Origin of the sequence: Pseudomonas sp. 09C 129 (assembly GCF_002843625.1) — a bacterium.
GTDB classification, from domain to species: Bacteria; Pseudomonadota; Gammaproteobacteria; order Pseudomonadales; family Pseudomonadaceae; genus Aquipseudomonas; species Aquipseudomonas chlororaphis.
This window is the reverse complement of sequence record NZ_CP025261.1, coordinates 1,076,744-1,192,086: the sequence shown is the minus strand read 5'-3', so window position 1 is coordinate 1,192,086 and position 115,343 is coordinate 1,076,744. Positions and strand designations below refer to the sequence as shown.

Annotated in this window: 102 protein-coding genes, 2 tRNA genes and 1 riboswitch (2 of these 105 running past the window's edge); of the genes, 34 read left to right on the top strand and 70 right to left on the bottom strand. The window is 63.1% G+C overall.

Features of this window, described 5'->3' with window-relative positions:
* Positions 1-15 carry the 5' end (the start) of a DnaJ C-terminal domain-containing protein gene (locus CXQ81_RS05530; RefSeq protein ID WP_101336701.1) on the bottom strand. The gene continues 924 nt to the left of window position 1, outside the view, so 15 of the gene's 939 nt are visible here — the first part of the coding sequence; it begins with the start codon at positions 13-15; the stop codon falls past the left edge of the window.
* A gap of 299 nt (positions 16-314) precedes the next feature.
* Between CXQ81_RS05530 and CXQ81_RS05525 the strand changes: the two genes are divergently transcribed.
* A complete protein-coding gene (locus CXQ81_RS05525) occupies positions 315-1,580 on the top strand; it encodes an Hsp70 family protein (protein WP_101336700.1) in 1,266 nt (421 codons plus the stop codon).
* Between the two features lie 89 nt (positions 1,581-1,669).
* Here the strand turns inward: CXQ81_RS05525 and CXQ81_RS05520 are convergent, their stop codons facing one another.
* From CXQ81_RS05520 to CXQ81_RS05510, 3 genes are all read right to left on the bottom strand, one after another.
* Positions 1,670-2,680, bottom strand: a complete 1,011-nt coding sequence (locus CXQ81_RS05520) for an AI-2E family transporter (protein WP_007932772.1) — start codon at positions 2,678-2,680, stop codon at positions 1,670-1,672.
* Positions 2,681-2,843: 163 nt separating this feature from the next.
* Positions 2,844-3,134 (bottom strand): PsiF family protein, encoded by a 291-nt coding sequence (locus CXQ81_RS05515; RefSeq protein WP_007932771.1) that lies wholly within the window; start codon positions 3,132-3,134, stop codon positions 2,844-2,846.
* Positions 3,135-3,205: 71 nt separating this feature from the next.
* Positions 3,206-3,994, bottom strand: a complete 789-nt coding sequence (locus CXQ81_RS05510) for a helix-turn-helix transcriptional regulator (RefSeq protein WP_101336699.1) — start codon at positions 3,992-3,994, stop codon at positions 3,206-3,208.
* A gap of 96 nt (positions 3,995-4,090) precedes the next feature.
* On the opposite strand from CXQ81_RS05510, the gene CXQ81_RS05505 reads away from it, so the two are divergent.
* Entirely contained in the window at positions 4,091-4,978 is an 888-nt protein-coding gene (locus CXQ81_RS05505; protein WP_101336698.1) for a DMT family transporter, read from the top strand.
* A gap of 59 nt (positions 4,979-5,037) precedes the next feature.
* On the opposite strand, the gene CXQ81_RS05500 is transcribed toward CXQ81_RS05505, so the two are convergent.
* The 3 genes from CXQ81_RS05500 to CXQ81_RS05490 form a co-directional block, all read right to left on the bottom strand.
* On the bottom strand, positions 5,038-5,928 hold the full coding sequence (locus CXQ81_RS05500) for a triacylglycerol lipase (RefSeq protein ID WP_101336697.1): 891 nt from the start codon (positions 5,926-5,928) through the stop codon (positions 5,038-5,040).
* Between the two features lie 135 nt (positions 5,929-6,063).
* Positions 6,064-6,369, bottom strand: a complete 306-nt coding sequence (locus CXQ81_RS05495) for a multidrug efflux SMR transporter (RefSeq protein ID WP_007932767.1) — start codon at positions 6,367-6,369, stop codon at positions 6,064-6,066.
* A gap of 9 nt (positions 6,370-6,378) precedes the next feature.
* On the bottom strand, positions 6,379-7,017 hold the full coding sequence (locus CXQ81_RS05490) for an FMN-dependent NADH-azoreductase (protein ID WP_101336696.1): 639 nt from the start codon (positions 7,015-7,017) through the stop codon (positions 6,379-6,381).
* A 142-nt stretch (positions 7,018-7,159) separates the two neighbouring features.
* Here CXQ81_RS05490 and CXQ81_RS05485 point away from each other — a divergent pair, with 142 nt between their 5' ends.
* A complete protein-coding gene (locus CXQ81_RS05485; RefSeq protein WP_101336695.1) occupies positions 7,160-8,071 on the top strand; it encodes a LysR substrate-binding domain-containing protein in 912 nt (303 codons plus the stop codon).
* Positions 8,072-8,202: 131 nt separating this feature from the next.
* Here the strand turns inward: CXQ81_RS05485 and CXQ81_RS05480 are convergent, their stop codons facing one another.
* The gene (locus tag CXQ81_RS05480; RefSeq protein WP_101336694.1) at positions 8,203-10,278 is read right to left on the bottom strand and encodes an AsmA family protein; all 2,076 of its coding nucleotides are present in this window, start codon (positions 10,276-10,278) and stop codon (positions 8,203-8,205) included.
* Between the two features lie 390 nt (positions 10,279-10,668).
* Here CXQ81_RS05480 and CXQ81_RS05475 point away from each other — a divergent pair, with 390 nt between their 5' ends.
* The 7 genes from CXQ81_RS05475 (at position 10,669) to CXQ81_RS05445 (ending at position 16,042) form a co-directional block, all read left to right on the top strand.
* A complete protein-coding gene (locus tag CXQ81_RS05475) occupies positions 10,669-11,133 on the top strand; it encodes a hypothetical protein (protein ID WP_101336693.1) in 465 nt (154 codons plus the stop codon).
* Positions 11,134-11,372: 239 nt separating this feature from the next.
* The gene (locus CXQ81_RS05470; RefSeq protein ID WP_007925240.1) at positions 11,373-12,005 is read left to right on the top strand and encodes a TetR family transcriptional regulator; all 633 of its coding nucleotides are present in this window, start codon (positions 11,373-11,375) and stop codon (positions 12,003-12,005) included.
* 268 nt (positions 12,006-12,273) lie between these two features.
* Positions 12,274-12,774 carry an urease accessory protein UreE gene (ureE, locus tag CXQ81_RS05465; RefSeq protein WP_062823818.1) on the top strand — a complete coding sequence of 167 codons (501 nt, stop codon included), beginning with the start codon at positions 12,274-12,276 and terminating at the stop codon, positions 12,772-12,774.
* Positions 12,771-13,445: an urease accessory protein UreF gene (locus tag CXQ81_RS05460; protein ID WP_101336692.1), complete on the top strand. Its 675-nt coding sequence runs from the start codon at positions 12,771-12,773 to the stop codon at positions 13,443-13,445. Before ureE ends, CXQ81_RS05460 begins: the two co-directional genes overlap by 4 nt.
* 52 nt (positions 13,446-13,497) lie before the next feature.
* A complete protein-coding gene (gene ureG, locus CXQ81_RS05455; RefSeq protein WP_007925234.1) occupies positions 13,498-14,112 on the top strand; it encodes an urease accessory protein UreG in 615 nt (204 codons plus the stop codon).
* Positions 14,113-14,149: 37 nt separating this feature from the next.
* Complete coding sequence (locus tag CXQ81_RS05450) at positions 14,150-14,722, top strand: HupE/UreJ family protein (protein ID WP_009041932.1); 573 nt, start codon at positions 14,150-14,152, stop codon at positions 14,720-14,722.
* A gap of 186 nt (positions 14,723-14,908) precedes the next feature.
* A complete protein-coding gene (locus CXQ81_RS05445) occupies positions 14,909-16,042 on the top strand; it encodes an AGE family epimerase/isomerase (protein WP_101336691.1) in 1,134 nt (377 codons plus the stop codon).
* A gap of 99 nt (positions 16,043-16,141) precedes the next feature.
* Here CXQ81_RS05445 and CXQ81_RS05440 read toward each other — a convergent pair whose 3' ends face one another.
* The 9 genes from CXQ81_RS05440 to CXQ81_RS05395 all read right to left on the bottom strand — a co-directional run bounded on the left by CXQ81_RS05440 (position 16,142) and on the right by CXQ81_RS05395 (position 27,527).
* Entirely contained in the window at positions 16,142-17,047 is a 906-nt protein-coding gene (locus tag CXQ81_RS05440) for a cation diffusion facilitator family transporter (protein WP_101336690.1), read from the bottom strand.
* Positions 17,048-17,291: 244 nt separating this feature from the next.
* Entirely contained in the window at positions 17,292-18,059 is a 768-nt protein-coding gene (locus CXQ81_RS05435) for an SDR family oxidoreductase (protein ID WP_101336689.1), read from the bottom strand.
* 1,007 nt (positions 18,060-19,066) lie between these two features.
* Positions 19,067-19,786, bottom strand: a complete 720-nt coding sequence (locus CXQ81_RS05425) for an ABC transporter ATP-binding protein (RefSeq protein ID WP_007925221.1) — start codon at positions 19,784-19,786, stop codon at positions 19,067-19,069.
* Positions 19,783-20,658, bottom strand: a complete 876-nt coding sequence (locus CXQ81_RS05420; RefSeq protein WP_007925220.1) for an ATP-binding cassette domain-containing protein — start codon at positions 20,656-20,658, stop codon at positions 19,783-19,785. Before CXQ81_RS05420 ends, CXQ81_RS05425 begins: the two co-directional genes overlap by 4 nt.
* Positions 20,655-21,950: a high-affinity branched-chain amino acid ABC transporter permease LivM gene (gene livM, locus CXQ81_RS05415; RefSeq protein WP_007925219.1), complete on the bottom strand. Its 1,296-nt coding sequence runs from the start codon at positions 21,948-21,950 to the stop codon at positions 20,655-20,657. Before livM ends, CXQ81_RS05420 begins: the two co-directional genes overlap by 4 nt.
* A gap of 2 nt (positions 21,951-21,952) precedes the next feature.
* Positions 21,953-22,867, bottom strand: a complete 915-nt coding sequence (locus CXQ81_RS05410; RefSeq protein WP_007925218.1) for a branched-chain amino acid ABC transporter permease — start codon at positions 22,865-22,867, stop codon at positions 21,953-21,955.
* Between the two features lie 178 nt (positions 22,868-23,045).
* Positions 23,046-24,182 carry a branched-chain amino acid ABC transporter substrate-binding protein gene (locus CXQ81_RS05405; RefSeq protein ID WP_007925216.1) on the bottom strand — a complete coding sequence of 379 codons (1,137 nt, stop codon included), beginning with the start codon at positions 24,180-24,182 and terminating at the stop codon, positions 23,046-23,048.
* Positions 24,183-24,544: 362 nt separating this feature from the next.
* On the bottom strand, positions 24,545-25,828 hold the full coding sequence (locus CXQ81_RS05400; RefSeq protein ID WP_101336688.1) for an FAD-binding oxidoreductase: 1,284 nt from the start codon (positions 25,826-25,828) through the stop codon (positions 24,545-24,547).
* Positions 25,829-26,036: 208 nt separating this feature from the next.
* Complete coding sequence (locus CXQ81_RS05395; protein ID WP_007925211.1) at positions 26,037-27,527, bottom strand: aldehyde dehydrogenase family protein; 1,491 nt, start codon at positions 27,525-27,527, stop codon at positions 26,037-26,039.
* A gap of 163 nt (positions 27,528-27,690) precedes the next feature.
* On the opposite strand from CXQ81_RS05395, the gene CXQ81_RS05390 reads away from it, so the two are divergent.
* From CXQ81_RS05390 to nadE, 3 genes are all read left to right on the top strand, one after another.
* Complete coding sequence (locus CXQ81_RS05390; RefSeq protein ID WP_101336687.1) at positions 27,691-28,596, top strand: LysR family transcriptional regulator; 906 nt, start codon at positions 27,691-27,693, stop codon at positions 28,594-28,596.
* 230 nt (positions 28,597-28,826) lie between these two features.
* Positions 28,827-30,053, top strand: coding sequence for a nicotinate phosphoribosyltransferase (gene pncB, locus CXQ81_RS05385; RefSeq protein ID WP_007925207.1), 1,227 nt, complete (start codon positions 28,827-28,829; stop codon positions 30,051-30,053).
* A gap of 3 nt (positions 30,054-30,056) precedes the next feature.
* Positions 30,057-30,884, top strand: coding sequence for an ammonia-dependent NAD(+) synthetase (gene nadE, locus CXQ81_RS05380; protein WP_007925206.1), 828 nt, complete (start codon positions 30,057-30,059; stop codon positions 30,882-30,884).
* Positions 30,885-31,110: 226 nt separating this feature from the next.
* Here nadE and azu read toward each other — a convergent pair whose 3' ends face one another.
* The gene (gene azu, locus CXQ81_RS05375) at positions 31,111-31,557 is read right to left on the bottom strand and encodes an azurin (RefSeq protein ID WP_007921507.1); all 447 of its coding nucleotides are present in this window, start codon (positions 31,555-31,557) and stop codon (positions 31,111-31,113) included.
* 349 nt (positions 31,558-31,906) lie between these two features.
* Between azu and CXQ81_RS05370 the strand changes: the two genes are divergently transcribed.
* Entirely contained in the window at positions 31,907-32,494 is a 588-nt protein-coding gene (locus CXQ81_RS05370) for a TIGR00730 family Rossman fold protein (protein WP_101336686.1), read from the top strand.
* Positions 32,495-32,563: 69 nt separating this feature from the next.
* Entirely contained in the window at positions 32,564-32,749 is a 186-nt protein-coding gene (locus tag CXQ81_RS05365; RefSeq protein ID WP_007921504.1) for a hypothetical protein, read from the top strand.
* Positions 32,750-32,773: 24 nt separating this feature from the next.
* On the opposite strand, the gene CXQ81_RS05360 is transcribed toward CXQ81_RS05365, so the two are convergent.
* From CXQ81_RS05360 to rnr, 13 genes are all read right to left on the bottom strand, one after another.
* Positions 32,774-33,193: an NUDIX domain-containing protein gene (locus CXQ81_RS05360; RefSeq protein ID WP_101336685.1), complete on the bottom strand. Its 420-nt coding sequence runs from the start codon at positions 33,191-33,193 to the stop codon at positions 32,774-32,776.
* A 117-nt stretch (positions 33,194-33,310) separates the two neighbouring features.
* A complete protein-coding gene (locus CXQ81_RS05355; protein ID WP_101336684.1) occupies positions 33,311-34,216 on the bottom strand; it encodes a transglutaminase family protein in 906 nt (301 codons plus the stop codon).
* Entirely contained in the window at positions 34,216-36,702 is a 2,487-nt protein-coding gene (locus CXQ81_RS05350; RefSeq protein WP_101336683.1) for a circularly permuted type 2 ATP-grasp protein, read from the bottom strand. Before CXQ81_RS05350 ends, CXQ81_RS05355 begins: the two co-directional genes overlap by 1 nt.
* 87 nt (positions 36,703-36,789) lie before the next feature.
* Positions 36,790-40,065 (bottom strand): DUF2126 domain-containing protein, encoded by a 3,276-nt coding sequence (locus CXQ81_RS05345; RefSeq protein WP_101336682.1) that lies wholly within the window; start codon positions 40,063-40,065, stop codon positions 36,790-36,792.
* Between the two features lie 173 nt (positions 40,066-40,238).
* Positions 40,239-40,757, bottom strand: a complete 519-nt coding sequence (locus CXQ81_RS05340; protein WP_101336681.1) for a hypothetical protein — start codon at positions 40,755-40,757, stop codon at positions 40,239-40,241.
* Positions 40,758-40,883: 126 nt separating this feature from the next.
* Positions 40,884-43,184 (bottom strand): YgiQ family radical SAM protein, encoded by a 2,301-nt coding sequence (locus CXQ81_RS05335; RefSeq protein ID WP_007921487.1) that lies wholly within the window; start codon positions 43,182-43,184, stop codon positions 40,884-40,886.
* Between the two features lie 226 nt (positions 43,185-43,410).
* A complete protein-coding gene (gene dnaB, locus CXQ81_RS05330; protein ID WP_007921486.1) occupies positions 43,411-44,808 on the bottom strand; it encodes a replicative DNA helicase in 1,398 nt (465 codons plus the stop codon).
* 134 nt (positions 44,809-44,942) lie between these two features.
* Positions 44,943-45,389 (bottom strand): 50S ribosomal protein L9, encoded by a 447-nt coding sequence (gene rplI / locus CXQ81_RS05325; protein ID WP_007921484.1) that lies wholly within the window; start codon positions 45,387-45,389, stop codon positions 44,943-44,945.
* 21 nt (positions 45,390-45,410) lie between these two features.
* Positions 45,411-46,310, bottom strand: a complete 900-nt coding sequence (locus CXQ81_RS05320; protein ID WP_009041913.1) for a hypothetical protein — start codon at positions 46,308-46,310, stop codon at positions 45,411-45,413.
* Between the two features lie 36 nt (positions 46,311-46,346).
* On the bottom strand, positions 46,347-46,577 hold the full coding sequence (rpsR, locus tag CXQ81_RS05315) for a 30S ribosomal protein S18 (RefSeq protein WP_002551829.1): 231 nt from the start codon (positions 46,575-46,577) through the stop codon (positions 46,347-46,349).
* Between the two features lie 28 nt (positions 46,578-46,605).
* Positions 46,606-47,031 (bottom strand): 30S ribosomal protein S6, encoded by a 426-nt coding sequence (gene rpsF, locus CXQ81_RS05310; protein ID WP_007921481.1) that lies wholly within the window; start codon positions 47,029-47,031, stop codon positions 46,606-46,608.
* 275 nt (positions 47,032-47,306) lie between these two features.
* Complete coding sequence (gene rlmB, locus CXQ81_RS05305) at positions 47,307-48,074, bottom strand: 23S rRNA (guanosine(2251)-2'-O)-methyltransferase RlmB (protein WP_007921480.1); 768 nt, start codon at positions 48,072-48,074, stop codon at positions 47,307-47,309.
* Positions 48,071-50,677, bottom strand: coding sequence for a ribonuclease R (rnr, locus tag CXQ81_RS05300; RefSeq protein WP_101336680.1), 2,607 nt, complete (start codon positions 50,675-50,677; stop codon positions 48,071-48,073). Before rnr ends, rlmB begins: the two co-directional genes overlap by 4 nt.
* A gap of 224 nt (positions 50,678-50,901) precedes the next feature.
* Here rnr and CXQ81_RS05295 point away from each other — a divergent pair.
* The 4 genes from CXQ81_RS05295 to CXQ81_RS05280 all read left to right on the top strand — a co-directional run bounded on the left by CXQ81_RS05295 (position 50,902) and on the right by CXQ81_RS05280 (position 54,037).
* Positions 50,902-50,988: transfer RNA gene (locus tag CXQ81_RS05295), tRNA-Leu, on the top strand.
* A 170-nt stretch (positions 50,989-51,158) separates the two neighbouring features.
* Positions 51,159-51,245, top strand: a tRNA-Leu gene (locus CXQ81_RS05290).
* 201 nt (positions 51,246-51,446) lie between these two features.
* On the top strand, positions 51,447-52,472 hold the full coding sequence (locus CXQ81_RS05285; RefSeq protein ID WP_101336679.1) for an extracellular solute-binding protein: 1,026 nt from the start codon (positions 51,447-51,449) through the stop codon (positions 52,470-52,472).
* Positions 52,472-54,037, top strand: a complete 1,566-nt coding sequence (locus tag CXQ81_RS05280) for an iron ABC transporter permease (protein ID WP_101336678.1) — start codon at positions 52,472-52,474, stop codon at positions 54,035-54,037. The genes CXQ81_RS05285 and CXQ81_RS05280 overlap by 1 nt, the downstream gene beginning before the upstream one ends.
* Before the next feature lie 63 nt (positions 54,038-54,100).
* Here the strand turns inward: CXQ81_RS05280 and CXQ81_RS05275 are convergent, their stop codons facing one another.
* The 12 genes from CXQ81_RS05275 to CXQ81_RS05220 form a co-directional block, all read right to left on the bottom strand.
* A complete protein-coding gene (locus tag CXQ81_RS05275) occupies positions 54,101-56,035 on the bottom strand; it encodes a methyl-accepting chemotaxis protein (protein ID WP_053259425.1) in 1,935 nt (644 codons plus the stop codon).
* A gap of 138 nt (positions 56,036-56,173) precedes the next feature.
* Positions 56,174-57,466, bottom strand: coding sequence for an adenylosuccinate synthase (locus tag CXQ81_RS05270; RefSeq protein WP_009041907.1), 1,293 nt, complete (start codon positions 57,464-57,466; stop codon positions 56,174-56,176).
* A 54-nt stretch (positions 57,467-57,520) separates the two neighbouring features.
* Positions 57,521-58,708, bottom strand: a complete 1,188-nt coding sequence (locus CXQ81_RS05265; RefSeq protein WP_009046692.1) for an ATP phosphoribosyltransferase regulatory subunit — start codon at positions 58,706-58,708, stop codon at positions 57,521-57,523.
* A 314-nt stretch (positions 58,709-59,022) separates the two neighbouring features.
* Positions 59,023-59,892: a protease modulator HflC gene (hflC, locus tag CXQ81_RS05260; RefSeq protein WP_007921367.1), complete on the bottom strand. Its 870-nt coding sequence runs from the start codon at positions 59,890-59,892 to the stop codon at positions 59,023-59,025.
* Positions 59,892-61,061, bottom strand: a complete 1,170-nt coding sequence (hflK, locus tag CXQ81_RS05255; RefSeq protein WP_007921369.1) for an FtsH protease activity modulator HflK — start codon at positions 61,059-61,061, stop codon at positions 59,892-59,894. The genes hflC and hflK overlap by 1 nt, the downstream gene beginning before the upstream one ends.
* A 96-nt stretch (positions 61,062-61,157) precedes the next feature.
* The gene (gene hflX, locus CXQ81_RS05250; protein WP_007921372.1) at positions 61,158-62,459 is read right to left on the bottom strand and encodes a ribosome rescue GTPase HflX; all 1,302 of its coding nucleotides are present in this window, start codon (positions 62,457-62,459) and stop codon (positions 61,158-61,160) included.
* 12 nt (positions 62,460-62,471) lie between these two features.
* Positions 62,472-62,732, bottom strand: a complete 261-nt coding sequence (gene hfq, locus CXQ81_RS05245) for an RNA chaperone Hfq (RefSeq protein WP_007921378.1) — start codon at positions 62,730-62,732, stop codon at positions 62,472-62,474.
* Between the two features lie 93 nt (positions 62,733-62,825).
* Positions 62,826-63,797: a tRNA (adenosine(37)-N6)-dimethylallyltransferase MiaA gene (gene miaA / locus CXQ81_RS05240; RefSeq protein WP_053259423.1), complete on the bottom strand. Its 972-nt coding sequence runs from the start codon at positions 63,795-63,797 to the stop codon at positions 62,826-62,828.
* Entirely contained in the window at positions 63,797-65,707 is a 1,911-nt protein-coding gene (mutL, locus tag CXQ81_RS05235; RefSeq protein ID WP_101336677.1) for a DNA mismatch repair endonuclease MutL, read from the bottom strand. Before mutL ends, miaA begins: the two co-directional genes overlap by 1 nt.
* Positions 65,704-67,131: an N-acetylmuramoyl-L-alanine amidase gene (locus CXQ81_RS05230; RefSeq protein ID WP_202949036.1), complete on the bottom strand. Its 1,428-nt coding sequence runs from the start codon at positions 67,129-67,131 to the stop codon at positions 65,704-65,706. Before CXQ81_RS05230 ends, mutL begins: the two co-directional genes overlap by 4 nt.
* A gap of 3 nt (positions 67,132-67,134) precedes the next feature.
* The gene (gene tsaE, locus CXQ81_RS05225; protein WP_101336676.1) at positions 67,135-67,605 is read right to left on the bottom strand and encodes a tRNA (adenosine(37)-N6)-threonylcarbamoyltransferase complex ATPase subunit type 1 TsaE; all 471 of its coding nucleotides are present in this window, start codon (positions 67,603-67,605) and stop codon (positions 67,135-67,137) included.
* Entirely contained in the window at positions 67,593-68,453 is an 861-nt protein-coding gene (locus CXQ81_RS05220) for an NAD(P)H-hydrate dehydratase (protein WP_101336675.1), read from the bottom strand. Before CXQ81_RS05220 ends, tsaE begins: the two co-directional genes overlap by 13 nt.
* Positions 68,454-68,516: 63 nt before the next feature.
* Between CXQ81_RS05220 and queG the strand changes: the two genes are divergently transcribed.
* Positions 68,517-69,596: a tRNA epoxyqueuosine(34) reductase QueG gene (gene queG, locus CXQ81_RS05215; RefSeq protein ID WP_007921396.1), complete on the top strand. Its 1,080-nt coding sequence runs from the start codon at positions 68,517-68,519 to the stop codon at positions 69,594-69,596.
* Here the strand turns inward: queG and CXQ81_RS05210 are convergent.
* Positions 69,578-70,192, bottom strand: coding sequence for a trimeric intracellular cation channel family protein (locus CXQ81_RS05210; RefSeq protein ID WP_169915460.1), 615 nt, complete (start codon positions 70,190-70,192; stop codon positions 69,578-69,580). The genes queG and CXQ81_RS05210 overlap by 19 nt on opposite strands.
* Positions 70,193-70,363: 171 nt before the next feature.
* Complete coding sequence (gene orn, locus CXQ81_RS05205; RefSeq protein WP_007921399.1) at positions 70,364-70,906, bottom strand: oligoribonuclease; 543 nt, start codon at positions 70,904-70,906, stop codon at positions 70,364-70,366.
* A gap of 107 nt (positions 70,907-71,013) precedes the next feature.
* Between orn and rsgA the strand changes: the two genes are divergently transcribed.
* The gene (gene rsgA, locus CXQ81_RS05200) at positions 71,014-72,045 is read left to right on the top strand and encodes a small ribosomal subunit biogenesis GTPase RsgA (protein WP_053259419.1); all 1,032 of its coding nucleotides are present in this window, start codon (positions 71,014-71,016) and stop codon (positions 72,043-72,045) included.
* 87 nt (positions 72,046-72,132) lie between these two features.
* On the opposite strand, the gene motB is transcribed toward rsgA, so the two are convergent.
* A complete protein-coding gene (gene motB, locus CXQ81_RS05195; RefSeq protein WP_053259418.1) occupies positions 72,133-73,173 on the bottom strand; it encodes a flagellar motor protein MotB in 1,041 nt (346 codons plus the stop codon).
* Positions 73,174-73,176: 3 nt separating this feature from the next.
* Positions 73,177-74,028 (bottom strand): flagellar motor stator protein MotA, encoded by an 852-nt coding sequence (motA, locus tag CXQ81_RS05190; protein WP_007921402.1) that lies wholly within the window; start codon positions 74,026-74,028, stop codon positions 73,177-73,179.
* Positions 74,029-74,194: 166 nt separating this feature from the next.
* Here motA and CXQ81_RS05185 point away from each other — a divergent pair, with 166 nt between their 5' ends.
* Genes CXQ81_RS05185 through asd form a run of 3 tightly spaced genes read left to right on the top strand, consistent with a single transcriptional unit; the run spans position 74,195 to position 77,470 of the window.
* A complete protein-coding gene (locus tag CXQ81_RS05185; protein ID WP_101336674.1) occupies positions 74,195-75,733 on the top strand; it encodes an HDOD domain-containing protein in 1,539 nt (512 codons plus the stop codon).
* Positions 75,734-75,776: 43 nt separating this feature from the next.
* Complete coding sequence (gene rhdA, locus CXQ81_RS05180) at positions 75,777-76,592, top strand: thiosulfate sulfurtransferase (protein WP_101336673.1); 816 nt, start codon at positions 75,777-75,779, stop codon at positions 76,590-76,592.
* A 17-nt stretch (positions 76,593-76,609) separates the two neighbouring features.
* A complete protein-coding gene (asd, locus tag CXQ81_RS05175; RefSeq protein ID WP_007921406.1) occupies positions 76,610-77,470 on the top strand; it encodes an archaetidylserine decarboxylase in 861 nt (286 codons plus the stop codon).
* 148 nt (positions 77,471-77,618) lie between these two features.
* Here the strand turns inward: asd and CXQ81_RS05170 are convergent, their stop codons facing one another.
* Positions 77,619-78,572 carry a LysR family transcriptional regulator gene (locus CXQ81_RS05170; RefSeq protein WP_101336672.1) on the bottom strand — a complete coding sequence of 318 codons (954 nt, stop codon included), beginning with the start codon at positions 78,570-78,572 and terminating at the stop codon, positions 77,619-77,621.
* A gap of 126 nt (positions 78,573-78,698) precedes the next feature.
* On the opposite strand from CXQ81_RS05170, the gene CXQ81_RS05165 reads away from it, so the two are divergent.
* Positions 78,699-79,874 carry a M20 aminoacylase family protein gene (locus tag CXQ81_RS05165; protein ID WP_101336671.1) on the top strand — a complete coding sequence of 392 codons (1,176 nt, stop codon included), beginning with the start codon at positions 78,699-78,701 and terminating at the stop codon, positions 79,872-79,874.
* A 17-nt stretch (positions 79,875-79,891) separates the two neighbouring features.
* Positions 79,892-81,202, top strand: coding sequence for an MFS transporter (locus CXQ81_RS05160; protein ID WP_007921410.1), 1,311 nt, complete (start codon positions 79,892-79,894; stop codon positions 81,200-81,202).
* Positions 81,203-81,292: 90 nt separating this feature from the next.
* On the opposite strand, the gene serB is transcribed toward CXQ81_RS05160, so the two are convergent.
* Complete coding sequence (gene serB / locus CXQ81_RS05155) at positions 81,293-82,507, bottom strand: phosphoserine phosphatase SerB (protein WP_101336670.1); 1,215 nt, start codon at positions 82,505-82,507, stop codon at positions 81,293-81,295.
* Positions 82,508-82,641: 134 nt separating this feature from the next.
* On the opposite strand from serB, the gene CXQ81_RS05150 reads away from it, so the two are divergent.
* Positions 82,642-84,186 (top strand): AhpA/YtjB family protein, encoded by a 1,545-nt coding sequence (locus tag CXQ81_RS05150; RefSeq protein ID WP_101336669.1) that lies wholly within the window; start codon positions 82,642-82,644, stop codon positions 84,184-84,186.
* Positions 84,187-84,393: 207 nt separating this feature from the next.
* Here the strand turns inward: CXQ81_RS05150 and CXQ81_RS05145 are convergent, their stop codons facing one another.
* From CXQ81_RS05145 to CXQ81_RS05105, 9 genes are all read right to left on the bottom strand, one after another.
* Entirely contained in the window at positions 84,394-85,107 is a 714-nt protein-coding gene (locus CXQ81_RS05145; protein ID WP_007921414.1) for a membrane integrity-associated transporter subunit PqiC, read from the bottom strand.
* A 179-nt stretch (positions 85,108-85,286) separates the two neighbouring features.
* Entirely contained in the window at positions 85,287-87,545 is a 2,259-nt protein-coding gene (gene parC, locus CXQ81_RS05140; RefSeq protein ID WP_009041892.1) for a DNA topoisomerase IV subunit A, read from the bottom strand.
* Between the two features lie 10 nt (positions 87,546-87,555).
* Positions 87,556-88,077: a TIGR02281 family clan AA aspartic protease gene (locus CXQ81_RS05135; RefSeq protein WP_101336668.1), complete on the bottom strand. Its 522-nt coding sequence runs from the start codon at positions 88,075-88,077 to the stop codon at positions 87,556-87,558.
* A complete protein-coding gene (locus CXQ81_RS05130; protein ID WP_101336667.1) occupies positions 88,074-89,057 on the bottom strand; it encodes an esterase-like activity of phytase family protein in 984 nt (327 codons plus the stop codon). Before CXQ81_RS05130 ends, CXQ81_RS05135 begins: the two co-directional genes overlap by 4 nt.
* The gene (gene parE / locus CXQ81_RS05125) at positions 89,057-90,964 is read right to left on the bottom strand and encodes a DNA topoisomerase IV subunit B (RefSeq protein WP_101336666.1); all 1,908 of its coding nucleotides are present in this window, start codon (positions 90,962-90,964) and stop codon (positions 89,057-89,059) included. Before parE ends, CXQ81_RS05130 begins: the two co-directional genes overlap by 1 nt.
* Before the next feature lie 42 nt (positions 90,965-91,006).
* A complete protein-coding gene (locus CXQ81_RS05120; RefSeq protein ID WP_101336665.1) occupies positions 91,007-91,615 on the bottom strand; it encodes a YqiA/YcfP family alpha/beta fold hydrolase in 609 nt (202 codons plus the stop codon).
* A 116-nt stretch (positions 91,616-91,731) separates the two neighbouring features.
* Positions 91,732-92,547, bottom strand: a complete 816-nt coding sequence (cpdA, locus tag CXQ81_RS05115; RefSeq protein ID WP_101336664.1) for a 3',5'-cyclic-AMP phosphodiesterase — start codon at positions 92,545-92,547, stop codon at positions 91,732-91,734.
* A gap of 99 nt (positions 92,548-92,646) precedes the next feature.
* Positions 92,647-93,099, bottom strand: a complete 453-nt coding sequence (locus CXQ81_RS05110; protein WP_007921426.1) for a DUF1249 domain-containing protein — start codon at positions 93,097-93,099, stop codon at positions 92,647-92,649.
* Positions 93,090-93,707, bottom strand: coding sequence for an NUDIX domain-containing protein (locus CXQ81_RS05105; protein WP_007921427.1), 618 nt, complete (start codon positions 93,705-93,707; stop codon positions 93,090-93,092). Before CXQ81_RS05105 ends, CXQ81_RS05110 begins: the two co-directional genes overlap by 10 nt.
* Before the next feature lie 223 nt (positions 93,708-93,930).
* On the opposite strand from CXQ81_RS05105, the gene CXQ81_RS05100 reads away from it, so the two are divergent.
* Positions 93,931-94,677, top strand: a complete 747-nt coding sequence (locus CXQ81_RS05100; RefSeq protein ID WP_007921428.1) for an RsiV family protein — start codon at positions 93,931-93,933, stop codon at positions 94,675-94,677.
* On the opposite strand, the gene cytX is transcribed toward CXQ81_RS05100, so the two are convergent.
* Together cytX and thiC are read right to left on the bottom strand one after the other, a co-directional pair.
* Positions 94,646-95,935: a putative hydroxymethylpyrimidine transporter CytX gene (gene cytX / locus CXQ81_RS05095; protein WP_101339381.1), complete on the bottom strand. Its 1,290-nt coding sequence runs from the start codon at positions 95,933-95,935 to the stop codon at positions 94,646-94,648. The genes CXQ81_RS05100 and cytX overlap by 32 nt on opposite strands.
* A gap of 96 nt (positions 95,936-96,031) precedes the next feature.
* Positions 96,032-97,921, bottom strand: a complete 1,890-nt coding sequence (gene thiC, locus CXQ81_RS05090) for a phosphomethylpyrimidine synthase ThiC (RefSeq protein ID WP_101336663.1) — start codon at positions 97,919-97,921, stop codon at positions 96,032-96,034.
* 175 nt (positions 97,922-98,096) lie between these two features.
* Positions 98,097-98,201: riboswitch (TPP riboswitch) on the bottom strand.
* A gap of 197 nt (positions 98,202-98,398) precedes the next feature.
* Here thiC and CXQ81_RS05085 point away from each other — a divergent pair.
* Positions 98,399-99,838 (top strand): TolC family outer membrane protein, encoded by a 1,440-nt coding sequence (locus CXQ81_RS05085; protein WP_009041884.1) that lies wholly within the window; start codon positions 98,399-98,401, stop codon positions 99,836-99,838.
* Positions 99,839-99,962: 124 nt separating this feature from the next.
* Here CXQ81_RS05085 and waaA read toward each other — a convergent pair whose 3' ends face one another.
* Positions 99,963-101,234, bottom strand: coding sequence for a lipid IV(A) 3-deoxy-D-manno-octulosonic acid transferase (waaA, locus tag CXQ81_RS05080; RefSeq protein ID WP_101336662.1), 1,272 nt, complete (start codon positions 101,232-101,234; stop codon positions 99,963-99,965).
* Positions 101,235-101,257: 23 nt separating this feature from the next.
* Positions 101,258-102,142 (bottom strand): LysR family transcriptional regulator, encoded by an 885-nt coding sequence (locus CXQ81_RS05075; RefSeq protein WP_162805206.1) that lies wholly within the window; start codon positions 102,140-102,142, stop codon positions 101,258-101,260.
* A gap of 109 nt (positions 102,143-102,251) precedes the next feature.
* Between CXQ81_RS05075 and CXQ81_RS05070 the strand changes: the two genes are divergently transcribed.
* From CXQ81_RS05070 to CXQ81_RS05055, 4 genes are all read left to right on the top strand, one after another.
* The gene (locus CXQ81_RS05070) at positions 102,252-102,584 is read left to right on the top strand and encodes a multidrug efflux SMR transporter (RefSeq protein ID WP_007921448.1); all 333 of its coding nucleotides are present in this window, start codon (positions 102,252-102,254) and stop codon (positions 102,582-102,584) included.
* A gap of 180 nt (positions 102,585-102,764) precedes the next feature.
* Positions 102,765-103,940 carry an FAD-binding oxidoreductase gene (locus CXQ81_RS05065; RefSeq protein WP_101336661.1) on the top strand — a complete coding sequence of 392 codons (1,176 nt, stop codon included), beginning with the start codon at positions 102,765-102,767 and terminating at the stop codon, positions 103,938-103,940.
* Positions 103,937-104,749, top strand: a complete 813-nt coding sequence (locus CXQ81_RS05060) for an aldo/keto reductase (RefSeq protein WP_007921452.1) — start codon at positions 103,937-103,939, stop codon at positions 104,747-104,749. The genes CXQ81_RS05065 and CXQ81_RS05060 overlap by 4 nt, the downstream gene beginning before the upstream one ends.
* Positions 104,750-104,790: 41 nt before the next feature.
* Positions 104,791-105,762: a hypothetical protein gene (locus tag CXQ81_RS05055; protein WP_007921453.1), complete on the top strand. Its 972-nt coding sequence runs from the start codon at positions 104,791-104,793 to the stop codon at positions 105,760-105,762.
* A gap of 53 nt (positions 105,763-105,815) precedes the next feature.
* Here CXQ81_RS05055 and hldE read toward each other — a convergent pair whose 3' ends face one another.
* From hldE to CXQ81_RS05030, 5 genes are all read right to left on the bottom strand, one after another.
* The gene (hldE, locus tag CXQ81_RS05050; protein ID WP_007921454.1) at positions 105,816-107,240 is read right to left on the bottom strand and encodes a bifunctional D-glycero-beta-D-manno-heptose-7-phosphate kinase/D-glycero-beta-D-manno-heptose 1-phosphate adenylyltransferase HldE; all 1,425 of its coding nucleotides are present in this window, start codon (positions 107,238-107,240) and stop codon (positions 105,816-105,818) included.
* Positions 107,241-107,342: 102 nt separating this feature from the next.
* On the bottom strand, positions 107,343-107,954 hold the full coding sequence (cysC, locus tag CXQ81_RS05045; RefSeq protein WP_101336660.1) for an adenylyl-sulfate kinase: 612 nt from the start codon (positions 107,952-107,954) through the stop codon (positions 107,343-107,345).
* Positions 107,947-108,651, bottom strand: coding sequence for a sulfotransferase family 2 domain-containing protein (locus CXQ81_RS05040; protein WP_101336659.1), 705 nt, complete (start codon positions 108,649-108,651; stop codon positions 107,947-107,949). The genes cysC and CXQ81_RS05040 overlap by 8 nt, the downstream gene beginning before the upstream one ends.
* A gap of 186 nt (positions 108,652-108,837) precedes the next feature.
* Entirely contained in the window at positions 108,838-110,646 is a 1,809-nt protein-coding gene (gene msbA / locus CXQ81_RS05035; protein WP_007922170.1) for a lipid A export permease/ATP-binding protein MsbA, read from the bottom strand.
* A 15-nt stretch (positions 110,647-110,661) separates the two neighbouring features.
* Positions 110,662-111,834, bottom strand: a complete 1,173-nt coding sequence (locus CXQ81_RS05030; RefSeq protein ID WP_101336658.1) for an O-antigen ligase — start codon at positions 111,832-111,834, stop codon at positions 110,662-110,664.
* A 107-nt stretch (positions 111,835-111,941) separates the two neighbouring features.
* Here CXQ81_RS05030 and CXQ81_RS05025 point away from each other — a divergent pair, with 107 nt between their 5' ends.
* Complete coding sequence (locus CXQ81_RS05025) at positions 111,942-112,547, top strand: toluene tolerance protein (RefSeq protein WP_101336657.1); 606 nt, start codon at positions 111,942-111,944, stop codon at positions 112,545-112,547.
* Here the strand turns inward: CXQ81_RS05025 and CXQ81_RS05020 are convergent.
* The 3 genes in view from CXQ81_RS05020 to CXQ81_RS05010 are tightly spaced (at most 54 nt apart) and all read right to left on the bottom strand, a layout consistent with a single transcriptional unit that may run on beyond the window.
* On the bottom strand, positions 112,533-113,636 hold the full coding sequence (locus CXQ81_RS05020; protein WP_101336656.1) for a glycosyltransferase: 1,104 nt from the start codon (positions 113,634-113,636) through the stop codon (positions 112,533-112,535). The genes CXQ81_RS05025 and CXQ81_RS05020 overlap by 15 nt on opposite strands.
* Positions 113,637-113,684: 48 nt before the next feature.
* Positions 113,685-114,446: a hypothetical protein gene (locus CXQ81_RS05015; protein ID WP_101336655.1), complete on the bottom strand. Its 762-nt coding sequence runs from the start codon at positions 114,444-114,446 to the stop codon at positions 113,685-113,687.
* 54 nt (positions 114,447-114,500) lie between these two features.
* Positions 114,501-115,343 carry the 3' portion of a glycosyltransferase gene (locus tag CXQ81_RS05010; protein ID WP_101336654.1) on the bottom strand. It continues 114 nt past the right edge of the window, so the window shows 843 of its 957 coding nt (coding positions 115-957); its start codon lies off the right edge, out of view; the stop codon is at positions 114,501-114,503.

Below are 115,343 nucleotides of genomic sequence, written 5' to 3'. Positions count from 1 at the left end.
GTCTTTGAAGTCCATCTAAGGATCACCATCCGTTATCAATATGGCGCGGCGGGACGTACAGCATGCACTCTTGAACAGCGTCAAGGCTGATCGATCTCAATACTGTGACTCACGCGGCGCAGCAGAAGTTTATCGGCAGCTGGCGGCGGTTCTTGCGACCGCCCGATGGCTGCCCGGCCCATGCCTGCAAGTTTGGGGTGAAGAATAGTCTTTCAAGGCTTGCGGGTTTCGATTTAGCGGATAGTCGGCCTTCGATTCTGCGAACGACTGGCATACACTGCGCGGCCGTTTTTTCCAACCGGAACTCGAAAGACATGAAAAACGCATCTGCGGCCCGTGCCTGCGGTATCGACTTCGGCACGTCCAACTCCACGGTCGGCTGGCTGCGCCCCGGCATGGAAACGCTGATTGCGCTGGAGGACGACAAGATCACCCTGCCGTCGGTGGTCTTCTTCAACATCGAAGAACGCCGTCCGGTGTATGGCCGCCTGGCACTGCACGAATACCTGGAAGGCTACGAAGGCCGGCTGATGCGCTCGCTGAAGAGCCTGCTGGGTTCCAAGCTGATCAAGCACGACACCAGCGTGCTGGGCACGGCGATGCCGTTCAAGGACCTGCTGGGCCTGTTCATCGGCCAGCTCAAGAGCCGCGCCGAAGCCGCCGCCGGCCGGGAGTTCGAGGAAGTGGTGCTGGGTCGCCCGGTGTTTTTCGTCGATGACGACGCCGCCGCCGACCAGGAGGCCCAGGACACCCTGGTGGAAGTGGCGCGCAAGCTGGGCTTCAAGGAAGTCTCCTTCCAGTACGAGCCGATCGCCGCGGCCTTCGACTACGAGTCGACCATCGAGCGCGAAGAGCTGGTGCTGATCGTCGACATCGGCGGTGGTACCTCCGACTTCTCCCTGGTGCGCCTGTCGCCCGAGCGCCGTGGCCTGGACAACCGCCACGAGGACATCCTCGCCACCGGCGGCGTGCACATCGGCGGGACCGACTTCGACAAGCAGCTTTCGCTGGCCGGCCTGATGCCGCTGTTCGGCTACGGCAGCCGGATGAAGAGCGGCGCCTACATGCCCACCAGCACCCACATGAACCTGGCGACCTGGCACACCATCAACTCGGTGTACTCGCAGAAGTCCCAGCTGGCCCTGGGCAGCATGCGCTACGACATCGAAGACACCGGCGGCATCGACCGCCTGTTCAAGCTGATCGAACAGCGCGCCGGGCACTGGCTGGCCATGGAGGTGGAAGAGACCAAGATCCAGCTGACCCACGCCGACAACCGCGTGGTGCCCCTGGACCGTATCGAGGCCGGCCTGAGCGTGGACCTGAGCCGGGCGCTGTTCGAGTCGTCGATCGACAGCCTGCTGGAGCGCATCCGCGGCAGCGTCACGCAACTGCTGGGCGATGCCAATGTCGGCGTCGGCCAGGTCGATACGGTGTTCTTCACCGGCGGTTCCAGCGGCATCCCGGCCCTGCGCCAGAGCGTCGCGGACATGCTGCCCAACGCCCGCCACGTCGAAGGCAACATCTTCGGCAGTATCGGCAGCGGCCTGGCGATCGAAGCGAAGAAACGGTACGGATAAAAGCAGCGGCAAGTTGCAAGCTACAAGCCGCAAGTAAAAGCAGAAGCCTTATCTGCCTCAAACTTGCGGCTTGCAGCTTGCAGCTGCTTTTAAACCAACCCCGCCAGCTTCAATTCACTCTTCAGATAGGCGTAGTAAATCGGCCCGGCCACCACCCCCGGCAGGCCGAACGCCGCCTCGAACACCAGCATCGCCAACAGCAACTCCCAGGACTTGGCACTGATCTGCCCGCCGACGATCCGCGCGTTGAGGAAGTATTCCAGCTTGTGGATAAAGATCAGGTAGCCCAGCGCCGCCGCGGCCACCCAGATCGACAGCGACATGCCGACGATGGTGATCAGGGTGTTGGAGATCAGGTTGCCGATCACCGGCAACAGCCCCAGCAGGAAGGTCAGCACGATCAGGGTCTTGGTCAGCGGCAGCTTGACCCCGAACATCGGCAGGATCAGCGCGAGGAAGATCCCGGTGAAGAAGGTGTTGAGCAGGGAAATCTTGATCTGCGCGAAGACGATGTTGCGAAAGGCCTGGACCAGCAGGTGCAGGCGGTCGAACAGCGCGGCCGCCAATGGCTTGCGCTTGGTCAGGTCGGGCACGCGCTGCAAGGCGATGATCGCCCCCAGCACCATGCCGATCAGCAAGGTCACGAACATGTGCGCCGCGTCCTTGCCCACCAGTTGCAGCTCGCTCAGGTGCTTGCTGGCCCAGGCGCCGATGGCCACCTGGAACTCCGCCGCGCTGGCCGGCAGATAGGAGTCGAGGAACGGCGGCAGCTGGCCGCGCGCCTTGTCCACCACCGTCATGAACTTGTCCAGGGAAGCCCCCGGGTTCTCCGCTTCGTGCAGCAGGAAGCTGATGGCGCCGGCGAACAGCAGCGTCAGCACGCTGACCACCAGGGTGCCGAGCAGGGCCACCGCCAACCAGCGCGCCCGCCGACCTTCGATCAGCCGTTGCAGTTGCGGGGTGAGCATGTTGACCAGTTCGAACACCAGCAGGCCCGCCAGCAGGCTCGGTAATAGCCGCAACGGTATTACCAGCAACAGGCCGCCGAAGATGATCACCCAACTGAACAACAACAGATGACGCTGAGAAAACGTTGGCATACAGCCTCAAACAAACAGCGTGAAAGGATTGGCAGTCTGCCAGCGTTGCACTGGCGATGCGAGGCCGACAGGCGCGGGTTTGCTGGCGATCAACGATACAGGGTGTGTCAGGCAAACCGCCGCGACCGGACCGTGAACAAGCTCGCGCCTGCGAGGGAGAAGGTTATTGCTTCTTCAGGCACGTGCTCATGAAGGTCTTGCGCTCATCGCCCTTGAGGGCTTTGGCAGTGGCGTCGGCGTTGCAGGTCTTCATCCGTTCCTGCGGGGTTGCCGCGGCAGCCGGGGTGGCTTTCAGGCAGGTGCTCATAAAGGCTTTGCGTTCATCGCCCTTGAGGGCTTTCGCGGTGGCGTCGGCGTTGCAAGTGGTCATTTTGTTCTGCTGGGCGGTGGCGGCAAAGCCTTGGGAACAGAGCAGCAGACCGACCATCAACAAAGGGATACGCAGCATCTTCATGGAGTTTTCTCCTTGTTACCGCACCGACGGGCGCGGCCTCCAGCGCAGTGTAGACAAACCCTGTTACAGGTTCACCTGTTCTGTAGGCTGGTGCGCCGGTACTGCTCGGGGGTGCAACCGGCCTGGCGCTGGAACATCGCGATAAATGCCGAGGCGCTGCTGTAGCCCATGTCGAACGCCACCTCCTGGACACTGCGCGCGCTGTCCAGCGCCTCGATGGACGCCAGGAAGCGCAGGCGCTGGCGCCACTCGCCGAAACTCATGCCCAGCTCGCGCACGAATTGCCGGGCCAGGGTGCGTTCGCTGACATGAATCTGCCGCGCCCAATCGGCCAGCGCACGGTTATCCCCCGGGGCGGCCTGCAACGCTTCCAGCACTCCGAGCAAAGCCGGGCTGCTGGCATACGGCAGGTAACCGTCATGCACCGGCGCCTGTTGCAACTGGTCGAGCATTACCTGGGCCAGGCGGCCGTCCGCTTCCTGCTCGGGGATCTGCACATCGCGCGCGGCGAAGTCCTTGAGGATCGCCTTGAGGATATCGCTGATGGCCAGGGTACAGGCCTGCTGCGGCAGCGCCTGGCACAACTGCGGGGCCAGGCACACGGCGCGGTACACGATCGGCTGCGGGCTATAGAAACTATGCTCGGTACCCGGCGGAATCCAGATGGCGTACTGCGGCGGCGACATAAAGCGCTGGCCGGCGATTTCCATGTGCATCACGCCATGGGCCGAGTACTCCAGGCAACCCCAGGGGTGGCGATGTTCCAGCGCATGGCTGTGGGCGTCGAAATCGGCATAGCGGAAGTACACCGGCGCCGGCAGACCGCTGAAGGGCAGCAGGTCGATGTGTTTTTTGCTCATGCTGTCCGGATTCAGGGGCGGGTTGTCTGGATCGAAGTATAGGCCTGGATCCAGACAGAGGGATAATCACCCTTCATCAACGTTCTGGTTTTCCTCATGCAATACGCTTATCCGTTACTGGCCGTCTTTATCTGGGCCGGCAATACCGTCATCAACAAACTGGCGGTCGGGGCGATCTTCCCCGCGGAGATCGGTTTCTATCGCTGGCTGCTGGCCGGCCTGTTGTTCACGCCGTTCATGCTCAAGGCAGTGGTCGCCCATTGGGCGGTGATCCGCCCGAACCTGGGCAAGATCTTCATCCTCGGCGTGCTGGGTATGGCGGTGTACCAGAGCCTGGCCTACTTCGCCGCGACCCTGACCTCGGCCACCAACATGGGCATCATCCTCTCGCTGATGCCGCTGATGTCGCTGGCCATGGCCATCGCCAGCCTCGGCCAGCGCCTGACGGCCGGCGCCCTGGCCGGTGCCGTGTTGTCGTTTGCCGGGGTGCTGGTGGTGGTGTCGTCCGGCAGCCTCGACGTGCTGCTGGAACAGGGGGTGAACCTGGGCGACGCGATGATGCTGATCGCCACCCTGGCCTACGCGATCTACAGCACCCTGCTGAAAAAATGGCAGCTGCGCCTGCCGCCGCTGGTGCTGCTGTACCTGCAGGTGCTGGTGGCCGTGGTGGTGCTGTTTCCGCTGTTTCTGGCCTCGCCGAAAACCGGCCTGACCCTGCACAACATTCCCCTGGTGCTCTATGCCTGCCTGCTGGCCTCGATGCTCGCGCCGCTGGCGTGGATGCAGGCAGTGGTACGCCTGGGACCGAGCCGCACCACGCTGTTCTTCAACCTGCTGCCGCTGATCACCGCGCTGATTGCCGCCGTGGTGCTGCATGAACAGCTGGCGTTGTATCACCTGGTGGGTGGGGTGCTGACCCTGGGCGGGGTGATTCTGTCGGAACGCTGGACCACCGCGCTGGGGCGCAAGGCCAGCGCCGCCTGACAGATCGTCATCGCGAGCGTGCTCGCGATACACCTCAAGACCGCCACATCCCTCTCTGGCTATACCCCCGCCGCCTTCAACCGCTGCGCATGCTCGACGAACAGCCGGATCGGCTCGGCGCCCTTGCCCACCAGCCCCAGCGACTGGTTGACGATATCGAAGTGGTCCAGGGGGTAATCGTCGCCAATCACCGTGCCCAGGTGCGAGCTGTAGCGGCCGACCATGCCATCGCACTGCCCGGCCTCGCGGACAAAGGTCCTGGCGAACAGCCGGCAGGTGCGGTTGGTGCCGTCGAACAGGTTGCGCCCGCGATTGGTCTTGCCCGGCTGCAAGGTGCCGGACCAGGAGTAGTAGCGCACCCCGTTGACCTCTTCCGGCCCCTGCCCGCCCCAGGTGTCCGGCAGGCCCTGGGGGTACTGGCGATTGAACAGCGCCACGCCCTCGCTGGTCAGCGAGCGGTGCGAGGCATGGATATCCGCCGGCAGCTTCGGCCCGCGATAGCCGGTGTCGAGCCAGCTCATCAGCACGGCCATCACCCGCAGGATAAAACTCAGCACGCGCCCGCGCAGGGTGTCGATGGAATGATGGCGTTCAATATAGTCGGCCAGCTCCGAGCCATGATTGGGCCCGGCCACCGAAGTCACCGAGGCCACCCAGTCCGGGCGTTTGGCCGCGGCATAGCGGGCGGTGAGCGAGCCCTGGCTGTGGCCGATCAGGTTGACCTTGTCCGCGCCGGTTTCGCGGCGGATCTCCTCAATTCGCGCCAGCAATTGCTCGCCGCGCACCTCCGTGGAGTGCAGCGGCGAGACCTGCACGGCAATCACCGTGGCCCCGCCGCGGCGCAACGCCGACTCGATACCGAACCAGTAGGAGTACAGCACCAGCCGGATAAACCCCAGCATGCCGGGGACCAGGACCAACGGGTAACGCGTGGCAAGCTCTTGGGACATGGGAACATCCTTGTGATCGGACTTGTATCAGGGACCGCGGCGCCCGAGGCTGGATGCAGACAGCAGCCAAGAGCATCGACAGCCAAGATGACAGCTTCACGACCACTGTATGACATTCCCCGGGTTCCATCCCTTCTACTTCAACCCCACTACCCCGGCCACGATCAGCCCCACCGACAGCAGCTTGACCAGCGTCAGGCTCTCCCCCAGCAAGGCGAAACCGAGGAACACCGTGCCCAGGGAGCCGATGGCGGTCCAGATCGGGTAGGCGATGCTCACCGGCAGTTCACGCATCGCCAGGGTCAGGAAGTAGATGCCGCCCAGCGCGGCCACCACCGTCAGCAGCGATGGCCACAACCGGGTGAACCCCTCGGCGTACTTCATGCCCATGGCGAAGGTGACTTCGAAGGCGGCGGCGATCAGCAAGAACAGCCAGGCCATGTCGCCTCCTCAGAAGGTCCGCGCCAGTGCCAGCAGGCGCTGCTCGGCTTCGGCGCAGGACACCTGGAACGTGCGCTCGGCCGACTCCTCGCCTTCGGCCGCGACCACCGTGACGTCGTCGATACCGATAAAGCCCAGCGCCGTGCGCAACCATGGATCGGCATGGTTCATGGCCTCCAGCTCGCCGCCCGGGCCGAAGCCGAAGCCGCCGCGACTGGTGACGATCAGCGCTTTCTTGCCCCGCACCAGCGGCTCGTATTGGGCGATGCCGTTGTCCTGGACGGTATTGAAGGTCAGGCCCAGGCGCACGATCTGGTCGACCCAGGCCTTGAGGCCGCTGGGCACGCTGAAGTTGTACATCGGCGCCGAGATCACCAGCAGCTCATGTTCCAGCAGCTCCGTCACCAGCTCGTCACTCAGGGCCAGGTCGGCCTGCATCGACAGGGGCCGCGCCTGGGGTTCGGGATAAAACGCCGCGGCGACGAAGGCCTCGCTGACATGGGGCAGCGAAGCGCGACCGATTTCCCGGCGGGTCAACCGGCCCTGGGGATGGGCCTCGAGCCAGGCCTGGAGAAAGCGCTCCGTCAGCCGCCGCGAATGGGAACGTTCACCACGGGGGCTGCCATGTACTGCTAGAATTCTGCTCATCTGTCATTCCTCATCCTGGATCATTCTGGAAGACCGTAAAAGCCTTCCTGGGCGAGGAATAAAGCTATTGATGCAGGCCCCCTGGAACAAATGAGCAATAGTTGATCAGGATGAATCCATTTCACCCATAAGGTGACCCAGTATGTTTGCCAACCTGCCGTTGACCGCCCTGCGCGCCTTCGAATCGGCGTCCCGGCTCCTGAGTTTCAAGGCCGCCGCCGAGGAACTGTCGGTTACGCCCACGGCGATTTCCCACCAGATCCGCTCCCTGGAAAGCTGGCTGGGCGTGCCGCTGTTCCAGCGCCTGCCGCGCCAGGTGCGCCTGACCGAATGCGGCGAACGGCTGTTTCACAGCCTGCACGGCGCCTTGCTGGAAGTGGCGCAGAGCGTCGACAGCCTGCGCCCGCAACGCAGCGGCGCGAACCTGATGATCTCCACCACGCCGGCCTTCGCCGCGCTGTGGCTGGTGCCGCGCCTGGGGCGCTTTTATGCCCGGCACCCGAACATCAACCTGCGCCTGGACACCAACTGCGAGGTCATCGACCTGCAACAGGATGCGAGTGTCGACCTGGTGATCCGCTACAGCCTGGACGACTACCCCAATCTCTATGGGCTGTGCCTGTTCGACGAGTGCTTCGCGGTCTACGGCTCGCCGGAGCAGGTGGTCCAGGCCCGCGAGCAAACGCCGACGCTGATCAGCGTGCGCTGGCACAATTCCAAGCTCTACGCCCATGGCTGGGAGGCCTGGTGCGACAAGGCGCAGGAAAGCTGGATGCAGGGCCGCCCGGTGATTCGCGAATACGACGAGGAACACTACGCCCTGCAGGCGGCCATTGCCGGCCAGGGCCTGGTGCTGGCCAGCAATATCCTGGTGTCGGAAAGCGTGACCAGCGGCCTGTTGCTGCCGTATCGCCCGGAGATCCATGTCGACGGCGCGGGCTACAGCGCCTTGTGCGTACCCGGGCGCGAACGGCATCCGCCGGTGCGGGCGTTTTTCCAGTGGTTGCGCGAAGAGGCCCAGGCGGCCGGGCATCCGCTGCTCGCCGCTGGCTAATGCCCCAGGGACCAGGCAGGAGCGAGCTTGCTCGCGAAAAGATCGCCAAGGATGACCAGTTTTGGCAGACAGGTCGCCGCTTCGCGGCTATCGCGAGCAAGCTCGCTCCTACAGGAAAACTCCGTTTGCTCTCAACGCGTCGGCTTGACCGCCACCGGCGCCTTGCCCGAACGCATCTGCTCGAGTAGCGGCGCGCACTGGTTCGGCTCGCCGCCGCTCGGAGCCACCAGCGCCAGCAATCCGGCCGCCGGCCCGGCGATCACCCCCAGCGCCACCATGCCGGCGCCGCGCAACATCAGCGGCACGGCCTCGACCCCAGCCTCCGGCTTGATGAACTTGCCTCGCACATAGAGCGGCGAGCGCAGGGAGAACAGGCGCAGGCCCTTGGATTCCGGAGTGATGGTCAGGTCCAGTTGCTCGCTGGCCATGTTCGCGGTGCCGTCGATGTAGACGATCGCGTTCTCGGTATCGAACACGAACAGGCGAGTGGTGGCCAGGCCGGTCTTGATGCCGAAGTCGGCGGCGGCGCAATTGATCTTCACTTCCTTGTCGCCAAACATTTTGCCGATCACATAGTTGCCGACGTTGAGCCCGGCGATCTCCATCAGGCTGCGGCTGATGGCGCCGTCGTTGATCAGCATCTTCAGCTCGCCGTTGGCGCTGCCGAGCAGGGCCGCCACCGAGTTGCCGCGCCCGGCGATATCGGCATCGCCATTGAGTTCGCCGAAGCTGGTTTTCATCGGCTCGAAGGTCGGGAACAGCTGCTTGAGCTTGAAGTTGCGCGCGGTCAGCTTGGCACGGCCTTCCAGCGGCGTGGCCTGGCCGTTGAGGCGAATCTGCGCATCCAGCTTGCCGCCGGCCACGCCGAAACGCAGCGGCTCCAGGCTCAGGCGCCCGTCGTCGAGCACCAGGTGGGTGTACAGGTCGGTGAAGGGCAAATCGGCGCTATGGACGATGCGCTTGCCGGTGAACTCGACATCGGCGTCCATGTCGCGCCAGCGCTCGGTGCGGAACTCTTCCACCGGCAGCACCTTGTCCGCCGGCTGCTTGCTGTCGCCGCCCCGGGCCTTCTGCTTGGCGTTGGAGTCGGCGCCGATCAGCGGCGCCAGGTCGCTGAACAGCAACTGATTGGACACCAGCGCACCAGTCAGCTTGGGCCGCGGCTGGCTGGCGACGTAGGTCAGGTTGCCGTGGATGTCGCTGTCGCCGATCTTGCCGTTGAAATCCTGGTACTGGAACTTCGCCCCGGCCGGGTCGCGCAACTGCGCGCTCAGGTGGCCATCGGTGGCATAGGCCGGCGAGTCCGGCAGGGTCACGCCAGTCAGCGGGTACAGGTTGCCCAGGCTGGTGCCGGCGAGCTTCATGCGCAGATCCAGGGCGCCGAGGTTGAGCGGGTCGGTCAGGGTGCCGGCCAGTTCGACGCGGGTATCGCCGATCGTTGCCTGAACTTGCAGCGGAAACGGCTTGCTCGCGTCCTGCAGCGCCAGCAAGCCGCCGATCTTGCCGGAGCCGGTGAGCGCCTGGCCGTGATATTGCCCCTTGGCCTTGAAGGCAAAGGCGTAGGACTGGGGAGCCGCGCCCTTCTCCTCGGCTTTCTTCGCCGCCTTGTCGCCAACGATGTCGCTGAACGGAATCGGCTTGCCCAACGGGTCGATCAGCAGGTCGAGGCGGGTTTTCAGGCTTTGGTCATTGAGGATGACATGGCCTTTGTCGAAGCCGATGGCGCCGATGTCCACCACCCAGTTGGAGGGTTCGGCGTTCGGGTCTTTCGGGTCGAACTGGAAAGTCCAGTTGGCGCGGCCGTCGGCCAGGCGTTCGAGGGCGGCGTTCGGCTCGGTGAGGTCGATGCGCGGAATGCGCACGCGCTGCGCCAGCAATGCCAGGGGCGAAATGCGCAACTCGACGCGCTTGAGGCTGACCATCTGCGGCACCTTGGACCAGTCGGGGTTGCCCAGGGTCAGGTCTTCGGCCACCACATGCGGCCACGGCACCCAGGCCCGCCAGCCGCCTTCGTCAAGTTCGCGCTGCCAGATCACCGCCAGGTTGCCGTTGATGGCGAAGGGGCGATGCAGTTCTTCGGAGACTTTGGCATTGAGTGGCGGCTTGATCCGGTTCCAATCGAAGAACGCGATGATCAGTACCAGCACGGCCAGCAGCAGGAAAAGGCTACCGACTGTCCAGGCGAGAATTTTACGAGTGCGCGTCATTGCACGGGGCTCCTGACTACCTGACGGGCGCCTGGATGGTGACGCCCTTATGAACTGCCGGGGTTGAAATCCACCGGTCATGGAAACTAGGACTGACAAACGGCCCGCAGGTTTAACCCGAAGCCGCGAATCAGACACAAAAGCACGGATTTTCCTGACCGAAGCGCCAGCTTGGCGTTACCGCCGCCGCACTTTTGCGAGGCGCAGATGGGTCGAAAATACCCACCCCGGTGCAAAACCCTTCTTCGGAAACGCCCGTTCTAGAGCCCTCGGGCAGAACAATCAATTCTGTTGATTATTACCATTGTCTTTATGAACTTTTATATCGATTTTGCGCGCGTAACATTGGCTCCGTACCCACTTTATCGCCCTCCCAAGGAGCAACCCATCATGAAACGCCAATTACTGCTTAGCCTGACCCTCTCGATCCTGGCAGCCAACGCTTTCGCCCTGCCAGCCGCTGAACAGGCTACCCCCCAAGTCAAGGCCAGCACCTCGGTATTCACCCAGACCCTGGCTTCCGACGGCGGCGACCGCACTCCACAAGGCCAGACCCTGGCTTCCGATGGCAGCGACCGCACCCCACAAGGCCAGACCCTGGCTTCCGACGGCAGCGACCGCACCCCACAAGGCCAAACCCTGGCTTCCGATGGTGGCGACCGTACCCCACAAGGTCAGACCCTGGCTTCCGATGGCAGCGACCGCACCCCACAAGGCCAAACCCTGGCTTCCGATGGTGGCGACCGTACCCCACAAGGTCAGACCTTGGCTGAAGACGGCTTCGATCGCACTCCCCTGGGCCAGGCTGTAGCCGAAGGCGGCCGTGATCGCCTGGAAGAGAAAGGTCTGGTTTAAGACGGCAACGACCGTTTGGCCTAATGCAACCCAGCTGTGAGTCAAGCCCATGATGCCTCTACAGAAAAGCCCGGTCCCTGGATCGGGCTTTGTTTTTTCCTGAGCCGCGCCGTTTTTTTTCTGCGTCCACCGCTCCGATCCAGGTCTCGCCTTCAGCCTACCGCCCCCACTAGGTTCGACGCCGGCAAAGTTGATTTGCTAGAGTGCGCCGCTCTCTTGATCAGAAAACCAGCCCGCCGATGCTGCCCCGCGCCGAACAGAAACAACAGACTCGCAACGCTCTGATGGACGCTGCCCGCCACCTGATGGAATGCGGCCGCGGATTCGGCAGCCTGAGCCTGCGCGAAGTGGCGAAAACCGCCGGCATAGTGCCGACCGGTTTCTACCGGCATTTCGACGATATGGACCAACTCGGCCTGGTACTGGTCAGCGAAGTCGGCCAGACCTTTCGCGAAACCATCCGCCTGGTGCGCCATAACGAATTTGTCATGGGCGGCATCATTGATGCCTCGGTGCGGATCTTCCTCGATGTAGTGGCAGCCAACCGCTCGCAGTTCCTGTTCCTCGCCCGCGAGCAGTACGGCGGTTCGCTGCCGGTGCGCCAGGCGATCGCCAACCTGCGGGAAAACATCAGCGCCGACCTGGCGGCCGACCTGACCCTGATGCCCAAGCTGCAACACCTGAACATCGCCGACCTGACGGTGATGGCCGACCTGATCGTCAAAAGCGTGTTCGCCACCTTGCCGGACATCATCGATCCGCCTGCGCAAGCCCTGCCCGAGCACCTCACGCCCCAGGCGAAAATCACCCAGCAACTGCGTTTCATCTTTATCGGCCTCAAGCATTGGCAAGGGCTGGGCAGCACCGAATAACCCCCGCCGCTGCGCTCAACCGCACAACCTCCTCCACCACCTCATCTGCCCGCCATGGCTCGCGCCAGAGCGGCGCTTCGCCGCGCATCAAAAAACAGCACAACGCACCAAGTCAGTGCTATAAATCAGCGCACGCCCTGAATTTGTAACAAAATAAAACAAAAGCCTGCCCCATTTTCAGGCGCTTTCCACCCGTTTCCGATCAGACCGCGCGATTGGCAAGGCACTTGCTCTACACCCTGCATCGCTCATAGCTGGAAGCCTTCCAATGCTGGTGATTCATCGCAGAATCGCGCCGCAACCCGACTGGTCCGCCGAGTTGCACCTGACCTTCGAAGCCCGCAGCAAAAGCCGCTTGCGCTGTTTTAGTGCCGACGGCGAAGACGTCGGGCTGTTTCTGGAGCGTGGCCAGCCGCCGCTGCACGACGGCGAATGCCTGCAAGCCGAAGACGGCCGGATCGTGCGGGTCTGCGCGCGTCCGGAAACCCTGTTGCATGTCACCTGCCGCAATGCCTTCGAACTGACCCGCGCCGCCTACCACCTGGGCAACCGCCACGTCGCCCTGCAAGTCGGCGATGGCTGGCTGCGCCTGCTCGACGACTATGTGCTCAAGGCCATGCTCGAACAGCTCGGCGCCAATACCGAAACCATCGAGGCGCCGTTCCAGCCGGAACACGGCGCCTACGGCGGCGGCCATCATCATTCCCGCCACGGCGACGAGGACTTCAACTACGCGCCGCGGCTGCATCAGTTCGGCGTGCGCCCATGAACCCGGCCTGGGCCCTGCTGCGCCTGGCCAGCCCACAACTGCCGATTGGCGGCTACAGCTATTCCCAGGGCCTGGAAATGGCCGTGGAACAGGCCAGGGTCAACGACCCGCACAGCGCCCGACGCTGGATCGGCGACCAGTTGCTGCTCAACCTGGCGCGCTTCGAAGCACCGCTGTTGCTGGCCCATTGTCAGGCGGCCACCGACGAGGATTGGGCGCAATTGCTGCAGCTGTGCCAGGAACATCGTGCCAGCCGCGAAACCCGCGAGCTGCACCAGGAAAGCCGGCAAATGGGCTATTCCCTGCAACAGCTGCTGAACGGCCTGCCGGAGCTGGATCCGCCGGCCCGCGCCTTTCTCGCGCAGATCGCCGAGCCGCATCTGGCCCTGGGCTGGGCCCTGGCCGCGCGGGCCTGGCGGATCAGCCCGCAGGACGCCCTGGCCGCCTGGCTGTGGAGCTGGCTGGAAAACCAGCTGGCGGTGCTGATGAAAACCCTGCCCCTGGGCCAGCAGGCTGCTCAGCGCATGACCAGCGAACTGTTGCCGTTGCTGCAAGAGGCCCAGCGCAATGCCTCGAACCTCGACCCCGAACATTACGGCAGCGCCACCTTCGGCCTGTCCCTGGCGTGCATGGCCCATGAGCGCCAGTACAGCCGCCTGTTCCGCTCCTAGGTCTTTTTAGTTTGGCGCCTTTTACTTGGTGCCTTTTATTGTGGAGAGTCACATGAACGCACAACCTCTGCGCGTCGGCATCGGCGGCCCGGTGGGCTCCGGCAAGACCGCCCTGACCCTGGCCCTGTGCCTGGCCCTGCGCGAACGCTACAACCTGGCGGTGGTGACCAACGATATCTACACCCGCGAAGACGCCGACTTCCTGGTGCGCAACCAGGCCCTGGCGCCCGAGCGCATCATCGGCGTGGAAACCGGCGGCTGCCCGCACACGGCGATTCGCGAAGACGCCTCGATCAATCTCGAAGCGGTGGATCAGCTGAACCGGCGTTTTCCCGGCCTCGACCTGATTCTGGTGGAGTCCGGCGGCGATAACCTGTCGGCGACCTTCAGCCCCGAACTGTCCGACCTGACCATCTACGTGATCGACGTGTCGGCGGGCGACAAGCTGCCGCGCAAGGGTGGCCCGGGCATCTGCAAGTCCGACCTGCTGGTGATCAACAAGATCGACCTGGCGCCCCTGGTCGGCGCTTCGCTGGAGATGATGGACGGCGATACCCAGCGCATGCGCGGTGGCAAGCCGTTCGTCTTCAGCAATCAGAAGACCGGCCAGGGCCTGGAGGAAATCATCGCCTTTATCGAACGCCAGGGACTGCTGATCGCGGCCTGATCGCTCTTTTCAAAAAGCTCAACAAGGAAGCCTGTCCATGACACTCAAACGCATTCTCGGCACCCTCGCCCTGCTGCTGACTCCAGCTTTGGCCTTCGCTCACCCGGGCCACGGCGACAACGGCCTGATGGCCGGCATCAGCCACCCGATCGGTGGCCTCGACCACTTGCTGGCGATGGTTGCGGTCGGCCTGTGGGCCGCGCAGCAGCAAGGCGCGGCGCGCTGGGCACTGCCCTGCACCTTCGTCGGCACCATGCTGATCGGCGGCGTGCTGGGTTTTGCAGGGCTGAACCTGCCGGCCCTGGAAAGCGGGATCGCCGCCTCGGTCCTGGCCCTCGGCCTGGCCGTGGCCCTGGCGGTGCGTCCGCCGTTGAGCCTGGCGGTGGCCGCCACCGCGCTGTTCGCCCTGTTCCACGGCGTGGCCCACGGCCTGGAACTGCCGGACATGTCCAGCCCCTGGACCTATGCCGCAGGCTTCGTCGCCGCCACCGCGGCACTGCACGCGGCCGGTTACGCCGTGGTCCGGGTCCTGCCACAGGCCGCTGCGCCGCTGGTGCGCCTGGCGGGCGCGGCGTCCGCCGCGACGGGCGTGTGGTTGCTGGCCGGCTGAGTCGCCCAATACCGGCGCTCCTGTAGGAGCGCCGGTCGAAGCTCGATTGCTCGCGATGCGTTCTTGGCGACATACCCCGTCGCCTGGATCGCGAGCAAGCTTCGCTCCTACCCCGCACACCACGATCCCCGGGGCCTTCTCTGCTACCATGTCGCGCATTCCACCCTGCCGTGACGACGCCAGCCAATGCCCGATGTTTCCAGCCCCACTTCCCCGTCTGAATCGACCGCCCTGTTTACGGCCGTGCAACAGCATTTCCACAGCGTGATCGTGCCGCTCTGGCAGGGGCCGGGCTGGAATCCGGAACTGGCGTTGCCCTTCGAGGCGCTGGACGCCGAACATGCCCCGCTGCCGCCTCAGCGTTATCGGGCCATGGCCTGCGCCCGGCAGCTGTACCTGTTTTCCAGCCTGATCGGCGATGGTCGTACGCCGCTTGCCGAAGCGCGCGCCGCAGCGCTGTTCCGTTCCCTGCAACGGCACTTCCACGATGCCGAGCACGGTGGCTGGTTCTACAGCATCGATGCCCAGGGCGCGCCGCTGGACAGGCGCAAGGACCTCTACACCCACGCCTTCATCGTCTTTGCCTGCGCCCATTACTGGGCCAGGGTCCGCGAGCCGCTGGTGGAATCGGTGCTCAATGCCGCGCTGAAAGTGGTGGCCGAACGTTTTGCCAGCGGCGATGGCCTGTACGAAGCGGTCCTCGCCGAAGACTGGTCGTCCCTGGCTTGCGGCCCCTTGCAGAACCCGCTGATGCACCTGGCCGAAGCCTTCCTCGCCACCCTGGCCGTGCGTGACGACGCCGCCGTGCAAAGCGCGCTGCTGGCCCTGTGCACGGCCATGCAGCAGCGCTTCATCGAGCCACGGCATGGCCTGATGATGGAGAAACCGCTGGGGGCTGTGGATAACTGGTTCGAGCCGGGGCACCAGTTCGAATGGTTCTTCCTGCTGCAATCCTCGGCCTTGCTGCGCGGCTGCCCGCTGCACGCCTCGCTGGAGCGGGCCTTCGCCTATGCCGAGCAGGTTGGAGTGGATAACTCCAGCGGTGCGGTGAGCGGGATGCTGAGTGTCGAGGGCGACGTGCTCGACCCCACCCAACGCATCTGGGCCCAGGCCGAATACCTGCGCGCCCTGACCTTGCGCCAGGACAGCGCCGAACGCCTGCAGCACCAGTTGCTGGCGCTGCAACGACACTTCCTGCATGCCAAGGGCTGGAACGAATGCCTGGATGCCCATGGCGTACTCAGCCGCCGGGACATGCCGTCAACCACGCCTTATCACCTGGCGACCTGTTATCTCGGCCTGGCTGAATACTTCGGCTGATCTTTACATCGCTATCGCGAGCGAGCTTCGCTCCTACAGAAAAGGGCATGCCTGTGTAGGAGCGAAGCTCGCGATTGCGCGCCTGCGCTCAGGAAGGCCTCAGGCAATCCACTTGCGATCGCCGGTAAAGCTGATGGTCAGCCAGCGCGCCGCATCCGCCTTGCCGAGCTGTGTGGATATCTCCTCGCGCAGCTTGTCCAGCGTCGCCACGCCCTGCAATGGATAGTCCTGCGGCAGCACGATGTGAATCTCGATGAACCGCGCCCGTCCGTGCTTCTGCACATACGAGACGTAGTCGGCAAAGCCGTGCTCGACTGTCGCCTCGTCCATCACTTGGCGAACCTTGTCATCCAGTTGGTCCGGGACAATTCCCAGTACATCGCGTAACGCTGGCTTGAGGATATTGAGGGCCGGCGCGAGCATGCTCAGGGCCAGCAGGATCAGGATCGACGGGTCGACATAAGCGGCCCACTGGCCATAACCCTGGGTCTTGAGCAGCAACGCGATGAGAAAGCTCACCAGCAAGCCGATCGAGAGCATCGCGTCCACCAGCCAGCTGACGTTGTCGAACTGGATCAACGAGGATTTCAACGTGCGATTGCGATAACGGACGTAGAAGAAATAGGCGAAGCAGACGACGCTAAGCACCATCGCAAAAGGGATCACCAGGCCCAGTTCGATCTCGCGGCCACCGTTGATGATGCCGAACATACCGCTGAGAAAGGCGTAGATCGCAATCAGCAACAAAAAGCTGCCTTCGATCAGCAGCACCATCGGTTCCAGGTGCCAGAAGCCGAACTGAAAGCGCTGGTTGCTTTCCTTGGCGATCAGCTTGGCGGTGATCAGCATCAAGACCTTGATGACGGTCGCGATCAGCGAAAAAAAACCATCGAACAGAATCGATTGGGAACCGGAAAAAAAACCCGTGACGATAGCGGCGATCGCCACGGCGAACATCAGGATGGTCGATTGTTTGAGCAGTACCTGCTCACCTCGGTTACTCACATTTCCTCCTCGAGAACCTTTGAATTCGCGGCCTTGATGCAAGGCTGCGGTGGGTTGCGGAGCGGGAGTCTACCTTGTGCGGGCTGATTCAGGCCTGAACGGCTGTGTTGCCAAACGCATCGGCACGCGGAGTGTAGCCGCTGCCGCAGGCTGCGATAAGGCCCGGAGGGCCTTCGGCGATCTTGAAGAGCACGCCCTCTTCGAGGTCGATCGCAGCCTTCGGCAGCGGCTACAGGGGGAGCATTCAGCCCTTGGCATTGCGCTCGATGGCGAAGCCGGCCCAGGTCTGGCTCACCGGCATCAGTTCCAGGCTGTTGATATTGACGTGGGCCGGGGTGTTGAGCACCCAGAAGATGGTGTCGGCGATGTCCTGCGGCTGGATCGGCTCGGCACCGGCGTAGGTGGCGTCGTAGCGCTCCTGGTCGCCTTTGAAGCGCACCAGGGAGAACTCGCTTTCGCACAGGCCCGGCTCGATGTTGGTCACCCGCACACCGGTGCCTTGCAGGTCGCAACGCAGGTTCAGGGAGAACTGTTTGACGAACGCCTTGCTCGCGCCATACACGTGGCTGCCCGGATACGGGTAGTTACCGGCGATGGAGCCGAGGTTGACGATGCCGGCGCCGCGGCCATGGGCGATCAGCCGTGGCAGCAGCAGGCGGGTGCTGTACATCAGGCCCTTGATGTTGGTGTCGACCATGGTGTCCCAGTCGTCCAGGTCGCACTTGGGCGCCGGATCGACCCCCAGGGCCAGGCCGGCGTTGTTGATCAGCCCGCGCAGCTTGGCAAAGGACGGCGGCAGGTTGGCGATCGTTTCTTCCATGGCCTTGCGGTCCCGCACATCGAGCACCAGGCCGTGCACTTCGGTCTGCTTCGACAGCTCGGCGCACAGGGCGTCGAGACGCTCTTCGCGGCGCCCGGTCAGCACCAGCGACCAGCCGGCCTCGGCAAAACGACGGGCACAGGCTTCGCCAAAACCGGAGGTCGCGCCGGTAATAAACAGGGTGGAAGTCATGGTGTTCTCCTTGCTGGGCGTCGAACCGCCGTGGAAATGAAAAATCGTTTCGCAGCATGCCCGGCCTGAATCGCAGCGGCAACCGGAGGTTGTGCGAGCCCGGCTATCAGCCTCCCCTGTAGCCGCTGCCGAAGGCTGCGATCGGTCTGGGCGGCATTGCGTTCGAAGAGGGCGTGCTCTTCAAGATCGTTGAAAGGCCCTCCGGGCCTTATCGCAGCCTTCGGCAGCGGCTACAGAGACGCAACTGTACAAAAAACGACCAACAACCGCCAAGCCAGGCAGGTCGTGGCCCGCAGCCACATGCACGCACCTTATCCACAGGACGCTCCACAGTCTTTGGGGGCAAGTGCAAAAGTCCGCAAGCCGCTATCCACAGGGGCTGCAGGCGGTTTTAGAAAGTTTTTTGCTTGACCTGGGCATGGCGTCCATGCAGCCCCGACCGATACAGGCGACCGAACGGTCAGGCAAGGGATGGCTTCAAGCCAGTAACGACGCTGCCTCGGCGAGTCTTTCCAGAGTTTAATCACAGACTTATCCACAGGCTTGTCCAGGGGGGTTCCGCCCTTTGCCTGCGACAATAAAAAGGTTGACAACGGCCGCTCAAGGTCCGGCAAAAACGCCTGATCAAAAAACGATCGACAGCCTGCAGGCCACGCCATTCAAGGCGTCCAGCCAGCTACTCCCACGTTACCCACAGCCAGTTCCACAGCAAACGGGGACAAGTCAAAACCTTGGCAAAACAACTATTTGCAGCGTCTTTATGCCGCGCTTTGCCAGCTTGCGCAGAATGTTTTCCACAATTTGCGTTTTCTGCTGTGGACAAGGTCATCCAGCCTCTGTAGGAGCGAGCTTGCTCGCGAAGAACCGGAGAACGACGCGTATATCCAGACAGCCAGCGTCATCGTTGACGAGCATCGCGAGCAAGCTCGCTCCCACAAGATCAAGGGGATAAAAAATGCCCCGGCGGCGTGAGCCGGCGGGGCAGGTCTTATCCACAGTACACAGGCTCAGTGCCCGCCCAGATACGCGTTACGCACCTCCTCGTTGACCAGCAGTTCCTGGCCGGTGCCGCTCAGGCGGATCTCGCCGTTGACCATCACATAGGCGCGGTCCGACAGCTTCAACGCGTGGTTGGCGTTCTGCTCGACCAGGAAGATGGTCATGCCGGTGGAGGCCAGCTCGCGCAGGGTGGCGAAGATCTGCTTCACCACGATCGGCGCCAGCCCCAGGCTCGGTTCGTCCAGCAACAGCAGCTTGGGACGGCTCATCAGCGCGCGGGCGATGGCGAGCATCTGCTGCTCGCCGCCGGACATGGTCATGGCCCGCTGGGTCCGACGCTCCTTGAGCCGCGGGAACAGTTCGAACATGCGCTGCATGTCTTCGCTGGCGTACTTGTCGCCGATGGGGATGGTGCCCATCAGCAGGTTCTCTTCCACCGTCATGTCCGGAAACACCCGGCGCCCTTCCGGCGACTGGGCGATGCCGTTGGAGGCGATGTAGTGCGAGGACTTGTGGGTGATGTCCACACCGCGGTAGATGATCTGCCCGGACTCGGCCCGCGGCTGGCCGAAAATCGACATCAGCAGCGTGGACTTGCCGGCACCGTTGGAGCCGATCAGGCTCACGGTTTCACCTTCGTTGATGTGCAGCGAGACTTTCTTCAGGGCCTGGATCGGCCCGTAGTACACGTCCAGGTCCTTGAGTTCGAGGATAGGCGCAGTCGTCATACCAGTTCCTCTTCGTCCGCACCCAGGTAGGCGGCAATCACTTTCGGGTCGTTGCGGATCGCTTCGGGCCCGCCCTCGGCGATCACGTTGCCGTGGTCGAGCACCACGATATGGTCGGAAATACTCATCACCATGCCCATGTCATGTTCGATCAGCACCACGGTCAGGTCGTGCTCATCGCGCAGCAGCCGGATCATCGCGCTGAGCGCTTCGGTTTCCTGGGGGTTGAGGCCGGCGGCCGGTTCGTCGAGGCAGATGATCTGCGGCCGGGTGCACATGGCGCGGGCGATTTCCAGGCGGCGTTGCTGGCCGTAGGACAACTCGCCGGCCAGGCGGTTGGCGCAGTCCACCAGGTCCACCACCTCCAGCCAGTAGAAGGCGTGGTCCAGGGCGTCGCTTTCAGCCTTCTGGTAACCCTTGGTATTGAGGATGCCGGACAGCAGGTTGCGGTTGACCCACATGTGCTGGGCCACCAGCAGGTTCTCCAGCACCGACATTTCCCTGAACAGGCGAATGTTCTGGAAGGTCCGCGCCAGGCCCGCCCGGTTCACCAGGTGGGTACCGCCGAACATCTTGTAGAACAGTCGGCTGGCAAAGCGCTTGGGCGACACGAAGTCGGTCGCGCGAAACGGCTCGCCCAGCAGCTTGATGACGTTGGTCGGCTTGCCTCGGGTATTGAGGGCGATGTGCCCGCCCGTGGCCTTGTAGAAACCGGTCAGGCAGTTGAACACCGTGGTCTTGCCGGCGCCGTTGGGGCCGATCAGGGCGAAGATGGAGTTGCGCTTGACCTCCAGGCTGACGTCGCTCAGGGCCTTGATGCCACCGAAGTGCATCATCAGGTTCTCTACCTTGAGAATGACTTCATCGCTCATGGCACGCTCCTCTCGACCAAGGCACCTTTACGCGGGGTCACCCCGGTACGGCTGATACGAATCAGGCCTCGCGGCCGCCAGATCATCATTAACACCATGAGAATGCCGAACAGCAGCACCCGGTACTCGGAGAAGCTGCGCAGCAGTTCCGGCGCCACGGTGAGGACGAACGCCGCGATCACCACGCCCACGGTCGACCCCATGCCGCCCAGGACCACGATGGCCAGGATCAGCGCCGACTCGAAGAAGGTGAAGGACGAGGGGTTCACGAAGCCCTGGTAGCTGGCGAAGAACACCCCGGCCAGGCCGGCGGTGGAAGCGCCGATGGTGAAGGCCGAGAGCTTCACCAACACGTGGTTCAGGCCCATGGCGCGGCAGGCGATCTCGTCTTCGCGCAAGGCTTCCCAGGCCCGGCCGACCGGCATGCGGGTCAGGCGGTGCTTGATGTAGAGCACCAGCAGCACCACGATGAACAGCACGATGTAGATGAACAGGAACTTCAGGTTGGGGTTGTATTCCAGGCCGAAGAACTCATGGAACGGCACCCCGCCATCCTTCGCCCGCCGAGTGAATTCCAGGCCGAAAATGCTCGGCGACGGAACCGGCATGCCGTTCGGGCCGCCAGTGAAGGACAGCCAGTTGTTGAGGATCAGGCGGATGATCTCGCCGAAGCCCAGGGTCACGATGGCCAGGTAGTCACCGTGCATGCGCAACACCGGGAAGCCGAGTATGCACCCCGCCAGCGCCGCGGCGAGGGCCGCCAGGGGCAGCACGGTCCAGAAGCCCAGGCCCAGGTACTGGTAACCCAGCGCCAGGCCGTAGGCACCGATGGCGTAGAACGCCACGTACCCCAGGTCGAGCAGCCCGGCCAGGCCGACCACGATGTTCAGCCCCAGGCCGAGCAGCACGTAGATCAGGCCGAGGATGACCACGGTCAGCAGGTACTTGTTGGCAAAGAACGGGAAGACGATAGCGATCACGATCAGCGCCGGGATGATCCAGCGCAGCCGCGACTTGTAGTCCGGCGCCCGCACATGCACGCCGGAGCCGGTGCTCTCGAAACCCTGGAGGATCTTCAGCCCCTTGGGCGTCTGCAGGAACAGGCTCAAGGCGAAACGGCCGATCATCACGATCGCCACCAGCCAGCCGACGCGGGCCGGTTGCAGGTTGAAGCTGTAGCCCTCGAGTACCACGCCCACGATAGGACCGAACACGATCAGCGAGATCAGCCCGGCCAGTACGGCGTCGATGAGGCTCTTTTTGATATCAATCGGTTTATTGGCAGCAGACATACTTATACCTTCGCCACGAGTGGGCGACCCAGCAGGCCTTGGGGACGGAAGATCAGAATCAGCACCAGCAGCGAGAAACTGAACACGTCTTTGTAGTCGGAGTTGATCAGACCGGAGAACAGCGACTCGGAGATCCCGAGGATGATCCCGCCGAGCATCGCGCCCGGCAGCGAGCCGATGCCGCCGAGTACCGCCGCGGTGAACGCCTTGATGCCGATGATGAAGCCGGCATAGAAGTCGAACGTGCCGTAGTTCATGGTGATCAGTACGCCCGCCAGCGCCGCCATGGCGGCGCCGATGATGAACACGTAGGAAATCACCCGGTCGGTGTTGATCCCGAGGATCGAGGCCATCTTGCGGTCTTGCTGGGTGGCGCGGCACATGCGGCCGAGCTTGGTGTACTTGATGATGTAGGTGAGCACGGCCATGCCGGCGAATGCCGCCACCAGGATGAAGATCTTGGTGTAGGTGAGCTGGACGAAACCGGTGCCGATGTCGACCTTCCAGGCGCCGGCCAGCAGCGTCGGTACACCTTGTTGCTTGGCGCCCTGGCTGATCTGCGCGTAGTTCTGCAGGATCAGCGAGATACCGATGGCGCTGATCAGCGGCGCCAGGCGGGTGGAGTTACGCAGGGGTTTGTAGGCGACGCGCTCGATGACCCAGCCATAGATCCCCGTCACGACGACGGTGAAGACCAGGGTACCGAGAATGAGTAGCGGGAAGGATTCGATGCCGAAGTAGGCCAGCAGAGCCAGACTGATTGCCGCGAGGTAAGCGGAAATCATGTAAACCTCGCCGTGGGCGAAGTTGATCATGCCGATGATGCCATAGACCATTGTGTAGCCGATGGCGATCAGACCATAGACGGACCCGAGGGTCAGTCCATTGATCAGTTGCTGCAGGAAAATACCATCCATAACGCAATCTCACGCATTTGAGAGACTGCACACAGCGGATACGACGGCCTGGGGTTCAACCACCCGCGCAACACGACAGTTGTGCAGCTCTACGAGAAAAGACAGGTACTGCACGGACACGCATGCAGCAGGCCTGCGCCCTCCCTGGAGGAAGGACCGGCCTGCCCAGACGCTCATGTCACTTCTGTTTTTCCAGCTGGTGGTATTTGCCGTCCTTGTCCCACTGGTAAACCACGTAGTCGGAGACTTTCAGGTCGCCCTTGGCATCCCAGGTCTTCTCGCCCATCACGGTTTTCACCGGGTTGGCCTTGAGCCACTTGGCGGCGTCCTCGCCCTTGTTGGACTTGGCCCCGCCGAAGCCGGCAGCCAGTGCCTGGACCGACGCGTAGGCGTACAGGGTGTAGCCTTCAGGCTCGGTGCCGGCCTTGCGGAAAGCGTCGACCACAGTCTTGCTGTCCGGCAGCAGGCGCGGGTCGGCGCCGAAGGTCATGTACACGCCATCGACGTATTGCGGACCGCCAGCGGTGGTCACCAGTTCGTCGGTGACGATACCGTCGTCGGACATGAACTTGACGTCTTTGAGGCCCTGCTCGCGCATCTGGCGTACCAGCGGACCGGCTTCCGGGTGCAGGCCGCCGAAGTAGACGACATCGGCACCGGCGGCGCGGATCTTGGTGACCACGGCGCTGAAGTCTTTCTCGCCGCGGGTCAGGCCTTCGTACAGCACCGGCGTCACGCCGCGCTTGCTCAGCTGTGCCTTGGTGGCGTCCGCCAGGCCCTGGCCGTAGGTGTCCTTGTCGTGCAGGACCACGACTTTCTTGCCCTTGAGCACGTCGACGATGTAGTCGCCGGCGACGATGCCCTGCTGGTCGTCACGCCCGCACATGCGGAACATGGCGGAGAGGCCGCGCTCGGTGACCTGTGGGTTGGTGGAGCCCGGGGTGATGGCGATCACGCCCGCATCGCTGTAAACCTCGGAAGCCGGAATGGTCGACGACGAGCAGAAGTGACCGACCACACCGGCCACCTTGTCCTGGTCCACCAGGCGGTTGGCCACGGCCACGGCCTGTTTCGGTTCACAGGCGTCGTCGCCCTTGACCAGGACGATCTTCTCGCCGTTGACGCCGCCCTTGGCGTTGATCTCGTCAGCCGCTGCCTGTGCACCCTTCATGTACTGCTCGCCAAATGCCGCGTTGGCGCCTGTCATGGGACCCGCTACGCCGATCTTGAGGTCGGCCTGAGCAAACGCAGAAACACCCAACGCAGCTGCCACTGCGAGGGCCAGAAAGCCTTTCTTGTAAAACGTCTGGGACATGAGGTGGTGCTCCAAGGTTTTTTTAGTTGGCACTGCGACTTCACCGAATGCTCAGAGCAAGGGCCGTGCCATTGGTTTTTTATTCTGAAAAAAGTCGCTCTTTTATTGTTATTTCGACTGTTTCGAGCCCTTTTTTATTGGGCGTGCAACCGTCTAAACCGCGGAAGGTGAAACCTTACAAAACATCAGGCGCAACCCGACTGCGCCATCATTGCAACCGCGACGCAAATCAACGTGCAACCAGCCTGTAACAGCCTGCGTAACCGAACTGCACACTACTGGTGCAGGACTGCTACGCCCCGCACCACTACAGGCTAGTCGCTGCGCCGAAAAGCGCCGCACCCGGCAACATATTTCCTTTGTCAGATAACGATCCGCAGGCACTGGCCCGCGTGATACAGGGAGAACCCGGCCTCGTACAGGCAACTGCGCAAGCCCACGCCAGCCAGGGGCTGCATGGGGGCGAAGGGAATCGGCAAGGCCTGAGGATTTCCGTTACACAGGTAATCGGCGAACGCCTTGCCGACCACGGTGCCGGTGGTCACGCCCCGGCCGTTGTAGCCGGTGACCGCCACCAGACCGGGCGCCGGCTCGAACAGACGCATCAGGTGATCGGGGGTAAAGGCGATGCAACCGGTCCAGGTGCACTCCCACTCCACCGCTTTCAGGTAGGGGAAATAGTGCTGTTGTACCCGGTCGGCCCAGGCCTTGAGGAACCAGGCCGGCTTCTGGTTGCCATTGCCCAGGCTGCCCAGCAGCAGGCGGCCGTCGGCGTCCCGGCGAATGCTGCTGAGCACCTGGCGGGTGTCCCAGGAGCCCTGGCCACCCGGCAGGATCCGCTGCGCCGCTTCCTCGGTCAGCGGCCTGGAGGCGACCTGATAGTAGTAACCGGGGAAAAAATTGCGCCGCAGTTCGGTCCAGTCGCCCTCGGTGTAGGCATTGGAGGCAATCACCACCTGCTCGGCCAGCACCGAGCCCTGGGCGGTCTGCACCGACCAGCGCTGGCCCTGGCGTTCGAGACGGGTCACCGGCGAATGGTCGAACAGTTGGCCCCCCAGGTCGACCGCGGCCTTGGCCAGGCCACTGACATAGGCCATCGGATTGACCGTGCCGGCCCGGCGATCGAGCAAGGCCGCGGCGATCTTCCTGGTGCCGGTGGCGGTTTCACAAGCCGCGCCAGTCAACAGCTCGACCGGCGCGCCCCGGCGCTTCCACTGGGCTTCCCGGCTGCGCAGGTCGGCCTCGCCCCGGGCGTTGTGCGCCATGTGCAGGGTGCCTTCGCGGCGCAGCTGGCAATCGATGCGGTATTTGTCGATCAGGCTGAACACCAGGGCCGGCGCCGCCCCCAGCATGCGGTTGAGCTGGCTGCCGACCGCCTCGCCGAAACCGGCCTCGATCTCGTCCGGCGGGATCCACATCCCGGCATTCACCAGCCCCACGTTGCGTCCCGAACCGCCGTGACCGGTTCGGTGGGCTTCCAGGACACAAACCCTCTTGCCCTGCTCCAGCAGGTGCACGGCGGCCGACAGGCCGGTAAAACCCGCGCCGATCACGCAGACATCCACCCTGACCTCGCCCTTGAGCGAGGCATTGTCAGGCCTTTGCGGCGTCAGTTTTTCCCACAGGCATTCTTCGCGTAACGGCATTGCCAGACTCCGAAATCAACGAACCACAGACCATGAACCAGCACCTCCCCTGTAGTCGCTGCCGCAGGCTGCGATCGACCGCTACGGTCGCGGCGAACTGAAGGCCGCCGCAGGCTCGACAGGAGATCGGGAACCAAGCTCCTTCGGAGCTTATCGCAGCCTTCGGCAGCGGCTACAGCGCCCGGCAGGCGGGCGCGATCGGGGTCGATCAATCGAAGGTAATACCCTGCGCCAATGGCAACTCCAGCGAGTAGTTCACGGTGTTGGTCTGCCGGCGCATATAGGCGCGCCAGGCATCGGAGCCGGACTCGCGGCCGCCGCCGGTTTCTTTCTCGCCACCGAAGGCGCCGCCGATTTCCGCGCCGCTCGGGCCGATGTTGACGTTGGCGATGCCGCAGTCGCTGCCCACCGCCGACATGAACTGCTCGGCCTCACGCACATCGGTGGTGAAGATGCAGGACGACAGGCCTTGCGGCACGGCGTTGTTCAGGCGCAGCGCTTCGGCGAAATCGCTGTAGCCCACCACGTAGAGGATCGGCGCGAAGGTTTCGCTGCACACCACGTCGCTCTGCTCCGGCATCTCGACGATCGCCGGCGACACGTAATAGGCGTTGGGGAACTGGTCTTCCAGCTGGCGCTTGCCGCCGAACACCCGGCCACCCTCGCTCAGGGCCTGCTCCAGCGCATCCTGCATGTTGTCGAAGCTGTGCTTGTCGATCAGCGGGCCGACCAGGTTGCCTTGCAGCGGATGGCCGATGCGCACCTTGGAATAGGCGGCCTTGAGGCGGGTGACGATTTCGTCCTTCACCGATTCATGGGCAATCAGCCGGCGCAACGTCGTGCAGCGCTGGCCAGCGGTACCGACGGCGCTGAACAGGATGGCGCGCACGGCCATGTCCAGATCGGCGCTCGGCCCCAGGATCATCGCGTTGTTGCCGCCCAGCTCGAGGATGCTGCGGGCGAAACGCGCGGCGACTTTCGGCGCCACTTCGCGGCCCATGCGGGTGCTGCCGGTGGCGCTGATCAGGGCCACGCGCGGGTCGTCCACCAGCGCTTCGCCGGCGTCGCGCCCGCCGATGATCACCTGGCTCAGGTACTCGGGGGCATCGCTGAAGTTCTTCAGCACGCGTTCGAACAGCGCCTGGCAGGCCAGGGCGGTCAACGGGGTCTTTTCCGAGGGTTTCCAGATCACCGGGTTGCCGCAGACCAGCGCCAGGGTGGTGTTCCAGGCCCAGACCGCGACCGGGAAGTTGAACGCGCTGATCACCCCGACGATGCCCAGCGGGTGCCAGGTTTCGCGCATGTGGTGGCCCGGGCGCTCGGAGGCGATCGTCAGGCCGTACAGCTGGCGCGACAGGCCGACCGCGAAGTCGCAGATGTCGATCATTTCCTGCACTTCGCCCAGGCCTTCCTGAGTGATCTTGCCGGCTTCCCAGGACACCAGCTCACCGAGGTCGGCCTTGTATTCGCGCAGCACTTCGCCGAACTGGCGCACCAGCTCGCCGCGACGCGGCGCCGGCACCTTGCGCCACAACTCGAACGCATGCTCCGCGCGACTGACCTGCTGCTCCACCTCGGCCGCGCCCTGCCAGTTCACCGAGGCGATGCGGCTGCCGTCGATCGGAGAATGCACGGGCTGCTTGCCCGATTGATACAGGGCCGGGTTCACACCAAGACGATCAAGCAATGCGGCAACCATGGGTCACTCCTTACAAATGGAAAGCAAAAAGTCGTAGCCGTTGACACAGCCATTCAGGACTGTAGTTGTAGCCGGCCCGAGACTTGCCAACAAACGACGATTAGGCGAGATATCATTCCGTTTATTCATGCTGCGCAGCCGGGACAAGAACAAGGAACCCTCGATGCTGAACAAACGCTACCTGCCCTCGATCACCGCCCTGCAGTGTTTCGAGGCCGTCACCCGGCACCTGAGCTTCACTCGCGCCGCCGAGGAGCTGAACCTGACCCAGAGCGCGGTCAGCAAGCAGGTCGCGCAGCTGGAAGAACTCCTGCAACACCTGTTGTTTCGCCGGGTACGTCGGCGCCTGCAATTGACTCCGGCCGGCGACCTGTACCTGGTGGAAGTGCGCAAGATCCTCTCGCAGATCGAGATGTCGACCCACTACCTGCGCTCCTACGGCGGCGAAACCGAAGTCCTGCGGGTGTCCACCCCATCGACCTTCGGTGCGCGCTGGCTGGTGCCGCGCCTCAAGGGCTGGCGCCTGCGCCACCCGCAGATCCATCTGGACCTGTGCAACGAGCAGGAAGCCGACGACCTGCTGCAGGGCCGCAGCGACATGGCGTTCTACTTCGGCCAGGGTTCGCGCCCCGGCACCGAGTGCCTGAAACTGTTCGGCGAAGAGCTGGTGGCGGTCTGCGCCCCGGGCAGCCTGCCGCAGAAGCCGTTCACCGACCCGACGCAGCTGGCCGAGCTGGTGCTGCTGCAACTGGCCTCGCGGCCGCAGGCCTGGCATGACTGGTTCGACAGCCAGGGTTACCACACCGAGCACAGCTATCACGGCCCGCGCTTCGAAACCTTCTACATGTGCATCCGGGCCGCCCAGGTCGGCTGCGGCGTGGCCCTGCTACCGCGGTTCCTGGTGGAAGAAGAGCTGGCCGAGGGCAAGCTGGTGCTGGCCTGGGACTACGCCATGCCCAGCCACGATGCCTATTACCTGGCCTACCCCGAACATGCGGCCGAAGTGCCCAAGGTACGGGACTTCGTACGCTGGATGCTGGAACAGATCGACAGCCCGGCGCCGGCCTGATCCGGGATGAGTGCAGGCCGCACGGGCGCTATCGCGGGCAAGCCTCGCTCCTACAAGAGCAGCACCGTACCTGTAGGGGCGAGGCTGCCCGCGATGGGGCCATCAGCCTCGACATCGTCCCCAAGCAAAAAACACTGGCAAAACCCACGGCGGATATGCGCCACTACTGCCTTCATTGAACAAGCTGGAAAGCCGCGCCCTTGATCGCGGCCAGCATGGAGATTCCCGTTATGAGCGAGAGTGTGTTTGCCGATCGCATCGTGCAGAACCTGCTCGACACCGACTTCTACAAACTGACCATGATGCAGGCGGTGCTGCACAACTACCCCAATGTGGAAGTCGAATGGGAATTCCGCTGCCGCAACAGCGAGGACCTGCGCCCCTATCTGGCGGAGATCCGTTATCAGTTCGAGCGCCTGGCCGACCTGAGCCTGAGCGCCGACCAGTTGAGTTTTCTCGAGCGCATCAGCTTCCTGAAACCGGACTTCCTGCGTTTTCTCGGGCTGTTCCGCTTCAACCTGCGGTATGTGCATACCGGTATCGAGAACGGCGAGCTGTTCATCCGCCTGCGCGGGCCCTGGCTGCATGTGATCCTGTTCGAAGTGCCGATGCTGGCGATCGTCAGCGAGGTGCGTAACCGCTATCGCTACCGCGAAGTCGTCCTGGAACAGGCGCGCGAACAGCTGTATCGCAAGTTCGACTGGCTGAGCGCCAACGCCAGCGCCGATGAACTGTCGCACCTGCAGGTGGCCGACTTCGGCACCCGCCGGCGCTTCTCGTACCGGGTCCAGGAAGAAGTGGTGAACGTGCTCAAGCACGACTTCCCCGGGCGTTTCGTCGGCACCAGCAACGTGCACCTGTCCCGCGAGCTGGACATGAAACCCCTGGGCACCATGGCCCACGAATGGATCATGGCCCACCAGCAACTGGGGCCGCGGCTGATCGACAGCCAGATCGCCGCCCTCGACTGCTGGGTCCGCGAGTACCGCGGCCTGCTGGGGATCGCCCTGACCGACTGCATCACCACCGACGCCTTCCTCAACGATTTCGATCTGTACTTCGCCAAGCTGTTCGACGGTTTGCGCCACGACTCGGGCGACCCGATCGCCTGGGCGGAAAAAGCCATCGCCCATTACCTGAAACTGGGCATCGAGCCGATGAGCAAGACCCTGGTGTTCTCCGACAGCCTGACGCTGCCCAAGTCCCTGGAGATTTTTCGTGCGTTGCGCGGTCGGATCAATGTCAGCTTCGGTATCGGCACCAACCTGACGTGCGATATTCCCGGTGTCGAGCCGATGAGCATCGTGCTTAAAATGGCCGCCTGCAATGGCCAGCCCGTCGCCAAGATCTCCGACGAAGCGGGCAAGACCCATTGCAAGGATCCCAACTTCGTCGCTTATTTGCGCCACGTTTTCCAAGTACCTGCCGCCCTTTCTGGCACATCAAGCAAGGAGTGAATCATGCAAGCCGTACAGCGTGAGATTGCTGAACAGCTCAAGGTCCAACCCCCTTTCAAGGACCAGGCCGATCTCGAGGCAGAAGTCGCCCGGCGGGTCGCGTTCATCCAGCAATGCCTGCTCAATTCCGGGCTCAAGGCCCTGGTGCTGGGCATCAGCGGTGGCGTCGACTCCCTGACCGCGGGCCTGCTGGCCCAGCGGGCGATGCGCGAACTGCGCGCCAGCAGTGGCGACCAGGGCTATCGTTTCATCGCCGTGCGCCTGCCGTACGACGTGCAGTTCGACGAACACGATGCTCAGGCCTCGGTGGACTTCATCGAACCCGACGAGCGCCACACCGTGAACATCGGGCCGGCGGTCAAGTCCCTGGCCAATGAAGTGGCGGCCTTCGAAGGCCATCAGGCGGTAACCCGGGACTTCGTCCTTGGCAACACCAAGGCACGCATGCGCATGGTCGCGCAGTACACCATCGCCGGCGCCGCCCACGGCCTGGTGATCGGCACCGACCACGCCGCCGAAGCGGTGATGGGTTTCTTCACCAAGTTCGGTGACGGCGCCTGCGACCTGGCCCCGCTGAGCGGGCTGGTGAAAAACCAGGTGCGGGCCATTGCCCGGCATTTCGGCGCGCCGGAGTCGCTGGTGGAGAAGATCCCTACCGCCGACCTGGAAGACCTGTCTCCCGGCAAGCCGGACGAAGCGTCCCACGGTGTGACCTACGCCGAGATCGACGCCTTCCTCCACGGCCAGCCGGTGCGCGAGGAGGCGTTCAAGATCATCTGCAACACCTACAACAAGACCCATCACAAACGCGTGATGCCATTCGCGCCATAAACAGCCCGTAGCCGCTGCCGAGCCTGCGAGGCTGCGCACGGCCGCAGAGCGGTCGCCAAACCAGGCGCCACGTTATGTTCGATGGACCGCGTGGGCAGGTTTTGCGAGGACTGCGTCCTCGTACGCAGCCTCGCAGGCTCGGCAGCGGCTACAAGTCTGTATACGCAGTTCCAGGCACAAAAAAAGCGCCCCGCAGGGCGCTTTTTCATCACACCGAATCAACCGATCACTTCAGCACCACAGCGCCTTTCATCATCGAGTTGTGGCCCGGGAACGAGCAGAAGAACTCGTAGCTTTCGCCAGCGGTCAGCTTCGACACGTCGAAGGTCACCGAGTCTTTTTCGCCGGAGCCGATGATCTTGGTGTGGGCGATGACGCGGCTGTCGCCTTCTTTCAGGTAGTTCTTGTCTATGCCGGCGGCCATGCCGTCGGTAGCGATACCGGCCATGTCCGCGCTTTTGCTCAATACCCAGTTATGGCCCATGACGTTCTTCGGCAGGCTGCCGGAGTGGGTCAGGTTCACGGTGAAGGTCTTGCAGCTCTTGTCGATGGTGATTTCCTTCGTGTTGAAGGACATCTGGTCGGTGGAGTCGACATCGACCTTACATTCGGCGGCCATCAGCTGGCTGCTGGCCAGTGTCAGCAGGGATACCGCAACGAGTTTGGCAAACATGGTGAATCTCCAAGGCAGGGTTAACAAAATCCATCTGAATCCATGAAGGTGAAGACTGCCTGAATTTTTCACAAGTTCCTATGATTTACATCAAGAAATTGTATACAACTTTGCGCTATCGGCCTGATCGAGAGAATCAAACAGCCAGCCGCCAGCCGCGGGCCTATGCTCGGCGCACATCACTATCGGAGTGTCTGCCATGCACCTCAACAGTCTGTTCCGCAGCCTGCTCGCCGCCTATGCCTGTGGCGCCAGCGGCACCTATGAAAGCCCCCGCGGCGAGGATTGACCCTTGGAGCGCGGCCGGCCAGCCATTACTCTGTGGCCCTCACCGACCATGGAGTAAGGCATGTCTTTAGCGTCTGTATGCGTGTTCTGCGGTGCCAGCACCGGCACCAACCCGGCCTACCGCGAGGCCGCCGAAGCCCTCGGGCGCCAGCTGGCCGAGCGCAAGCTGACCCTGGTCTATGGCGGTGGCGCCGTCGGCCTGATGGGTATAGTCGCCGACGCGGCCCTGGCGGCTGGCGGCGAAGTCATCGGCATCATTCCCCAGAGCCTCAAGGACAAGGAAATCGGCCATCCGGGCCTGACGCGCCTGGAGGTGGTCGACGGCATGCACGCCCGCAAGGCACGCATGGCCGAGTTGAGCGACGCTTTTATCGCGCTGCCGGGTAGCCTGGGCACCCTGGAAGAGTTGTTCGAGGTCTGGACCTGGGGCCAGTTGGGTTACCACGCCAAGCCCCTGGGGTTGCTGGAAGTGAATGGCTTCTACGAGAAGCTCACGGGTTTTCTCGATCACATCGTCGGCGAAGGCTTCGTTCGCGCCCCGCACCGTGACATGCTGCAGGTGAGCGAATCGCCGCGCAAACTGCTGCAAGCCCTGGAAGCCTGGCAACCCACGGTAGTCCCCAAATGGGTCGAGCAAAAACCCGATTAACCGCCAGGCCCCGATACAAGGCAGAATACGCGCCGCTCAAACCTCACCTTCGACCCCAGAGGATCGCCCATGGCTAAACCCAATTACTCCTTCGCCAAACGTCAGCGAGACCTGGCAAAGGAGCAGAAGAAAGAGGAAAAGCTGCAACGCAAGAAAGCGGCCGCTGAAGAAGCCGGCGCACCAAGCCCGGACACAGAAGACGACGTGGCCGTCGACAACGCCGATGCAGTAGACGATCAGACCCCCAAGGCCTGAGACCCGCCAGGCCCGATACCTCTATCAGGCCCTCGGGATCTGGGGTCGGCCATCCGTTGCCGACCCTCGGATACCCAACGCTTTGACAATCGAATCGCGATAACCCTGTGGCAAGTTGGCCGGTAGTCGGTCCGGCGCGAACAGGCCGATTTCCTTGTGCTCGTGGCTGATGGTCGGCACAAAACCGCCCAGGAGCCGGCAGCGATAGGTCGAGATAAACACATGCTTGCCGGGGATGACTTCGAACAGGTACGAATCCAGCGGCTCGCCCACCGCCACCCGCACGTCCAGCTCCTCCTCGATCTCCCGCGCCAGGCATTGGGGCGCCGTCTCCCCCAGCTCGATCCGCCCGCCGGGCAGCTCCCACTCGTCACGCTCGTTGAGCATCAGCACCACCAGCCCCTCGGGGGATTGCAGCACGCCCTTGATCGATACCGGGAACATAAGTAACTCCTGTAAAGCCTGTAGCCGCTGCCGAAGGCTGCGCTCGGGCGCGTAGCGGCCGTGTTTTTTTAGACCGCTGGAAGGTTCTGCGAACCTTATCGCAGCCTGCGGCAGCGGCTACAGTGAGATCCGTTCATTCAGCGGCATCACCGTCACCCGCACTTCCGGGTCGTGGCTGCCGCCGCCGAGAATCACCCCGCGCAACGGCGACACATCGGAAAAATCCCGGCCCCAGGCCAGGGTGATGTGCTCCAGCGCCGGCTGCACGTTGTTGGTCGGGTCGAAATCCACCCAGCCGAGCACCGGGCAGAACACCGAAACCCAGGCATGGGAGGCATCCGCGCCGATCAGACGTGGCTGCCCCGGTGGCGGCTGGGTCAGCAGGTAGCCGCTGACATAACGCGCCGCCAAGCCACGGGAACGTAAACACGCCAGCATCAGGTGGGCGAAGTCCTGGCAAACCCCGCGCCGCCGCTCCAGCACTTCCACGAGCGGCGTCGCCACCTGGGTGGCTTCGGCATCGAAGGTGAACTCGCTGAAGATCTTTTCCATCAACGCTTGCACCCCCAACAACAACGGACGCCCGGCGGGGAAACAGCTTTCGGAGAACTCGACGAAGCTTTTCTTCAAGTGCACATAAGGCGACTCGAAGCGGTAACGACACGCCTCCATCAAGGCCGCGGACAACGGCCGGCTGCTGTAGGTCAGCGCACTGCGGGTGGCGTCCCAGGGCAATGAACGGGTGAAATCCAGCGTGGGCCTGGCCAGCACCTCCACCGTCAGCTGCGCATTGACCAGCAGCTCGTCATGGGGCCGCTCGAACGCCAGCCGGGTCAGTGGGTTGCCGAACACGTCCAGCTCGTCGCGACGGGTGGTGGGGTCGGGGCTGATCAGCAGTTCCTGCTGGCTGCAATGCTGCCAGGCGCAGGCGCGCGGCCACAGGTGCGCCAGCTGCTGGGCCAGGGAAACCGGGCTGTCGTAGTGGTAATGGGTATCGTGGAAGATCTGGTAATGAGCGCTCATCAGACGGATACCGTTCGTTGGCTGACATCGTCGACATGGGCGAAATGCCGCAGCGCCAGGCGGTCGGAGACCTGCCCGCTGGCATCGGCGATTTCCTGCAACAGGTCGGCCAGGCCTTCGAGCGCCGCCCGCACGCTGGCCTCGCCGAACAGCGGGTTTTCCAGGCAGCCCAGGTCGAAGCGCCCCAGACGCCCCACCAGCTTGGGCAAACCGGCCTCGCGCGGTACGCCGAACTCGTCGTTCAAGCGATTGAGGGTCCGGGTCACCAGCTTCAGCTGGAACAGCACCGCATGGGGGTTCTGTTCGTCGAGCAGCAACAGGTCGAGCACCGGGATCAACTGCGCCACCGCCAGGTAGCGGGAACGGTAGGTGATGCTGCTGTTGCCCAGTTCCAGCAGCCACTCCAGCCCGGCCTGGTCGAACGCGGTGGCGCTGCGCAGGAAGGCCGCCAGGCTGCTGCTGAGAAACTGCAGGCGCTCGATGCGCCGGCCAATCATCAAAAAGCGCCAGCCTTCGTCGCGGGTCATGTCGTCCAGGGCGAAACCCGACAGCGCCGCCAGGGACATCACCAGGCGGTTGAGGAAGTCCAGCAGCTCGCCGAAGTCCGGCTCGCGGGCTTCCAGAGCCAGGGCTTCGCGCTGCAATTCCACCAGCGCCTGCCAGTTTTCCCGCGAAAGCTTGCCGCGCACCTGGGACGCCGCCCACTGCAGGCGCTGCAGGTTGGAGCGCAGGCTGAAGGACCAGTCGTCCCCCTGCAGGGCCGCCAACAAACGCTCGGGCAGTTCGCCTTCGTCCGGCAGCAGCATCAGGCTTTCGCCCAGCTCGACCGCCGCCTGCAAGGCCTGCGGGTCATCGCCGTCGACATAGCGCGCCAGCATGATCCGCAACAGCCGCGCACTGCCATCGCAACGCTCGCAGTAACGGCCGAACCAGAACAGGTTTTCCACCACCCGCGACGGCAGGTACGGATCGCGCCGCACCAGTTCATGCACGCCGATGGTCCGCTGGCCTTTCCACTGTTCGCCGCTGGGCGCACGTTCGCCCAGCACCCAGGTGTCCTTGCTGGCGCCGCCGCGCTGCATCGATACCACCTCGGCATCGGCCTCGGCGGCCACCCGGGTCAAGCCGCCCGGCAGTACCCGGTAACCATCGCGGCTGGCCACGGCATACACCCGCATGCCGATGGCCCGCGGTTGCAGCTGGCCGTCCTCGGCCTGCCAGACCGGCGCCTGGGACAGTTGCGCCAGCTCCTGGGCGACATAGGCATAAGGTCGCGCCCGCATGCGTTCGGCCAGGGCCTGGCGTTCTTTCTCGCAAAGGTCGCGACCGAACAATGGGGCAAAGCTCTGGGACGGGAACGCCGGCTTGATCAGCAGTTCCGGGAGTTTCTCCAGGGCCTGGGCCAGCACCGGCGCCTCGCCGCACCACCAGGTGGCGACGGACGGCAGAATCAGTTCTTCGCCGAACAGGTGCTCGCTGATCTTCGGCAGGAAACCCAGCAGGCCTGGCGACTCCAGCACGCCGCTGCCCAGGGCATTGGCCACCAGCACCCGCCCCCGCCGCACCGCCTCCAGCAGCCCCGGCACGCCGAGGGCCGAGTCGGTGCGCAGTTCCAGCGGGTCGCAGAAGTCGTCGTCGAGCCGGCGCATGATCGCGTGCACCCGCCGCAGGCCGCTCAGGGTCTTGAGGTAGACCGTGGCGTCGCGCACCGTCAGGTCGCCGCCCTCCACCAACGGATAACCGAGCTGGCGCGCCAGGTACAGGTGTTCGAAATAGCTCTCGTTGAAACGTCCCGGGGTCAGCAGCACGATCAGTGGCGCTTCGTCGTCCCGGGGCGCCTGGCGGGCCAGGGTTTCCTGCAGGGTGCGGAAGAACCCGGCCAGGTGCTGCACCTGCAGATCGCGGTACAGGTCCGGAAAGGCCCGGGACACGATCATGCGGTTTTCCAGGGCGTAGCCGGCACCGGACGGCGCCTGGGTGCGGTCGGCGGTGACCCACCAGCGCCCGTCCGGGGTGCGCGCCAGGTCGACCGCGTACAGGTGCAGGAAGGCGCCTTCCGGCGGCTGGATGCCCTGGCACGGCCAGAGAAAGTTGTTATGGCCGAAGACCAGCTCGGCCGGCAGCAGGCCCTCGCTGATCAGCCGCTGGGGGCCGTACAGATCGGCCAGTACCGCATTGAGCAAACGCGCCCGCTGCGCGATCCCGGCGGACAGCTGCTGCCATTCATCGGCGGCGATCACATGGGGCAACAGGTCCAGTTCCCACGGCCGGTCGGCGCCCTTGGGGTCGGCATAGACGTTGTAGGTGACGCCGTTTTCCTGGATCTGCCGGGTCAGCAGCGCCTGGCGCTGCATCAACTGCGCCGGTGTGCTGCGCTGCAACTGGTCGAACAGCCGGCGCCAGTGCGGGCGCACCGCGCCGCTGGCGTCGAGCAGTTCGTGGTAGGTACCCGCCGTCAGCGGGTAGTGGTCAAGCAGGTCAGGCATGGAAAGCTCGGCAGACGGCAAGGTAAGTCAGATTAACGCAGACACATGACGCCCGGATATGCGAAACATCCGGGCGTCGCGTCTGCTTTAGAAACGTCGCAAATCGAGTGTCATCGGCAACTCGTCGTTGATCGTCAGGCTCGGCACCGACAAGGTGCCGGGGCTATGCCCCAGGCGGAAGAAGCGCGCCATGCGTCGGCTCTCGGCCTCGTTGGCATTCACCGGCAGGCTGTCGTAGTTGCGCCCGCCCGGGTGGGCCACATGGTATTGGCAACCGCCCAGGGAACGCTGCATCCAGGTGTCGAGCAGGTCGAACACCAGGGGCGCATGCACCGGGATGGTCGGTTGCAGGCAGTTGAACGGCTGCCAGGCCCGATAGCGCACCCCGGCGACGAACTCCCCGACTCGCCCGGTAGGCTGCAGTGGCACCGCGACACCGTTGCAGGTCAACAGGTAGCGCTGCGGCGCCAGCCCGGTGAGCTTGACCTGCAGGCGCTCCAGCGATGAGTCGACATAACGCACCGTGCCGCCAGCGGAGCCCTCCTCCCCCAACACGTGCCAAGGCTCCAGGGCCTGGCGCAGCTCCAGTTCGACACCGCCGACCGCATAATCGCCGACCTTGGGGAAACGGAACTCCAGGTGCGCGGCGAACCACTCGGCCCGCAACGGGTAGCCGGCGGCGTTGAGCTCGACGATGACATCGGCGAAGTCCTGCTCGATGAAGTGCGGCAACAGGAAGCGGTCGTGCAGCTCGGTGCCCCAGCGCGCCAGCTTGGCCGGTGCGTAGGGCTCGCGCCAGAAGCGCGCGACCAAGGCCCGCAGCAACAGTTGCTGGGCCAGGCTCATGCGCGCATGGGGCGGCATTTCAAAGGCGCGCAGTTCCAGCAGGCCCAGGCGGCCTGTAGCGCCATCCGGCGAGTACAGCTTGTCGATGCAGAACTCGGCGCGATGGGTGTTGCCGGTGACATCGATCAGCAAGTTGCGCAGCAGCCGGTCGACCAGCCACGGTGGGCACTCCTCGCCCGGTTCGGGCATCTGCGCGAAGGCGATTTCCAGCTCGTACAACGCATCGTTGCGCGCCTCGTCGACCCGCGGCGCCTGGGAGGTGGGGCCGATGAACAACCCGGAGAACAGATAGGACAACGACGGATGGTTGTGCCAGTAGCTGATCAGGCTGCGCAACAGGTCCGGCCGGCGCAGGAACGGCGAATCCGCCGGCGTCGCGCCACCCAATACGAAGTGGTTGCCGCCGCCGGTGCCGGTATGGCGCCCGTCGATCATGAATTTCTCGGTGGTCAGGCGGGTCTGCCGGGCTTCCTCGTAGAGGAATTCGGTGCGCTCCACCAGCTCGTCCCAACTGGCGGACGGCTGCACGTTGACCTCGATCACGCCCGGATCGGGGGTGACGCGGAAGTTGCTCAGGCGCGGATCGCTCGGCGGCTCGTAGCCCTCCAGCAGCACCGGGCAATGCAGCTCCTCGGCGGTGGCCTCGATGGCGCTGACCAGCTCCAGGTAATCCTCCAGGCGCTCCAGGGGCGGCATGAACAGGTACAAGCGCCCGCCCCGCGCCTCGGCGCAGAACGCGGTGCGGGTCAGCCAGTCGGCGGACTGGTCGATCTGCGGCACCCGCTCATCGGCCTCGGCCGCTTCGCCGTGTTCGCGCAGTTGCGCACTGTCCGGCAGCTCGGGCAGCTCCTGGTTCGGGTCGGTGGGGTGCACATAGGGATACTCCGCCGCTGTCACCCAGGGCTGGGACGCCAGCGGCAGGCGATAACCCAGGGGCGAATCCCCCGGGATCAACCGGCAATGGGTATCGCGCAGGTACCAGCGGCCGCTCTGCCACTGGTCGCCCCTCGCAGTACGGGCCAGCGGCAGGACCTGGCCGATAACCTTGTCCAGGCCCTGACTGAACACCTTGCGCAGGCGCGCCCGCTCCAGCTCGTCCGCCAGCCGCGAATCCTCGGCGCTGACGTTCTGCGGCAAGGTGCCTTCACGCCACAGGTAGTAGAAATTGTCTTCGTAGGCCGGGAATACAAAGCGCGCGGGCAGCTTCAAGCGTTCGGCGACGCTGGCGAGGAAACGCCCGGCCAGCTCGCTGTCGGCGCCATAGTCTTCATGTTCGTCGGCAATCAGCGCGGCGTTGTGCCAGATCGGCACGCCGTCGCGGCGCCAGTAGCAGTTCAGCGACCAGCGCGGCAATTGCTCGCCCGGGTACCACTTGCCCTGGCCAAAGTGCACCAGGCCCTTGGGCGCGTAGTGGTTGCGCAGGCGCTGGAACAGCTCGGCGGACAACCGGCGCTTGTTCGGCCCGAGAGCCGCGGTGTTCCATTCGGCGCCATCCGGGTCGTCGATCGAGACGAAGGTCGGCTCGCCGCCCATGGTCAGGCGCACGTCGCCTGCCAGCAGGTCGGCATCGATCTGCCGGCCCAGGGCCTGGATCGCCAGCCATTGCTCCTCGGTGTAGGGCTTGGTGACCCGCGGCGCTTCCCAGACCCGCTCCACCGACATCTCGTGGCCGAACTCGCATTCACAAGGCTCCACCAGGCCGCTGATCGGCGCCGCCGAGGACGGATCGGGGCTGCAAGCCAACGGGATATGCCCTTCCCCGGCAAACAGCCCGGAAGTGGCGTCCAGGCCGATCCAGCCGGCGCCGGGCAAGTACACCTCGCACCAGGCGTGCAGGTCGGTGAAGTCGACCTCGGTGCCGGACGGGCCGTCGAGGGATTTGACGTCGGCGGTCAGCTGGATCAGATAGCCGGAAACAAAGCGCGCGGCCAGCCCCAGGTTGCGCAGCAGTTGCACCAGCAGCCAGGCGGAGTCGCGGCAGGAGCCGGAAGCCTTGTCCAGGGTCTGCTCCGGCGTCTGCACACCGGGCTCCATGCGGATCAGGTAGCCGATGTCTTCGCTCAGGCGCTGGTTCAGGGCCACCAGGAAATCCACCGCCGGTATCGGCGTGCGGTCGATGCCCTCAAGGTACGCCTTGAACTTCGGCGTCAGTGGCAGGGTTTCCAGGTAAGGCGCCAGCTCGCGCTGCTCGTCGGCGGCATAGGCGAAGGGGATTTTCTCGGCGTAGGGCTCAAGGAAGAAATCGAACGGATTGAAGACCGCCATCTCCGCCAGCAGATCGACTTCGATCCGCAGCTCGTCGGTCTTCTCCGGGAAGACCAGGCGCGCCAGGTAGTTGCCCTGGGGGTCCTGCTGCCAGTTGATGAAGTGCTGCTCGGGCTGAACCTTCAGCGCATAGGAGAGAATCCGCGTGCGGCTATGGGCCGCCGGACGCAGGCGAACGATCTGTGGGCCGAGTTCGACCGCGCGGTCGTAGCGGTAATGCGTGACATGGTGCAATGCGACATGGATCGACACGGCGTGCCTCCTGCGGGCCTGAACGTACACGAAAGCGCGCAAGACTTATGCCAGAGCACCAGTCCCGGGGCTTTCCCCAACGGCTGTGGGCAGTACAGCACCAAAAGCGAGCGGTGCGTGCTTCGGCGTGCGCAGGGTTGCACATAAATGTGGCGACAGGATGTAACCGGCGGTCAGCGCACCCGCTTCAGGCCGGCTTCCAGTCGCTGCAGGCGCCGGCGTTTGCGCGCCGCCACTTGCAGCACCTTGAGCCCGCGCTGGTAGCGCCGGGTGCTCATCAGGTACAGCCCGGCCAGGGGAATGCACAGGACAAAGGCCGGGAACAGTCGCTGGCGGGAGTCCAGCAGGACCAGCAGCGCACATGCGAGGCAGAACACCAGCGCGCCGAACAAGGCCCAGGCGCCACGCGGGTAGCCGCGGATCACCAGCATGAAACACAGGCTCATCAGCAGGCCAGCGCCCAGCATGGCCATCGCGGCGTAGTTGGCGACCTGGAAGTCACGGGGGAAATACAGATGGGGCACCTGCGCGGCGGTCAGCGAGATGCTGAAGACCGTCGTCATCATCACCGCGATGTGAATCACCCCGAAACGCCGCACATAGGGCTGCCAGGCAAGCCATTCGGCGGTCTTGAGGCGTAGCAGCCGGTCTTCGACTTGCCGTTGTTGCGGGGTTTTGCGGCGACGTAACACGCGGCGCTTCCTTGAGTTGATGCCAATCCTGGGGGCGCACCTTAACAAACCCGAACGCCGAAATGCACAACGCCAACCCTGGGGTTGGCGTTGTGTCTGTGGCATTGGGTCCGTACAGCAGTGGCCTTAGCGGGGCACGACCGGTTTGCGGGCCGGCTTCTTGCCTTTGCCCTTGGCCGCATCCGTGCGTTCCTTGGCGGCCTGCTTGTTGCGGGCCATCGCGGCGGCCTTGGCCTGTTCGCGCTTGTCCCACGGGTTGCTACCGTCGCTGCCGCGTGGAGGCAGGCCGGTGTGCTGGGTAAGAATTTTGGTGGTTTCCTTGGCCACTTTGTGGCTGCCAGCCGGCGTCGAGTTCTTGCGACGGGCGCTCTGGTAGCTGTCGGTCGACGGCTGATGCAAAGGAATCAACTGGTTCTTGCCCGGCCCGATCAGGTCGGCGCGACCCATGCGGGTCAGCGCTTCACGCAGCATCGGCCAGCCTTTCGGGTCGTGGTAACGCAGGAACGCCTTGTGCAGGCGACGCTGCTCCTCGCTCTTGACGATGGTCACCCCGTCACTCTTGTAGGTGACCTTGCGCAGCGGGTTCTTGCCCGAGTGGTACATCGCGGTGGCGGTGGCCATCGGCGACGGGTAGAACGCCTGCACCTGGTCGGCGCGGAAACCATTGCCCTTGAGCCACAGGGCCAGGTTCATCATGTCTTCGTCGGTGGTGCCCGGGTGCGCGGCGATGAAGTACGGAATCAGGTACTGCTCCTTGCCCGCTTCCTTGGAGTACTTCTCGAACATCCGCTTGAACCGGTCGTAGCTACCGATGCCCGGCTTCATCATCTGGTTGAGCGGACCTTCCTCGGTGTGTTCCGGGGCGATCTTCAGGTAGCCACCGACGTGGTGGGTCACCAGTTCCTTGACGTACTCCGGCGACTCGACCGCGAGGTCGTAGCGCAGGCCGGAAGCGATCAGGATTTTCTTCACCCCCGGCAAGGCGCGGGCGCTGCGATACAGCTGGATCAGCGACGAGTGGTCGGTGTTCAGGTTCGGGCAGATGCCAGGGAACACACAGGACGGCTTGCGGCACGCGGATTCGATTTCCGGGCTCTTGCAGGCGATGCGGTACATGTTCGCGGTCGGGCCGCCGAGGTCGGAAATGACCCCGGTAAAACCTGGAACCTTGTCGCGAATCTCTTCGATCTCGCGAATGATCGACTCTTCGGAACGGTTCTGGATGATCCGCCCTTCGTGCTCGGTGATCGAGCAGAAGGTGCAGCCACCGAAGCAGCCACGCATGATGTTCACCGAAAAACGGATCATGTCGTAGGCCGGGATCTTCTCCTTGCCGTACGCCGGGTGCGGGATGCGCTGATACGGCATGCCGAACACGTAGTCCATCTCTTCGGTGGTCATCGGGATGGGCGGCGGGTTGAACCAGACATCGATCTCGCCATGCTTCTGCACCAGCGCACGGGCGTTGCCCGGGTTGGTTTCCAGGTGCAGCACGCGGTTGGCGTGGGCGTAGAGCACCGGATCGTTACGCACCTTTTCCATGGACGGCAGGCGGATCACGGTCTTGTCCCGGGTCATCTTCGGGCTGGCCAGGATCTGCACGACCTTGGCTTCCTGGGGATCTTCGACCGGGCCCTTTTCCTGCTCGATGGCACAGGCCTGGGTGTCCTGGGTGTTGACGTACGGGTTGATGATCTTGTCGATCTTGCCCGGACGGTCGATACGCGTGGAGTCGACTTCGTACCAGCCCTGCGGCGTGTCACGGCGAATGAACGCGGTGCCGCGCACGTCGGTGATGTCTTCGATCTTGTGCCCGTAGGACAGGCGCTGGGCGACTTCGACAATCGCCCGCTCGGCGTTGCCGTAGAGCAGGATGTCGGCGCTGGCGTCGATCAGGATCGAGTTGCGCACCCGGTCCTGCCAGTAGTCGTAGTGGGCGATGCGGCGCAGGGAGGCTTCGATGCCGCCCAGGACGATCGGCACGTGCTTGTAGGCTTCCTTGCAGCGCTGACTGTAGACCAGGCTGGCGCGGTCCGGACGCTTGCCCGCCAGGCCACCCGGGGTGTAGGCGTCGTCGGAGCGGATTTTCTTGTCCGCGGTGTAGCGGTTGATCATCGAGTCCATGTTGCCGGCTGCGACGCCGAAGAACAGGTTCGGCTCGCCGAGCTTCATGAAGTCGTCTTTGGACTGCCAGTTCGGCTGGGCGATGATCCCGACGCGGAAGCCCTGGGACTCCAGCAGCCGGCCGATGATCGCCATGCCGAACGACGGGTGATCGACGTAGGCATCGCCGGTGACGATGATGATGTCGCAGGAATCCCAGCCGAGCTGATCCATTTCCGCCCTGCTCATCGGCAGGAACGGCGCCGGTCCGAAACATTCGGCCCAGTACTTGGGATAGTCAAATAACGGCTTGGCTGCTTGCATGTCGATGACCGGTATAGGTGTAGATGAGGGCGCGTTTATTTACAGAGAAATTCGCGGGCGCGGAATATAGCACAAAAAATAACCAATTCCGACGACTATGGTCGGAAATCGGTGGCCTGTAGCCGCTGTCGCAGACTGCGATCGGCTGCGCGGCAGACGCAACGCTCACCCATCGAACGAAGGCCCTGCGGCCTCTGTCGCAGCCTGCGGCAGCGGCTACGGCTGTTTATTCGTCGTCGTCGAAGTTGTAGCTGCCCGGCGCGAGGTTCTCGAAGCGGGTGTACTTGCCGATGAACGCCAGGCGGATAAAGCCGATGGGGCCGTTCCGCTGCTTGCCGATGATGATCTCGGCAATGCCCTTGTGCTCGGTCTCGGGGTGATACACCTCGTCCCGGTACACGAACATGATGACGTCGGCGTCCTGCTCGATCGCTCCGGATTCCCGCAAGTCGGAGTTCACCGGGCGCTTGTTCGGGCGCTGCTCAAGGGAGCGGTTGAGCTGGGACAAGGCCACTACCGGGCAGTTGAATTCCTTGGCCAGGGCCTTGAGGGAACGGGAGATCTCGGAAATCTCGTTGGTCCGGTTGTCGCCGCTGGAACCCGGGATCTGCATCAGCTGCAGGTAGTCGATCATGATCAGGGCGATGTCGCCGTGCTCACGCACCAGGCGGCGGGTCCGCGCGCGCATTTCCGAAGGGCTGATACCGGCGGTGTCGTCGATGAACAGCTTGCGATCGTTGAGCAGGTTGACCGCCGAGGTCAGGCGCGGCCAGTCGTCGTCTTCCAGCTGGCCGGAACGCACCTTGGTCTGGTCGATACGGCCGAGGGACGACAGCATACGCATGATCAGCGATTCGCCTGGCATCTCGAGGGAGTACACCAGCACCGCCTTGTCGCTGCGCAGTACGGCGTTTTCCACCAGGTTCATGGCAAAGGTGGTCTTACCCATGGACGGACGACCGGCGACGATGATCAGGTCGGCGGGCTGCAGGCCGCTGGTCTTCTCGTCGAGGTCGGTGTAGCCGGTGGACAGGCCGGTGATGGCGTTGTCGGTGTTGAACAGGGTGTCGATGCGGTCGATGGCCTTGGTCAGCAACTCGTTGACGCCCACCGGGCCGCCGGTCTTCGGACGCGCTTCGGCGATCTGGAAGATCTGCCGTTCGGCTTCGTCGAGAATCTCTTCGGCGGTGCGGCCTTCGGGGTTGAAGGCGCTGTCGGCGATCTCGGTGCTGATGCCGATCAGCTGGCGCAGGGTGGCGCGCTGGCGAACGATCTGCGCATAGGCCTTGATGTTGGCCACCGACGGCGTGTTCTTCGCCAGTTCGCCCAGGTAACCCAAGCCGCCGACCTGGGACGTCTGGCCTTCCTTGTCCAACTGCTCGGACAGGGTCACGACGTCGATCGGCATGTTCTGATCGGCCAGCTTGGCGATCGCACGGAAGATCAGGCGGTGGTCATGTCGATAGAAATCGCCGTCGGAGACTTGATCGAGCACCCGCTCCCAGGCGTTGTTGTCCAGCATCAGACCACCGAGCACGGCCTGTTCGGCCTCGATGGAATGTGGCGGCACCTTCAGGGCAGCGGTTTGCAGATCGTATTGCTCGGGAGCGGAGATATCGTTCATGGCCACTTGGTTTTTTAGGAAAAGCAGGGGTTTGAAAAACTGAGGGTACAGAAAGACAAAGGGCACGACCTGTAAACAGGATCGTGCCCGATGTTACCGGCTAGCTCCCGAGGGTGCCAGCCGACAAGTACTGCTTAAGCTGCTACCACGACAACGCGTACGGTAGCTTCAACTTCAGCGTGCAGGTGCACGGCTACGTCGAATTCACCTACGTTGCGGATGGTGCCGTTCGGCAGACGAACTTCGCTTTTTGCAACTTCAACGCCGGAGGCAGTCAGTGCATCAGCGATGTCGTGGGTGCCGATCGAACCGAACAGCTTGCCTTCGTCACCAGCGGTGGCAGTGATAGTCACTTCCAGCTCAGCCAGTTGGGCAGCGCGAGTTTCGGCAGAAGCCTTTTTCTCTGCAGCCAGTTTTTCCAGCTCGGCACGACGCGCTTCGAACGCAGCCAGGTTGGCAGCGGTAGCAGCGGTGGCTTTGCCGAAAGGCAGCAGGTAGTTACGGCCGTAACCAGCCTTAACGTTTACCTTATCGCCCAGGTTGCCCAGGTTGGCGATTTTTTCCAGCAGGATCAGTTCCATTTGGTAATAACCTCTTAACTTTTAACCTTCACCGTTCGCAGGACCGTTATCGGCGTCTTTCGGCGCCGAACGACCGCGAAAATCAATCAGGCTGTCGACTATGGCCAACACCACGAGCAACGGATAGATCAGCTGCATAAACAGCAACAGCGTTACGTACAACCCCACCAGCCAGAACCTGGCCAGTCGCCCTTGCGCCACCAGCCCGTGAATCAGGGCCAGCCCAGCGAACACCAGCGGTACGCTGCACAACGGCGTCAGCATCGCCATCTGTGGACCGAGGTTCGGTCCCAGCAGCATGCAGGCCAGCAGCAACATCGCCAGTCCCAGCGGGAGCTTGATAGCGCGAAACTCGCGCCCAAAACCACCCGGGTTGTACAACAACGCCTGCCAGTAGCGCCCGACAATCAGGCTCAGCACACTGACGACCTGCAACAAAGCCGCAATCAGGCCGGTCAGGACCGGTGCGATCAGTGAGGCGAGACGAGCCCGCTCTTCAACCGACAGCTGCTGGTAGAGATCACCGAGGGCCAACGGCAGGATTTTTACCAACTCCTGCGAGAGCATCTCGATCTGGGGGCGGTAAGCCACACCCAGCACTCCAGCAAACACCAGGCCCAGCGCTATGCTGACCAGCAGCACACGGTTCCAGGATTCGCTTGCGCGCAAAACCAACGCAAGGCCCGAAGACCCGAGCAACACCATGAGTGCGCGTGGATCGTCGGAATACAGCCACCAGAACAATGCTGGCAGCAATCCCAGGGCGAGGACACCAAGGGCGTCGCTCAAACCGCGCCGCAGGAGCACCAGGCTTCCCGCAGCAGCACCCAACCAATACAACAACGGCAATGCCGCACATCCGGCCACTACCAGAGTGGCCTGCATACGGCCGCGCATGATGAACTCAGCTAAGGCGCGCATGCATTCAATCCCTTACTACTTGTCGACTGCCCGGTCTCAGCGGCCGTGGCTGTCGGTGTAGGCCAGCAGGGCCAGGAAGCGGGCGCGCTTGATAGCGGTGGCCAGCTGACGCTGATAACGAGCTTTGGTACCGGTGATACGGCTTGGAACGATTTTGCCGGTCTCGGATACGTAGGCTTTCAGAGTGTTGAGATCTTTGTAATCGATCTCTTTCACGTCTTCAGCGGTGAAGCGGCAGAATTTACGACGACGGAAGAAACGTGCCATGTAATTGGCTCCTCAAAAGGTCCGTGGATTACTCGTCAGCGTTATCGCTGGCGTCGCTGTTATCGCTGTCATCGCCATCGGCGCTGTCAGAATGCTCAGGACGGTCACGACGCTCACGGCGCTCACTGCGGTTCTCTTCAGCCTTGAGCATCTCGGATTGGCCAGTGATGGCTTCTTCGCGACGGATGACCAGGTTACGGATCACAGCATCGTTGTAACGGAAGTTGTCTTCCAGCTCAGCCAGGGCTTTACCGGTGCACTCAACGTTCAGCATCACGTAGTGAGCCTTGTGAACATTGTTGATTGCGTAGGCCAGTTGACGACGGCCCCAGTCTTCCAGACGGTGGATTTTGCCGCCGTCTTCTTCGATCAGCTTGGTGTAACGCTCAACCATGCCGCCGACTTGCTCGCTCTGGTCAGGGTGGACCAGAAAGATGATTTCGTAATGACGCATGAATGCTCCTTACGGGTTGTAGCCTGCCGCTCAAAAGCGGTCAGACAAGGAGTGAATGACACTTGTGTGTCTTGCCTCAGAGATAGGCACATATGCGCCTGCCGCAACGGCAAGGGGCGCAATTGTAGAGAAGGGGGAACAGCGGCGCAAGGCAATTGGTGATTATTTGAACAATCAGTGCCGACCCATAAACCTGTAGGAGCGAGCTTGCTCGCGATAGCGGCACATCTGACACACCGCATCGCGAGCAAGCTCGCCCCTACCGATAGATTGGATCAAGCTTTTTTGGCGGCAGCCTTGGCCTTGGCCGCACGCTGGCGCGTGGCCTCGAACAGGCACACACCGGTAGCCACGGAAACGTTGAGACTGCTGACGCTACCGGCCATCGGCAGGCGCACCAGGAAATCGCAATGCTCGCGGGTGAGGCGACGCATACCCTTGCCTTCGGCGCCCATGATCAGGATGGTCGGCCCGGTCAGGTCCTGGTCATACAGTTCCTGCTCGGCTTCGCCAGCCGTGCCGACGACCCACAGGCCGCGCTGCTGAAGCTTTTCCAGGGTGCGCGCGAGGTTGGTCACGGCCACCAGCGGAATCACTTCCGCGGCGCCGCACGCCACTTTACGCACGGTCGGGGTCAGGGTCGCCGATTTGTCTTTCGGCACCAGCACCGCCAGCGCACCGGCCGCATCGGCAGTGCGCAGGCAGGCGCCAAGGTTATGCGGGTCGGTCACGCCGTCCAGCACGAGAAGCAGCGGCGCACCCTCGGTACGGTCGAGCAACTCATCGAGCATCGCTTCGCCCCAGACCTGGCTTGGGCTTACTTCAGCCACGACGCCCTGGTGAACGCCTTCGACCCAGGCATCCATTTCGCGACGCTCGGCCTGCCCGACCGCCACGCGATTCTGCCCGGCCAGGTCCACCAGCACCTGTACACGCGGATCGCTACGGCCTTCGGCCAGCCAGATCTGCTTGACGCGCTTGGGGTGGTGACGCAGCAATGCTTCTACAGCGTGCACGCCGTAGATCTTTTCCAACTGACTCATGACTTGGCCTTGGGTTTACGCGCCCCGCCGCTTTTCGTTGCAGGACCTGCGCCCGCTTTCGGCGGACCTTTACGATGTTTGCTCGGCTTGCTGGACGCCGGCTTTCCGGACTTTCCCCCAGACGCCGCTTTACCGCCGCTCTTGGCTTCGGCCAGCAACGCCTGCTTCATTTCACGACTCTTGCGCACTTCGGCGTTTTTCGCCGCCGCATCGCTGGAGCGGTAGGCCTCGACCGGCTTCTCCTTGGCCGGACCACGACGCCCGGCCTTGGCTGGGGCAGGCTCGGCAGCCGTCTTGGCCGGAGGCGCATCGACAGCGCCACGCTTTTTGCGACCGATCGGTGCGCTGATGGTTTTTTCCGCCATCTCGAAGTCGATCTTGCGCTCGTCCAGATCGACGCGCATGACCCGCACTTCCACGCTGTCACCCAGGCGGAAGCTGCGGCCGGTACGCTCACCGGCGAGGCGGTGATGCACGGGATCGAAGTGGTAGTAGTCGCCCGGCAGCGCCGTGACATGCACCAGACCTTCGACATAGATATCGGTCAGTTCGACGAACAGGCCAAAACCGGTCACAGCAGTGATCACGCCCGGGAAGGCCTCGCCCACGCGGTCTTTCATGTATTCGCACTTGAGCCAGTTCACCACGTCGCGGGTCGCTTCGTCGGCACGCCGCTCGCTCATCGAGCACTGCTCGCCAAGCTGCTCGAGAATCGCCTCGTCGTAGGGATAGATGCGCGCCTTCGGAATGCTCATCGCTCCGGCACGACGCACATGAGGCGTGTTCTGCTTGGAATGGATGACACTGCGAATCGCCCGGTGCGTCAGCAGGTCCGGGTAACGGCGAATCGGCGAGGTGAAGTGGGTATAGGCTTCGTAGTTCAGGCCGAAGTGGCCCTGATTGTCAGCGCTGTACACCGCCTGGCTCAAGGAGCGCAGCATCACGGTCTGGATCAGATGGAAGTCCGGACGATCCTTGATGCTTTCCAGCAGGGCCTGGTAGTCCTTCGGCGTCGGGCCGTCCTTGCCTTTATGCAGGGACAGGCCTAGCTCGCCGAGGAAGGCGCGCAGTTTTTCCAGGCGCTCTGGCGGCGGACCGTCGTGAACGCGATAGAGCGCGGGGATTTCGTGCTTCTTGAGGAATTCGGCGGTGGCCACGTTGGCCGCCAGCATGCATTCCTCGATCAGCTTGTGCGCATCGTTACGGGTAGTCGGACGAATTTCGGCGATCTTGCGCTCGGAGCCGAAGATGATCCGGGTTTCCTGGGTCTCGAAGTCGATGGCGCCACGGGTATGACGGGCACCGAGCAGAACCTTGTACAGCGCATAAAGCTGCTTGAGGTGCGGCACGACATCGGCGTATTCGCCACGCAGCTGCTTAGCCTCGCTGGTTTTCGGCTGCTCGAGGATAGTGCTGACCTTGTTGTAGGTCAGGCGCGCCTTGGAATGGATCACCGCTTCGTAGAACTGATAGTCGGTCATCTCGCCGGATTTGGAGATGGTCATCTCGCACACCATGGCCAGACGATCGACTTTCGGGTTCAGCGAGCACAGGCCGTTGGACAGCTGTTCCGGCAGCATCGGCACCACGCGCTCGGGGAAATACACCGAGTTGCCGCGCACCTGAGCCTCGGCATCCAGCGCCGAACCGATCTTCACGTAACTGGAAACGTCGGCAATCGCCACGTACAGCTTCCAGCCACCGCCGAACAGGCGCAGCTTGCCAGGCTTGGCTTCGCAATAGACCGCATCGTCGAAGTCGCGAGCGTCTTCGCCGTCGATGGTGACGAACGGCAGATCACGCAGGTCGATGCGCTTCTCTTTGTCCTTCTCTTCGACTTCCGGCTTGAGCTTGCCGGCTTCCTTCAGCACCGCCTCGGGCCAGACGTGAGGAATATCGTAGGTGCGCAAGGCAACATCGATTTCCATGCCCGGGGCCATGTAGTTGCCCACGACCTCGACCACGTCGCCTTGCGGCTGGAAGCGCGGAGTCGGCCAGTGGGTGATCTTCACCTCGACGAACTGGCCGATCTTGGCGCCGGCATTGCGACCCGGGGTCACCAGCACTTCCTGCTGGATCTTCGGGTTGTCCGCCACCACAAAACCGATTCCGCCTTCTTCGAAATAACGGCCGACGATGCTCTCGTGGGCACGGGACACTACTTCGACGATCATGCCTTCGCGGCGACCGCGGCGATCCAGACCGGAAACCCGGGCCAGTGCACGGTCGCCATCGAACACCAGGCGCATCTGCGCCGGGCTCATGAACAGGTCGTCGCTGCCGTCATCGGGAACCAGGAAGCCGAAGCCGTCACGGTGACCACTGATACGGCCGAGGATCAGGTCGAGCTTGTCCACCGGTGCATATGTGCCGCGACGGGTGTAGATCAGTTGGGCATCGCGCTCCATGGCGCGCAGGCGGCGGCGCAGGGCTTCGATCTGGTCTTCTGTGGTCAGACCAAACTCTTCGACCAACTGTTCGCGGTTAGCAGGCGAACCCCGATCAGCAAGGTGCTGAAGGATCAGTTCGCGGCTAGGGATAGGGTTTTCATATTTTTCCGCTTCACGAGCGGCCTCGGGATCGAGGGACTGCCAATCGGCCATTAGATAAATTTCACCTTGTCTATATGCGGGTTAGTTTGGCATACGCGTATTGAAACGGGAAATTTCAGGCTAAGACAGGCTCCGAAAAGTCCTTTAGAGGCTTCAGAACCATCCTGCAAAAGCCGTCGGCAAATTTTTTTCAATATTTTCAAGATCAGGGGTTTACAGCTCAAAAGGTGGTCCGTATAGTGCGCGCCATCGACGACGGAGACGTTGCCGATACTGCCCAGATGGTGAAATTGGTAGACACGCCAGCTTCAGGTGCTGGTGGCCGCAAGGCCGTGGAAGTTCGAGTCTTCTTCTGGGCACCAATTCAGAGCTGTAGATCGCTTGAATCTTCAGGCTCCTCCAAAAACCCGCGAAAGCGGGTTTTTGCATTCTAAGTGTTTGATTTATTGAATCTAAGTCAAAACAGGGCTTTACAGATTCAAAGGCGCTCCGTATAGTTCGCCCCATCAACAGCGGCAACGCTGCTGATACTGCCCAGATGGTGAAATTGGTAGACACGCCAGCTTCAGGTGCTGGTGGCCGCAAGGCCGTGGAAGTTCGAGTCTTCTTCTGGGCACCACATTCAAGTTTCACAGCATAGCTGTGAAGCCTCACAAAAACCCGCGAAAGCGGGTTTTTGCGTTTCTGGCCCACAACAATCATTTCCCCCGCCCAAGCGCCCCTCCTTCAGGACTATCCGGCCCGCCAAGCCGCACATGAGAAACAATATCGTTTATGATTGTTACAAGTTTTTGCGGCACCACAGTGAGGAACCCTGCGAATGATGTTTAGAAACATCCCCCTTCCAACATCCCTTCTGCGTGGCTTGACCATCACTTTGCTGGGCCTGGCCCTGGCATCTCCATTCACTCAAGCAGCCGATCCGGCTTCCCTGACGCTGTACAACGGCCAGCACAAGGAAGTCGGCGACGCCATCGCCAAGGCTTTCGAGGCCAAGACCGGCATTCACGTCAATGTGCGCAAGGGCAGCAGCAACCAGCTCGCCAGCCAGATCGTGGAAGAAGGCGAGCGCTCCCCCGCCGACGTGATCTACACCGAAGAATCGCCGCCCCTGAACAAACTCGGCGAGCAAGGCCTGCTGGCCAAGACCGATGCTGCGACCCTTGAAGTCCTGCCCAAGGACTACGTCGCCGGTAACGGCACCTGGATCGGCATTACCGCCCGAGTTCGCGTGGTAGCGTTCAACCCGAAGCTGATCGACGAAAAAGACCTGCCTGCATCAGTGATGGAGTTCTCCCAGCCACAATGGCAAGGCAAGGTAGGCTTCGTCCCCACCAGCGGTGCATTTCAGGAACAGGCCGTGGCAATCATCAAGCTGCACGGGATGGACGCCGCCGAAGAATGGCTGACCGGCCTGCGCGCTTTCGGCAAGACCTACAGCAATAATATGGTGGCCTTGAAGGCCGTGGAAAACGGCGAAGTCGCCACCGTGCTGGTGAACAACTACTACTGGTTCGCCCTGCAACGGGAGAAAGGCCAGCTTGACTCGAAGCTGCACTATTTCACCGGCGGCGATGCCGGCGGATTAATCACCGTATCCAGCGCCGCGGTACTCAAGTCCAGCAAACACCCCAAAGAAGCCCAGCAATTCCTCGCCTATATGGCCAGCGAAGAAGGCCAGCGCGTAATCACCCAGACCACCGCAGAATATCCGCTGCGCAAAGGCCTGGAGTCGGATCGAGGCCTCAAGCCGTTCAGTGAACTGCAAGCGCCGAAAGTCACCCCGGCCGACCTCGGCAACGCCGAAGAAGCCCTGGAACTGGAACGCGAAGTCGGCCTGAACTGATGAGCCGATCGCTGCCCGCCCCCGCCTCGCGCACGAACTGCATACCGAGGCGCAAGGGGCCATCGATCTGGCTGCTGCTACCGGTTCTGTTGCTGGTCGGGCTCAGCCTGCTGCCATTGCTCTATGTCGGGCTCAAGGCCTGGCAGGCTGGCTGGGCCGAAGCCCTGCACCTGCTGTGGCGCCCCTATGTATTCGGCCTGCTGCGCAACACCCTGCTATTGCTCATTGGCGTGACCGTTACCTGCGCTATCGTCGGCCTGTCCCTGGCCTGGCTGCTGGAACGCAGCGACTTGCCGGGGCGACGCCTCTGGGGCGTGATCTTGTGCCTGCCCTTTGCCGTACCGGCCTTTGTCAGCAGCTTCACCTGGGTCTCCCTCAGCGCCAGCTTCGAAGGCCTGGGCGGGGCCATCCTGGTCATGAGCCTGTCCAAGTACCCGCTGGTATTCCTGCCTGTGGCGGCTACCCTGCGCAATCTCGACCCCTCCCTGGAGGAATCGGCCCGCACCCTCGGGCAGAATCGCTGGGGCGTTTTCTTCCGGATCACCCTGCCCCTGCTCTGGCCCTCGCTGCTGGCCGGTTCGCTACTGATCGCCCTGCACATGCTGGTGGAGTTCGGTGCACTGTCGATTATCGGCCTGCAAACCTTCACCACCGCGATCTACCAACAGTTCGAACTGGAGTTCAGCAATGCCAACGCGGCGATGCTTTCCGCCGTGCTGCTAGCGCTGTGCCTGGCCCTGCTGTGGCTGGAGTTGCGGGTTCGCGGCAAAGGCCGCCATGTACGAACCGGCCAGGGCGCGGCGCGACATGCCGAGCAGGTGCGCCTCGGCAAGTGGGCAATTGGCGGACAACTGTACTGCGCGCTGCTGACCCTGATCGGCAGCGGCATTCCGCTGGGCATGCTGGCGTACTGGCTGGCCGTCGGCTCATCAGCCGCTTTCCCGGTAGCTGCCATCAGCGAAGCCCTGCTCTCCTCCCTGGCGCTATCGTTGGGTGGCGCGGCGCTGTGCCTGGTGCTGGCGGTACCGGTCGGACTGCTGGTGGTGCGCCACAAGGGCCGCCTGGCACTCTGGGCCGAACGCCTGCCTTACCTGCTGCACGCCCTGCCAGGCTTGGTGATCGCCCTGACGCTGGTGTTCTTTGCCCTGCACTACGTGCCAGCGCTGTATCAGACCTCAGCCCTGTTGCTGATCGCCTACGCCCTGCTGTTCCTGCCCCTGGCGCAGGCACCGATCCGCACCGCCCTGAACAAGGCGGCGCCGCAACTCGAGGAAGCCGCCCGCACCCTGGGCGCCTCCTCATTCACGGCCTTCTGCCGCGTGACCCTGCCGATCATTTTTCCGGCTTTGGGCGCCGCCTTTGCCTTGGTATTCCTGGATGCCATGAAGGAGCTGACGGCCACCCTGCTACTCAGCCCGACCGGACTGAATACACTGGCAACGGAAGTCTGGGCGCACACGGCGAATGTGGAGTTTGCCGCCGCAGCGCCTTATGCGGCGCTGTTGATCTTGGTATCGGGACTACCGGTCTATCTGCTGACGACACGGATGTATCTGAGCCGCTGAGCCCACTCCTACAGAAAGCTTTCTGTAGGAGCCCCGCCCCGAGCATTCAAGCCTCGTGAACACTCAAGCCCGGAACTGCCCCAGGCTGGCCTTCAATTGGGCTGCCAGGCTATCCAGTACCTTGCCGCTGGCCGTGGTCTCCACCACAGCCTGAGCTGCCCGCTCAGCCTGGGCATGGATGGTCTCGACCCTACCGCGCACCGCTTGCGCGCCCTGAGCCTGATGGGCAGCCGCCTGGGTCGCCAGGCCAATCGCCGCGTGCACCTGCTCCACCGACGACTGCACCGATTGTTGCAGCCGCGCACTGTCGCGCAACACCAGCAACCCTTCGCTGGCCTGCCTTCCAGCCTGGCCGATCGCCGCCACCGCCTCGCGCGCGCCCTGCTGCAGCGCACCGATATGCGCCTGGATATCGCCGGTAGAGCTTTGCGTCTTGCTCGCCAGCGCCCTGACCTCATCGGCTACCACCGCAAAGCCGCGCCCGGTTTCCCCGGCCCGCGCCGCTTCAATGGCCGCATTCAAGGCCAGCAGGTTGGTCTGCTCGGCAATCCCATGAATCACCGTCAACACCACCTCGATCTGTTCGCTCTGCTGCGCCAGGCGCTCGATGACCTTGGCCCCCGTGTCGACCTGCCCCGCCAGTGCCTCGATCAGACCGCCCACCTGGGCCGAGGTCCGAGTGTTTTCGTCGGTCGCCTGACGGATCTCCACCACCTGCTGCAAGGCCGCCTGCATCGCCTGGCTTTCCGCCTGGGCTTCGTCAGCCATCTGCGACAGCGCCCGCAAACTCTCCGCCACCTCGTCACGCTGGGCCTCGGCCGCGGCGTCCGCCCCAGCATTACGCAGGCTCATCGCGCCGATTTCGACGCCAGTACGCTGCGCCACATCGCCGGCCTCACGCACGATCGGCTGCAACTTGTCGACAAAACGATTGACCGCCGAGGCCATGTCGCCGATCTCATCATTGCTGTTGAGCTGGACCCGCTTGGTCAGATCACCCTCACCGGCGGCCAGATCGTTTAGCGCGGCGATCAGCAGATGCAGCTTGCTGACCACTCGCCGCCCCAGCACCACCGCCAGCAACAGCAAGACCCCGCAGCCGACCAGCGCCAGGCCCATGCCGATGCGCCAGCGCAGGGTGGCCGCCGCGTCCTGCACGGTACCCGCGGTGTTGGCCTGCATGTCCGAAGCGGTGGTCTGCGCCGACTGCAGGCGCGCACGCATGGCCGCCGAACTGTCCGCCGAAGCGCCCTTGAGGCTATCGCCGACCAGCTGATCGCTGCTGGCGATCAAGGCCTCGAAACGCTTGTCCAGCGCCGCCACATCCGCCTCGACCGACGCCGTGGAAACCCCCATCAGCACCTTGCCGATCTCCACGCCGTTAGGACTGATGGAGGCTTCCAGGTAGTAGACCGATGGATCGTTCTTGGCCGCGTCCAGCACCTTGTCCAGGGCACGCTCGCCCTTGCCCTTTTCCAGCAGCGCCTTGTTGATCGGGTTTTCCCGGTTCAGATAGCGGGTCAGGTGCTCGCCATTGGCATCGTCGTACACCACGAACAGCACGTTGGGATTGCGCTGGGCGCGCCGGGCGAACTCGGAGAGGGTCGGAACGTCGCTGTCCCACATGGCGCGCGGGGCCACCGAAGCGAGCAACTGGGCCATATCGTTGGCTGAATCCTTGAGATCCTTCTCCAGCGTTGCGCGCAATTGCGCCTGCTCCTCTTCCAGGCGCGAGGAAAGCCCGGCGGTCAAGCGTTGCCGGGTGTTGCTGGAAAGGCTTTCCAGGCTCGAGGTGACCTCACGAGCCGCCTGCTCCAGTTCGCCGGACAGCTTCTGGCTATCGACGCCCAGACGAGCGGCCAGATCCGCCTCCAGCGCCGTTACCGTGCTCCGGGTCAGGGCAACGGCAACCAGCACCTGCACCAAAAGGGCGATACCAAGGGTAACGAACACAGGCCGCAACAAACGGCTTTGTAACAGTGAGAGAACGGCCGACACAGGAAATCCCTCTACTTCAACGCCATCAAATTGATGGCACTCTGGAAGAGCAAATCACAGCAAGGGTCGTGCCGCTCGGCAGGCAGAAACGACAAAGGCCCCTATGAAGGGGCCTTTGTTTTTTACATCAACAGCTTATCAAGCAAACGGGTGACGCAGAACGATGGTCTCGTTGCGGTCCGGGCCTGTCGAAATAATGTCGATCGGCGCGCCGACCAGCTCTTCGATACGCTTGATGTAGGCACGGGCAGCGGCCGGCAACTCTTCCAGGGTCTTGGCCCCCAGGGTCGACTCGCTCCAGCCTGGCATCTGCTCGTATACCGGCTCCAGGCCGATATAGCTGTCTGCGTCGGTTGGCGCGTCGATGACTGCGCCATCCTGGTTTTTGTAACCCACGCAGATGTTGATGGTTTCCAGGCCGTCCAGTACGTCCAGCTTGGTCAGGCACAGGCCCGAGATGCTGTTGACGTCGATGGCGCGACGCAGGATGACGGCATCGAACCAGCCGCAACGGCGGGCACGGCCGGTGGTTGCACCGAACTCATGGCCACGCTTGGCCAGGAAAGCGCCCACGTCATCGAACAGTTCGGTCGGGAACGGACCCGAACCTACACGAGTGGTGTAGGCCTTGGTGATACCGAGGATGTAGTCCAGGTACATCGGGCCAACGCCCGAACCGGTGGCGATGCCGCCGGCAGTGGTGTTGGAGCTGGTGACGTACGGGTAGGTACCGTGGTCGATGTCCAGCAGCGAGCCCTGGGCGCCTTCGAACATGATGTCCTTGCCCGCGCGACGCAGCTGGTGCAGCTCGGCGGTCACGTCCAGCATCATCGGCTTGAGCAGCTCGGCGTACTCCATGCACTCGTCGAGCGTCTTCTGGAAGTCGATGGCCGGCTCTTTGTAGTAATTGACCAGTACGAAGTTGTGGTAGTCCAGCAACTCGCCCAGCTTCGCGGCGAAACGCTCGCGGTGGAACAGGTCGCCGATACGCAGGCCGCGACGAGCGACCTTGTCTTCGTAAGCCGGGCCGATGCCGCGACCGGTGGTACCGATCTTCTGCTCGCCGCGGGCCTTTTCACGCGCCTGATCCAGCGCTACGTGGTAGGACAGGATCAGCGGGCAGGATGGGCTGATACGCAGGCGCTCACGCACCGGTACGCCTTTCTCTTCCAGCTTGACGATTTCACGCAGCAAGGCGTCCGGCGCAACCACCACGCCGTTGCCGATCAGGCACTGGACGCCTTCGCGCAGCACACCCGAAGGGATCAGGTGCAAGACGGTTTTCTCGCCGTCGATCACCAGGGTGTGGCCAGCGTTGTGGCCACCTTGGTAGCGCACTACGGCGGCAGCATGTTCGGTCAGCAGATCAACGATCTTGCCTTTGCCCTCATCACCCCACTGGGTGCCCAGGACTACGACATTCTTACCCATAACACTTGTCCTCATTCGCGCAAACTTGGTGCCGGCAACGGCCGGCGGGAAAACTCAAGAAGCCAGCGGCAATACTTGCCAAAGCCCGTTCTGCTGAATCAATTGCCGGTCGCAGTCCGCTTCACGGGCGGCGGCCAATGGTTGTCCAGGCAAGGCCTGAACCACGCGCTGACCCTCACTGCGCAACTGGCAAACCTGCTGCCAGAGGGCTGCATCCGTACTGTCCGGCATCCAGATACCGCCAGACGGTAGCTCGATCTCAGCACGCCCCAGGGTCACCAGGGTTTTCAAATCGGTAGAGAAGCCGGTTGCCGGACGGGCGCGACCGAAGTCGGCGCCGATGTCGTCGTAACGACCGCCCTGGGCAATGGACTGGCCAACGCCCGGCACGAACACCGCGAATACCACACCGGTGTGGTAGTGGTAGCCACGCAACTCGCCCAGGTCGAAGTACAGCGGCAATTCAGGGAAACGCACGGAAAGACGCTCGGCAATCGCCAACAGGTCGTCCAGGGCCGCCAGCACCGGCGCCGGCGCATTGGCCAGGCGTTCGCGGGCTGCAGCCAGTACTTCACGGCCGCCGCACAGGTCGACCAGCGCCCGCAGCATGCCGGACAGGTCGGCCGGCAGGCCTTCGGTCAAGGTAATGACTTCATCGATGGCCTTGCGTTGCAGGGCATCGAACAGCTGCTGTTCCACTTCGCCGGAGAGACCGGCCGCGCGGGCCAGGCCACGGTAGATACCGACATGCCCCAGATCCATGTGCACATCCGGCACATCGGCCAGTTGCAGCATCGCCAGCATCAGGCTGATGACTTCTACGTCGCTGCTCGGGCTCGCATCGCCATACAACTCGGCACCCAGCTGGATCGGGCTGCGCGAGGATGACAAGGCACGCGGCTGCGCATGCAGCACGCTACCGGCGTAACACAGGCGGCTCGGGCCTTCACGACGCAGGGTATGCGCATCGATACGGGCCACCTGCGGCGTAATGTCGGCGCGGAAACCCATCTGCCGACCCGATTGCGGGTCGATGACCTTGAAGGTACGCAGATCGAGGTCCTGGCCCGCGCCAGTCAGCAAGGATTCCAGGTACTCGATATGAGGGGTCACGACGAACTCGTAACCCCAGCTCTGGAACAGATCCAACACCTGGCGACGCGCAACTTCAATGCGCGCCGCCTCAGGTGGCAGTACTTCTTCGATGCCATCTGGCAGCAGCCAGCGGTCTACCGTTGCCATTACGCCATTCCCCTGTGATCCAGGCGGCCAGCCTATGGGCGGGCCTTGAGTGAAGCAGAAAATGATCGGCCCATGTGCAAACCACGCGCATGGGCGACGGGGCGAAAAGCCTGAAACCGGCTTCGCCACTCACTTTCCTCGAAAAAACTGTCGAGTCGTTCAACTCGTCGTCTTGCACCAACAACCACAATCAAACGTGCAGACGCAAAAAAGCCGGGAATTTCCCGGCTGCCGCATCATACACTCGTTTTCCCAAAGGATCACCCCGCCAGACACTTTAGCCGCCGGGCGGGGCGATTCAGGTCAACGTCGCATCAAGGCTTGGCCTTTTCCAGGTAACGGAAAAAGTCGCTGCTTGGGTCTAGGACCATGACGTCGGATTTGTTCGCGAAGCTTTCACGATAGGCACGCAGGCTACGGTAGAAACCGTAGAATTCCTGGTCCTGACCGTAGGCCTTGGAGTAGATGGCTGCGGCCTGGGCGTCGCCATCACCGCGAATCTCTTCCGACTCACGATAGGCTTCGGCCAGCAGTACGCGGCGCTGACGATCGGCGTCGGCACGAATACCTTCCGCCAGCTCGTTACCCTTGGCGCGATGCTCACGCGCTTCACGCTCACGCTCGGTGCTCATACGCTCGAAGACGCTGCGGTTCACTTCCTTCGGCAAGTCGATGGTCTTGACCCGGACATCGACCACTTCGATGCCAAGCTCTTTCTCGGCCATCTTGTTGAGCGAAGCCGTGATGTCCGCCATCAGCGCATCACGCTCACCGGAAACCACTTCGTGCAGGGTGCGCTTGCCGAACTGGTCACGCAGGCCCGACTCCAGACGACGGGAAAGACGCTCGTCGGCGATCTGCTTGAGGCCGGAAGTCGCGGTATAGAAACGCTCCGCATCCTTCACGCGCCATTTGGCATAGGCATCGACCATCACGGCTTTCTTTTCCAGCGTCAGGAAACGCTGGGTCGGTGCATCCAGGGTCATCAGGCGAGCGTCGAACTTACGCACCTGGTTCACATAGGGCACTTTCACATGCAGGCCCGGCTGAACGTCAGCCTGGACCACACGACCGAACTGCAGCAACACCGCGCGCTCGGTCTGAGCGACGATGTAGAAGCAGTTCCAGGCAGCGATCGCCACGACGACGCCAACGATAAGGGCGATCAGCGATTTATTGCTCATCAGCGACTCTCCCTGGTACGCGCTTGCTGTTGCTGCAGATCAGCTGCCGCACGCGCATTCGCTTCGTTGCTGCTGGCTGCTGCGCCGGTCACCGGAGCACTGGTGCTACGGCCACTTTCGACCATTTTGTCCAGCGGCAGGTACAGCAGATTGCTCTGGCCGTTCTTGTTGCCGGTCACGAGAACCTTGCTGGTATTGCTGAAGACTTCCTGCATGGTGTCCAGGTACAGACGCTCACGGGTCACTTCAGGCGCCTTGCGGTATTCGGCCACCAGCTTGGTGAAGCGATCGGCCTCACCCTTGGCGCGGGAAACCACTTCGCCACGGTAACCGTTGGCATCCTCGATGATGCGCTGGGCCTGACCACGGGCTTCCGGCACGACGCCGTTGGCGTAGGTTTCAGCCTGGTTGCGCGAACGCTGCTCGTCTTCACGGGCACGGATCACGTCATCGAAGGCTTCCTGCACTTCACGCGGTGCCGCTGCGCTCTGTACGTTCACCTGGGTAACGGTGATACCGGTGCGATAGGTATCGAGGAAGCGTTGCAGACGCTCCTTGATTTCGCTGGCCATCAACTCACGACCTTCGGTCAGCACCTGGTCCATCGCGGTGGAACCCACTACGTGGCGCAGCGCACTGTCGGTGGCGTGCTGCAGGCTGATTTCCGGCTGATCGACGTTCAGCACGAAGTCCTGCAAGTTGCTGATCTTGTACTGCACGGTCAGCGGCACTTCGACGATGTTCTCGTCTTCAGTCAGCATTTGACCCTGCTTGGTATAGGCACGCTCGCGCGTGACGTTTTCCATGTACTTGCGATCGATCGGCGGGAAGTAGATGTTCAGGCCCGGGCCGACGGTTTCGTAGTACTTGCCGAAGCGCAGTACCACGGCCTGCTCCTGCTCGTCCACGACATACACCGCGCTGTACAGCCACACGGCCGCCAGCACGACCAGACCGATACCGAGCAGGCCGAGACCGCCGCCCTTGCCGGAACTGCCACCATCGTCACCACGTTTCTTGCCACCACCGAACAACCCATTCAGGCTTTCCTGCAGCTTGCGGAAGGCCTCGTCGAGATCCGGTGGCCCCTTGCGGTCGCCATTGTTGCGGCGCTTACCACCCCAAGGATCCTGATTATTCGAGTTGCCACCCGGCTCATTCCAAGCCATAGCGCTCTCCATCTGATAAAGCAAAGACGCACCCACGGCGCGCCGACCAATGCTACAGAATGCCTGCTACAGCGGCACAACCGCTTTCTCAGGCTTTTATTGCAAAGTGTGTTGCTCGATGAACTCCAGCGGCTGCATGCCTTCGCGGCTTACCAGTCGATTCAGCTCGACTCGCGGCAAGCGGACAGCCAGCAGACTGACACCTTCCTCGTCGTGATCTTCTTTCTGCACTGCGCCCAACTCGAAGAACTGCGCTCGCAGTCGAGCAAAACGCTGCGGCAAGCGCAAGGTGCCTACAAACAAATCCTCACCGAGCAACTCGGCAATGGCCTGCTTGAGCAGGTCCAGCCCTTGCCCTTCACGAGCCGACAACCAGACCCGCTGCGGCTTGCCATCGGCATCGCGCTGGATCTGCGGGTCTACTCCCTCGAGCAAATCGAGTTTGTTATAGACCTCCAGTATCGGCAAGTCCTGGGCCCCGATCTCGCCGAGCACCACCATGACCTGTTCGATCTGGGCCATGCGCTCCGGCTCATGGGCATCGATCACATGCAACAGCAGGTCGGAGTTGCTCGACTCTTCGAGCGTAGCCCGAAACGCCTCGACCAGTTTGTGCGGCAGATGACGAATGAACCCCACGGTATCGGCCAACACGACCGGACCAAGATCGTCCAGTTCGAGCCGGCGCAAGGTCGGATCGAGGGTGGCGAACAGTTGGTTGGCCGCAAACACATCGGACTCGGTCACGGAGTTGAACAAGGTGGACTTGCCGGCGTTGGTGTAGCCCACCAACGATACCGAAGGAATGTCGGCACGCTTGCGCCCGCGACGGGCCTGCTCACGCTGGCTGCGAACTTTCTCCAGCCGGGCCTTGATCTGCCGCAGGCGAACCCGCAGAAGACGCCGGTCGGTCTCGAGCTGGGTTTCACCCGGACCACGCAAGCCGATACCGCCCTTCTGCCGCTCAAGGTGAGTCCAGCCACGAACCAGACGGGTACTCATATATTCAAGCTGGGCCAGTTCTACCTGGAGCTTGCCTTCGTGAGTGCGGGCGCGCTGGGCGAAAATATCGAGAATCAGACCCGTGCGGTCAATCACGCGACACTCGAAAGCACGTTCGAGGTTACGTTCCTGACTGGGTGTGAGGATGTGATTGAAAATCACCAGGTCGACCTGTTCGGCTTTGACCAGGTCGCGTAATTCTTCGACCTTGCCGCTGCCAACCAGGTACTTGGCGGTTGGCCGATGACGCGGCACGTTAACAAACGCGACGGTCTCGGCGCCGGCCGATATTGCCAACTCCTGAAACTCCTGCGGATCTTCGCGCGCCTCAGGGTCCTGACCATCCAAGTGAACGAGAATTGCACGTTCACCACCACCGTGGCGCTCAAAGAACAAAGGAGACTCCTATCAGGCGTTACCTGGCTCAGCGTCACCCTGTTCGGATTCGGATGCGCTAGGCAGGCGAATTGGACGAACCGGCACCACTGTCGAGATAGCGTGCTTGTAAACCATTTGGCTGACGGTGTTCTTCAGCAGGATGACGAACTGGTCGAAAGACTCGATCGTACCTTGCAGCTTGATCCCGTTGACCAGATAGATGGAAACCCCAACTTTCTCTTTACGTAAAGTATTCAAGTAAGGGTCTTGTAGCGAATGCCCTTTTGACATGTGCCGCACTCCTTTAAGGATCAATAATAAAAAATCGGAAAACAGATGGCTAAAACCGCCCCACCCCCAAGGATAGACGGCAATTGCAAGGACTCAGCTCAATATGGAGACCGTTCCCAGGTATTTCAAGGCGCGTGGCAGATTGTCGCAATCCAGGCTGTCCAGCCAGTGTAAATCAGCCCAGCTGCGTAACCAGGTGAACTGGCGCTTCGCCAATTGGCGCGTGGCAATGATGCCGCGCTCCTGCATCTCGGCGAATGTCAGCTTGCCATCCAGATGATCCCAGACCTGTCGGTAGCCTACAGCACGTATAGACGGCAACCCGGCATGCAGGTCACTTCTAGAGCGCAGAGCTACGACCTCGTCGACGAATCCCTGTTCCAACATAATTGTGAATCTTTGTGCAATACGCTCATGCAGTACCTGACGGTTTGCCGGGGCAATGGCCAAGTTCGCGACAGTATAGGGCAATTGTCCCCGTCCCGAAGCGGCTGCTTCAGTACTTTGCGCAGATTGTCGCAGTCTGTGGGCGGTCATGCTCAGGCCGCTGACCCGATAGACTTCCAGCGCCCGGGTCAGGCGCTGCGGATCATTGGGATGAATCCGCGCCGCCGATTCGGGGTCGATTATCGCCAGTTGGTCATGCAAGGCTTGCCAGCCAAGGCGTGCGGCCTCTTCTTCCAGCTCCGCGCGAACCTGTGGGTCGGCCGGCGGCATGTCTGCCAGGCCTTCGAGCAAAGCCTTGTAATAGAGCATCGTGCCGCCCACCAGCAGCGGAATCTTGCCGCGCGCGGTGATATCGGCCATGGCGGCCAGCGCATCGGTGCGGAAATCCGCCGCCGAATAGCTCTCGGCCGGGTCGAGAATATCGATCAGACGGTGTGGAAACTCGGCCAGGATTTCCTTGGACGGCTTGGCGGTGCCTATGTCCATGCCACGGTAGACCAGCGCCGAATCGACGCTGATCAGTTCGCAAGGCAGAACCTTGGTGAGCTCGATGGCCAGGTCGGTCTTGCCAGCGGCAGTCGGGCCCATCAGGAAGATCGCTGGAGGAAGCTGGCTCATCAACGACCGCGCAAGAAGAGTTTGTCCAGATCGTCCAGGCCCAACTGGGTCCAGGTCGGTCGGCCATGGTTGCATTGACCGCTGCGCTCGGTGTTTTCCATGTCGCGCAACAAGCCGTTCATTTCCGGCAGGGCCAGGCGGCGATTGGCACGGATCGCACCGTGGCAGGCCATGGTACCCAGCAACTCGTTGAGGTGCGCCTGGATACGATCGCTGGTGCCGTACTCCATCAGGTCGGCCAGGACGTCATGCACCAGGCGATTGGCTTCCGCCTGCTTGAGCAAGGCCGGAATCTGCCGGATCGCCAGCGATTCCGGGCCCAGGCGCTGCAACTCGAAGCCCAGGCGCTGGAACCAGCCGACATGCTCCTCGGCACAATCCGCTTCGCGCTGGCTGACCGCGATCGACTCCGGCACCAGCAGCGGCTGGCCACTCAGGCCTTCGCTGGCCATCGCCACCTTCAGGCGCTCGTACATGATCCGCTCGTGGGCCGCGTGCATGTCCACCAGCACCAGGCCCTGGGCGTTTTCCGCGAGGATATAGATGCCTTTGAGCTGCGCCAGCGCATAGCCCAGCGGCGGGATATCGCCCTGGGCATCCGGCAAGGACGCTGCGCCGGATTCCGGCAGTGGCGCGAAGAACTCACGATAGGCGCTTTGCGCCTCGGCCGCCGGCAGCACTGGCTGCGGACGCGGCGTGTACTGATACTGATAACCCGCGCCCGAGCCAGTCCCCGGCGGATTGAACGCCGGCTGGGCCTGCGGCTGCTCCAGCGTCATGTTCGCCGCCAGACGCATTTCACCCTGGGGGCCGAACTCGCCGGCCTCGATCCCGCTCGGCCGCACGATGCCGGCGACCGCGGCCGGCGCCGCCAGATGGTCTTCCGGTCGGACATCGCCGAGGGCGCGATGCAGGGTGCCATACAGGAAGTCGTGGACCATGCGTCCGTCGCGAAAGCGCACTTCGTGTTTGGTCGGGTGCACGTTGACGTCGACCACCGCCGGGTCGACTTCGAAGAACAGCACAAAGGTCGGATGCCGGCCGTTGAACAGCACGTCGCGGTAAGCCTGGCGCACCGCATGGGCCACCAGCTTGTCGCGCACCGCACGACCGTTGACGTAGAAATACTGCAGGTCCGCCTGGCTGCGGGAAAAGGTCGGCAAGCCTACCCAACCCCACAGATGCAGGCCATTACGTTCGACCTCGATCGGCAACGCCTGCTCGAGAAAGCCCGAACCGCACACCGCCGCTACACGCCGCGCACGCGCCACATCATCGTTGGCTTCATGCAGGCTGAGAACGCTTTTACCGTTATGGCGCAGGTGAAAAGCCACGTCGAAACGCGCCAGAGCCAGGCGCTTGATCACTTCCTGCAGGTGATCGAACTCGGTTTTCTCGGCCTTGAGAAACTTGCGCCGGGCCGGGGTATTGAAGAACAGGTCGCGGACTTCCACCGAGGTACCGACCGGATGGGCCGCCGGCTGCACGCGCGGGGCCATGTCGCGGCCTTCGGTTTCCACCTGCCAGGCCTGATCGGCGTCGCGGGTACGGGAAGTCAGGGTCAATCGCGCGACCGAACTGATGGAAGCCAGTGCCTCTCCACGAAAACCCAGGCTCATGACCTGCTCCAGGTCCTCAAGGTTGCGAATCTTGCTGGTGGCGTGGCGCGCCAGGGCTAGCGGCAGATCGTCCGCGGAAATGCCGCTACCGTCGTCGCGTACCCGCAGCAACTTGACACCCGCCTGCTCGACATCCACATCGATACGCTTGGCCCCGGAGTCCAGGCTGTTCTCCAGCAATTCCTTGATCACCGAGGCCGGACGTTCGACCACCTCACCGGCGGCAATCTGGTTCGCCAGTCGCGGGCTGAGCAGCTCGATCCGGGCGCTGCTGATGACTGCGTCATTCATTCCTTGGCCGCCAGTTCTGTACCCGGGATGGTGAGGGTCTGACCGATTTTCAGCTCATCGCTGCTCAGGTTGTTGGCGCTGCGCAGGGTGGCGGCGGAAACCTGATAACGCACGGCGATCATCGCCAGGGTTTCCCCCGGGCTCACGCGGTGGTCGCGAGGTCCCTGGGCAATCTTCCCGGAATCACGCAGCCAGGCGATGTAGGTGCCCGGCGGTGGATTCTGCTGGAAGAACTGCCGCACACCGCTGCTGATGGAGCGCGCCAGTGCCTGCTGGTGGCTGACAGTGGCCAGCTTGGACGCTTCGTTGGCATTGGAGATAAAGCCGGTTTCCACCAGGATCGACGGAATGTCCGGAGACTTGAGCACCATGAACCCGGCCTGTTCGACGCGCTGCTTGTGCAGCGGGGTGACCCGGCCGATGTTGCTGAGTACTTTCTGGCCGACGTTGAGACTGGAAGTCAGCGAGGCCGTCATGGACAAGTCCAGCAGTACTCCGGCGAGCATCCGGTCCTTGTCATCGAGGCTGACGTTGCCGGCCCCGCCGATCAGGTCGGAACGGTTTTCGCTGTCCGCCAGCCAGCGGGCCGTCTCGGACGTGGCGCCACGGTCGGAGAGCGCGAACACCGAGGCCCCGAAGGCCGCGCGGGACGGTGCCGCGTCGGCGTGGATCGAGACGAACAGGTCGGCGCCTTTCTTGCGGGCGATCTCGGTGCGGCCGCGCAGCGGGATGAAGTAGTCGCCGGTACGGGTCAGCTCGGCGCGGAAGCCCTTGAGGCCGTTGATCTGGCGCTGCAGTTCGCGGGCGATGGCCAGCACCACGTCTTTCTCATGCTGGCCGCGCGAGCCGGAGGCACCCGGGTCCTCGCCACCGTGACCGGCATCGATGACCACGACGATATCGCGCTTGCCGGCCGGGGCCGGTGGCAGCTTGATCTCAGGCTTGGTCGGCGTTACCGGGACCGCCGGCACAGTCGCGACATTCGGCGCGGGCGGCGGCGTTGGCGCGGCGTCGGCCGGGTTGTCGAACAGGTCGACCACCAGGCGATTGCCGTACTGGGCATTGGGCGTCAGGGTAAAACTCTTGGGGGTGACGGCCTTTTTCAGGTCGATGACCACCCGCAGGTCGGTAGGCGTGCGCTGGGCCGAACGCATGGCGGTAATCGGCGTATTCGCCGTGGAGACATTCAGCGGCCCGCCGAGGGTCGCACCGTTGATATCGATCACCAGACGATCAGGGGCCGTCAGGGTGAAGACGCTGTGCTGGACCGGCCCGGACAGGTCAAATACCAGTCGAGTGTTATCCGGTGCCCGCCACAGGCGAACGCTACGGACCTGTGTAGCGGCCAGAGCGTCGACGGCCAATGCCGTAAGCAACAGTCCTACGACAGCAACCAACGCGCGAATGCGCATACCTAACCCCATCAATTATTTGAATTCCAACGCCAAAGCGGCACACCAGGCCTCGCCACGCGAGCCTTGCGACAACAAATGCAGGGAACGCCCGCTGTTATGCGGGCTAATGGTAATGGTCAGGTCCGGCTTTGGCAAAAAGCCCGCACCACGCTGGGGCCACTCGATCAGACACAGTGCATCCCCCTCGAGATAATCGCGGATGCCGAGAAACTCCAGCTCTTCCGGATCGACCAGGCGATAAAGATCGAAGTGGAAGACCCGCACATCGCCGATCTCGTAGGGCTCGACCAGGGTAAAGGTCGGGCTTTTCACCGCGCCGGCATGTCCCAGGCCACGGATGAGCCCCCGGGACAATGTGGTTTTCCCCGCCCCCAGATCACCTTCCAGAAAGATCACACCCCCCCCTTGAGTGACCTGCGCCAGGCGCGCGCCAAAGGCGATCATGGCGTCTTCGTCTGCCAGATACAGGGTTATTTCAGACACGATGATTGTTCCTCCAGCAACTGACGAATGACCGGGATCAGATCGCTGGCCGCCAGCCCCCGGCCCAATTTACCTTGATGCTCGCCCGCGACGGCATGCAGCCAGACCGCCAGGCAAGCACTATCGAACGCCGGCATCCCCTGGGCCAGCAGCGCTCCGACCAGACCGGCCAGCACATCCCCCAGGCCCGCCGTGGCCATGGCCGGATGCCCCCGGTCGCAACGGGCCAGGCGGCCATCCGGGCTGGCTACCAGACTTCCGGCGCCCTTCAGGATAGCGACAGCTGTGTATTTTTTGCTCAGTGCCCGCGCGGCGGCCGGGCGATCCGCCTGCACCTGCGCGGTTGAGATTCCCAGCAGCCGTGTGGCCTCCCCCGGGTGCGGGGTGATCACGCTGCCCGACGGCAAGGTCAAACCGCCTTTGGCCAGCAGATTGAGCGCATCGGCATCCCAGACCTGGGGCCGCGGCGCATTGGCGGCGGCAGATAAAAGGCTGCGCCCCCAGGCCGCCTGCCCCAGCCCGGGCCCCGCCACGATGATCGAGGCCTGCTCCAGCAAGCCCATCAGCTGGTTGGCCGAGTCGGTGCCCAGGGCCATGACCTCCGGGACCCGCGCCAGAGCGGCCGCAACGTGCTCGCTGCGGGTCGCCAGAGAAACCATCCCGGCACCGCTGCGCAGGGCGCTCTCGGCGCAGAGCAGCGCCGCGCCGCCAAAACCGCGATCGCCGCCGATCAGCAACAGGTGCCCGAACTGGCCTTTATGGGCACTTGGCGAACGGGCAGCCAGCCGCGGCAGCGTGTTGGGCATCAACGGCTGAATGTCGGGTAAAGGGTGTTTTGTCTGCGGCATGCGTCTTCGGGCTCCGATGTCTGGCAGAATTATACGCACCTCAGCCCCGGTTTCTCTCGCCTCATGCCTGCCATTACCACCGATCTGCCCGCCCTCGCCCAATCGATCAAGGATTGGGGCCGCGAGCTGGGCTTTCAGCAAGTCGGCATCAGCGGCCTGGACCTGGCCGAGCATGAGCAGCACCTGGAGCGCTGGCTCGAGGCGGGCTACCACGGCGAAATGGACTACATGGGCGCCCACGGCAGCAAACGCTCCCATCCGGACGAACTGGTGCCCGGCACCCTGCGCGTGGTGTCCCTGCGCATGGATTACCTGCCCGGCGACACCCAGATGGCGCAGCGCCTGGCCCAGCCGGAAAAGGCCTATGTCTCGCGCTACGCCCTGGGCCGCGACTATCACAAGCTGATCCGCAAGCGCGTGCAGCAACTGGCCGAGCGCATCCAGAAGGAAATCGGCCCGTTCGGCTATCGCGCCTTCGTCGACAGCGCCCCGGTGCTGGAAAAAGCCATCGCCGAACAAGCCGGGCTCGGCTGGATCGGCAAGAACACCCTGGTACTCAACCGCAAGGCCGGCAGCTATTTCTTCCTCAGCGAACTGTTCGTCGACCTGCCCTTGCCGGTGGACGAGCCACACGCCACCGAGCATTGCGGCCGCTGCACGGCATGCCTGGACATCTGCCCGACCAAGGCCTTCGTCGGCCCTTATGTACTGGACGCCCGGCGCTGCATTTCGTACCTGACCATCGAACTGAAAAACGCCATTCCCGAAGACCTGCGCCCGCTGATCGGCAACCGGGTGTTCGGCTGCGACGATTGCCAGATCGTCTGCCCGTGGAACCGCTTCGCCCGCCCTTCCGGCGAAGGCGACTTCAAGCCACGCCACAACCTCGACAATGCCGAGCTGGCCGAACTGTTCATGTGGGACGAGGACAAGTTTCTCAGCAGCACCGAAGGCTCGCCGCTGCGCCGCGCCGGCTATGAGCGCTGGCTACGCAACCTGGCGGTGGGGCTGGGTAACGCACCGTCGAGCATTCCGGTGCTGGAAGCCCTGAAAGCCCGGCGGGATTACCCATCAGAACTGGTGCGCGAACACGTGGAATGGGCGCTGAAGCAGCATGCCAGCCGTCATTGCTCGTCGTTGTAGACGAACTTGGGCATTTCCCAGTGGAAACGGATCGCCAGCAGGCGCAGTAGGAAACCGCCGAACAGAGTGATGAGGATCGACTGCTCGCCGGGCAATTGCAGATAGATGCAGAGCATGTAGCACCAGGCCGCGGCGAACGAGACGCTGGCATACAGTTCGCGACGGAAAATCAGCGGAATATCGTTGCAGAAGATGTCCCGCAGGATGCCGCCGAACACCCCGGTAATCACCCCGCTGACCGATGCCACCACCATGCCGTGGCCCATTTCCAGGGCGGTCATGCAACCGATCAGGGTGAACGCCACCAGCCCCACGGCGTCGAGCACCAGGAACAGCGAACGCAAGTGGCGCATCAAGGGCGCGATGAAGATCGTCACCAGGGCCGCGACCGAGGTCAACACCAGGTACTCAGGGTGCTTGACCCAGGTCAGCGGGTAATGCCCCAGCAGCACGTCACGCACCGAACCGCCACCCAGGGCCGTGACGCAGGCGATCAACACCACCCCGAACCAGTCCATGCCGCGACGACCGGCGGACAAGGCGCCAGTCATGGCTTCGGCGGTAATGGCAATCAGGTAAAGCATCAGCAGCATGATGGCGGTCCTTACAGGAAGGCGCGCAGTCTACTCAGTTGCTGCCGGCACCAAAAGGGGGCGCCGGCTGGAATTGCTGGAGCCCCCGGAGCGATCTATCGCGAGCAAGCCTTGCGCGAACCCGTAGGAGCGAGGCTTGCCCGCGATGGCGTCAGAACAGACGCCAGCGCACCATCAGAGCTTGATGAAGTGCTTGCGGTAATGCTGCAACTCGGCGATCGACTCGCGGATGTCGTCCAGGGCCAGGTGGGTGCTGCCTTTCTTGAAGCTGTCGCGCACGTCCGGCGCCCAGCGGGCCGCCAGTTCCTTGAGAGTGGAAACGTCAAGGTTGCGGTAGTGGAAGTAGCTTTCCAGTGCCTTCATATGGCGGTACAGGAAGCGGCGATCCTGGCAGATGCTGTTGCCACAGATCGGCGACTTGCCCTTGGGCACCCACTGCTCCAGGAAGGCGATGGTCTGCGCTTCCGCTTCAGCCATGCTGATGCGGCTTTCACGCACGCGCTGGGTCAGCCCCGAACCGCCATGCTGGCGGGTGTTCCACTCATCCATGCCGGCGAGAATTTCATCGCTCTGGTGGATGGCGATGACCGGACCTTCAGCCAAGGTATTGAGATTGCTATCGGTGACGATGGTCGCCATCTCGATGATGACGTCGGTATCAGGGTTCAGACCGGTCATTTCCAGATCGATCCAGATCAGATTCTGCGGGTTTTGCATGTGTGGGCTCCTCGGCGTAGTTGCGCAGTTTAGCCTAGAGGGACCTGCCGGCGTGCTAAACTCGCGGCCGTTTTACCTAACCGCCGCATTATCGACACGGAACACCAATGGCCAAACGCCAGCTCAATCGTCGCCAAAACTGGCGCATCGAAAAGATTCAAGGCGAACGCGCCGCCCGCGCCGCCAAACGTGAATCCTCTGCCGTCGAAGCACTGGAAGGCGGCGATCTCGGCCCCGAACAGACCGGCCTGGTGATCGCCCACTTCGGTGTGCAGGTCGAGGTCGAGGCGCGCGAGGGCGAACTGGCCGGCCAGGTGTTCCGCTGCCACTTGCGCGCCAACCTGCCGGCGCTGGTGACCGGCGATCAGGTGGTCTGGCGTCCGGGCAACCAGGGCATCGGTGTGATCGTCGCGCAACTGCCGCGCCACACCGAGCTGTGCCGTCCCGACAGCCGCGGCCAGCTCAAGCCGGTGGCCGCCAACGTCGACATGATCGTGATCGTCTTCGCCCCGCTGCCCGAACCCCATGCCAACCTGATCGACCGCTACCTGGTCGCCGCCGAACATGCCGGTATCCGCCCGCTGCTGTTGCTCAACAAGTTCGACCTGATCGACGAGCAGAATGCCCCCGCCCTGAACGCCTTGCTGGCGGTCTACCGGCAACTGGGCTATCCGGTGCTGGAAGTCTCGGCGCACCACGGCAATGGCATGGAACAGTTGCAAGCACAGCTGGACGGACGGATCAGCGTGTTCGTCGGCCAGTCGGGCGTGGGCAAGTCGTCGCTGGTGAACAGCCTGCTGCCGGAAGTCGAAACCCGCGTCGGGCCTTTGTCGGAGCTGTCCGGCCAGGGCACCCACACCACCACCACCGCGCGCCTGTTCCACTTCCCGGGCGGTGGCGAACTGATCGACTCCCCGGGGATTCGCGAATTCGGCCTGGGCCACGTCAGCCGCGCCGATGTCGAAGCGGGCTTCATCGAGTTCAACGACCTGCTGGGCACCTGCCGTTTCCGCGACTGCAAGCATGACCGCGAACCGGGCTGCGCCCTGCTCAAGGCCCTGGAAGACGGCCGGATCCAGCAGCAGCGGATGAACAGCTATCGCTCGATCATCGCCAGCCTGCCGGACAGCAGCTATTAATAGGTAGCCCCCACGCAGAAACAAAAAAGGCCGCGATGATCGCGGCCTTTTTCATGGGCCCTCTTTTATAGGGCCTGTTGCCAGCGGTTACTGCGCGGCTGGAGGCGTAGCGGCGGGTGCAGCCGGGCCTTCGGTCTTCGGCGCTGCGTCATCGAAGATATTCAGGCGCTCGCGCAGCTCATGGGCCGGCAGCGGCTCCTGCTCCGGCGGCAAGGCGTTCGGGTCGACCGGCACTTCGCCTGGGGCGCCCTGGCCCTGGGTCGGTGCCGGGGCCTCGGGAGCGACTTCGCCTTCGATCGCGCGCTGGGCCTTTTTGGTCAGCACCACGATGTCGATACGCCGGTTGATCGGGTTGAACGGGTCCTTACGATCGAACAGCGACGACGAGGCATACCCCACTACGCGAGCCACCTGGCCGTCCGGATAACTGCCCGCCACCAGCGCCCGACGCGCGGCGTTGGCACGGTTGGCCGAAAGCTCCCAGTTGCCGAAATCGCCGGTGCCCGAGTAAGGCTTGGCATCGGTGTGACCGCTGATGCTGATCTTGTTCGGCACTGCCTTGATGGTGTCGGCCATGGCCAGCAGGATGTCCTCGAAGTACGGCTTCAGGCGCGCACTGCCGGAGTCGAACATCGGCCGGTTTTCCGAATCGATGATCTGGATACGCAGGCCGTCCGGAGTGATCTCGAACAGGATCTGGTCCTTGAACTTCTGCAATTGCGGGTTTTCTTCGACCTTGTTCTGCAGCTCTTGAAGCAACAGTTCCAGACGCTCTCTTTCCACCTGCTCGGCCATGCTCTCGACCTGATCGGTGTCGACCGTGACCTTGTCCGGCTGCGGCTGCGACTTGATCTCGGGGTTGAGCGTGTTTTCCGGCGCCAGCTCGGGAGAACCGCCCAGGTCGATGATGTAGGGCGTGCCGCTTTCCGAGAAGCCGATCGGGTCCTTGAAGTAACCGGCGATGGCGATCTTCTGTTCCGGGGTGGCAGTGGACAGCAGCCACAGCACCAGGAAGAACGCCATCATCGCCGTGGCGAAGTCGGCGAAGGCGATCTTCCATGCCCCGCCGTGATGCCCGCCGGCAAAGCGCTTGACGCGCTTGATGATAATCGGCTGATTGTTTTCCATGGCTTAGCGACCGCGAACCGCTTGTTCCAGCTCGGCGAAGCTCGGACGGTGCGCCGGGTACAGGACCTTGCGCCCGAACTCCACGGCCAGCGAGGGCGGCATGCCGGAAGCCGAGGCCACCAGGGAGGCCTTGATGGCTTCGTAGACGTTCAGCTCTTCCTTGGCGTCATGCGCCAGGGAATGGGCCAGCGGGCCGAAGAAGCCATAGGCCGCGAGAATACCGAAGAAAGTACCGACCAGCGCCGCACCTACGTGCAGGCCGATGGACTTCTGGTCGCCATCGCCCAGGGACGCCATGGTCACCACGATACCCAGTACCGCCGCAACGATACCGAAACCCGGCATGCCGTCGGCGATGCCGTTGACCGCATGGGACGGATGTTCGAGGTCTTCCTTGAGGCTGAACAGCTCCATGTCGAACAGGCCTTCCAGCTCGTGGGGAGCCATGTTGCCGGAGGACATGATGCGCAGGTAGTCACAGATGAACGCGGTCATGCGCTCGTCTTTGAGCACGGATGGGTACTTGGCGAAAATCGGGCTGGCGGCGGCGTCTTCGATATCGCCCTCGATCGCCATCATGCCTTCGCGGCGGCTCTTGTTGAGGATCTCGTAGATCAGGCCCAGCACTTCCAGGTAGAAGGTCTGGGAAAAACGCGAACCGAACATCCCCAAGGACTTCTTGAGCACGTGCATGGTCATGTAGCCGGGGTTCGCCTGCAGGAACGCCCCCAGCGCGGCGCCGCCGATAATCAAGACCTCGAAAGGCTGGATCAGGGCGGCAATCTTGCCGTGAGAAAGCACGTATCCGCCGAGCACGCTCGCGAACACGACGATGATGCCGATAATTTTAGCCATAGGTAGGAAGGTACTTACTGAGTCGGGTTCAAGGTCATATTCGGAAGTTCTTAAAACTCTTCTTCTACTTATCGGCAAAACTGCGCCAGACTATAGGCCGTTAAGGCGAAAAGCCAGTTTGGCCCGCTCTGGGCGTGTTTACAGCAGACGATGATTGCGCCCAGCCATGTCTAATGAAACGACAGTCCCAACTACCGCCCCCCACTCCCTCGAATCCTGGATAAAGCTGCTTGACGCGGTCCGCCTGCCGGTGCCGCAGGCCAGCCATGACCGGGTCTGCAAAGCCATCAGGGACAATCGCAGCTCATTGCGCGACATTGCCGACCTGATGCAGGACAGCCCCGCGCTGGCCTTGAGCGTGATTCGCGAAGCCAATCGCCACACCCACGGCAGCATGAGCGAGCCGGCCGAGAACCTCGAGGTCGCCCTCAACCGCCTGGGCCTGGCGCGTACCGAAGAATTGCTCGCCCGCCTGCCCGCGCAGCCCGAGCAGGAGATCCCGGTCGGGCTGCGCCAGTTGCAACTGATCAGCCAGCACGCGACCCAACAGGCCAACGGCTTTTTCGCCGGTCGCCTGGCCAGGCTCTGGCAGGACATTCACTGGGGCAGCCTGCTGTTTCTCTCGCCGCTGTGGTCCTTGGCGCTGGCCTATCCAAAACTGCTCGAAGAGTGGGAGCTGCGTGTCGTCCATAAAGCCGAACCGGCCCAGGAGGTCGAGCAGGAACTGTTCGGCGTCGGCCTGCTTCAGTTGGGCCAGGCCCTGGTGGAGGTCTGGCACTTGCCGATCTGGGTACAGCAAGGCTACCGCCTGCTGATCGACGAGCAGGACCAATTGGTCAAGGCCCTGCATATCGCCCGGGACAACGCCCACCCGTTGCACCAGCGACAATGCCTGGATGCCGATCCGGCCCTGCAGCGCTGGCTGAACCAGCCGGCCAACAGTGTGCTGCTGGCCAACGCCCTGGCCCTGTCGGCGCAAGAGTCCTGGAACGGCCCGCACTGCATGCGCTGGCAATACCTGACCAGCCTGTACCTGCAGATGCCGATGGACGAACTGCAACAACAGTTGCACCAGCAAGCCACGCAGAGTGCCCGGCATCACCGCATGCCCGATCTGTGGCATCCGGCCGAGGCGCTGCTCTGGCCCTGGGAGGCCCGGCGCGTGCATCGCGGCGAGCTCCCGGTTCCCGCACCGACCGCAGAAGATCTGGCCAAGTGGCGCAAGCAATGCGGCGAATTGCTGGTGGAACCCAGCCGCTTCAGCAATGCCATGCACCTGACCACCTTTGCCCGCGACGCCCTGGTGGCGTGCGGCATGCGCCGGGTGATGCTGCTGATGGTCGACCGCACGCGGACCCAGTTGCGCGTGCATCAGATCGCCGGGCTGCCTGCGCCCGCCATGAACCTGGCATTGACGATCAACCAGAGCAGCGTATTGCAAAGGCTGCTGGACGCTCCGGCGCAAGTGCGCCTGACGCCGACCAACAACGCCCAGTTCTCCGCCCGTCTGCCCGCCAGCCTGCGCACGCTGTTTCGTGGCGAGCACCTGCTGATGCGCTCGGTGCCCAGCAATGGCCGGGTAATCATGCTGATCATCGCCGACCAGGGCGGCCAACCCTTCTCGGAAATCTCCGTACAGGCGTTCGGCAAGACCGCGCAGTGCATCGAAAAGGCCCTGCACAGCTTTACCAACCGCAGCCGCTGACGCTTGCGCTACAATCCCTCCCTTTGTGCCCTGGAGACCTCACATGCCTGACTTCTCTGGCTTGCCGCTGGTGATCGAGCCGAGCGACCTGTTCCCTCGCCTCGACGCCCGCGAACTGATTCTGGTGGACCTGACCAGCGCCGCCCGCTATGCCGCGGGCCATATCCCCGGCGCGCACTTCGTCGACCCCAAGCGTACCCAGCTCGGTCAGGCACCGGCGCCAGGGCTGATGCCGCCACAGGCAGCCCTTGAGGCCCTGTTCGGCGAACTAGGGCATAACCCGGACGCGGTCTACGTGGTCTATGACGACGAAGGCGGCGGCTGGGCCGGGCGCTTCATCTGGCTGCTGGATGTCATCGGCCACTCCCGTTACCACTACCTGGACGGCGGGCTGCTGGCCTGGCTGGCCGACGGCCTGCCGGTCTCGAATGAAGTCCCGGCGGCCGTCGGCGGCCCTGTCGCCCTGACCCTGCACGACGAACCGACCGCCACCCGCGAATACCTGCAAAGTCGTCTTGGCGCGGCCGACCTGGCGATCTGGGATGCCCGCGGCCCCCTGGAGTACTCGGGAGAGAAAGTCCTCGCCGCCAAGGGTGGGCACATTCCCGGTGCGATCAACTTCGAGTGGACGGCGGGCATGGACCCGGCGCGCAACCTGCGGATCCGCAGCGACATGCCGCAGATCCTCGAACAGCTCGGCATCAGCAAAGACAAAGAAGTGATCACCCACTGCCAGACTCACCATCGCTCTGGCTTCACCTATCTGGTGGCCAAGGCGCTCGGTTATCCGCGAGTCAAAGGCTATGCCGGTTCCTGGGGCGAATGGGGCAACCACCCTGACACGCCCGTAGAGATTTAAGGTTTTAAGGACAGTTAATGAAAAAGCGTTTGTTTATCCTCAGCCAGTACCTGCTGCCTCACCACCTGCTGTCGCGCCTGGCCGGCTGCATTGCCGAGTGCCGCGTGCGCTGGTTCAAGAATGCCTTCACCGCCTGGTTCGCCAAGCGTTATCAGGTGGACATGTCCCAAGCGCTGGTGGAAGACCTGACCGCCTATGAGCACTTCAACGCCTTCTTCACCCGCGCGTTGAAAGACGGTGCCCGCCCGCTGGACCAGACCCCGGGCGCGATCCTCAGCCCGGCTGACGGCGCGGTCAGCCAGCTTGGCCCGATCGAGCACGGTCGGGTATTCCAGGCCAAGGGTCACAGCTTCAGCGTGCTGGAACTGCTGGGTGGCGACTCGGCCCTGGCAGCCCCGTTCATGGGCGGCGATTTCGCCACCATCTACCTGTCGCCGAAGGACTACCACCGCGTGCACATGCCGCTGGCCGGCACCCTGCGGGAAATGGTCTACGTGCCGGGACGGATCTTCTCGGTCAACCAGACCACCGCGGAAAACGTGCCGGAGCTGTTCGCCCGCAACGAGCGTGTGGTATGCGTTTTCGATACCGAGCGCGGCCCGATGGCCGTGGTCCTGGTCGGCGCGATGATCGTGGCCTCGATCGAAACCGTCTGGGCCGGCCTGGTGACTCCGCCCAAGCGCGAACTGAAGACCGTGCGCTACGACGAAGCCGCCCGCGCGCCGATCCACCTGGAAAAGGGCGCCGAATTGGGCCGCTTCAAGCTGGGTTCCACCGCGATCGTGCTGTTCGGGCCGGAGCAAGTGCAGTGGGCCGAAGAACTGGCGGCCGGCTCGCCGGTCCAGATGGGCCAGAGCCTGACGTCGGCAAACGCCTGAGGCGGTTGACTGCGCAATGAAGAGCGAACAGCTCCAGGCGCGATGAAGCCCCGCCAGTTCGGGGGAGTGTCCGAAGAATGCCGCCGGTCTTTCGACAGGCGGCTTTTTTTGCCCGTCGCAGGCTCCCGACGCAGTACCACTGGGGCCACTAGAACAACAAGCTCAGCATCTCGCTCAGGGCACGATCCGTCGGGTGCGACGAACGGCTTTTCTGCTTCAGGCTCTGTTGCAGGCAGTCGATAAAACACATCGCGGCATAACTGTGGGTATGCCCCTGATGACTGATGATGCCCATGGCCTGCCTATCCATCTCCTCGCGCAGCGCCAAGGCTTGCACATGGGGCTGGAAGCCATGGCACAGCAACAATGGCTCCGGGCCGAAGCTCAACATGCCGGCTTGCAGCACCATGCTCGACAGCAGGGTCATCGAATGGGCACAGATCAATCGCTCGGGACCGATGCCCAATCCATGCCGACCGAACAACGAGTGCATCACCTGCTCATAAGTGACCGGGCTGTAGTTGACCACCCATTCCTGCTCCAGCAACTCCTCCAGGGAACTGGCCCGCAACGCCGGATGGCCATGGCGGGCGAAGACCCGACAAGGGTGGGTCAACAACGGCTGGCAATGGAACTCCTGGGCGGAAATGCTGCTGAACAGCGGGCCGATGGCGAAGTCCATTTGACCATCCCGTAGCAGGGGCAAGGCTACCGCCAGCAATCCCTCGAACAATTCCAGGCGAATCTCCGGCATGCGCTGGCGAAACAACCCCACCACATCCGGCAACAGCGTTTCAGCCAGCCAGGGCGTGACCCCGACGCAGAGGCGGGCCGCGTGCTGGCCGCGCAAAGCGGCCAGTTCATCCTCGGCTCGCTCCAGTTGCCTGAGCACCTGCCGGGCATGCTTGAGCAGTACCCGTCCGGCATCGTTCAGCCGCGTACCGCCGGCATGGCGTTGTAGCAAGGGCAACTGCTGTTCGGCCTCCAGTTCGCGCAAGGTCTTGCTGACCGCGGCTTGCGACAGGGCCAGCGCCTTGGCAGCGGCGCGGATGCTGCCGTGCTCCGCCATGGCGATCAATGCCTGCAACTGATGGATCTTCATTGTTCCTCTCCCACCATCAACCAGAAGTGCTACTGACAACTTTTTTGCGCCTTCCCGGTGTTCTGGGTTGCTTCTAGTATCCCCAGGCCTAGGTCATAACCCCAACAATAAAAAGGAGACATCGCCATGGGCGCGTCCACCATCTTGCCCGGTATCCGTGAAATCACCCCATCCATGATCGCCCTGCGCCATGAGATCCATGCCCATCCCGAATTGGGATTCGAAGAGTTCGAGACCCGCGCCCAGGTGATTCGCTGCCTGCAGAATTGGGGCTACGACATTCACGAAGGGCTGGGGGAAACCGGCGTGGTCGGCACACTCCGCAATGGAGAAGGGCCCGCTATCGGCCTGCGCGCCGACATGGATGCCCTGCCGATCCAGGAAACCACCGGCCTGCCCTGGGCCAGCCGGGTCGAGGGCAAGATGCACGCCTGCGGCCACGACGGCCATACCGCCATGCTGCTGGCCGCGGCCTGGGACCTGGCCAAGCGCCGGCCTTTTCGTGGCACCCTGCACCTGTTCTTTCAGCCGGCCGAAGAAGGTCATGGCGGCTCCGGGGCCAAGCGCATGCTGGATGATGGCCTGTTCGATCTGTTCCCCTGCCAGGCGATTTTCGCCATGCACAATATGCCGGGGGTGCCCCTGGGCAAGCTGGGCTTCCTGCCTGGGCCATTCATGGCCTCCACCGATACCGCCACCATCCGCATCCAGGCCACCGGCGGCCACGGTGCGATGCCGCACAAGGCCGTGGACCCGATCGTGGTCTGTGCCTCCCTGGTGATGGCCCTGCAAAGCATTGTGTCGCGCAACGTGCCCCCACTGGAGACGGCCGTAATCACTGTGGGGGCGATCATGGCCGGCGAGGCCCCCAACGTGATTCCGGAAACCGCGCAAATGCGCCTGAGCATACGCGCCTTGTGCCCGGACATCCGCGAGCTGTTGCGTCAACGCATCGTGGCCCTGGCCGAGGCCCAGGCCGCGGGATTTGGCGCCCGTGCCGAGGTGGATTACGAGTATGGCTATCCGCTGCTGGTCAATGACGTCGCGGCGACCCGGCTGGCCGAGGCAGTGGCGCGAGACTGGCTCGGGGAGGAAGGGTTGGCGACGAACATGCAGCCGCTGACCGGCAGCGAGGACTTCGCCTTCTGGTTGGAGCAGGTACCAGGCTGCTACCTGATTATCGGCAATGGCGACGGCGAAGGCGGCTGCATGGTGCATAACCCAGGTTATGACTTCAACGACCAGGCCCTGCCGATCGGGGCAAGTTACTGGGTCAAGCTGGTGGAACGCTATCTGGCCTGACTCCGGGAGCACTTGCCATGACCACTTTACAGAAAGCGCCGGTGCTCAATGCGTCGGCTCCCAGTCGGCGCGCAATTATCGCCATCACACTGGGCAACGCCCTGGAGTTCTACGACTTCATCGTCTACAGCGCCCTGGCCACCTTGATGGGGCGCCTGTTCTTTCCATTTACCGATGAACCCTTGTTGCAATTGATGCTGTCGCTGGCGGTATTTGGCACCGGTTTTATCAGCCGGCCCATCGGCGGCATCCTGATTGGCCTGTATGCCGACCGTCGAGGCCGCAAACCGGCGTTGCGACTAAGCCTTTGGCTGATGGCCATTGGTTCGCTGCTGTTAGTGATCGCCCCCACTTACGCCCAGGCCGGCCTGCTGGGCCCGCTGCTGGTGCTGCTGGCGCGCCTGGTGCAAGGCTTTGCCGTGGGTGGCCAGGTCGGTGCGGCCACCTCCATGCTGATGGAGTACGCCAACGACCGAACACGCGGCTATTACTGTAGCTGGCAGCTGTTGAGCCAGGGCCTGGGGGTACTCTGCGGCACATTGGTGGTGGCGTTGCTGGGCGCAGTTCTGTCACCGGAAGCCATGGACAGTTGGGGCTGGCGGATGGTGTTCGCGGTCGGCGTGCTGACGATTCCGGTAGGTGAATACATTCGCCACCGGCTGGATGAAACTGCCGCCGTTAGCACCAGCTCGCCCCAAGGTGAGCCTGCGCCAGACCAGGAACCGGCGGGGCCGTTGCTGCGCCAGCACTCGCGGCAGATTATCGCCGGAGTGTTAGTGGCGGTGGGAGCAACGGCACCGACCTTTATCATTAGCCACTACCTGGCCAACCACGCCGTGACCTTGCTCGGCATGCCCCTGTCGGTGGCGATCTGGGCGGCCTCGGCGTCGGCACTGCTGACGGTGCTGCTGTCGGTCCCGGCGGGGCGATTGAGCGATCGGATCGGCCGGCGCCGATCGATCCTGCTGCCGCGGCTGGCGTTGCTGGCGCTGATCTACCCTGGCTTCCTGCTGCTGCATGCCATGCCCGGCTTGCCAATGCTGCTATTGGTAGTCAGCCTGCTGAGCGTGCCTTTGGTATATACCTCGGTACCCTCCCTTGCAGTGTTGCCGGAGCTGTTTCCACGCCGCATCCGTGCCAGCGGCATGTCCATCGTCTATTGCCTGGGAGTCATGGTGTTCGGCGGTTTTGCGCAGTTCTTCGCCTCTGGCCTGATCAAGCTCACGGGCGACCCCAGCTCGCCGGCCTGGTATGTGATGGTCTGCATTCTGTTGTCGCTGATCGGCCTGGCCATGGTGCCGGAAACCGCGGGCAAAGCCTTGGACTAGGCCTCCCGCTGCCGGCCTGGAGAGCATCGGACCGGCAGCGGACTCAGGTTCCGCGGTGCGCAGCCTGGCGACGGCGCACCTCCTACTGGATCAACTTTGGCCGTCGCGATCGCGGAAGCCCAGCAGATACAGCACGCCATCCAGGCCCAGGGTGGAGATCGCCTGCTTGGCCGACTGCTTGACCAGCGGCTTGGCGCGGAAGGCCACGCCCAGGCCGGCAATCGCCAGCATCGGCAGGTCGTTGGCGCCGTCGCCGACCGCGATGGTCTGCTCCAGGCGCAAACCTTCCTTGGCGGCCAGCTCGCGCAGCAGATCGGCCTTGCGCTGGGCGTCGACAATCGGCTCGACCGCGACACCGGTCACCTTGCCGTCGACCACTTCCAGCTCGTTGGCGAATACGTAGTCGATCCCCAGCTTGGCCTGCAATTGCTTGGCGAAATAGGTGAAGCCACCCGAGAGGATCGCAGTCTTGTAGCCCAGGCGCTTGAGCTCGGCGAACAGGGTCTCGGCCCCTTCGGTCAGGCGCAGCGATGCGCCGATGGAGTCCAGCACCTTGATGTCCAGGCCCTGGAGCAAGGCCAGGCGCTCCTTGAAGCTGGCGCGGAAATCCAGCTCGCCGGCCATGGCCCGCTCGGTGATTTCCGCTACGCGGTCACCCACGCCGGCCGCCTTGGCCAGTTCGTCGATGACTTCCGCCTCGATCAGCGTCGAGTCCATGTCGAACACCGCCAGGCGGCGGTTGCGACGGAACAGCGAGTCTTCCTGGAAGGCGATGTCGACGTTCAGCTCTTGGGCGACGCTGAGGAACTCGGCACGCAATGCCTGCGGATCGGCCGCTTCGCCCCGCACGGAGAACTCGATGCAACCCTTGCCCTTGTCGGCCGGGGTGTCCAGCGGCATGCGCCCGGAGAGGCGATCGATGTGGTCGATGTTCAAGCCGTACTTGGCGGTGATCGAACTGACGCGCTGCAACTGCTCGGCCGTGACCTTGCGGGTCAGCAAGGTGACGATATGGCGCTTCTTGCCCTGACCGCGGACCCACTGCTGGTAATCCTCTTCGGAAACCGGCGTGAAACGGACCTGCTGGTCCAGCTCATAGGCGGTGAACAGAATGTCCTTGAGCACCGACGAACTCTGCTCGTTGTCCGGAATTTCAACCAGGATGCCGAACGACAGAGTGTCGTGAATCACCGCCTGACCGATGTCGAGAATGTTCACACCACCCTGGGCCAGAACGCCGGTAATGGCCGCAGTGAGACCCGGACGGTCTTCACCAGTGATGTTTATCAGGACGATTTCGCGCAAGGCGCACCCCCGCAGGTGGAAAAAAACCGCATTCTACCCACTTTCAGTGACCATCGGGCACAGCCAGCGCTTTGCCGGTCTAGGGCCTGTCGCTATACTGCGCCTCAACTTCACGGACAAAAGAGCCGAGCTCAGTGAACCGGCCCACGCCAGTTAAAACCGATAACTTCTTCCTGCTGATCTTCCGTGCACTGCGTCACCGCCGTGTACCGATTGCATTGCGCATTGCCAGCCATAACGTGATCCTGGTCGCCCTGGCCCTGGTGATCTATGCCTGCGTGATGGGCCTGCAGTTCAAGCAGGCCATGCACGAACAGGCCGACGCCCTGGGTCAGAGCCTGACCACCCAGACCGCGACCTCGGCCACCGAGCTGTTGGTGTCCAACGACATCCTCAGCCTCAACGTGCTGCTGAATAACCTGACCAAGAACCCGCTGGTTGCCCATGCGGCGATCTACAGCGTGGACAACCGCATCCTCGCCGAAGCCGGTCAGCGCCCGAAAAGCAGCCTGCTGGGGGAAACCGAAGGCGTCTACCAGACCAAGATCACCTTCCAGGACGTGACCGCGGGCAACCTGCGCATCAGCCTGGACATGGAACAATTCCAGCAGCCGATGACCATCAGCCTGCAGAGCATGGGCATTCTCAGCGCGATCCTGCTGGCTTTGGCCCTGGCCTTGAGCCTGCGCCTGGGACGGCACATCTCCACACCGCTGATGCAACTGCGGGTCTGGCTGCGGGATATCGACGAAAACACCCCGGCCACCCAGCGCCAGGACGAGATTGGCGACCTGGCGCGCCAGCTGCACGCCAGCTTCGCCCCCGAGAAGGTCGAGCCGGAACCCGAACCGCAAGCCGAGACCGACGATACCGACTACGACGACAGCGAAGACGCGGAACCGACCTTCGAGGTGCGCAACCTGCGTGACCCGAGCTTCGATGAAAGCGTTCCCGTAGCCGGGCTCAAGCCCGCGCCACGGCACGTGGTCAGCGCCGAAGAGGACCTGGTCGACGATGAAGACCCGTTCGCCGACCTTCGCGACAGCTCGTCCACCGCGACCGCTGCCAAGCCGATCGTGAAACCCACGGTACCGGCACAGCCGCAGCACAGTGCGGTCCTGGCCGTGCAACTGGGCGCCCAGGAGCAACTGCGCCGCCTGCCCCGCGCCCGCCTGACGGAATTGCTGGAACGTTATCGCGACTGCCTCGACCAGGCCGCCTCGCTGTACCAGAGCGAACTGCACACCCTGAACGACGGCAGCACGCTGATGCTGTTCCACAGCGAAGACAGCGGCGACGACTACCTGACCAATGCCATCTGCTGTGGCGAGTTGCTGCGCGCCCTGGGCCACGCCCTGCAAATCGAAGTGGCCGACAGCGGCATCACCCTGCAGCTGCAACTGGGCCTGACCCTTGGCGAAGAGCTGTTCGGCCTGAGCCAGATCGACCTGCTGCTGACCGAGACCGCCCAGGACGCCCTGGCGCTGTCCCAGCACAGCCGCAACCTGCTGCTGGTCGAGCGCAAGATCAACGATGACGCCCTGATTCGTCAGCGCGCGCGCATCCGTCCGATCGCCAGCCCGGAAGGCGCCTGCTGCGTCGAACGCCTGATGGAGCCCTACCCATCTATGCTGGAACGGCAACTGGCGCGGATGCACGAGACCCGGGCCAAGCTCTAAGCCAGCCGCCCAACAAAAAGCCCGCAGCGATGCGGGCTTTTTTGTGGCTGCGGCACAGTCGTCGCGAGCAAGCCAGTCGCCCCTCTGTAGGAGCGAGCTTGCTCGCGATACTCCATCAAGGGCGCACCATTACCTCAGGCTCAACCTGCCCCCCCCAGAAACGACAAAGCCCGCTGATCAGCGGGCTTTGTCCTGGAACCGCAACACTCAGAAGCGGAACACTTCCATATCCGTGCGGATAGGCGTGGCCATTGGAATCTTCGGCTGCTTCTCCTGCTCGGCCGGCTTTGCCGCCGGCGCAGGCGCCGCCTTGCGGGGTACCTCGGCTACCGTAGGCTGGTTGGCCAGCGGCTTGAGGGCACCCGAGAGCTGCTCGGCCAGGCGTTGCAGCAATACGCCCTGGGCCTGGACCTGGGACGCGGTGGTACCCGCATGCTGCTCCTGCAGATGAACGATACGGTTGTCGCGAACCTGCCCACGGCGATCGATCAGGCGCCATTGCGCATCGAGAACCGCCGGTTGCGAGGCGCCCGAATCCAGGCGAGTGATCGACAGCAAAACCTGCACATCCGGAGTGAAGCCGGTGCTCGCCGGCGCCAGCACTACACGCTGGCTGTCCAGCTGGCCGGCGACCTGACGCAACAACAACTGATCGATATCGGAAGACAGGCTGCCGGCCCAGCGACCGTCGGTCGAAGCCTGCAGGCTGCCGTCGTTCTGACGTTGCAGCAAGGTTTCACGTTGCAGGTAGTCGGCAACCAGTACCGGCCCCAGCAATACGGCCATACCGGCGCTTTGTGCCGGTTGAGCTGGACTTCCGCTGTCCAGCTGATACAGCGACACCGGCTGGTGTACGCTGCAACCCGCCAGGCCAAGAACGCCAGCGAGCAAGAAAACAAGAGGAAGGCGCAGAGCAGTCATCATCCCATCCAGGTGGCGGCCACAAGGCTAGCCACAGTGTAAATACTCAAAATAACCCTGAATAACGCTCAGCCACGCCGGCGCTTGAAAGCGCATATCATCCGTGAATATGCGCCATGACTCCAGTGTTGTAGCGCCGATCTACCGGTTAAATCGCAGATCGGACGCTCTAACCCGCATCAATTGAGAGTTTCTACCAACAACGCATCCACTCGCTGGAAGCCCCGTGGCAGTTTGTTCCCCCGGCGACCGCGCTCGCCCTTGTAATGTTCGAGGTCATCGGCCTTGAGCGACAGGGTACGTTTTCCGGCCTGCAGCACCAGTGTCGCGCCTTCCGGCAGTACCGCGATATCGGTCACGTACTCCTCGCGGCTGGCCACTCGCTCACCCGGAATCCCGATGATCTTGTTGCCCTTGCCTTTGCCCAACTGCGGCAGGTCGCTGATCTTGAACACCAGCAAACGCCCTTCGGTGGTCACCGAAGCCAGCCAGTTCTGTTCACGATCGCTCACCGGCCGCGGCAACAGCACCTTGGCGTTGTTCGGCAGGCTCAACAACGCCTTGCCGGCCTTGTTCTTGGCTTGCAGATCCTCGCCCTTGACCACGAAGCCGTAACCCGCGTCGGAGGCGATCACGTACAGCGCCTCGTCGTCCGGCAGCAGTACGCATTCGAAACTGGCCCCAGGCGGCGGCGTCAGGCGCCCGGTCAGCGGCTCGCCCTGGCCACGGGCCGATGGCAGCGTATGCGCCGCCACCGAATAACTGCGCCCGGTGGAGTCGATAAACACCGCGAACTGGTTGGAGCGCCCGATGGCCGAGGTCTTGAAGCCGTCGCCGGCCTTGTAGGACAGCCCCGTGGCGTCGATATCATGCCCTTTGGCGCAGCGTACCCAACCTTTTTCCGACAGAACGATGGTGACCGGCTCGGTCGGCATCAGCTCATTTTCCGACAGGGCCTTGGCCTCGGCGCGCTCGACGATCGGCGAACGACGGTCGTCGCCGTAGGTTTCGGCGTCCTGCAGCAATTCGGTGCGCACCAGCTTCTTCAGCTTGGCTTCGCTGTTGAGCAGGGCTTGCAGCTTGGCCTGCTCCTTGAGCAGCTCGTCCTGCTCGGCGCGCAGCTTCATCTCTTCCAGCCGCGCCAACTGACGCAGGCGGGTATCGAGGATGTAGTCGGCCTGCACTTCGCTCAGGGCGAAACGCTCGATCAGCTTGGCTCGCGGCTGGTCCTCGGTACGAATGATGTGGATCACTTCATCCAGGTTGAGGTAGGCGATCAGCAAGCCGTCCAACAGGTGCAGGCGGCGCTCGACCTTGTCCAGGCGGAACTGCAGGCGGCGGCGCACCGTCAGTACGCGGAACTCCAGCCACTCCACCAGCAGGGCGCGCAGGTTCTTCAGTTGCGGCTTGCCGTCCAGGCCGATGATGTTGACGTTGACCCGGTAACTGGATTCCAGCTCGGTGGTGGCGAACAGATGCTGCATCAGCTCGTCGGGATCGACCCGGTTGGAACGCGGAATGATCACGATCCGGCATGGGTGCTCGTGGTCCGACTCGTCGCGCAGGTCGGCGACCATCGGCAGCTTCTTGGCCTGCATCTGCGCGGCGATCTGTTCCAGCACCTTGGCGCCGGACACCTGGTGCGGCAGCGCGGTGACGATGATGTCGCCATCCTCAATGCGATAGACGGCACGCATGCGCACCGAACCGCGACCGGTTTCATAGATTTTCAGCAGGTCGGCGCGCGGCGTGATGATTTCCGCCTCGGTCGGATAGTCCGGACCCTGAATGTGCTCGCAGAGCTGCTCGACCGTGGCCTTGGGCTCATCCAGCAGGCGCACGCAAGCGGTGGCGACTTCGCGCAAGTTGTGCGGCGGCACGTCAGTGGCCATGCCCACGGCGATACCAGTGGTGCCGTTGAGCAGGATATTCGGCAAACGTGCCGGCAATACCAGGGGTTCCTGCAGGGTACCGTCGAAGTTCGGCCCCCAGTCCGCGGTACCCTGGCCCAGCTCGCTGAGCAGCACTTCGGAGTAACGCGACAGGCGCGCTTCGGTGTAACGCATGGCGGCGAAGGACTTGGGATCGTCCGGCGCACCCCAGTTACCCTGGCCGTCCACCAGCGTGTAGCGATAGCTGAAAGGCTGCGCCATCAGCACCATGGCTTCGTAGCAGGCCGAGTCGCCGTGGGGGTGGAACTTACCCAGCACGTCACCGACCGTACGGGCGGACTTCTTGTGCTTGGAATCGGCATCCAGCCCCAGCTCACTCATGGCGTAGACGATACGCCGCTGTACCGGTTTCAGGCCGTCGCCGATATGCGGCAAAGCACGGTCCATGATCACGTACATGGAGTAGTTGAGGTAGGCATTTTCGGTGAAGTCAGCCAGCGATCGGCGTTCTACGCCATCCAGGCTGAGATCCAGGGAGTCGCTCATGCGGGCCTCATCAGTTCGTTGTCTGGCGCAGCAGCAAAGTGCCGCCGCGCTGGGTAAATTCAAGTTTTTTCAAAGCGCTCATGCCCAGCAACACCTGCTCGCCACCCAGGCCCGGCGCGACCAGCGCACGGACATCGCGCAGGACGATATCGCCCAGTTGCAGGCGGTCGAGGCGGGTTCGATAACCCTCGCTACGACCGTTGGCGGTACTCAGGGTCACCGGTGCGCCCTTCTCCAGGCCAAGACGCTCGGCCAGCCCGGACGGGATCGACACATCGGTCGCTCCGGTATCGAGCATAAAATTCACCGGCTGGCCGTTGATCTGGCCGCTGGCGACGAAATGCCCCTGGCCGTTGTCGACCAGTTTCACTTCGATGTAACCCTCATGTTGTTGCGAAGTGACGACAGCATTGGGGTTCTCCTGACGCTGTTCCCACTCGCCAAAAAACCGTGTCGCCAGGAACAGGCCGGCGCCCCAGGCCAGCACCAGCAGCACGCGTCCGGCACGTTTGCCCGGTGGCTGCTGGCTCACGGCTTGGCACTCCAACCGCCCTCGGGCGCGGCGAAGCGCCAGACGATCGGGCGTTTTTCACCGTCGGCACGGGCTCCGGTGTTGTTATCCACACCAATCCAGGCGCCGTCGGCATCCACCACCAGGGCCTCGGTCAGGCCATAGGCCTGTGGATAACGCCGGTTTTCCTGCAACGCCTCGGCGGCAAACGACCAGCAACGCTCGACCTTGGCCGTCGACGCATCACGACGACAGACCTGGAACGCATTGCGCTCGAGGGTGAACAACTTGCCCTCGAACAGCGACAGGTCGGCGAAATCCCGGGACACCGCCTTGGCCTTGGGCATCTGCGGCGGCTGCATTTCCAACCCGGCCTCGCTGAGCAGCACACAGCCGCCGTCGCAATCCCAGACACTCTGCTGGCGCTTGATCAACAGCAGCCCGCGGCGCTCGCGCTCGGCGGCCAGCCAGATCCGGTCGCCGGCCGGGTTGACCGCCAGGCCTTCGAACAGGGCATTGAAGTGCAGCAACATACCGCTGGCCCGCGCTTCGCGCACCATGATCGGCGAAATCTTCAGCCAGGCGGCCGAACCCGTCGGCGGCAGCTGCAACACTGCCGCATGGGACTCGCTGACCACATACTTGTTGCCGGCGCTGTCGCAGGTAATGCCCTCGAAATCCAGGTCGCCGCCGCGCACGAACGACGCGACCCAGGTACGCGAGTTCAAGCCCCAGGGCAAACCGCTGTCCGGCACCGGCGGCACATCGATGCGCACGGTCTCGGCCTGCCAGACCCGATCGCTGGTATCGAGCCGATAGATCTGGTCGTCGTCGCGGTCGGAGACCGTCCACAGCGCCTTGCCACACAACGCCAGCCCCGACAGGTTACCGCCACGCATGCCGTCCACCGGATGCTCGGCCAGCAGCCTCAACTCGGGCAAGGGGTCGGCCATCGCCGAGGTTGCCAATAGCAGTAACGCCAGGGCAAAGCCTCTGCGCATCAGGCCAGAACCTCGGCCAGGTTGCCCTTGGACTCCAGCCAGCTCTTGCGATCGCCGGCGCGTTTCTTCGCCAGCAGCATGTCCATCATTTCCGAGGTCGCGGCGAAGTCTTCACCGAGGGTCAACTGCACCAGGCGCCGGGTGTTCGGGTCCATGGTGGTTTCGCGCAGTTGTGGCGGGTTCATTTCACCCAGGCCTTTGAATCGGGTGACCTGCGGCTTGCCACGCTTCTTCTCGGCCACCAGGCGATCGAGAATGCCATCGCGCTCGGCTTCGTCGAGGGCATAGTAGATCTCCTTGCCCAGGTCGATGCGGTATAGCGGCGGCATCGCCACGTAGACGTGACCGGCATCCACCAGCGGACGGAAATGCTGGACGAACAGCGCGCAGAGCAGCGTCGCGATGTGCAAGCCGTCGGAGTCGGCGTCGGCGAGGATGCAGATCTTGCCGTAGCGCAGCTGGCTCATGTCCTCGGCGCCCGGGTCGACCCCGATGGCCACGGCGATGTTGTGCACTTCCTGGCTGGCCAGGACTTCGCTGCCGTCGACTTCCCAGGTGTTGAGGATCTTGCCGCGCAGCGGCAGGATCGCCTGGAATTCCTTGTCCCGCGCCTGCTTGGCCGAACCACCGGCGGAATCACCTTCCACCAGGAACAGCTCGGAACGCATCGGGTCCTGGCCGGCGCAATCCGCCAGCTTGCCTGGCAATGCCGGGCCCTGGGTGATGCGCTTGCGCTCGACCTTCTTGCTGGCCTTGAGGCGACGGCCGGCGTTGCTGATGGCCAGCTCCGCCAGTTGCATGCCCAGTTCCGGGTTGGCGTTGAGCCACAGGCTGAACGCGTCCTTGACCACGCCCGAAACGAAGGCGGCCGCCTCGCGGGACGACAGGCGTTCCTTGGTCTGGCCGGAGAACTGCGCGTCCTGCATCTTCATCGACAGAACGAAGGCGATGCGCTCCCAGACATCTTCCGGTGCCAGCTTCAGGCCACGCGGCAGCAGGTTGCGGAATTCGCAGAACTCGCGCATGGCGTCCAGCAGGCCCTGGCGCAAACCGTTGACGTGGGTACCGCCCTGGGCGGTCGGAATCAGGTTGACGTAGCTTTCCTGCACGCTGTCGCCGCCTTCCGGCAACCACAGCAGGGCCCAGTCCACCGCTTCCTTGTTACCGGCCAGGCTGCCGCAGAAAGGCTCGGCCGGCAGGCGTTCGAATTCGCTGACCGCGTCCACCAGATAGGAGCGCAGGCCGTCTTCGTAATGCCACTCGACCTTCTCGCCGGTGCCTTTGTCTTCGAAGCTGACCAGCAGCCCCGGGCACAACACGGCCTTGGCCTTGAGCACATGCTTGAGGCGGCTGACGGAGAATCTCGGCGAATCGAAGTATTTCGGATCCGGGGCGAAGTACACGCTGGTCCCGGTATTGCGCTTGCCGACGCTGCCGACCACTTCCAGCTCGGTGGCCTTGAAGCCGTCGGCGAAGGTCATCTGGTATTCGTTGCCATCACGCTTGACCCGCACCCGCACCTGGTTCGACAAGGCATTGACCACGGAAATACCCACCCCGTGCAGACCGCCGGAGAACTGGTAGTTCTTGTTGGAAAACTTGCCGCCCGCATGGAGCTTGGTGAGGATCAGCTCGACACCGGACACGCCCTCTTCGGGGTGAATGTCCACTGGCATGCCGCGACCGTCATCGGACACTTCCAGGGAATGGTCGGCATGCAGGATGACCTGGATCGACTTCGCGTGCCCCGCCAGGGCTTCGTCGACACTGTTGTCGATGACTTCCTGGGCGAGGTGGTTCGGCCGGGTGGTGTCGGTGTACATGCCCGGGCGTTTGCGCACCGGGTCGAGGCCCGAGAGGACTTCGATGGCGTCTGCGTTATAAGAGCTAGCGCTGGGAGTGGCCATGGGGTCTCGTCGTTAGTCGTTCAATGAAATAGAAGCGAGGGTTCACAGCGAGGTGAAATCGATCGCCTGGTACTGATCCGGGCCGATGCCGGCAAAATTCAACAACGCCGGCAATTGTCCGGCAAAACCCTGGAAACTATGGTCGCCGCCGGCCTGGATGCGCAAGGCACAGGCTCGGTAATACAGCTGGGCGCTGCGATAGTCCAGCGTCTCGTCACCTGTCTGCAGCCAGACCTGGAACCGCTGCGGGTCCTGGGGCGCCGGCACTTCCAGCTCGGCCAGGGCCGTCACGTGGTCGTGGGTCAGTTCCCAGGTTTCCCCGGTATAGAGGTTGGTCTGCGTGCCCAGAAAGCCGTCGAACATCCGGTGCGGACTGACCGCGGGGTTGATCAGCAGGGCTTTCAGGCCGTGACGCTCGGCAAGGTGAGTCGCATAGTAGCCGCCGAGAGAGCTGCCGACCAGCAGCGGCCGTCCGAGTTCGGCAATCGCCTGTTCCAACTGGCCAATGGCCTCGCGTGGATGATGATGCAAGGCCGGCACCCGCAGCTGTTCACCGCGGCCGAGCGCCTCCATGACAGCGATCAGCTGGCTGGCTTTCTTCGACGCCGGTGCGCTGTTGAAGCCGTGGATATACAGGATCGAACCGGACATGCGCACTCCCTTTGCATCGTGCAAAAAGGCGCAGTTTACAGGGTGTATCGCCGCTTGACTTGTGTTCAGGTGTATCCCTTTGTCCTGCCGCCGCAGACTGCGGCTCCGGGCCGGAATCAGTAGCCGTCGCTGCCGTAATCGACCTGAAAATCGAAGCCGGTGACCCGCTCGACACCGGTTTCCAGGCGCCCGTCGGGCAGCAGGCGCAGCCAGCGATAACCCGGCGCGGTCTCACCGACCTGGAAATCCTCGCTGCCCGGTTCGAACTGGATGCAGGTCGAGGGCGACGCCAGCAGGCGCAAAGGCCCTTGCTGGCGGTCGATTTCCTGATGCACATGGCCCCAGAGCACCGCGCGCGCCTGTGGAAAGCGCTCCAGCACGGCGAACAGCGCATGCGGATTGCGCAGCCCGATGGGCTCCATCCAGGCACACCCGATGGAGACTGGATGATGGTGCAGGCATACCAGGTGATGGCGTTCGGGGGCTTCGCTCAGGGCACTGGCGAGCAGCTGCAATTGATCGTCCTGCAGATAGCCCGGCACCGAACCGGGTACGGCCGAGTCGAGCAGGGTGATCCGCCAGTTGCCGATATCCACCACCGGCGCCAGCAACGAACTCTGGGTCGCCGCCTGCGCCATGATTTGCGGCTCGTCGTGGTTACCGGGAATCCAGCGCGCCGGCGCCGGAATCTGCCGGGTCATGTCACGAAACAGCTGATAGGACTCCAGCGTACCGTCCTGGGACAAATCGCCCGTGGCCAGCATCAGGTCGATCCGCGGTTGCTGTTCCAGCACCAGATCGATCACCCGCTGCAGGCTGTCGCGGGTATTCATGCCCAACAGCGTGCCGTCCGCTTCGGCGAACAGATGGCTGTCGGACAACTGCACCAGCAACACAGGATCGTCGGTGGTCAGAGTGGATACGCTCGGCAAGGCGGCCTCCCAGGGCGTGTCACGGGAAGTGAGGAATGGGGGCAATTATGCTGGGGGAAATTCAAAAGAGGAAACCGGCGAACCGGACGCAGTTCACATCTACCGCACGGCCTCGAACTCATGACCGCAAGCCAGGCAGTGGCTCAGCCATTCACCGAGAAATACATTGAGCTGGGCCTTCTCGTCCGGCTGGTGCATGAAGGCATTCGGATACGGATAGATGCCACGAAAGCGCCGAGCGTGCTCGGCACTGATGACCTCGGCCATGCGCGCGTCGTGGTAGACCTGGACCTCCAGCTGCGGCACCGGCAGCCAGGGCAGGCTGTGCTCCTGACGCACCTGCAGGGTGGTGGTGTAGGGACAGGCCAGCAGCACCTCCAGCGCCAGCACGCCCAGCATCTGGTCGCCCTGGGTCACCGCGATCCGCCGCGCCACCGGCTGGTTGCGCATGTCGGGCAACAGGCGCATCAGTCGGGCATAGTTCGCCTCGCAGGACGCTTGCAGCCCCACGAGATCGACCCGATAGCGATCGCGCACTTTGTTTACGACCATAACCCCCTCACTTCAACGCGGTTCAAAGCCAGCCATTGCAAGGCAATAATGCTCGCCGCGTTGGAAATCCGCCCATCCCTTACCGCCTGCAGTGCGTCTTCGAAAGCCCAGACCGACACACGGATATCCTCCGCCTCTTCCTCCAGCCCGTGCAGGCCACCGGCACCGCTGCTGTCGCAGCGCCCCAGGTACAGATGCACGAACTCGGTACTGCCCCCCGGCGACGGGAAATACTGGATCATCGGCCACAGCGCGGAGAATGTCAGTCCAGCTTCCTCCTGCGCCTCGCGGTGAGCAACTTCTTCCGGCTGCTCGTCCTTGTCGATCAGACCGGCGACCAGCTCGATCAACCAGGGGGTCGCGGTTTTCCCCATGGCGCCGACGCGAAACTGCTCGATCAACACCACTTCATCGCGTTGCGGATCGTATGGCAGGACGCAGACAGCATCGTGACGGACAAAGATTTCACGACTGATTTCGCGCCCCATGCCACCGGCGAACAGCTCGTGGCGCAGGTGCACACGGTCGAGCTGATAAAAACCCTGGAAGCATTTCTCGCGCCGAACGATATCGACAGTGGTCGGCGTGGTGTTGGCAAAGTCCGTCATAGCAATCCTCGTTTCCTGCAATTCGATCCGAGGCTCCCCCTCGACTTCGCGCCATCCTAACGCGCCGCTGACCGATGATGCAGCCCCTTTGCCATCAGCGGGATAGACGGCAAGGGGGCAAACCTAATCTAATTGCCTCTATTGAGCTTAGTGGCGAACTGATTGCCCCGCAGGCAGTCGAAGCCGGTAACTTTTGCCTACCTCTGGTTTATCAAGGACGCACATGTCGCTTCTTAAAATCGCCTCCGTGGCTTGCCTGGCCCTGACTCTGGGCGCCTGCCAAAGCCTGTTCCAACCCAGCTATCAAAAGCCCCTGCAAAGCACCAGCGACAAGTCGGAACAGATCAAGCCCGGCTGCAGCAATCAGGATTGCCCGCTGGTGAACATCGACACCGTGCACTTCGCCGACGAGCCGCAGCTGGATGCGCTGATTGAAAAGCGCCTGCTGCAGATGACCCGCACCACCGCGGACCAGGCCGTGCCAGCGACGCTGAGCGCCTATCGGGAGAAGTTCCTGCGCGAGGCCGACAGCCGCAACAGCATGTACCTGCAAGCCAAGGTACGCGAACAGCATGACGGCCTGGTGATCATCGAACTGGCCAGCTACCTGGACACCGGCGGCGCCCACGGCACGCCCGGTCGCGGCTTCATCAACTACTCCCGCGAGCTGCACAAGGAACTGACCCTGTCCGACATGCTGCGCCCGGGCCAGGAAGCCGCGTTCTGGAAAGCCGCCCAAGTGGCTCACAACAGCTGGCTGATCAGCACCAAGCTGGACCAGGAGCCGGAGTTCATCAAGAGCTGGCCGTTCCAGAAAACCCCGAACGTGGCGCTGACCTACGGCGGCGTGATCCTCAAGTACAACGTGTCGGTGATCGCGCCTTACGCGCTGGGCCACATTGAACTGAAGATCCCTTACAACCGCCTGAACGGCATTCTCAAGCCCGAGCTGTTTCCTGGCCGTGGCTGAAGGCCCATCCCAGCAGCCCCTGCAGCAGCCCTGCCAACACCAGTGACGGCAGGGTTGCGCCAACATCCGGATAGAAGTTGGCCAGCAGGTGATAGGTGCTGACCCCGCCCAGCCAGGCCAGCAACGCCGGCCAGCGCCACCCCACGGACAGTTCCTGTGCACTGCGCTTGCGCAGGATGAAGTGATCCACCAGCACCACGCCGAACAGCGGCGCGAACACCGAGCCGATCAGCAGCAGGAAGTTCTGATACTGGGCCAACGGCGCCAGGCAGGCGATCAGAGTGCAGAGCACGCCAATGGCCAAAGCCAGGTGCTCGACTTTCAGACGCAACAGAATGCCGCAGGAAACCGCGGCCGAATGGATATCGGCAAAGGCGTTTTCCGACTCGTCCAGCAGGATCAGCAACAGCGGAATCCCCAGGCCCGCGCCGGCCAAAGCCAGCAGCAGCGCATTGACTTCGCCACTCGGCGCAAAGGCCAGGGTGTAGGCCACGCCCAGGCTCATCAACCACAGATTGCCGATAAAGAACCCCAGCGCCGTACCACCAAAGACATTGCGCGCACGCTTGCCGAACCTTGAGTAGTCGGCAATCAGCGGCAACCACGACAGCGGCATGGCGATCGCGATATCGAAGCCCACGCCGAGCGGCATGGAGCCGTCGCCGGCCTGGGCCCAGAGCGCGGCCAGATCGGCCTTGGCGAACAGGTTCCAGGTCAGCCACAGGCAGGCCGCCAACAGCAGCCAGATGCCCCACTTGCGCAGGACCTTGCGCACGAAAGTCAGCGGCCCGCTGACCGCGAGCAAAGTCGCCAGTGCGCCGAAAAACAGGGTCCAGAGCAAAGGACTGGCCAGCAGGCTGCCTTCGCTGAACGCACGAGTGCCCAACAGGCTGGCGGCATCGCGCATGACGATGATCTCGAACGAGCCCCAGCCCACCAGTTGCAACAGGTTGAGCAACGCCGGCAGGCTCGCGCCGTAAGTACCGAGGCTGAGCTTGAGCGCCGCCATGGACGACAGGCCGGTATCGCTGCCGATCACCCCGACCGCCGCGAGCAGCAAGACGCCGACCGCCGTACCGAGAAAGATCGCCAGCAAGGCACCGGACAGGCCCAGGCCTGGCGCCAGCAGCGCGCCGGTCTGCAACACCATCAGGCCGATGCCGAGGGAAAACCACAGGGAAAACAGATCGCGCGCGCCGAATACGCGCCTGTCTGCGGGGACCGCGGTGTCTGGTGAATAAGTGTTCAAGACGGTTATCTCGGGGCAGGAAAAGGGCGCGTTAGCTGCAAGCCTCAAGCTGCAAGAAAAAGCAGGACCACTTTTGCCTTTAACTTGCAGCTTGCAACTTGTCGCTTAAACCTTCTTGTACAGCTGGCTGCCTTCCTGCTTGAAGCGCTCAGCCTGCTCCGCCAGCCCCTTGGCGACATCCACGTCCACCGCTTCGATGCGCTGGTTGGCCGCGTACTCACGGACCTCCTGGGTGATTTTCATCGAGCAGAACTTCGGCCCGCACATGGAGCAGAAGTGCGCGACCTTGGCCGAATCCTTGGGCAGGGTCTCGTCGTGGTAGGCGCGCGCGGTGTCCGGGTCGAGGCCGAGGTTGAACTGGTCTTCCCAACGGAATTCGAAACGCGCCTTGGACAGCGCGTTGTCACGGATCTGCGCACCCGGGTGACCTTTCGCGAGATCCGCAGCGTGCGCGGCGATCTTGTAGGTGATGATCCCAGTCTTCACGTCATCCTTGTTCGGCAGGCCCAGATGCTCCTTCGGCGTCACGTAGCAGAGCATGGCGCAGCCGAACCAGCCAATCATCGCCGCGCCGATACCGGAGGTGATGTGGTCGTAGCCCGGGGCGATGTCGGTGGTCAGCGGGCCGAGGGTGTAGAACGGCGCCTCGTCGCAGCACTCCAGCTGCTTGTCCATGTTCTCTTTGATCAGTTGCATCGGCACGTGGCCAGGGCCTTCGATCATGCACTGCACGTCATGCTTCCAGGCGATCTTGGTCAGCTCGCCGAGGGTTTCCAGCTCGCCGAACTGCGCTTCGTCGTTGGCGTCGGCGATCGAGCCCGGACGCAGGCCGTCGCCCAGCGAGAAGCTGACGTCGTAGGCCTTCATGATTTCGCAGATTTCGTCGAAGTGGGTGTAGAGGAAGTTTTCCTTGTGATGCGCCAGGCACCACTTGGCCATGATCGAACCGCCGCGGGAGACGATGCCGGTCACGCGCTTGGCGGTCAGCGGCACATAGCGCAGCAGCACGCCGGCGTGGATGGTGAAGTAGTCGACGCCCTGCTCCGCCTGCTCGATCAAGGTGTCGCGAAACAGCTCCCAGGTCAGGTCTTCGGCCACGCCGTTGACCTTCTCCAGCGCCTGGTAGATCGGCACGGTACCGATCGGCACTGGCGAGTTGCGGATGATCCACTCACGGGTTTCGTGGATGTGCTTGCCGGTGGACAGGTCCATGACGGTGTCCGAACCCCAGCGGATGCCCCAGGTCAGCTTCGCCACTTCTTCTTCGATGGACGAACCCAGGGCGCTGTTGCCGATGTTGCCGTTGATCTTCACCAGGAAGTTGCGGCCGATGATCATCGGTTCCAGTTCGACGTGGTTGATGTTGGCCGGAATGATCGCGCGACCGCGGGCGATTTCCTCACGGACGAACTCGGGGGTGATTTCTTTCGGGATGCTGGCGCCGAAGCTGTGGCCGGCGTGCTGTTGATCGAGCAGACCCGCGGCGCGAGCCTCTTGCAGCTTCATGTTTTCGCGGATGGCGACGTATTCCATCTCGGCGGTGATGATGCCCTTGCGCGCGTAGTGCATCTGGCTGACGTTGGCCCCGACCTTGGCCCGGCGCGGGTTGTTGACGCGGGCAAAGCGCAGCTTGGTCAGCTCGGGATCGGCGAGGCGTTCCTGGCCGAAGTTGGAACTCAGGCCCGGCAGGCGCTCGGTGTCGCCACGGTCGTCGATCCAGGCCGAGCGCACATCGCCCAGACCGTTGCGCACGTCGATCACCACGTTGGGGTCGGTGTACGGGCCGGAGGTGTCATAGACGGTGACCGGCGCGTTGATCTCGCCGCCGAAGTCGGTCGGGGTCACGTCGAGGCTGATTTCGCGCATCGGCACGCGAATGTCCGGGCGCGAACCCTGGACATAGATTTTTTGCGAGCGGGTAAAGGGCTGAACCGACTGCTCATCGACCTTGGCCGATTCGCTAAGGTGGGTAGCGTTTTTTAATTTTGTAGTCATCACGGGCTCTCCAGACAGCATCCAGGCAGTGGATTTTTGTCGGAGCGAACCTGTAACGAACGGACGCAACCATGGCTGGAGCCAGAGGCGAAAACCAGCTGGTGCAGTGCTTGGTGCTCGAGGGGTGTTCGATTGTCGAACAACATCCCGGACGAAGCACAAGAGGACTCGCCGGGTGACGAGAAATCTTGTTCCCTACGCAGGCGCTAACCTGATCAGGTTCAACGGGATCCGGATTATCCGATCTCAGCCTCATAGCAAGGCACCCCGACAAGAACCCGGCCAGTCTAGACAAAGCCGGTGCAGAACGCCAACCCCACGGCAAACAGCATGATGAATGGCGTAAATGCAGGATTGTTGCCCTTCGCAGGCGCATCTACACTCGCTCAGGTTGCGTCGAACCTTGACGCTGCACAGGCCGAGACTTAGCCTTGGCGCCAGAATTATCCTCGTAATATCAACTCTAGGGATCGCCGAATGCTGCGCAAACTCTCACTGGCCATCGCCGTGTCTTGTGCGTCCAATGGAATGGCCTGGGCAGCAGAAGCGCCCCTGACCACCAAAACCGACCTGGTCAGCGTCTACCAGGAGGCGGTGGACAACAACGCCGACCTCGCCGCCGCCCGCGCCGATTACGACGCACGCAAGGAAGTGGTGCCACAGGCGCGCGCCGGTTTGCTGCCCAACCTCTCGGCCGGTGCCGACCTGAACAACACCCGGACCAAGTTCGACGAGCCGTCGATGACCGCCACCCGCAGCGGCACCGTGTACCAGGCGACCCTGGCCCAGCCGATTTTCCGCGCCGACCGCTGGTTCCAGCTGCAAGCGGCCAAGGACGTCAACGAACAAGCCGCGCTGGAACTCTCGGCCACCGAGCAGAACCTGATCCTGCAAAGCGCCGAGAGCTACTTCTCGGTCCTGCGCGCCCAGGACAACCTGGCCTCGACCAAGGCCGAAGAGGCCGCCTTCAAGCGTCAGCTCGACCAGTCCAACGAACGCTTCGACGTCGGCCTGTCGGACAAGACCGACGTCCTGCAATCCCAGGCCAGCTACGACACCGCGCGGGCCAACCGGATCCTCGCCCAACGCCAGGTGGATGACGCCTTCGAAGCCCTGATCACCCTGACCAACCGCCAGTACAACGCGATCCAGGGCATCGTCCACAGCCTGCCGGTGCTGGCGCCGGCCCCGAATGACGCCAAGGCCTGGGTCGATACCGCGGCCAAGCAGAACCTCAACCTGCTGGCCAGCAACTACGCGGTCAGCGCCGCCGAGGAAACCCTCAAGCAGCGCAAGGCCGGCCACGCCCCGACCCTCGACGCCGTGGCGCAATACAAGAAAGGCGACAACGACGCCCTCGGCTTCAGCAACCCGGCCCCGCTGGGCCAGCGTTACGGCAGTGACGTCGAACAACGCAGCATCGGCCTGCAACTGAGCATTCCGATCTACAGCGGCGGCCTGACCAGCTCCCAGGTCCGCGAGTCCTACTCGCGCCTGACCCAGAGCGAGCAGCGCCGTGAAGCCCTGCGGCGCCAGGTGGTGGAAAACACCCGCAACCTGCACCGCGCGGTGAACACCGATGTCGAGCAGGTCCAGGCCCGGCGCCAGTCGATCATCTCCAACCAGAGCGCCGTGGAAGCCACGGAAATCGGCTACCAGGTCGGTACGCGCAATATCGTCGACGTGCTCGACGCCCAGCGCCAGCTGTACACCTCGGTGCGCAACTACAACAACAGCCGCTACGACTACATCCTCGACAACCTGCGCCTCAAGCAAGCCGCCGGCACCCTCAATCCGGGTGACTTGCAGGACCTGTCGCGCTACCTGAAAGCCGACTACAACCCGGACCGCGACTTCCTGCCGCCGGACCTGGCCAAGGCCGCGGCGGAACAGCTCAAGGCCCGGCCGGGGCAGTAACCTGTAGCCGCTACCGCTGGCTGTGATCCTGTCCGCAGGACACGCAAAAAGGCCACCGCGATTCGATTGAATGGCGGTGGCCTTTTTTACGACCGTTCCGGTCGATCGCAGCCTGCGGCAGCGGCTACAGCAAGCGATCCAACCCGTCGAGCAGACGCTGCAGGGCGCCCTGATTGCTGCGCATCACCCGCAGTCCGGCATCGGCCATCTTCTGCGCATCCCGGGGCAACTCGAACAGGCGCTGCACCGCCACCGCCAGGCCATGGGCATCGTCCACTTCCTGCAGGGCGCCCGCCTCGCGCAGCATCGCCGCGATCTCCAGGAAGTTGAACAGGTGCGGCCCGCTCAGCACCGGCTTGGAAAGGGCCGCCGGCTCCAGCAAATTGTGCCCGCCATTGGGTACCAGGCTACCGCCGACAAAGGCGCTGTCCGCCAGGGCATAGAGAAACAGCAGCTCGCCCATGGTGTCGCCCAACAGCACCGAGGTGCTGGCGCTGACCGGCTCGGCGCTCGAGCGGCGAATGGTCTTAAAGCCCTGCTGCCGGCACAGCTCGAACACCGGATTGAAACGCTCCGGATGACGCGGCACCAGGATCAGCAAGGCATCCGGGTGGCTGGCCAGCAGTTGGCGATGAGCAGCCAGCACCACGGCGTCTTCGCCTTCATGGGTACTGGCGGCGATCCACACCGGGCGTTCGCCGGCTTGCCATTGCTCGCGCAGCTCGCTGGCGCGCACCAGCAGTTGCGGGTCGACGCTCAGGTCGAACTTGATCGAGCCCGTCACCTCGACTGTTTCCGGGCGCGCGCCCAACAGGCGAAAACGCTCGGCCTCGGCCTCGGTCTGCACCGCGAACAGGCTCATTTCAGCGAGCATCGGTGCGGTCAGCCTGGCAAAGCGCCCATAACCCCGGGCCGAGCGCGCCGACAACCGCCCATTGGCCAGCGCCACCGGAATCCCGCGCCTGGCGCACTGGTGAATGTGATTGGGCCACAGCTCGGTTTCCATGATCACCGCCAGCTTCGGCCGGACCCGATCGAGAAAACGCGCGGCGGCGCAAGGCAGGTCGTAAGGCAGGTAGCAGTGCTGAATGCGCGGCTCGTTGGCGAACAGCGCCTGGATACGTTCCGATCCCGTGGGGGTCATGCAGGTGACCGTGATCGGCAGCTGTGGATAACGCGCCAGCAAGGCACGGATCATCGGCGCGGCGGCGATGCTCTCGCCTACCGACACCGCGTGCACCCAGATCCCGCCCGGCTGCATCGCCGGCAGCCCCCAGGAAAAACGTTCGCCAATCCGCCGGGCATAGGCCGGCGCCTTGCGCGCCCGCAGCCACAGACGAATCGCCACCAATGGCAGCCCCAGGTAAAACAGCGCGGTGTAGAGAGTTCTATTCATGGCGGCGGAGTTTATCGGCTTTTTCAGCCAATCGCCCGCAAGTGCACGGCAAAACGCTCCGCCAGCCAATGCGCCGCCGGCCCCAGGGGTTCATCGCGGCGCCAGACCAGTTCCACCACCAGTGCCGGCGGGGTCCACTCGCTGGCCAACTCGACCATCTGGTTCTGATAGGCCGGGTACTGCACCACATGCCGCGGCAGCCAGGCCCAGCCCAGGCCGCGCATCAGCAGCTCGGCCATCGCGTAGAAGCTGTCGGCGCGCCAGACTTGCGGGCTGACCTGCTCGCCACTGGGGTAAGTGCTCAACTGCGGAGAAATCAACAACTGTCGATGCCGCCCCAGTTGCTGGCGATCCACCTGTTTCTCGCCGGCCAACGGGTGCCCGACCGCGCACACCGTGACCATCTCGACGCTGCCCAGGGCCCGTCGCTCAAGGGCCTCGGACATCTGTTCATGGTGAAACAGCAAACCGAGGTCGGCCCGACGGTCCAACAGCTTGCGCGCCACATCACCCTGGGCGCTGCTGGCCAGTTGAACCTCAAGACTGGGGAAACGTTCGGACAACGCCTCAAGGCTATCGAGCACCGGCTGGAAAGGCATCGCCTCGTCCAGGGCCAGCCGCAAGCGCGCCTCCTCACCCCGCATCAACGCCAGCGCCCGCCCGTTCAAGCGCTCGCATTGGCGCAGCACTTCCCGCGCCTCCGCAAGCAAGGCACGACCCGCCTCGGTGAGTTTCGGCTGGCGACCGCTGCTGCGCTCGAACAAGAGCACGCCGAGATCGGCCTCGAGCAGCGCAATCGCGCTGCTGACCGCCGATTGCGCCTTGTGCTGGTCACGGGCCACCGCGGAAAACGAACGTTGCTCGGCGACGCTGACGAACAGCCGCATCTGCTCCAGATTCCACTGCACATTCATAAGGCAACCCATCTTCAAAACAGATAGGTAATGACTTTACCCCATCTGCACAATCTCTAGAATGCCGACCTCATCAAGCAAGCCCAAACACGAGGACTCTCCCATGAACGCTTACACCTACCTGGCCATCGCCATCTGCGCCGAAGTGATCGCCACTGTTTCGATGAAAGCGGTCAAAGGCCTGAGTACTCCACTGCCGCTGCTGCTGATCATCGTCGGTTACGGCGTGGCCTTCTGGATGCTGACCCTGGTGGTGCGCACCGTGCCGGTGGGCGTGGCTTACGCGGTCTGGGCCGGCATGGGCATTGTCATGGTCAGCGTGGCCGCGCTGTTCCTCTACGGGCAGAAGCTGGATATCCCGGCAATGCTCGGCATGGCCCTGATCGTCCTGGGCGTGGTGGTGATCCAGCTGTTTTCCAAGACCGCCGGGCACTGATCCATGACCACTGCCGCAGGCCCTTCAAGAGCGCGACCGCTTCGCGCTCGATCGCAGCCTTCGGCAGCGGCTACACAAAGCGCTTCGCCAAGCGCGCCCCTGCCAGTTTGATCGCCAACAAAGCCTGCGCGGCTCGAGCCTGTATACTGCGCCCCTAGTCTTGAACACTGAGGTCGCTGCATGCCATCCGTTATTTCCACCGACGTGCTGATTGTCGGCGCCGGAGTCGCCGGCCTCTGGCTGAACGCCCGCCTGCGTCGCCAGGGCTTTTCCACCGTGCTGGTGGAGAGTGCCAGCCTCGGCGGCGGACAAAGCGTCAAGTCTCAGGGAATCATTCACGGCGGCGCCAAGTACGCCCTGCACGGCGCCCTGACCGGCGCCTCGGAAGCCATCGCCGACATGCCGCGCCGCTGGCGCGAGGCCCTGGCCGGCAACGGCGAGCTGGACCTCTCCGGCGTGCGCCTGCTGTCCGAGGCCCATTACCTGTGGTCCCCCGGCACCCTGGCCGGCAACCTCACCAGCTTTTTCGCCAGCAAGGCCGTGCGTGGCCGTGTCGATCAGGTCAAGGGCGACCAGTTGCCGCCGGCCCTGCAGGACCGTCGCTTCAAGGGCAAGGTGTATCGCCTGGCCGAATTGGTGGTGGACGTGCCGAGCCTGATCGGACGCCTGGCCGAACTGGGCGGCGATAGCCTGCTGGCCGGGCAGAAGATGGAACCCCTGCGGGAAAACGGGCAATTGCTGGGCCTGCGGGTCGATGAGCGGGAAATCCGCGCGCAACGCATCGTGCTCAGCGCCGGCGCCGGCAATGCCGAGCTGCTGAGCAGCCTCGGCCTGAGCCAGCCGGCCATGCAACGCCGGCCGTTGCACATGGTGATCGTCAAGGGCCCGAGCCTGAAACCGCTGTACGCCCACTGTCTGGGCGGCGGGCCGAAGCCGCGGATCACCGTGACCACCCACCCGGCTGCCGACGGCCAGTGGGTCTGGTACCTCGGCGGCGACATCGCCGAAGCCGAAGGCGTGGCGCGCGAGCCGGCGGCGCAGATCGCGGCCGCCCAGAAAGAACTCGGCAACCTGTTGCCATGGGTCGATCTCAGCCAGGCGCAATGGGCCACCCTGCGGGTGGACCGCGCCGAGCCCGCGCAGTCGGGCCTGACCCGTCCGGACAATGCCTTTCTCGCCGAACAGGACCGCCTGCTGGTCGGCTGGCCGACCAAGCTGGCCCTGGCCCCGGACTTCGCCGACCGGGTGTTCGCCGCCCTCGAGCGCGACGGTATCAAGCCGGGCCCCGCGACTGCGTTGCCGACGCTGCCGAAACCCGCCATCGCGCAACCGGCCTGGGAGCAACTGCTGCCATGAGCCAAGCGACCCTGCACGACCTGCATCGCCCCTTCGGCAGCACCGGGCTGCTGGTCTCCCCACTGGGCCTGGGCACCGTGAAGCTCGGGCGCGACCAAGGGGTGAAGTACCCCAACGGCTTCCAGATTCCGGATGACGCCGAAGCCCGCATGCTGCTCAAGCTGACCCGCGACCTGGGCATCAACCTGATCGACACCGCGCCGGCCTATGGCCGCAGCGAGGAGCGCTTGGGCCCGCTGCTGCGCGGGCAACGCCAGGACTGGGTGATTGTCAGCAAGGTCGGCGAAGAGTTCGAAAACGGCCTGTCGCGCCACGACTTCAGTGCCGCGCATACCCGCCTGTCGGTGGAGCGCAGCCTGCAGCGCCTGGAAACCGACTTCATCGACCTGGTGCTGGTGCATTCCGACGGCAATGACCTGCACATCCTTGAGCAGTGCGAGGTGTACCAGACGCTGGCCGAGCTCAAGCAGGAAGGCAAGATCCGTGGCTTCGGCCTCTCCGGGAAAACCGTCGAGGGCGGCCTCAAGGCCCTGGAACAAGGTGACTGTGCCATGGTCACCTACAATCTGAACGAACAGAACGAGCGAGCCGTCATCGATTACGCCACAGCCCACGGCAAGGGCATTCTGGTGAAAAAAGCCCTGGCCAGCGGCCATGTGTGCCTGAGCCCCGGTGTCGACCCGGTGCGCGCCAGCTTCGAACTGCTGTTCGATCAACCGGGCGTCGCCAGTGCTATTGTCGGGACCATCAATCCGTTGCACCTGGCCCATAATGTCGCCACTGTCGCGCAGGTGTTGCGCAAGAACTGATGCCGCCCACGCGGCCGACCCCGACGCAAGAAGGAGCCGACATGCCGCGTACGCTCATAAGAAAGAACCCCAGCAACTTCAAGACCCTGCCGCTGTTCGTCGAAGCGACGCCCGAAGGCCTCAGCTACCAGAGCGTCGGCATGCCGCTAAACTTTGCGCAGACCCTGCAGCGCCGGCGCCCGGTTGCGGTGGCCGACGCCGAGCGCTTCGCCCTGGAGCTGGCCAACCTCGGCGTCTCGGTACGCCTGACCCTGCATTGGCAGAACCGCGACTATTGGGTGCTGGTGCGCCAGCGCCGGCAGGATCGCGGCGACGTGGTGCTCAAGCTGATTTCCGGCTACGTCCCGGCCCATGAGCTGAACCTGCCGCTGCATACCGCCATCCAGGAAATCGCCGAGGAATGCCTGCTGGAAACCCCGGAAGGCTGGCTCGGCGGGCGCTTCAACGACACCTGGCTGCCCGCCCCTTACTCGGCGGCCCTGCATTATCGCGAGGCCCTGCCCTTTCGCCTGACGCCGCTATCAGGCGCGGCACGCCCGGTACGCTGCGCCAACCTGCAGTTGCTGGAACGGCCGCGGGCCTATGTGCACCTGCCCACCGCTTCACTGCAACTGATCTATGACCTGCGCCTGGACGTGCCGAAAGAGGCCAAGTCCCTGAGCCTGTTCCATGTCGACGAACGCCTGGAGGGCGACCAGCTGGTGGCTCGCCTGGATCGCAAGCGCCCGGACCTGTACCTGATGCCACTCAAGGACGGTCAGCCCTGCGCCGAGCTCTATACGTTGAAGAAGGATCAGTTGCACCCGGCGAGCACCCGCGGCCTGTATCTGGCCGAAAGCTTCGCCCGGCAGCAAGGCTGGCTGGTGCGTGACGAGCGGATTCGCTGGAAGGACTGGCTGAAGCAGCAGGGATTGAGCGCGCCGGAGAAGGACTCCAAACTCCAGCGTCTTACCGGCAAGGCACGGCAGATATTGCGCAAGATGGTACCGACCAAGACCAGCCGGCAACGTTGAGCGCCTCCCGCCCACTCCAGCTTTCGCGAGAGTGGGCGGATTGGCGGCAAGCCTTATTCGGTCTTGCGGATCTTCTCGACTATGGCCGTGGTGGAACTGTTCTCCACCAGGCCCAGCACCTTCACCACACCGCCATAAGCCTTGACGATATCGGCGCCGACCACCTGGTCGACCGAGTAATCCCCGCCTTTGACCAGCACGTCCGGCTTGACCTGGGCCAGCAGGTTTTCCGGAGTACCCTCGGGGAAACTGATGACCCAGTCCACCGCGCCCAGGCCGGCCAGTACTGCCATGCGCCGGTCGACGCTGTTGATCGGACGGCCCGGCCCTTTCAGGCGGCTGACCGAGGCATCGTCGTTGATCGCCACGATCAGGCGATCGCCTTGGGCCCGCGCCTGCTCGAGGTAGGTCACGTGGCCGGCATGGAGGATGTCGAAACAGCCGTTGGTGAAGACGATCTTCTCTTTGTGCGCACGCGCATCGTCGATCGCCAGCAGCAGCTGGTCGAGGCTCAGCACACCGCGCTCGGAACCTTCTTCACGCTGGATCGCGCGACGCAGCTCCGGTGCGCTGATGGCCGCGGTACCCAGCTTGCCGACCACGATGCCGGCGGCCAGGTTGGCCAGGGCCACCGCGTGCGGCAGCTCTTCACCCGCCGCGATTGCCGCCGCCAGGGTAGAAATCACTGTATCGCCGGCACCGGTGACGTCGAACACTTCACGGGCCCGGGCCGGCAAGTGCAGCGCCGGGTGGTCGGGACGCAGCAGGGTCATGCCGTGTTCGCCACGGGTCACCAGCAAGGCGCCCAGTTCCAGGTCGTGCATCAGCTTGGCGCCTTTGCTGACCAGGTCGTGCTCGTCGATGCAACCGCCGACTATGGTTTCGAACTCGCTGAGGTTCGGGGTGATCAGGCTGGCGCCGCGGTAAATCGAAAAGTCCTTGCCTTTCGGGTCCGCCAGCACCGGGATGCCACGGGCACGCGCGGCCTGGATCAGCGCCTGATGATTCCTCAGGGCTCCCTTGCCGTAGTCGGACAACACCAGCACCTTGATGCCGTCCAGCAACCGGTCGACTTCAGCGCCCAACGCCAGGGCGTCGGTGGCGAAAGGTTCTTCGAAATCGATACGCAGCAGTTGCTGGTGCCGGCTCATGACCCGCAGCTTGACGATGGTCGGCTGGTGGGCAATGCGTTGGAACAAGGCGCGTACGCCCGCCCCCTCAAGACTGTTGGAGAGACTGTCGGCAGCCTCGTCGTCGCCGGTGACGCCAACCAGCGAGGCCGGTGCGCCGAGCGCGGCAATGTTCAAGGCAACGTTCGCGGCACCGCCCGGGCGGTCCTCGATTTGCTCGACCTTGACTACCGGTACCGGCGCCTCAGGGGAAATCCGTGAGGTACCACCATGCCAGTAACGGTCGAGCATGACATCGCCGACCACCAAGACAGGGGCTTGATCGAATCGCGGCATGGACAACTTCATGGAGCAACCCACATACAAAATGAACAGGGGCGCGATATTAACACAGGGTGAACGCTGCCTAGTTCTACCGCTGCACGAGTATTCGCGATCGACCCAAACTGTTCATTTATTGAGCAAAAGCGCCATGAGCCGGTCTGTCGCGCAGGCCAGTCCAACCGTTTCGGTATCGATCTCGCAGTCAGGATCCAGTGGCGCTTCATAGGGGCTGTCGAGCCCGGTGAAGTCCCGGATACGCCCTTCGCTCGCCGCCTGATAGAGGCCTTTGGGATCGCGTCGGGCACAGACAGCGAACGCAGTGCTCACGTACACCTCGAGAAATTCGTCCGCCGCGAACAAGGCCCGGGCAGCGGCGCGCTCCGCGCGAAACGGTGATATCGCCGAAACGATCACGATCAACCCCGCCTCCACCATCAACCTCGCCACCTCGGCCAGGCGCCGGATATTTTCCTTGCGCGCCTCGGTGTCCATGCCCAGGTCACGACACAGGCCACCGCGCACGTTGTCGCCATCGAGGACAAAGGTATGCAGGCCCTGCCCGTTCAACCGCAACTCCAGCAGGTTGGCCAGGGTCGATTTGCCGGCGCCGGACAAACCGGTCAGCCAGATACAGCGCGGGCGTTGCTGCTTGAGCGCCGCCCGCTCGATCGCGGTCAGGGACAGGCTGCTGGGGCGGATGTCCGGTTGTGGGCAACGCGGTGGCAGGGGCTCATTCATAGCCGAGCATCTCGTAGTCGCGCTGGTAGGCCCGACGCACCAGTCGTCGGGTGCGCACCGTGCAGAAGTCCCGGGCAGGCGCCTCGCTCCGTTGCCGCGATTCATTGAGATGCGGCAGAGTCCTGCTCACGCCCAGATGCTCGCTGAGCAACTGATAGTCGCGCTGCAGGTGCTCCTGATAGCCGATGAAGTCCATGTCCAGGCGTCCCATGGAGTCCACCAGAAAATCGGTCTGCGGGGCGAAGTGCAGTTGCTTGTGGATATTTTCCGGGTGCAGCCAGCGACCGACAAAATCATCGAAATCGCGATAGTGGCTGACCAGCCGCTGAGCGGCCTGGTCGCGACGACTGAGCTCGTTGCCACGCAGAAAGGCATAGGCCGAATAGGCCCGCTCCAGGGGATCGCGGACCACGGCGAACTTGAAACTGCTGGCGAATTGCTGGGGAAACTGTTGCTCGTACCAGTACAGGGGCAGATGGCCGGGCGTCCAGCCGTCGAACAATGCCGAACACAGGCTGCTCCCCGCGCACTTGGGCACATGGATGAACACACAACCGCGCTGACGGAATGGCGCCGGAAAACGGACGTTGGCGGACATGGCCTTGTTCACCACCTGCCGGTCCACCACCGACAGGCGCCCAAGCAAAAACGCCCGTTGCGACTTGGGCAATAACTTCCACAGATAACGTTGCAGCATTCCAGTACCCGCGCGACGGGGTTGGCCCCCTCGATTCAGTCGACGATTGAGGCTGGAACCATAACAAGCACGAGGCGCTGGATTATTTAGGCTTGGTCAAGACTGTAAGGGGCGGGATACAAAGACCGCCGGCGCATTGCACGCCGGGGCTGTTCCAGGGTGGGCAGTGCCCACCCGGGCGCTGGCTCAGGCAATGCCTTCGGAGGCAGGCTCGTCCAGGCCCATGGCATGCAGACGCGAGTAGTAGCCGTTCTGCGCCAGCAGGTCGACATGAGTACCGCGCTCGACGATCCGCCCCTGATCCATGACCAGAATCAGGTCGGCCTTCTCGATGGTCGACAGGCGGTGTGCGATCACCAGGGTGGTGCGCCCCTTCATCACCTTGTCCAGGGCCGCCTGGATATGCCGCTCGGATTCGGTATCCAGGGCCGAGGTAGCCTCGTCGAGAATCAGCAACGGCGCATTCTTCAACAGGGCTCGGGCAATCGCCAGACGCTGGCGCTGACCGCCGGAGAGCAGCACGCCGTTCTCGCCGACCTGGGTGTCCAGGCCTTCGGGCAACTGCGAAATGAAGTCCATGGCATAGGCATCCGTCGCCGCCTTCTCGATGTCTTCCCGCGGCGCCCCGGCCAGGTCGCCATAGGCAATGTTGGCGGCCACGCTGTCGTTGAACAGGGTCACATGCTGGGTCACCTGGGCCACATGCCGGCGCAGGTTGCGCAGGCGGTAATCCTCGATTTCCACGTCATCGAGGAGAATCTGCCCCGTTTCGTGGTGATAGAAGCGCGGAATCAGGCTGGCCAGGGTCGACTTGCCGCTGCCGGAGCGGCCGACCAGCGCGATCATCTGCCCGGGAGCCGCGCAGAAGCTGATGTCCTTCAGCACTTCCCGGTCGGTGCCCGGATAGGTGAAGCTCAGGTTGCGCACGTCCAGGCGACCCTCGATGCGCTCACGCTCGATCTGTCCCCGATCGACTTCAGGCTCGACGTCCAGCTGTTCGAAGATGCTTTCCGCGCCCGCCACGCCTTTCTGGATGGTCGAACTGACTTCCGAGAGCTGGCGAATCGGCTTGGGCAGCAGGCCCGCCGCGGTGATGTAGGCCACCAGGTCGCCCGCGGTGGCATCGCCACGCAGGAACAGCACCAGGAACATCAACACCGCCATGGCGGAGTAGATCACCAACTGCAGCATCGGCGTGTAGACCGCACCGGTCTTGGTCATACGCAGCTGTTTATCGGTGTTGCTCTGGCTGGCGTCGACGAAACGCTGCTGCTCGTAGCTTTCGCCACCGAAGCTGCGAACCACGCGATAGCCTTGAATGGTCTCGGAGGCCACATGGGTCACATCGCCCATCGCCACCTGGATCTTCTTGCTCTGCTTGCGGAATTTCTTGCTGGTACTGCCAACCATGATCGCAATCAACGGCAGGATCGCCAGCATCACCAGGGTCAGCTTCCAGTTCATCCACAACAGGTAAACGAACAGGAACACTACCGTCAGGCCTTCGCGAATCACCACCTTGATGGCGTCGGTGGCGGCACCGGTGACCATGGTGACGTTGAAGGTGATGCGGGAAATCAGATGCCCGGAGTTATGGGTATCGAAATAGCGGTTCGGCAGGACCAGCAGCTTGTTGAACAGCTCGACCCGCAGGTCATGCACCAGCCCCAGGGAAACCTTCGCCAGGTAGTAGTTGCCGAGGAAAGAGCCGAGCCCCTGCCACGCCGCGATCAGGATGATCAGCAGCGGCACCGCCATCAATAGTTGCAAGTCGCGCAGATAGGGAACGTTGGGGAAGAGCACCGCTTCGGGATTGCTCAAGCCGTCGACGAAATATTTGAGAATGCCCGCCAGCATCGGCTGGGTGGATGCAAATATCACGAAGCCCACGATACTCAGCAGGAAAATGCCTATGTAGGGTTTTACATACCCCAACAGCCGAAAATAGATTTTCAGGCTGGAATCCTGTTCCGCTTTGAGCGGTGCATCACTCATCGTCGAGCTCACTGTTTAGGAGGAACGCGGGATTTTATCACAGCCTGTGTGACCGCCCCGTGCCCAGACCAAAACAGTGGCCAGACCGATCGGCAGCCAACTGATGAACCATTCGGCGCGAGGGGTCCCCGTCAGGCTCGCAGCATCGAACTGCATGGCCAGGAAAGAGAACAGCCAGATCCCGATGACGCCCCGACCATAAAGCGTTTCACGGGCGCGCCAGGCTTCGCGCAAGACGGCAAACCAGGCCACGATCCAGAGCAATAGTCCGGGGATACCCAGTTCAATGGCAATGTGGGTGAACAGGTTGTGGGCATGGTCGAATGTCAAACCGTCGACCAGCACGTCATAGCTCGAGCCCAGGCCGAGGCCTGTCCATGGATGTTCGGCGATCATCTGCAGACTGGCCATCAGAATCTGCGGGCGAAAGGAAACCCCACGTGCCATGACCAAAGGTTCGAGAAACCAGAACGCCAGCATCGCCAGCAACAATGCCGCGGCCGCGAACATACGGCTGAGTCGGTCGCGGCACCAGATCGGCATCGCCAACACGGTCAGGAACAGAGCCAGGGCAGCACCACGGCTCTGGCACAACACGACGAACGCGCCGAGCAGCGCCAACGCTACCAGCCATACCGCTTGAAGAGAACGAGTGCGCGGCATCCAATGCAGCAACCAGATAGCAGTGAGGCCAATGACATAACCGCCCAGGATCGGATGGCCCAACTCGCCCAGCCCTTCCAGGCGTCCCCACCAGACATTTCCATGAATCCAGTAGAACTGGATAATGGACAGTAAAGCCGTCACCGCAAGCCCTATGCCGCCCCACTGCATGACAGTAATCACCCGCTCCGGGCGGGCATTGGCGAAAATCGGGAAGAACAGCAGGAACACCGCGATGTACAGCAAGCGCTTGGCCTCGCGTGACGGGTCCGCCGCTTGCGTCCATGTCAGGCTGATCAGCCCCCATATCGCCAGTCCCAGCAATGCCAGACCAATCCAGCGCTGGGAACGCCACCATTCGATCAGACGCTCACGTGCGGACCAGGCCAGAATCATTGCCGGCAACCACAGGAAGGCCACCAGCCCCTGCTGGTAGATCTTGTTGGTGGGCGCCAGTGCGATGGCCAGCAAAAACCATAGCAACCCGATTGTCATCCATACTTGCGCCCAACGTGTGGCCTGCATCTATTCGCTCCTAAATGGTTCACCAGCCAAACCGGCATGGTTAAAACAACAACTTTTCGGCATCATTGCCCGTCACTGTGCCCGCCACTTCGACAAGGCTTCCTACGATGCAATGCTCCCGGCTTCCCCAAGCCACTTTGAATCAGATGATTGAAGGCGCCAGGATTCTGGAGGCCGACAGTTACGGCCCGAAAGTCTACCTGTTGCAGGATGGGAATATTCTGAAACTGTTCCGGCGCAAGCGTCTTTTTTCATCCGCCCTGTTTCGGCCCTATTCGACGCGCTTCATCGACAACGCCGCACGCCTGGAACAACTCGGCGTTCCCACGCTGCAGGTTCTGGACTTCTACCGCCTGGAACAACCCGGCATGACCGCGGTGCTTTACCGACCGCTGCCAGGCGAAACCCTGCGCCAGGTCGCCAGCAAGGAAGGCTTCGACTGGCAGCAGACCTTGCCGGCCCTGGTCGAGCTGATTCGTAGCCTGCATACCTCGGGGATCTACTTTCGCTCGCTGCACCTGGGCAACATCGTCATCACCCCGGATAACCGCTTCGGCCTGATCGACGTGGCCGACATGCGCTTCTTCCGCGGGCCATTGCCGCGTCATTTGATCAAACGCAACCTGCAACACTTCGCCCGCTATATTGCCCGGGAGAAGCTGAATGGGAGCTTTCCGATACAAGCATTGGAACAGGCCCTACTTTCGGCATGACAGCAGGGTAGTGGCCGCCTGGCTGAAGCGCTGCCAGGCCAGGTCGGGGGCCAGAGCAGCGTACTGATCCGCCGCGATGCTCTGGGCGGGCAGGCCGAGGGCCTGAAGAATCGCCTCTTGCCAGGCGTCGATATCATTCACCGGCGCATAACGCCCGGTTTCAGCCAACTGCTCACGGAACACTGGCAAATCGCTGGTCAATACCGGCACACCGGACATCACTGCTTCCTGCAGGATCAGCCCCAGGCCCTCGTCCAGCGACGGGATGGCCACCCAGTCGAATGCCTTGTAAAGCATCGCCGCATGCTTCAGATGCCCAGGCAGCGAAACCTTGTCTTGCAGGCCCAGCCGGTTGATGCGGGCCTCGAGCGCTGCGCGATTCGAACCCTCGCCGATAATCACCAGACGCATCTCCGGCCGGCTCGCCAGGGCCTTGGCGAAGGCCTCCAACAGGCAAGCAAAACCCTTATCGTCCACCAGACGCCCGACCGCGCCGAATACCGGAGCATCGCCCGCGGGCAGGCCGAGGGTGGCCCGGGCCTCGGCACGCGGTAGCAGCCTTGCGTTGAACTCGTGCGGATTGAACGCGCTGCGCAAGGCCGTCACCGGCATCTGCAAATCGTCTTCGAGGGATGAAGCCAGGGTCTGCGAAACAGCCGCGAGAGTCAGCTGCGAAGCGGGGAACTGCCGGAACAGCTGTTGATCCTTGCGGTGCAAGCGCGTGGAACCATGGATCACCACCACCGCACGCATGTGCGGCAATGACTTGAGGACCGGCAACAAGGTACGCGCCACCCCCAGGCCATCGAGCAACAACACCTGGGCATCGCTTTCCCGCAACGCCTTGCGAAAACTGTCCCGCAGCCAGGGTTTGAGCAAGCGCCAGAAATGCTTGCCCTTCAGCCGCGCCGACGACAGGTTCCACTCCCGGCATTCCCCCACTTCGGCAACGCATCCGGTGGACGAGCCTTGCAGCAGCCAGGTCTTGACCACAGTGCCTGGCTCGGCCTGAGAGAGGATCTGCTGGTGAACCTTGTGAACGGAGGCAAATGCACTGCCGCCTGCCCACATGATGTTGAGAATGCTCATTGGGCACATAGCCCTTTCGCGGTATTCGGGAAAGTGAAACCGGTAGAACTAATTGATAAACCAGCCAATACCGACTCCAACCAACAGGACTAAAACAAGCTTGATTTGCTCGCGACGACTGCGCCGAGCCTTACGCTGCCGCTCGGCGGCAGTCTCCACATGCAGACCGAAGCCTGTATGCAGCACCGCGTCGCCTTCCAGGCTGACAGCTGTCAGGTTCAGCTCAGCATAGCGCTTGGACAGCGCTTTCTCGCCTCCGTGCCCGGCGAAAGGCGCGCACAGTCGATACTCTGCCAGCCGGCGCAAGCCCGGGTTCAGGGAAAAGCTCTGCCACTCGGGTTTGTCGGAGATCAGCGGATAACAAGGCACACCACCGATCAACTCGCGGGCACCCAAGTGGATGTAAGGGCTATGGATTCGCAGGTCGTGGGCATAACTGCGCAACCAGACCTGCAGGATGTCCGGGCGCCGCTCGAGAATCGCTTTCGAATCCTCGACAAAACCCGGGCGGTAGAACTCCCAGTCGTCTTCGCAATGGAAGATGTAGGGGGTCTTGACCTGCTCGTAGGCCAGGTCGATCGACGCCAACTGACCGAGCTTCGGCCGGTTGACGAAGAAGGTACAGTGATCTTTCCAATGGGCAGGCACAGCCGTACGCACCCGCTCGTCGCCAGCATCTTCGGTGATGAAGACTTCGCGGATCGGCGCGCTGTTGAAGCGATCGAAACTCTCCAGCGTGAGCTTGAGCAGGTCCAGGCGACCGCAACTGGTGACCACCAACGTGATGTCACTCTCTTGACTAAACTGCACTTGATTCTCACCTACGACAAAGTGCGATCACTATTAAGGGCTCGGTGACCGCTGTCAAACACCCAGTTTCGAGCGTACGCGCTCGATAAAGCTCAAGGGTGCACGAGGCCGCAATGCGGGCTGGAGTTCCTCGACGATGCGCTGCCCGATACGGGCGAAGCTGAACTGAGAGACCGCCATATCGCGGCCGTTTCGCGCGATGCTCTGCGCCAGGGCCGGATCGGCGCGCAACATGGCGAGTTTTTCCTGCAATTGCGGGATGTTCTGATAAAAGACCACGTTGTGCAGGTCCTGCAAGCCCAGCGCGCGGTTTTCCGCCTCACCCTGGTCGAATGCCAGCAACACACAGCCACAGGCCATGGCCTCGAAGTTCTTGATCATGTATTCGCCCATGCCGACGTCGGCACTGACGAAAAAGCGGATACGGTTGAGGGTGTCGCAATACTCTTCACCCGACTTGGTCCGCGTCACCACCAAGGGCTCGACCTGGCCGAGTTCGTCGAGCAGCGCCTTGCGCCCGCTGTAGGCCACGCTGTTGGTGCTGCCGACGAATGCCAGCTCGATATCCCGCTCGCGGCCCTGATCCTGCAGCAGGGTCTGGTCGTAGCCCTTGGGCACGAATACCGCGTCGAAACCTTCCTCGCGCAAGCGCTCGCTGACCATGAACCCCGAACTGATCACCCGCGCCCACGGCAGGCGGCGGTAGTGCGCGCTGAACTTGCCGGTGTACTTGCAAGGGATGTAGTTCTGGTAGGCGTCGTGCTCGAGGATCACCAGGTTGGGAATGCTGCGGATGAAGCTCGCCTGGCGGATTTCCTGCTTGAAACGCAGGAAGAACACGATACGGTCGTAGCGCGATACATCCACCTCACGGCGGAAATAGCCACGCAGGTTGCG

Coding starts and splice junctions, on each gene's coding strand:
- CXQ81_RS05505 (WP_101336698.1), top strand. CDS start 4,091: ATGCAATACGCTTATCCGTTACTGGCCGTCTTTATCTGGGCCGGCAAT.
- CXQ81_RS05350 (WP_101336683.1), bottom strand. CDS start 36,702: ATGCCTGACCTGCTTGACCACTACCCGCTGACGGCGGGTACCTACCAC.
- dnaB (WP_007921486.1), bottom strand. CDS start 44,808: ATGAACGATATCTCCGCTCCCGAGCAATACGATCTGCAAACCGCTGCC.
- CXQ81_RS05395 (WP_007925211.1), bottom strand. CDS start 27,527: ATGGTTGCCGCATTGCTTGATCGTCTTGGTGTGAACCCGGCCCTGTAT.
- CXQ81_RS05410 (WP_007925218.1), bottom strand. CDS start 22,867: ATGGATGGTATTTTCCTGCAGCAACTGATCAATGGACTGACCCTCGGG.
- CXQ81_RS05490 (WP_101336696.1), bottom strand. CDS start 7,017: ATGAGCAGAATTCTAGCAGTACATGGCAGCCCCCGTGGTGAACGTTCC.
- hfq (WP_007921378.1), bottom strand. CDS start 62,732: ATGTCAAAAGGGCATTCGCTACAAGACCCTTACTTGAATACTTTACGT.
- CXQ81_RS05335 (WP_007921487.1), bottom strand. CDS start 43,184: ATGCAAGCAGCCAAGCCGTTATTTGACTATCCCAAGTACTGGGCCGAA.
- CXQ81_RS05400 (WP_101336688.1), bottom strand. CDS start 25,828: ATGCCGTTACGCGAAGAATGCCTGTGGGAAAAACTGACGCCGCAAAGG.
- CXQ81_RS05480 (WP_101336694.1), bottom strand. CDS start 10,278: ATGACGCGCACTCGTAAAATTCTCGCCTGGACAGTCGGTAGCCTTTTC.
- CXQ81_RS05120 (WP_101336665.1), bottom strand. CDS start 91,615: ATGTCCGGTTCGATCCTGTATATCCACGGCTTCAACAGCGCACCGGCG.
- CXQ81_RS05145 (WP_007921414.1), bottom strand. CDS start 85,107: ATGACTGCTCTGCGCCTTCCTCTTGTTTTCTTGCTCGCTGGCGTTCTT.
- CXQ81_RS05460 (WP_101336692.1), top strand. CDS start 12,771: ATGAACCCGGCCTGGGCCCTGCTGCGCCTGGCCAGCCCACAACTGCCG.
- CXQ81_RS05020 (WP_101336656.1), bottom strand. CDS start 113,636: ATGAGCATTCTCAACATCATGTGGGCAGGCGGCAGTGCATTTGCCTCC.
- CXQ81_RS05390 (WP_101336687.1), top strand. CDS start 27,691: ATGCTGAACAAACGCTACCTGCCCTCGATCACCGCCCTGCAGTGTTTC.
- hflK (WP_007921369.1), bottom strand. CDS start 61,061: ATGGCTTGGAATGAGCCGGGTGGCAACTCGAATAATCAGGATCCTTGG.
- CXQ81_RS05365 (WP_007921504.1), top strand. CDS start 32,564: ATGGCTAAACCCAATTACTCCTTCGCCAAACGTCAGCGAGACCTGGCA.
- CXQ81_RS05420 (WP_007925220.1), bottom strand. CDS start 20,658: ATGAGCGATGAAGTCATTCTCAAGGTAGAGAACCTGATGATGCACTTC.
- CXQ81_RS05280 (WP_101336678.1), top strand. CDS start 52,472: ATGAGCCGATCGCTGCCCGCCCCCGCCTCGCGCACGAACTGCATACCG.
- CXQ81_RS05170 (WP_101336672.1), bottom strand. CDS start 78,572: ATGAAGATCCATCAGTTGCAGGCATTGATCGCCATGGCGGAGCACGGC.
- rpsR (WP_002551829.1), bottom strand. CDS start 46,577: ATGGCACGTTTCTTCCGTCGTCGTAAATTCTGCCGCTTCACCGCTGAA.
- CXQ81_RS05445 (WP_101336691.1), top strand. CDS start 14,909: ATGCCCGATGTTTCCAGCCCCACTTCCCCGTCTGAATCGACCGCCCTG.
- pncB (WP_007925207.1), top strand. CDS start 28,827: ATGAGCGAGAGTGTGTTTGCCGATCGCATCGTGCAGAACCTGCTCGAC.
- CXQ81_RS05185 (WP_101336674.1), top strand. CDS start 74,195: ATGTCTAATGAAACGACAGTCCCAACTACCGCCCCCCACTCCCTCGAA.
- CXQ81_RS05515 (WP_007932771.1), bottom strand. CDS start 3,134: ATGAAGATGCTGCGTATCCCTTTGTTGATGGTCGGTCTGCTGCTCTGT.
- CXQ81_RS05270 (WP_009041907.1), bottom strand. CDS start 57,466: ATGGGTAAGAATGTCGTAGTCCTGGGCACCCAGTGGGGTGATGAGGGC.
- CXQ81_RS05265 (WP_009046692.1), bottom strand. CDS start 58,708: ATGGCAACGGTAGACCGCTGGCTGCTGCCAGATGGCATCGAAGAAGTA.
- CXQ81_RS05285 (WP_101336679.1), top strand. CDS start 51,447: ATGATGTTTAGAAACATCCCCCTTCCAACATCCCTTCTGCGTGGCTTG.
- CXQ81_RS05220 (WP_101336675.1), bottom strand. CDS start 68,453: ATGCCGCAGACAAAACACCCTTTACCCGACATTCAGCCGTTGATGCCC.
- CXQ81_RS05510 (WP_101336699.1), bottom strand. CDS start 3,994: ATGAGCAAAAAACACATCGACCTGCTGCCCTTCAGCGGTCTGCCGGCG.
- CXQ81_RS05130 (WP_101336667.1), bottom strand. CDS start 89,057: ATGCGCAGAGGCTTTGCCCTGGCGTTACTGCTATTGGCAACCTCGGCG.
- CXQ81_RS05500 (WP_101336697.1), bottom strand. CDS start 5,928: ATGTCCCAAGAGCTTGCCACGCGTTACCCGTTGGTCCTGGTCCCCGGC.
- CXQ81_RS05370 (WP_101336686.1), top strand. CDS start 31,907: ATGTCTTTAGCGTCTGTATGCGTGTTCTGCGGTGCCAGCACCGGCACC.
- CXQ81_RS05100 (WP_007921428.1), top strand. CDS start 93,931: ATGTCGCTTCTTAAAATCGCCTCCGTGGCTTGCCTGGCCCTGACTCTG.
- mutL (WP_101336677.1), bottom strand. CDS start 65,707: ATGAATGACGCAGTCATCAGCAGCGCCCGGATCGAGCTGCTCAGCCCG.
- thiC (WP_101336663.1), bottom strand. CDS start 97,921: ATGACTACAAAATTAAAAAACGCTACCCACCTTAGCGAATCGGCCAAG.
- motB (WP_053259418.1), bottom strand. CDS start 73,173: ATGGAAAACAATCAGCCGATTATCATCAAGCGCGTCAAGCGCTTTGCC.
- hldE (WP_007921454.1), bottom strand. CDS start 107,240: ATGAAGTTGTCCATGCCGCGATTCGATCAAGCCCCTGTCTTGGTGGTC.
- CXQ81_RS05520 (WP_007932772.1), bottom strand. CDS start 2,680: ATGCCAACGTTTTCTCAGCGTCATCTGTTGTTGTTCAGTTGGGTGATC.
- CXQ81_RS05055 (WP_007921453.1), top strand. CDS start 104,791: ATGCCGCGTACGCTCATAAGAAAGAACCCCAGCAACTTCAAGACCCTG.
- msbA (WP_007922170.1), bottom strand. CDS start 110,646: ATGAGTGATGCACCGCTCAAAGCGGAACAGGATTCCAGCCTGAAAATC.
- CXQ81_RS05105 (WP_007921427.1), bottom strand. CDS start 93,707: ATGACGGACTTTGCCAACACCACGCCGACCACTGTCGATATCGTTCGG.
- CXQ81_RS05450 (WP_009041932.1), top strand. CDS start 14,150: ATGACACTCAAACGCATTCTCGGCACCCTCGCCCTGCTGCTGACTCCA.
- rplI (WP_007921484.1), bottom strand. CDS start 45,389: ATGGAACTGATCCTGCTGGAAAAAATCGCCAACCTGGGCAACCTGGGC.
- rpsF (WP_007921481.1), bottom strand. CDS start 47,031: ATGCGTCATTACGAAATCATCTTTCTGGTCCACCCTGACCAGAGCGAG.
- CXQ81_RS05230 (WP_202949036.1), bottom strand. CDS start 67,131: ATGGGGTTAGGTATGCGCATTCGCGCGTTGGTTGCTGTCGTAGGACTG.
- CXQ81_RS05525 (WP_101336700.1), top strand. CDS start 315: ATGAAAAACGCATCTGCGGCCCGTGCCTGCGGTATCGACTTCGGCACG.
- CXQ81_RS05470 (WP_007925240.1), top strand. CDS start 11,373: ATGCTGCCCCGCGCCGAACAGAAACAACAGACTCGCAACGCTCTGATG.
- CXQ81_RS05495 (WP_007932767.1), bottom strand. CDS start 6,369: ATGGCCTGGCTGTTCTTGCTGATCGCCGCCGCCTTCGAAGTCACCTTC.
- CXQ81_RS05070 (WP_007921448.1), top strand. CDS start 102,252: ATGAACGCTTACACCTACCTGGCCATCGCCATCTGCGCCGAAGTGATC.
- parC (WP_009041892.1), bottom strand. CDS start 87,545: ATGAGCGACTCCCTGGATCTCAGCCTGGATGGCGTAGAACGCCGATCG.
- CXQ81_RS05030 (WP_101336658.1), bottom strand. CDS start 111,834: ATGCAGGCCACACGTTGGGCGCAAGTATGGATGACAATCGGGTTGCTA.
- miaA (WP_053259423.1), bottom strand. CDS start 63,797: ATGAGCCAGCTTCCTCCAGCGATCTTCCTGATGGGCCCGACTGCCGCT.
- CXQ81_RS05110 (WP_007921426.1), bottom strand. CDS start 93,099: ATGGTCGTAAACAAAGTGCGCGATCGCTATCGGGTCGATCTCGTGGGG.
- motA (WP_007921402.1), bottom strand. CDS start 74,028: ATGGCTAAAATTATCGGCATCATCGTCGTGTTCGCGAGCGTGCTCGGC.
- CXQ81_RS05085 (WP_009041884.1), top strand. CDS start 98,399: ATGCTGCGCAAACTCTCACTGGCCATCGCCGTGTCTTGTGCGTCCAAT.
- CXQ81_RS05320 (WP_009041913.1), bottom strand. CDS start 46,310: ATGCGCGCCTTAGCTGAGTTCATCATGCGCGGCCGTATGCAGGCCACT.
- rlmB (WP_007921480.1), bottom strand. CDS start 48,074: ATGAGTCAGTTGGAAAAGATCTACGGCGTGCACGCTGTAGAAGCATTG.
- ureE (WP_062823818.1), top strand. CDS start 12,274: ATGCTGGTGATTCATCGCAGAATCGCGCCGCAACCCGACTGGTCCGCC.
- parE (WP_101336666.1), bottom strand. CDS start 90,964: ATGGCCACTCCCAGCGCTAGCTCTTATAACGCAGACGCCATCGAAGTC.
- ureG (WP_007925234.1), top strand. CDS start 13,498: ATGAACGCACAACCTCTGCGCGTCGGCATCGGCGGCCCGGTGGGCTCC.
- CXQ81_RS05425 (WP_007925221.1), bottom strand. CDS start 19,786: ATGACGACTGCGCCTATCCTCGAACTCAAGGACCTGGACGTGTACTAC.
- azu (WP_007921507.1), bottom strand. CDS start 31,557: ATGTTTGCCAAACTCGTTGCGGTATCCCTGCTGACACTGGCCAGCAGC.
- queG (WP_007921396.1), top strand. CDS start 68,517: ATGCCTGCCATTACCACCGATCTGCCCGCCCTCGCCCAATCGATCAAG.
- CXQ81_RS05160 (WP_007921410.1), top strand. CDS start 79,892: ATGACCACTTTACAGAAAGCGCCGGTGCTCAATGCGTCGGCTCCCAGT.
- CXQ81_RS05025 (WP_101336657.1), top strand. CDS start 111,942: ATGCAATGCTCCCGGCTTCCCCAAGCCACTTTGAATCAGATGATTGAA.
- cysC (WP_101336660.1), bottom strand. CDS start 107,954: ATGAATGAGCCCCTGCCACCGCGTTGCCCACAACCGGACATCCGCCCC.
- rhdA (WP_101336673.1), top strand. CDS start 75,777: ATGCCTGACTTCTCTGGCTTGCCGCTGGTGATCGAGCCGAGCGACCTG.
- CXQ81_RS05040 (WP_101336659.1), bottom strand. CDS start 108,651: ATGCTGCAACGTTATCTGTGGAAGTTATTGCCCAAGTCGCAACGGGCG.
- hflC (WP_007921367.1), bottom strand. CDS start 59,892: ATGAGCAATAAATCGCTGATCGCCCTTATCGTTGGCGTCGTCGTGGCG.
- asd (WP_007921406.1), top strand. CDS start 76,610: ATGAAAAAGCGTTTGTTTATCCTCAGCCAGTACCTGCTGCCTCACCAC.
- nadE (WP_007925206.1), top strand. CDS start 30,057: ATGCAAGCCGTACAGCGTGAGATTGCTGAACAGCTCAAGGTCCAACCC.
- CXQ81_RS05355 (WP_101336684.1), bottom strand. CDS start 34,216: ATGAGCGCTCATTACCAGATCTTCCACGATACCCATTACCACTACGAC.
- CXQ81_RS05060 (WP_007921452.1), top strand. CDS start 103,937: ATGAGCCAAGCGACCCTGCACGACCTGCATCGCCCCTTCGGCAGCACC.
- rnr (WP_101336680.1), bottom strand. CDS start 50,677: ATGGCCGATTGGCAGTCCCTCGATCCCGAGGCCGCTCGTGAAGCGGAA.
- CXQ81_RS05475 (WP_101336693.1), top strand. CDS start 10,669: ATGAAACGCCAATTACTGCTTAGCCTGACCCTCTCGATCCTGGCAGCC.
- CXQ81_RS05435 (WP_101336689.1), bottom strand. CDS start 18,059: ATGACTTCCACCCTGTTTATTACCGGCGCGACCTCCGGTTTTGGCGAA.
- rsgA (WP_053259419.1), top strand. CDS start 71,014: ATGGCCAAACGCCAGCTCAATCGTCGCCAAAACTGGCGCATCGAAAAG.
- CXQ81_RS05165 (WP_101336671.1), top strand. CDS start 78,699: ATGGGCGCGTCCACCATCTTGCCCGGTATCCGTGAAATCACCCCATCC.
- CXQ81_RS05065 (WP_101336661.1), top strand. CDS start 102,765: ATGCCATCCGTTATTTCCACCGACGTGCTGATTGTCGGCGCCGGAGTC.
- CXQ81_RS05485 (WP_101336695.1), top strand. CDS start 7,160: ATGTTTGCCAACCTGCCGTTGACCGCCCTGCGCGCCTTCGAATCGGCG.
- livM (WP_007925219.1), bottom strand. CDS start 21,950: ATGTCTGCTGCCAATAAACCGATTGATATCAAAAAGAGCCTCATCGAC.
- CXQ81_RS05360 (WP_101336685.1), bottom strand. CDS start 33,193: ATGTTCCCGGTATCGATCAAGGGCGTGCTGCAATCCCCCGAGGGGCTG.
- orn (WP_007921399.1), bottom strand. CDS start 70,906: ATGCAAAACCCGCAGAATCTGATCTGGATCGATCTGGAAATGACCGGT.
- waaA (WP_101336662.1), bottom strand. CDS start 101,234: ATGAATAGAACTCTCTACACCGCGCTGTTTTACCTGGGGCTGCCATTG.
- CXQ81_RS05405 (WP_007925216.1), bottom strand. CDS start 24,182: ATGTCCCAGACGTTTTACAAGAAAGGCTTTCTGGCCCTCGCAGTGGCA.